We start from the raw sequence: 115,343 nt of genomic DNA, 5'->3' as shown, positions 1-115,343 counted from the left end.
AGTGATGCCATGATTGATAATAATGGGACGATCGAAGAAACGAAAAGACAATTAAGCGAAATCCTTCAGCTGTGGGGGATTTCGTACGAATAAATACGTTTTGCAAACTGTAGGTAAACTCGGAGAACGACGAGTACCTACAGTTTTTTTACGCCACTAAAAATGTTTGTTAAGGAGAGAACGTCACAATCATCGTCTACGTGCTATTCCATCTTCTTCTTTTTTTAGAAGACAGACAATCACTGCAAAAGCGATCCATAAATAAGGGTCGTTTTTTAAAGTTATCTTTTATTGAAAAGCATCATTTATCAAATGGCATCATCTATTTAACTATACGACTAATATCTAAAAGGGATTTAGCGTAAAATTTTGTTCATTTGATCGCTCTTTGTGGGAAAATGGTAGGGCTTATTTTGATTGATTGAAGATCATTAATGCGAATTTCTATAATTTCCGCATTTAATTCATCACAAAATCCTTTTATTGTGTTATACTAATTGTAATAAAAGGTTTTAAAAGTATAACATTTATTCGGAAGGAGCCGAAAGATGAAGGCAAAAATTGCGATTAATGGGTTTGGAAGAATTGGTAGAATGGTATTTAGAAAAGCCATTCTTGAAGATCGTTTAGAAATTGTAGCAATCAATGCAAGCTATCCGGCGGAAACGTTGGCACATTTAATAAAGTATGACACAAATCACGGGAAATTCGAGGGCAACATTATCGCAGAAGACAACGCCTTAGTCGTTAATGGAAAAAGAGTGAAACTATTAAGCAATCGAAATCCTGCTGAGCTTCCATGGAAGGAATACGGGATTGATATAGTCATTGAGGCAACGGGGAAATTTAATTCTAGAGATCAAGCAAGCTTGCATTTGCAAGCGGGAGCAAAGAAAGTCATTTTAACTGCTCCGGGAAAAAATGAAGACGTAACGATCGTTATGGGGGTGAATGAACACGACCTCAATCTGGAAAAACATGATATCATTTCAAATGCCTCATGCACAACCAATTGTTTAGCTCCTGTTGCGAAGGTGTTAGATGAACAATTTGGGATCATCAATGGTTTAATGACAACGGTTCATGCCTATACAAATGATCAAAAAAATATAGATAACCCACATAAAGATTTAAGACGTGCAAGAGCTTGTGCCCAATCGATTATTCCAACTTCGACTGGAGCAGCAAAGGCATTGTCTCTCGTTCTTCCTAATTTAAAAGGAAAGCTTCATGGGATGGCTTTAAGGGTACCAACTTCAAATGTTTCGCTCGTTGATCTTGTTGTCGATCTAAAAAGAGAAGTTACGGTGGATGAAATAAACGATGCCTTTGTCTCTGCCTCTAAAGGAGCCTTAAAGGGAGTAATTGATATCACCGAAGAACCATTGGTCTCTGTTGACTTTAATACAAATGAACATTCAGCGATTATTGATGGTTTATCAACGATGGTGATGGGTGCTAATAAAGTAAAAGTATTAGCATGGTATGACAATGAGTGGGGCTATTCGTGCCGTGTTGTTGATTTAACAAAGCATGTGGCAAATGCCTTGCTTCAAACATCTAAAGTGAAAGTAAGTTAATAGATTGAACACTAAGCCCCTCCTTATGCCTGAGCGGGCTTTTTTATTTTTAAAACGAACAAATTTCCCCCTATATATTGCAAAAGAAATATAAACAAAGTATACTAATGCACGTGAACTTCATGAATGAAGGATTTGGTGACTACTTAAAGGGTTAGGACCTCTCTGGACTAACTTTCCCCCGTGGTAGTGATCGTCCACTAGAAAAATTCATGTTGTTTTCGTATAAAGCAAAAAGGGGGAAATTGAATATGGAAACAATGGGTCGCCATGTCATTTCGGAGTTATGGGGTTGCGATTTTGAAAAGCTAAATGATCTTGAACAAATTGAACGGATTTTTGCGGATGCTGCATTAAAGTCGGGTGCTGAGATTCGTGAGGTTGCCTTTCATAAATTCGCCCCACAAGGTGTTAGCGGAGTTGTGATTATTTCTGAGTCCCATTTAACGATTCACAGCTTTCCAGAACATGGATATGCAAGTATTGACGTGTATACATGTGGTGAAATGGATCCTAATATTGCTGCTAATTATATTGCAGAGGCATTAGGAGCCCAAACTCGTGAAAATATTGAACTACCACGAGGAATGGGTCCTGTTCAAGTTAAGCAAAAAATCAATCTGTAACCTTACGATAATTAGATAATTAATCTAAGCAGGTATTCAAGAAAACGAAACCAATGAGCTCAGGGGAGGTGTATGATAACACCTCTTTTTTTAATTTCATCCTACTATTACTTGTACTACTTTCTCCTTTTTAATAAGATATATTTATAAGATTGTTTTCGTACGGATGATGATTTTGCAGGTGTATTAGTGCCAACCACTCTTATTCCATACGAAGAATAATTGCACGGATAAAATATGCATGCGCTTTTCACTGTATTCGATAGATAACCAACTGTTGCTTTAAAGAAGCAAAAATGTATGTGAAAAGAGCTATTTATAAAGAATTTCAGAATTCGGAGCTGATGGTTGTATGAAATGCCCTTCCTGCCAAAATAGTAATACGCGAGTCCTTGATTCCCGTCCCGTTGATGAAGGACGCTCTATTCGCCGTAGAAGAGAGTGTGAACGTTGTGCTTCTCGTTTTACGACCTTTGAGAAGGTTGAAGAGATTCCTTTAATCGTCGTAAAAAAGGAAGGTACTCGAGAAGAATTTAGTCGGGATAAAATCCTTCGTGGTTTAATAAAAGCTTGTGAGAAACGCCCTGTTGCCTTACAGAAATTAGAGAATATAACTGCTGAGGTAGAAAAAGAACTTCGCAGTCAAGGGGTATCTGAAATTGATAGTGAGGTCATCGGAGAAATGGTGATGGAGCGCCTGGCAAAGATTGATGATGTTGCTTACGTCCGTTTTGCTTCTGTGTATCGTCAATTTAAGGATATCAACGTATTTATTGATGAATTAAAGGAACTTATAAAAAAAGAACAATAAATGTCAGGTGAGTGGTGCGACATGCTTACTGGCATTTAAGAATGAACATATTTTTTAGGCTAAAGAATACCTTTGGCTTTTTTTCTTATTAGCTTTAAAAGAAAGGTTGGAAACACATATGGCCCAGCATTGGAAAGAAATGTTGCCAATTGATCGATATACAGTGGCCAGTAATGGAATACTTCACGAATATGACCGAAAGATCATTACGTTGTTGTATCAACCTTTAATTGGTCCGATTTCCATGAGTTTATATATGACGTTATGGGCTGAGGTGGAAGAAAATCGATTATGGTCTCAAAGCAATTCCCACCATAGTCTCATGAGTTTTATGGATCTTCATTTAAAGTCAATTTATGAAGCTCGATTAAAACTTGAAGGGATTGGCTTACTAAAAACCTATGTACAAACGAATGAAGGCTCTCGTTCATTTATTTATGAGCTTCAACCACCATTGCCACCAGAACAATTCTTTTTAGATGGAATGCTAAACATTTATTTATATCAAAAAGTGGGAAAAACTCAGTTTGCAAAGTTAAAGAAATTCTTCTCTGATAAAGCGCTTCCTGCTGCAACTGAAGGCTATGATGATGTAACGAGGGCGTTTCAGGATGTCTATGATTCAGCGATACCGGAGAATTTTCAAAGGAACGATGAGGTTTATGATCAGGAGAGAGACCATACGTACATAGGAAGAACGGTCCAAAATGGAATCCAAATTGATGGGCATCCAGACTTTGATTTTGACCTATTAGAGGCAGGATTATCAGAATCGCTTGTTCCGAAAAAGGCGCTGACAATAAAGGTGAAAGATGCAATCAGTAATCTATCGTATCTTTATGGTATCGATTCTCTGCAAATGAAAAACCTAGTCATATCAGCAATGGATGATCTGGAAGGGAAAGTAAATATTGAAGAGCTTCGCAAAGCAGCAAGGGATTGGTATCAGCTTGAGCATCAGGACAAGCTCCCGTTACTGGTAGAGAAAATCCAACCAACTTTAAAACAATCAGATGTAGTAAAGCCGCAGACGAAAGAAGACAAGCTCATTCATTACTTAGATACAACGTCTCCAAAACAGCTCTTAATTGACATATCAGGGGGAACAGTACCGTCTAAAGCAGATTTAAAGATTATTGAAGATGTCATGTTTAAACAAAAGTTATTACCTGGAGTTGTCAATGTACTGATTCAATATGTTTTATTGAAAACGGATATGAAGCTGACAAAGGGCTATGTCGATAAAATAGCTTCCCACTGGGCTCGGAAAAAAATAACGACTGTTAAAGAAGCAATGGATCTAGCCATTAAAGAGCATCGTCAGTATTTGGATTGGGCGGATAATAAGAACACAAACTCAACTGCTCGTAAGAAACCAATTCGTACGGAGGCGATTCCTGATTGGTTTGATGAAAAAGACGAGGCTGTTAAGCCAGCGCATGTGAATCAAACGAATGATGATGAGAAACGAGAAATAGAAGAATTGCTTAGAGAATTTAGAAACAGGGGGTGACGTCTATGGAAAGAGTTAATGATACTTTGAAAAAGTTAGGGAATAATTCCGATTTTCAATCTCGATACAAAAAAATGAAGCTGGAAGTTTTACAAGATCCATCAGTTCGTGCTTTTATCATAAAACATGAGGATGAAATCTCCGAAGATATGATTGAAAAAAGCCTAATGACTCTTTTTGATTACGCCAATCAAAGCAAGAATTGTGCGGAGTGTCAGAGCCTTAAAGAGTGTAATAATTTGATGAAAGGCTACCATCCTCAGCTCGCAATTGGAAGAGGGACAATCGATATTTTTTATGAACGATGCCAATTAAAGATTATGGATGATGAAAAGAAGAAAAGTGAAAAATTAATTCAAAGTATGTATGTGCCCAAGGATGTTTACCAAGCTTCATTCTCTGATTTATATGATGATGATTCAGGGAGAAATGAGGCGATAAGGAAAGCGATTCAATTTGTGAAGAATTACAATTCAGATGAAAAGCCAAAGGGACTCTATTTTTATGGAAAGTTCGGCGTAGGAAAATCCTTTCTACTTGGAGCGATTGCCAATGAATTAGCAAGAGAAAATGTACCATCGATGATCGTGTATTTTCCAGAGCTACTAAGAGAACTGAAAAATTCGATTGGTGATTCGACCTTGAACGAAAAGATTGAAACGATCAAAAAGCAGCCAGTTTTAATGATTGATGATATTGGAGCGGAAACGATGTCAAGCTGGACTCGTGATGAAGTGTTAGGACCTATTCTGCAATTTAGAATGCAAGAATATTTGCCGACCTTTTTTAGTACAAACTTTGATTATGATGGACTTGAGCATCACCTCACTTACAGCCAACGAGGTGAGGAAGAGAAAATGAAAGCTCGTCGCATATTAGAGAGAATTCGCTTTTTAACTGACCCTGTTTTAGTGGATGGACCTAATCGAAGAAGATAAGAATGTGTTAGAGAAGCTGATGCGAAAGTCGATGACAAAAAGACTTTCGCAAACAGCTTCTTTTTCGTAATAAGAGAATTAGATGGAACACTTCTATTTTTGTGAGAATCCCCATATATATGATTACAGAGATTTGGACTAGTCCGATGCTGGATTAGCCCAAGAGGAGATCGTTAAAGGGGGGATTTGGTTGGCGGAAATTACGTTTCAGAATAAAGAGGATGCTAGCCAGTTTCACAAATACATACAGCATCAAGTACAAACTAAATCGTTAAATGAAAAAATAACGCTTCTAAATGAAGATGACCATAAAGCGAAGGTGAAAATAGATCGAGACATATTGGAATTAGTAGAAGCAAGTAAGGCAGCATTCCTACAATTTATTATCAAAATTAAGCTTCATGATTGGTTTAAAATGATCCTTAAAGAAAAATATTTTTACGAAGATGAGGATGAGATTCAGCAAATTTTAGAGATCATTCATTCCATTATTGAAGGGGAGCGTGAAGATCTTGAGGCTTTGATTCATGATTCAAATATGAATCAGCAAATGGAAAAGGCTGTTTCGCAAATTTTTGATGAGCAGCACTCCTTTTCATTTGATTCTTTTGTCCGTTTTCGCATGCGATCATATATGGAGCAATTAGAAAAGTATGTGGAAATCTCGATTGATGAATACAAAATGGAGCAAGAATATCAAATGTTTATCCAAACATTACGTCAATTTTTAACAGATAGAACGCCAAAGTTTAATCAATTACATCTTTTATTTGAAGATGGGGTGACGTTCTTCGATGAACATTTTTCCGAAATCAGAAGAGCGGAACTGGTACGGATGATCGATCGAAAATTGCTTTCCAATCACCCTGTTTATATTGATTCGGTTACGATTGCCCCACTCCTTTCTATCACGCCTTCTGCGATCTATTTGTATGTAGATGATGTCGAGGAACCACTCGTTCGCACGATCCAAAATATTTTTGAAGAGCGGGTTCGGCTAAGGTCTAAAGATGATTTTCATCAACATAAAAAAAACGGATAAGAACTTGATTTTCCGATTTTAAACTACTATAATTACCTACATATAAGGATATAGTAAAAGTTCTGATGAGGATATGAGTGTTCTTTAACCGATTGATAGAGAGGGAAGACTTGGCTGGAATCTTCCTAATACGAATCGAATGCTTACCACCTCTAAACTTCAACCAGGAACATAGTGAAGCTATTAGTATTGGTTGACGGTCAAACCCGTTATGTTGTCACTAAAGTCATTTTTTCGTTGTCTTTGAAAAAATGAGAATTAGGGTGGAACCACGTGTTATTTACGATAACTCGTCCCTTTCTATAGGGACGGGTTTTTTTATGTTCTAAAGATCCACATGCAGAGAAGTTTATCTGTAAATGTCCAAAACCGACATTTACCCTTTATATGTGGGTACGGAGGTACATATTCATATTGCGCGGCACTTTTCGCATCCGCTTTGTTGTTTTTTATGAAATGAGGAACCTAACCAACTGATCATTACTAAAAGAGAATGATGGAAAGCGAAAAGAGCCTTTACTAAAGGAGGAAAAAGACATGGCAGAAGGAATTAAATTATCGTTTCCGGATGGTGCTGTTAAGGAGTTTCCATTCGGGGTAACGACAGAAGAGGTTGCTGCTTCGATTAGCCCTGGGCTAAAAAAGAAGTCGCTTGCGGGTAAGTTGAATGGAGAAATGTACGATCTTCGTCGTCCAATCGAAGAGGATGGTGCGATTGAAATTGTCACTGTTGGAAGTGATGAAGCACTAGAGGTGTTACGCCACAGTACGGCCCATTTAATGGCGCAAGCAATCAAGCGTTTGTATAAAGATGTGAAGCTTGGCGTCGGTCCTGTTATTGAAGGGGGCTTCTACTATGACATTGATTTAGATCAATCGATTACACCGGAAGATCTCCCTATTATTGAAAAAGAGATGAAAAAAATCATCAATGAAAATATCGAGGTGGTTCGTAAGGAAGTTAGCCGAGATGAGGCGATTGAGCTCTATAAGGAAATTGGTGATGAGTATAAATTAGAATTAATTGATGCCATCCCAGCTGATGAGAAGGTAACGATCTATGAACAAGGGGATTTCTTTGACCTTTGTCGGGGTGTCCATGTTCCTTCTACAGGTAAAATCAAGGAGTTTAAACTATTAAGCATTGCAGGTGCTTACTGGCGTGGAGATAGCAAAAATAAAATGCTCCAAAGAATTTATGGGACTGCCTTCTTCAAAAAAGAAGATTTGGACGAGCATTTACGTTTGCTTGAAGAAGCAAAAGAACGTGATCACCGTAAAATTGGGAAAGAGCTTAACTTATTTACAAGCTCTCAATTAGTCGGGCAAGGTTTACCACTTTGGCTTCCAAAAGGTGCAACAATTCGCCGTACGATTGAACGCTATATCGTCGATAAAGAAGTACGTTTAGGCTATGACCATGTGTACACACCGATTATGGGAAGTGTTGAGCTTTATAAAACTTCAGGTCACTGGGCGCACTATCAAGAAGATATGTTCCCACCAATGGAGATGGATAATGAGCAACTCGTTCTACGTCCGATGAACTGTCCACATCATATGATGGTTTATAAACAAGGAATCCATAGCTACCGTGAGCTCCCAATCCGGATTGCTGAGCTTGGTACGATGCACCGCTATGAAATGTCTGGAGCATTATCTGGATTACAGCGTGTTCGAGGCATGACGTTAAATGATGCCCATGTGTTTGTTCGTCCTGATCAAATTAAGGATGAATTTAAACGTGTCGTCAATCTTATTTTAGAAGTATATAAAGATTTTGATATTAATGACTATACATTCCGCTTATCTTACCGTGACCCAGCAGATACTGAGAAATATTTTGACGATGATGAAATGTGGGAAAAAGCGCAATCGATGCTAAAAGAAGCGATGGATGATTTAGGCTTAGATTATTTTGAAGCTGAAGGGGAAGCGGCATTTTACGGTCCGAAGCTTGATGTTCAAGTGAAGACAGCTCTTGGAAAAGACGAAACGCTTTCGACTGTCCAATTGGACTTTTTATTGCCAGAGCGGTTTGACTTAACATATGTTGGGGAAGATGGAAAGCAACACCGTCCCGTCGTTATCCACCGTGGAGTTGTATCGACAATGGAACGTTTTGTCGCCTTCTTAATTGAAGAATATAAAGGTGCATTCCCAACTTGGTTAGCTCCTGTGCAGGTTCAAGTGATTCCGGTATCAGCGGATGTTCATTACGATTATGCTCGTGAGGTTCTGGAGCAACTGAAAGCAGAAGGATTCCGTGTTGAACTTGATGATCGCAATGAGAAAATGGGGTATAAGATTCGAGAAGCACAAATGCAAAAGATTCCATATATGCTCGTAGTAGGAGATAATGAAATGGCGGAAAAGGCAGTGAATGTTCGTAAATATGGTGAGCAAAAATCTGAAACCGTTCCATTTAGCGATTTCCTAGCTGCTTTAAACAAAGAGGTTGCGCGAGTTTAAATCGTTTGTAAAAATATAACAAACGAATCCTATGTATATTTTTGAAAAAGTTATTGCCAAGCTGTAAAAGTTTTGATAAGATAACTTTTATCATTGTAATTTAGACAGTTGCTTGAAACATTTCGTGTCACGTTGACAGGTAGCAACGTTTATTGTAAAATAGTTAGGTAACTGAATACGAGTTTAGGGAAGAAGAAGCACCCGCTTCTCACCTGATTGACGCAAAAGCGCAGTTGGCAGGTTTTACGAACATAATTATTTGTTTACGTTTGTTTTCGTAAAGTGTGGGTGTATTATTCATCCACACTTTTTTATTTGCGAACAATAAGGTAAACACTGCGATTCAACTTTTTAGTAGCCATTATTGAACGTTTATGTTGGAAAAATTCTTGACCCAAACGTTGTGTTCGTAAAAATTCTTGGAGGTGTCTAACTATTAGCAAAGACATGTTATTGAATGAAGGTATTCGTGCCAGAGAAGTTCGTCTTATTGATCAAAATGGCGAGCAGCTTGGAATCAAATCGAAGATCGAAGCACTTGAAATTGCATCACGTGTGAATCTGGATGTTGTTCTTGTTGCACCGAATGCTAAACCACCGGTAGCTCGTATTATGGACTATGGTAAGTTTAAGTTCGAACAACAGAAGAAAGAAAAAGAAGCACGTAAGAATCAAAAGATTATCAATATTAAAGAAGTTCGTCTAAGTCCAACTATTGATGAGCACGACTTTAATACAAAGCTACGAAATGCCATTAAATTTTTAGAAAAAGGCGATAAGGTAAAAGCATCGATTCGATTTAAAGGCCGTGCCATTACTCATAAAGAAATTGGTCAACGTGTTTTAGTCCGTTTTGCTGAAAGCTGTAAGGAAGTTGCTACAGTTGAATCCCATCCTAAGATGGACGGAAGAAGCATGTTCATGATGCTTGCCCCTAAAAACGAAAAGTAATAAGGAGGAAATTCCAAATGCCAAAAATGAAAACTCACCGCGGCGCTGCAAAGCGTTTCAAGAGAACAGGATCTGGTAAACTGAAGCGTTCTCATGCTTACAGAAGCCATATGTTTGCTAACAAATCTCAAAAACAAAAGCGTAAACTACGTAAAGGAGCACTTGTTTCTTCTGGAGATTTCAAGCGTATCCGTAACTTATTAGTAAATCTTAAGTAATATTTTCGAAACATAGGAGGGAAATAGAATGCCACGTGTAAAAGGCGGTACAGTTACTCGCAAACGTCGTAAAAAGGTTTTAAAATTAGCTAAAGGTTATTTCGGTTCAAAACATACATTATATAAAGTTGCTAACCAACAGGTAATGAAATCATTAATGTATGCTTATCGTGACCGTCGCCAGAAAAAGCGCGACTTCCGTAAGCTTTGGATTACTCGTATTAACGCAGCTGCTCGCATGAACGGTCTTTCATACAGCCGTTTAATGTTCGGTTTAAAGCAAGCTGGTATCGAAGTAAACCGTAAAATGCTTGCTGACTTAGCTATTGCAGATGAAAAAGCATTTGCTGAATTAGCATCTGTTGCTAAGCAAAACCTAAACAAATAATTTGATAAGTGAAGATCGGCTTTTCGCTGATTCAAGCTTATTTCAACAAAGCCATTCTCTTCCGTTTAGAGAATGGCTTTTATGCATAAAGGAGAGGAATGAAAAAGAAATGGTTGAATCATTTATTTACATATTTGTAGTCAATATCATTGGACTTTACCTAATGTATAGTGACAAAAATAAAGCAAGAAAAAATCAATATCGCATTAGTGAAAAAACGTTATGGACCGTTGCAATAGTGGGCGGAGCAATGGGTATGACGATTGGAATGAATTGGTTTCGACATAAAACGAAGCATCTTGCTTTTAAATGGGGATTTCCTGCCCTTGCCATACTGCAAATAGGAGCGATTGGATATTTTCTTCTAGATTAAATACGTCTTCAAGGTTTTTGTCATAAAAGGGTGGATTCATCGATAAGCTTTAGTAACGCATCGATTTAGACAATATTGACACCCTCACATCTGGGAATGACACAATTAAAGAAGGTGGTAGCATGGAAGAACAAGTAGCGATGCTCTTGGTTATTGCGCAAACAAGTGGATTTTTAGCGCCGATTGCATTCATCCTATTTCATTTTCTAAGACAGTTTTTATTTATTCCAGTTGCGGTGATATGTATCGCTGGAGGAGTGCTCTTCGGGACTGTTGCTGGTACCTTTTACTCATGTATCGGTTTGTTATTAAGCAGTTTCCTCTTTTATGTACTGATTCAGCGAATGCCGAAAACCCATGAAAAATTAAGTGGCATTAAGAAAAAATGGTTTGGTGAATATCGCAATTTAACGACTGGCCAAGTAGCAATTTTGCGGTTAATTCCTTTTATTCATTATCATCTCCTAAGCTTTTGTCTATTAGAACGGTATCGAAGCTTTAAGGATTATATGAAGGCCTCCTTCTTGACTAACCTTCCTCTCGCATTCTTCTACACAGTCTTTGGTGAGTTTATTAGTCGCTTTACACCGACAATGATCCTGGTTATCTTATTTTCACTTTCCATCCTTGTCTATATTCTTAGGGAAAAAATGACGGTGATTAAATGGCGTGATTTTTTTAAAGCGACTGCTTGAAGAGCTAAATTAGAATACAATCAAAAAGGGCCCTCATGTAGAGAGCCCTTTTGTTACTTTTTAAGTAAATGGAGTGTTAGAGCCATTGCTCTTTTTCATAAATTCATGAATGGGACTTTTCCAGTCAATGCTTGCATTCGGGTAACTTTCTTGAACTTTTTTCTCGATAAATTCGAAGTCCTCTCGTACAAGACCATTTAATGAAGCAACACGATGTGGCCAAATAAATACGTTCACGACTTCAAAGGCGTTGTCTGTTGTCCCTAAATATTTTTCGCCTTCAAATAAAACACCTTTATACGTAATGAGAAAGTTTTTTCGAACATTATTTTTATTATCAAGGAAGAAGAAGCGTTTTTGCTCATGGGCAAGCTCTAGCTTCCGTTTTGGATTTAGTAGGTACTTAATCAGGCTATATATTAAAAAAATTATGAGGGCAAATAATAAGAAACGAATCATCCACATAGTATAGTCCTCCAGTCATTTTGACTTATATACGATTGAAACGGAAAATGGTTTCATTTTTTTATACATATTACTAAAATTGAATCTAATATTTCTTTTTTGCCCAGTTTTCTTTATCATGAAACTATCATTAAAAAAGATGGTGGGAGAAAGAAATGGAATTAAAAGAGATTTTTAAGATGCAAAAAGGGCTAGATCAGCATATCGAACAGCAACATCAATTGGATAAAGAGGACTTGTTTGACCGAAAAACACTTGCATTGTTGGTAGAATTAGGCGAACTTGCAAATGAAACGAGATGTTTCAAATTTTGGAGCTTAAAAGAACCATCTCCACGAAGTATCATTTTAGAGGAGTTTGTTGATGGGATTCATTTCATCGTCTCGCTAGGAATTGAATGTGGCTTTGAAGGAATCGATACATTATCTGTAGAAAAGCAAGAGGGGAAAACCTTAACAGAGCAATTTCTAAAAGTATATGAATCTGTCCATACATTTCGTACTACTAAGAAACTCGAGGCTTATAAAGAAATGTTTGAGCATTATTTATGGTTAGCGGCACTTCTAGGCTTTAGCGAATCAGAAATAAAGGAAGCATACATTTCCAAAAATGAAGTAAATTATAAGAGGCAGCAGGAAGGATATTAACTTGTACATTTATAATCATTTTCGTTATAATGAAGCCATATTATACATATTAAGGGAGTCGAAATAATGACTAAATTAGATGAAACCTTATCAATGCTTAAAGAATTAACGGATGCAAAAGGGATCCCTGGTAATGAGAGAGAACCGCGTGAAGTAATGAAAAAGTATATTGAACCATTTTCCGATGAAGTCACAACAGATGGATTAGGGAGCCTGATTGCTAAAAAAGTTGGTAAAGAAGGCGGACCAAAGATTGTCGTTGCTGGCCATTTAGATGAAGTTGGCTTTATGATCACACAAATCGATGAAAAAGGATTTCTACGTTTTCAAACAGTTGGTGGCTGGTGGTCCCAAGTCATGCTTGCACAACGTGTAACAATTGTGACAAGCAAAGGGGATGTGACAGGGGTTATCGGTTCAAAGCCGCCGCATATTTTATCTCCAGAAGCACGCAAAAAGCCGGTTGAGATTAAGGATATGTTTATTGATATTGGGGCGTCAAGTCGTGAAGAGGCACAAGAATGGGGCGTTAAGCCAGGGGATATGGTTGTACCATATTTCGAATTTACGGTCATGAATAATGAAAAGATGCTTCTCGCAAAAGCGTGGGATAACCGCATCGGTTGTGCGATTGCTATCGATGTTCTGAAGCAACTTAAAGGGGAAAACCACGATAACGTCGTCTATGGAGTTGGGAACGTTCAAGAAGAGGTTGGCTTAAGAGGAGCGAAAACGTCAACTTATACGATCAACCCTGATATTGGATTTGCAGTAGATGTAGGGATTGCTGGAGATACTCCTGGAATTACGGAGAAAGAAGCAATGAGTAAAATGGGGAAAGGTCCTCAAATTCTTTTATATGATGCTTCAATGGTTTCTCATAAAGGCCTTCGTGATTTCGTCACAGGAATAGCTGATGAATTAGATATTCCATATCAGTTTGACCTTGTCGCTGGTGGCGGAACGGATGCAGGATCTATTCACTTATCACATGAAGGTGTCCCTTCTTTAGCAATTTCGGTTGCAACAAGATACATCCATTCTCACGCAGCGATGTTACATCGTGATGACTATGAGAATGCCGTAAAATTAATCGTAGAAGTTATCAAGCGCCTTGATGCGGATACAGTGAACAAGATTACTTACGAATAATATTTAACACAGATAGCATACCGATCTGATTCTTGATTGGTATGCTATTTTTAATTTAACAAGGATAATAGCCTTATCATGTTGAAATAAGGAAATGGATAGGGAGGTATTATTATGGCCACAAATAAAAACCTTAGAGTATGCGAAAAAGGTCATGAATTTTATAAAAGTAGTGATTGTAGGAGCTGTCCGATTTGCGATAAAGAGAATAAACCACAGAGCGGATTTCTTTCGAAGCTCAGCTCTCCTGCAAGAAATGCCTTAATTCATGAAGGGATTGAAACTTTGCAAGAACTGTCCAAGTACACGGAGAAAGAGATTCTAAAACTCCATGGAATAGGACCTGCTTCTATACCGTTGCTGAGAGCTTCGTTAGAGGAAGAAGGATTGGAGTTTAAAAAATAGTTTAATCTGTGAAAGCTTTTCAATTAGAAGGCTCTCGAGCGCAATGGGTGCGGGATAAATAATTAACTCTAAAGGTGGATTTGATTTATTCGGGGATAAGTGAAAATTCGATTTGAAGAGACGGTACCAATGAAAATAAATTGGTCCCGCTTTTTTATGTTTGCGTAAAGAGTATTTTGAAAATAAGAGAATTATGTCAAAATAAAGAATTTTATTTCAATTTAATTAAATTATGTTATAATTTATAACGTCATATGTTATTAAATCTAACATAATGAGGATGAATAATAGTTTAGTAGTGTTTCAACCTATTTTAGTTGTTGATTGTTATAAAAAAAATAAGAGGTATTTGTCCAAACAGACAATTCATTAATAGATATAATTAAGAAAATTTTAAAAACAAAAGAAATAGGAGGCAAAGAAATGAAGAAAGTATTAATTTTGTGTTTTTCGTTAATGTTCATGTTAGGTTTAGTGGCATGTGGAAGTAATAATAGCAATGGGGGGAGTAGTGATGAACCTGATTCTTCTTCCGGAGATGAAGCGGAATTCGAAGAGATGGAGATAACTTTTAGTCATAACCAGCCTCTTGAAAGTCCTGAACATGTTGGAGCATTAAAATTTAAGGAAGTAGTAGAGGAAAAAACGGGTGGAAAAGTCACAGTTAACCTTTTTCCAGCTTCACAATTAGGTAGTTTAAGAGAGCAGGTAGAAGGTACTCAGATAGGTGAAATAGATATTACGATGCAACCAACGGCAGTAGTTTCACCTTTTGTCGATGATATAAAGGCAATCGATCTTCCATATTTATGGCCAGCTGATAAAGAGCAAACATATGAAGTGCTAGATGGGGACGTTGGTAAGGAACTTTTAGGAACACTTGAACAAGGTGGTTTCCAAGGGCTAGGCTACTGGCCAGGTGGCTTCAAATTGTTTACGACAGGTTCAAAAGAAATTCATAGCCCTGGAGATTTTAAAGGATTAACAATGCGTGTAATGGAATCACCTGTTTTGATTGAACAGTACACTGCATGGGGCGGTACTGCGATACCAGTACCATATTCAGAAGTTTATAACTCTTTACAGCAAGGTGTAGTAGATGGACAAGAGAATCCACTACAAACGATCTTTCTCAATAATTATCATGAGGTTCAGAAAAATGTAATTCAGAGTTATCACGGAACTATGACATATGTACTGATGGCAAATAAAGGATGGTTTGATGGACTTTCAGGTTCATTACAAGAAGTAATACTAGAGGCAGAGCTTGCTGGAAAAACAGCTGCTCGTGAAAATCTTGCAGAGGTAGAAGCAGATTTTCTTGAACAAATCATCGATAGTGGTGTGAACTATTATGAGTTAACAGAGGAAGAAATAGCCGCTTTCAAAGAAGCTTCACTTCCAATGCATGCAAAGGTATATAATTCAGGTCAGCAAGTTGAACTGTTAGACAAGCTATACGAGGCAATCGACGAAGCTCAGAAATAATCGTTTTTTTTGTTAATGGGAAAGCAGGTTATGTTGATTAAATAAACATTTCCTAGCTTTCCTAAATATATTATAAATGGAAAATATCGGGATGAAAGGTGGTAAAATGTTAGCTATGAAAGTATGGTTGATTCGAATCGAAGGATGGTTTCTTGGAATCAGTATTTTAGCAGCAACATTTGTTCTATTTATTAATATAGTCCTTCGTTATTTTTTTAGTGCTAATACCACTTGGGCGGAAGAATTAATTCGCTATATGATGATTTGGATTACATTTATTGGTTGTAGTGTATGTTTTGGTAGGGGGTTGCATGTAGGAATTGATTTCTTTTTGGAATATATGTCTGAAAAGTGGAAAAAAATAATCGGATATTTTGTGAACTTCGTATCAATCATTCTTATGCTCTTTTTAATCTACTATGGAACTGAATTGGTTTTATTTAGTATGAATAGCGGTCAAATTACCCCGTCCCTTCGCATTAAAATGTATTGGGTCTACTTATGTATTCCGCTTGGTGCAACATTATCCCTAATCCATCTAGTTATGAATTTGTTTGATAATAGAAGAAAACCTGAGTCTATCGAGGAGTTACAAGTATGATTATTTGTTTGATAATACTAATATTTTTCTTTTTATTTAGTAGTGCACCGATTTTCGTCGCGTTAACGATCTCTTCCTTTATTACACTCATTTTTTTAACGGATATACAGCCGATGATTCTTATTCAGCGACTTTTTGGTGGAATCGACCAGTTTGCCTTAATGGCCCTTCCTTTTTTTATTTTTGCTGCCAATATCATGGAAGTTGGAGGATTGTCTAATCGTATTCTACGCTGGGCAAAAGCAATCGTAGGACATCTTACTGGAGGAGTAGCAATGACTACTCAAATTTCAAGTATGTTTTTTGGGGCCCTTTCTGGTTCAAGTCCTGCTACAGTGGTTGCTATTGGGAAAATTATGTATCCGGAAATGCTTAAAGGAAATTATGATAGGAAATTTTCCGCTGGACTACTTGCATCTTCAGGAGCAGTTTCTTTAATTATTCCACCCAGTATTACCATGATTATCTTTGGTTCTGTAACAGGAGTGTCGGTAGGGAGCTTGTTTATCGCAGGGATAGGAGCAGGAATCATTTTAGGTTCTACATCATTAGTTTACATCTACTACTATGCACGAAAGAACAATATTCCTCGTAATAAAAAAGCAAGTGGGAAAGAATTGTGGGATGCAACTAAAAAGGCTCTATGGGCGCTGCTGATCCCAGTTATCATTGTCGGTGGAATATATGGAGGAGTGTTTACACCGACAGAAGCTGCTGGTGTTTCAGCGGTTTATGCTTTGATTATTAGTCTATTTGTATATAGGGAAATGAATTTAAAGTCTTTATATAAAGTATGTGTTGATTCTGCGGTTCTTTCAGCACAGGTTCTTGTGTTAGTAGCTGCTGCACAGGTGTTAGGTTGGATGCTTACACGAGGACAAGTTCCTCAATTGATTGCAACTTGGATAACAGAGAATATTCATTCACCATTCTTATTCCTATTAATTCTTAACGTCGTTCTTTTAATCTTAGGAATGTTCATGGAAGGAGTCGCAGCTATCATCATTGTTGCTCCGTTAATATTCCATACGGCTGTTTCTATGGGAATTGACCCCGTTCATCTTGGGATTATCATGATTTCTAATTTAGCCATTGGTTTATACACACCACCATTTGGTCTGAATCTATTTGTAACGCAAGGAATAACTAAAATTCCGATGAGTGAAATGTTACCAGGTGTCTATAAATTTTTATTAAGTAACTTAGTCGGTTTATTTATTATTACTTACATTCCAGAAGTTTCTTTATTCCTATTACGATTTATAGAATGACAACGTTAAAAAGCTTTCTACGGTAATGGGGAGGGATAAGATGGGAGTACCATTAAAAAAGCTAATGAATATAGGTGGCTTAAGGAATTGTAAGATTATAGCGGGACAGCAGGGAGTAGAGAGGATCGTAACAAACGTAACCATCATGGAGGTCCCTGATATTGTTCAGTGGTTAAGAGGAAATGAACTTTTGATCACAAGTCTATATCCCATAAAAGATGATTTAGATGATCAAATACAGTTAATAGAAAAGCTGTACAAAGCCGGGACAACTGCTCTCGCCATTAAGCCTGTTAGATTTATTGATGCGATTCCTGAAGAAATGAAAAAAAAGGCGGATGAAATGGGCATAACGCTCATTGAAATTCCTGAAGAAATCTCCTACCTTGATATTTTGTCACCTGCTATGCATGCCATTTTCAATGATAAAATCGTGTTACAAGAAGATTTAGAGCATGCAACGAGAGTTTTGAATGAAATCTCTATTGCTAAAGGAGATTTTAATCAATTTATTCAAACATTGTCCTATTTAACAAAAAGTAAGGTATTACTGGAAAGTAACGTGCCGTATATCCCTGTTCATGAGCAATTGGAAAGTTTATTGCCCATGACACCTCAACAAATTAAAGAATTAGAAGTCGTACAAAGACCTATTCGAATGATTCGAAAAGGTAGGGAAAAGAATGAAGAATCCTGTATTGTGACACCGATCATTATAGATGGAGAGTTATATGGAAATATAACTTGTTGGAGCTATCATTCACAGTTTATGGAGGTAGATTTAGCGATTCAAGAGAAAGCAGCCACACTACTTTCAGTAGAATTTCTTAAAAAGAAAATTAAGTATGATATAGAGCAGCATTATAAAAATGATTTTATACGTGATTTATTATTTAGCGAAGATAAAAATATTGAACATTTATTAGAAAAAGGAAGGATTTATAACCTTCATGAAAGTAATCCATATGTATGTATGGTCGTCGCTGAAAAAGAGCTTCAACAGGAAGATTTATTTTCAAGAAATATCAATCAATTAGAAAAAGGGATCAAAGAGTTGGATCCTCATATTATATGTGCGGTATACAGAAGGTATTTGCTTATGATTGTTCCAATGAGAAATAGAGTGACTCAAGATTTTAGAAAGATTCTAGATTCATTATTACTACTTATTGAACAAAGGGTTCATACACGAATTAGAATAGGAGTCGGATCAACCTACTTAGGAATCCAAGGCCTGCGGAAAAGTTATCATGAAGCACAAAAAACGATTACATTAGGACCGAGGCTATGGATGAAGAAATCGATAATATTTCATAGTGAATTGGGCGTGTACCGTTTGATTGCTCAAATTGAAAATCATGCAGAATTGACGGATTTTTATGGAGACGTCATTAAAAGGATTATTGATTATGATAAAGAGTATGAATTTGAATTAACTACAACACTAGAGACCTATTTCAAATGTAATGAATCTCTTAAAGAAACAGCCAAAGCATTATTTATACACGTTAATACTCTAAAATATAGGCTCCAAAAAATAAGACAAATCACAGGACTAAATCTTCAAAAGTCAGAGGATAAGCTGTTGATTCATTTAGGCTTAAAGATCCATCAATATTTTGAACCTTCTGTTGAGGGTTCTAGAAAAAAATCACTTTTCCTCAATCAATAATTGAATGAAAATTAGGATAAGGATAACTAGAAACTACTGTTAAATTTGGTATATGACGTAACAGATTAGTAGCCAATTGAGGAAACTCTTAAAGCTGGTTATCATATTTTGCTAGTTAAGGGAGGAACTTATGTTTTTAAATAAACAATCTCAAATTATTCTTGCCTTAGATTTGCCTAATAAGAAAAAAAGTTTTGACATCATGGATGAGTGTCACGATCTTATTGATGCAATAAAAGTTAATTACCCACTCATTTTAACTGAAGGTCTCTCAATCATAACAGAACTTAAAAATCGATATTCATTACCCATTATTGCAGATTTTAAGGTTGCGGATGTACCAGTTACCAATAATAGAATTGTCAAATTAGTTAAGGCAGCCGGGGCAGATATGATTATGGTCCATGGATTCATCGGCCCAGACGCTCTATTTGAAATAAAGAAAATAGCGGGAGATGAAATGGGTGTTATTGTAGTGACAGAACTTACTCATCCAGGGGGATTAGAATTCACAAGGAAGTTCTCAGAAGATTTTGCGAAGATGGCTGCTTTTTTTCAATGTTATGGAATTCAAGCACCAGGCACTCGTCCAGATCAAATTAAACATTTGCGAAGAACAGTTGGACCAGACCTCAATATATTATGTTGTGGAATCGGTTCACAAGGTGGCTCATTCTTAAATGCCATTGAGGCCGGAGCGGATTTTTGTATTATTGGGCGTGCTATTTATGATTCTGATTCACCAAGAAAGGCTGTTCAAGAATTCCTTCTCGAAAACGATCATACGGCAATTAAAGAATGTAAGATCATTCGTTTTTGTAGTGAGACACAACGATATACCGTGCTAGTTGAACCGATAAATTCTATCAAAGAAATGATTGAGAACTTCATTCAATATAGTATTCGAACGAAAAGAGGATTGCCTCAGGAGCAAGGGATGATTCTTCAACATCAAAATTCAGTCATCCATATCAATAGAAACGGTACATGTATCATTAGTAATGTAGCTTCGATTCAAGAAGGAAAGAGTAAAGTCAATCAACTATTAGAGGATATTGAAGAAAATAGTGATCTTCTTACAACATAAATAAACAAAAAAAGGCATTGGTCACCAATGCCTTTTTTAAATAGCTAATTTTGTTGAAATGGACAAAATAAACTACCTTTTACTATCTCTTTAAACAAATGTATCCACAGTCAATTTATTGTATTTTAATGTATATGTTACTTTGCAATAAATGAGGTGTTTTAATGAATATGGAAAGAGTATTACAAACGTTGAAAACATTGAATGAATTTGGAGTGAGTGAGGATGGAATTTCAAGGTTGGCTTACTCATGTGAAGAGGAAAAAGCAAAATATTATCTTATAGAACAATGTACCGCCTTGGGGATGAAAACTAGGATTGATCCTGCTGGCAATGTGATTTCTCGGTTAGAAGGGGAGGATGATTCATTACCTGCTGTTGCGATTGGTTCACATCTGGACACCGTTTATAACGGAGGAAAATATGATGGAACTCTCGGTGTTGTGTGTGGTCTAGAAGTAATAAGAGCTTTCATGGAAGAAGGAATAAAAACTCGTCATTCTATCGAATTAATTGCCTTCGCTTGTGAAGAATCAGCAAGGTTTAATGTTTCCACAATAGGCAGTAAAGCTATGATTGGCGATATAAAGAAAGATATCTTTCGAATCAAAGATCGTGAGGGGATCACATTAAAAGAGGCTTTGAAGAGACAAAATCTTGACGAAAAAGAATTGGAAAAAGCGAATCGCATACAAAGTGAACTAAAGTCCTTTTTTGAACTTCATATAGAACAAGGGATGAAATTAATTGAAAATAAGAAAAATATAGGACTCGTGACAGGAATTGCGGCTCCACTAAGAATGGGGCTTAAAATTACCGGGAAAAGTTCCCACTCTGGAACAACGGGTATGAAAGAGCGACAGGATGCATTATTAGCGGCATCCGAGTTATCACTACTTATTGAAGCGGCTGCGTTAAAAGAAAGTGAGTATGAAACGGTAGGAACTGTTGGTACAATGGAAGTTTATCCAGGAGCGATAAATGTTATTCCCGGACTTGTAAAACTAAAGGTAGATATAAGAAGTTCAAATATTTCATCGAGAAACCGTGTCGTTCAAGCATTACAAAAAGGAATATCACAAATGAAAGATAACAGAGGTGTTTCCGTTCAAATTGAATGGATGATGGAAGAATCACCCGTTTTAATGGATAAAGAACTTTTGAAAAACAATGTGTTAATATGCGAAAGGTTAGGATTAGATTATATGTTTCTATCAAGTGGAGCAGGTCATGATTCTATGAATATGTCAAAAAGATGGCCCACTTCGTTAATATTTGTCCCATCAGTCCAAGGATTAAGTCATCATCCAGACGAATTTACAGAGTTAAATGATATCGAAAAGGGATTAAGTTTATTAATGGAAATGACTAAGGAACAAGCTATTGTTTTGATGAAAGGGGAAAAGCAACATGGAAACAAATCAAGTTAGAATCCTCTCGAACGTAAAAGTAAGTGATAGGTATTGGCATATGACAGTTGAAGCAGGTAAGTTAAATAGAAATGTTAAGCCTGGACAATTTTTTAATATTTTATGCAGTGATGGTGTTTATCCTTATTTGAGACGTCCATTAAGTGTTTTTCGGATCGATGCTCGTAATGAGAGACTTGAATTCTTATACCTTGTCAAAGGATTAGGTACGATGAAAATGACTGAACTAAAGCAGGATGGATATATCGATATAATGGGGCCACTTGGGAATGGATTTCAGGTGAAAAACGATGAGACTGAACTATTACTTCTTGCTAGAGGTGTTGGAATTGCTACATTAACTGCTCTAGCAGACGAGGCAATTAAGTTAAATAAAAGGGTCTTTGCTATAGTAAGTGCGAGATCTGAAAAAGATTTACTCGCAGCTAGTTATCTTTCAAGTATTGGAGTAAAAGTATACAAAGTAACAGATGAGGAAGGCTCAAGTAATCTAGATTATGTTGAAGGATTAATTAATAGATTACTAGTTGAGAACAATATCCGTTCAGTATACACATGTGGCTCAAGGAGATTGTCCCTCTTATTACAAAAAATAGCTAAAGAAGAAAGATTAAGAGGAGAAATCGCATTAGAAGAACATATGGGCTGTGCAATGGGCGTTTGTTTTGCCTGTGTTTGTCAAATCAATGAGGGGACAGAATTAAAAAGTGCACGAGTATGTGTCGAAGGACCAGTTTTTCCTTTAGAAAAGGTGGTCTTATGATTAGGGGTTCTTTCATAAATAAACGTGTTGATATCGGAGGGTTAGTATTAGAGAATCCCATCATGCCTGCTTCTGGAACATTCGGACCTGAAATGGAAAGTGTGATCGATTTTAATCTATTAGGTGCGATTGTTCCAAAAAGTATCACACTTGATCCGCGCTCTGGAAATAAGACTCCCCGTGTTTGTGAAACGGTGGCAGGGATGATCAATTCTATTGGAATTCAAAGTAAAGGAATCCAATATTATATGGATCATTATGTTCCTTTCTATTCAAAATTCACTCCCCCGTTAATTTCGAGTTTGTCGGCTGATTCAATAGATGAATTTGCTGAAATTGCACATATTGTAACGCAGAGTGATGATGTTGCTGCGATAGAGTTAAATATTTCATGTCCCAATTTAAAAGGTAATGGTCTTGCTTTTGGTATGGACCCAGAAGTGACTTTTAAACTAATCAAAGAAGTACGAGCGGTTACGCATAAGCCAATCATCGCAAAACTATCTCCAAATGTTACGAGCATTCAGGAAATTGCCTTAGCTGCAGAAGAGGCAGGAAGCAATAGTTTAAATGTGGCGAACACATTATTAGCTATGTCGATTGATGTTCATACAAGGAAGCCGAAGATTGGAAATGTTATGGGGGGATTATCAGGCCCAGCAATTAAACCAGTCATTATTAGAATGATTTACCAAGTCGCACAAGTAGTAAAGATTCCTATTATTGGTTGTGGAGGAGTTTCTTCGGGAGAAGATGCAATTGAAATGATGTTGGCTGGAGCTTCTGCTGTTCAAGTGGGGACTTCTAGCTTTATTCAACCGGATGCGATGCTTAGAATTCTAAATGAAATTGATTCGTATATGAATCAGCATGAAATGACAGATGTACGTGATTTAATAGGAAAAATTGAAATAGGGTAAACGGAGGAAGATACGCTGTATATAAACCTTCTATAAGAAACCAACTAATCAAGAAAAGAGCTGATACTATGAAATTTGATCTATTAATCAAAAATGGAATCATTGTTTCAGAAAAGAGTCTTTATAAAGGAAGTATCTATGTGAAAGATGGAAAAATTGAAGTCATTACGAGTGCTGAATTATCCGACGAAGCAATTGAAATAGTAAACGCTGAAGGTAAATATATTTTTCCTGGTTTTATTGACACCCATGTCCATTCTCGTGATCCAGGAGCCACCTATAAAGAGGATTTTTATCATTCAACTCAAGCAGCTGCTGCTGGAGGCGTTACGACTATTTTTGAAATGCCTAATACAAATCCGCCAATTAATAACGTAGCAAACTTGCAAAGACAGATTAAGAACTTAGAAAGTAAAGCATTTGTTAATTTTGGAATTTGGGCTATATGTCTTGGGAAACTGAATCTTGAGGAATTGACATCTTTGCATCAATCGGGAGTAATTGGATTTAAGTTCTTCTGGGGTTATGCCGTTCATTCACAGACTTTTCAATTAATGTATAACTATCATCCTGAGATGAAAGATGTGATTCCACCATTTTCTGACGGTGAGGTATTTGAGATGTTTCAGGAGGTGGCAAAGACAGGGCAAGTATTTGCTATCCATGCAGAAAATAGTGATTTGATTCAGTATTTAACTCAAAAGGTGTCTGTGGACCCAAATCGAAAAACGTACTTGGATCTCCTAGAGGGTAGACCCAATTTAGCGGAGGAATTAACGATACAAGCAGGGATCTCAATGGCTAAAAAGACTGGTGCAAGACTTCATGTATTACATGTCAGTACAGCAGAGGGCATTCAACATATTCGTCAAGCACAAAAGGAAGGTTATCCGATAACTGCGGAAACATGTCCACACTATTTATTTTTATCCGCTGAGGACTATGAAGAGATTGGCCCGAAAATGAAAGTATATCCCCCTGTGAAATTTAAGAAGGATCAAGAGGAACTATGGAACGCTTTACGTGATGGAACGATTTCATTAGTTTGCTCAGATCATGCACCACACACTGAAGAAGAAAAGGAAGGAGACTTATGGTCAATCCCTGCTGGAATGTGTGGGGTTGAATCACTGGTTCCCCTAATGATAAATGCAGTAAACGAAGAGAAAATTTCGATATTTGATTTGAGAAGATTACTTTCAGAAGGACCTGCAAAATTATTTGGACTTGAAAGCAAAGGAGAAATAAAAATTGGAGCTGACGCAGATATAACTATTGTGGATATGGACAAAAAGTCGATTATTAAAAGCCAAAACCTACATAGTAAAAGTAAGGTAACAGCATTTGATGGATTTAATATTAAAGGAATGCCAGTTCAGACCATTGTTGGTGGTAAAATCGTCATGAAAAATGGTGAAATAATTGGCAAGCCATCAGGTTCTTTTGTAACTCCAAATTAAGAAGAAAAAGTAGTTTTAAGCTCTATGGTAGAGAGTACAAAATAAAATATTTCGTTATGAAGTAAAATAAAATTGTTTAGAAAAAAACTGCGTTTTTATCATAAATCGCAGTTTTTTTATCGTTATATGTTGATTTTACTTGTATGTAGAATCAACCGCAAAATTGCTCTTATATTTGCTCCCTAAGCTTCCTTTACTTAAGAGGAGTGAAATTCGTTGCCTATGAATTTTCGTAACTATAAGAAAGTCAGTCAATAAATGATAACAGAGCTTTTTAAAAAATAGTTAAATGATTTAGCAGTCACTTCTTTATACTTTTTTTATACTTTTCTAGTCTATTTTTTTATACGTATTGTTTATCCTAAGTTTATCAAGTTCGAAAGGAAGAACATTTTATGACGAAGACAATTCTTAAAGCAACCAATGTTTCAAAAAAATATGGGAAACACAAAGCCCTCGATAAAGTGTCAATCGAAATTAAGCGGGGAATGATTTATGGTCTAATTGGCGAGAATGGTGCCGGGAAATCGACATTCATGCGAACTGTGATGGGATTAATCACAATCGATGAGGGTGAAATTGAACTGTTTGGGAAAACAGGTGCGAAGGGATTGCAACATGCAAGAAGAAAAATGGGCCAATCGATTGAAACGCCTGCCCTTTACCCAGAATTAACAGCTCGGGATAATCTCAGAGTACAAGCGGCAAACGGTGGTGTCAGTGAACGGGAGATTGATGACCTGCTTCGTTTAATGAGCTTAGAGCATACCGGAAAAAAGAAAGCGAAGAACTTTTCATTAGGAATGCGTCAACGCTTAGCGATCGCCTCAACACTTATTACTCATCCTGAATTTTTAATTTTAGACGAGCCAACAAATGGGCTTGACCCATCAGGGATTGTTGAAATGCGTGAAATCATTCATCGATTGGTATCTGAGAGGGGAATCACCGTGTTGCTTTCAAGTCATTTACTCGATGAGCTTTCACAAATCGCTACCCATTATGGCATTTTACATGATGGAAGACTTATTAAAGAGCTTTCAAGAGAAGAGCTCGCAAATGAAACGCGCCAATATATTGAATTAGAAACTACTGAGGTTCAAAAAGCCGTTGTCGTGCTAGATGAATTAGGGATTCGTGATTATGAAGTCATCAATGGGACTGACATCAACATTTATGAACGTTTAAATGATGTCTCTACGATCAATCGTTCTTTAATCTTAGCTGATGTGAACGTTTCACGAATTGGGACAACTCGACAAAAACTTGAAGAATATTTTTTACAATTAACAGGGGGAAACAAAAATGCTTAATCTTTTAACAGCGGAGAGGATTAAATTAATTCGCAGTAAAAAACTAATGATTGTACTTGGAATTTTAGTTTTGCTTCCTCTCATTCAAGCGGTGAATAGCAAAATGATTGTGAGTTATGGGACAGAGCTTATTCAGGCAAAAGACACCGTTATTAATGGGGCAACAGGCATTCTCATGATGGAGAAAAACGGTTTGACTGTGTTGCTTACGATGTGTGCATTTATTGGATTTTTCATTGGTGAAGAATTTCAAAATGGGACCATTCGCAATGCCTTGTCTTTAGGTCGTAGTCGCACTCATTATTATCTATCAAAATTGGTCATGGCTTCTCTACTTGCATTGGTTGGTGTAGTTGTCATGACAGTGATTGGTATGATCAGTTTTTCAATTGTTCTAGGCTTTGGGGAAGTGTCTGAAATAAGTCATTACGGCTGGTATGCGATGAAAACTTTTATCACCCTTTATATCTTGATTTTGGCCAATGTATCTATCTATGTGATGTTTAGCTTTATAACAAAAAACAGTGCAATTTCCCTTGTTTGGAGCTTCCTTTATACGATTGGAACAGGTTTTGGTGCAACAATTTTTCTAGAAACCGAGCATTTTAAACATGTGACATATTGGTTTACAGAATCATTTTTGTTCTATTCCGATTTCGCAAGTCCAATAGATGTGGCAAGATATCCTGAAATGATATTGGTTAGTATGATCACAATCGTGTTATCATCAACTATAGGAATTATTTTGTTTAAACGAACAGACATAAAGTAGGTTGGTAAAAATGACAACGGTATTAATCATTGAAGATGATATGGCCATTCATTCGCTCATGAAAGAAACATTAGAGTTGGAGAATTTAAATACATTAAGTGCATTCTCAGGGACAGAGGGAAGATTACTTTTCCAACAAAATCAAGTAGATTTAGTGCTCTTAGATTTAATGTTGCCGGGGATGAATGGAGAAGAATTTCTTCAGGAAATCCGGCAAAAATCCGGTGTACCTGTGATTGTCATTTCAGCTAAATCGGATCAAGACACGAAATTGGAGCTTTTGACAAATGGAGCAGATGATTACCTTACGAAGCCATTTGATGTGAAAGAACTTCTTGCACGAGTTCACATTCAATTGCGCCATGCTTCAAAAGTTTCTGTTAACGAGCAGAAAGAAATCCATTATAAAAATATTCGTATCGACATAGAGACCCGTGATGTATTCGTCAATGATCATACCGTCCATTTAACTGGTCGCGAGTACGCCATTCTCCTTCTTTTTCTTGAGCATCCGCAAAAAGTGTTAAGTCGAACAAATATATACGAGAGCGTTTGGAATGAACCTTATTTTGATAGTGATAAAACGATTAACATGCACATCAGCAATCTAAGAAATAAACTAAATTATGACGATACAAACTATATTAAAACGATTTGGGGCATTGGCTTCAAATTTGATTAGAAAGGAGCGTGGATGAAATGTGGGGATGGATATTTGTTTTCCTGGCATTTGCGCTTCTTTTTTATATGTACTTTTTGAGAAGAGAAATACGAAATTTGAAAGAAGAGATTAAAAGCCTTCCGACACGTGCGAGCTTTGGGGGGAGATTATCTTTGAATTTTCGTGAAAAGGCTTTGCTAGATTTAGTTGATGAATTGAATCAAATGATTGATGAGTTTGAAGCCAAAAATCTTCAAGCAAAACAAATGGAGGAGAATGTAAAGCTAACGATCGCTGGTCTTTCACATGATTTGCGGACGCCACTCACATCAATTAATGGGTATGTGCAACTCTTACATGGAAGCACGGATGATGCAAAGAGAGCACATTATTTATCGATTATTGAGCAGTCCGTAAAACGACTGATGGAAATGACTGAGCACTTCTATGACTTGGCTCGTATCGAAACGAATCAAAAAGAAATGGAGTTATCGTCGATTTCCTTATCTAAGTTAGTGGAAGAAATCTTTTTGACTTTTTATGAACAATTAGAGGAAAAGAAAATTGAACTTCAATTTCCCGAACAAAGTAGTGATACACAAATTATTGGAGACAAATTGATGCTAACTCGGGTGATCGAGAACATTGTTCAAAATATCCTTCGTTATGCAAAAAGTACAGCGATTATTAGCTATGAGAATGAGGAAAATCATCTCGTTTTTAGGATAAAAAATGACATCAAATCTGATAGTAAAATGGCTGTAGAAAAAGTATTTATGCGTTTTTATTCAGAGGTTGCGAGCAGAACCAACACGGAAGCGAGTGGACTAGGCTTATACTTGTCGAAAAAACTTATTGAAAAAATGAATGGGAAAATGGAAGCGGAACTGCATGATAATTGGTTTGTTCTTACAATCTATCTTCCGAAAAATAGGATTGAGAAAATGAATTAAATGCGACTGCTGAAATGGCAGTTGCATTTTTCTTGTGGAACGGCTTAAAACTTGTTTCGTAAACCTTTCATAAGACATACTTTTTTATAGAAAGGGCATAACCCATGTAACATGAAGGCTCCATGAGACAAACTTTTCTCAAGAAAGGGAGCAACTCATGTAACATGAAGGCTCCATGAGACAAACTTTTCTCAAGAAAGGGAGCAACTCATGTAACATGAAGGCTCCATGAGACAAACTTTTCTCAAGAAAGGGAGTAATTCATGTAACATGAAAGCTCCATGAGACAAACTTTTCTCAAGAAAGGGAGTAATTCATGTAACATGAAGGCTTCATGAGACAAACATTCCTCAAGAAAGGGAGTAACTTATGTAACATGAACGCCTGATGAGACAAACTTTCTTCAAGAAAGAGAGTAACTCGTGTAACATGAAAGCTCCATGAGACAAACATTCCTCAAGAAAGGGAGTAACTTATGTAACATGAAGGCTCCATGAGACAAAATTCCTCAAGAAAGGGAGTAATTCATGTAACATGAACGCCTGATGAGACAAACATTCCTCAAGAAAGGGAGTAACTCATGTATCATGAACGCCTGATGAGACAAACTTTCTTCAAGAAAGAGAGTAACTCGTGTAACATGAAAGCTCCATGAGACAAACTTTTCTCAAGAAAGAGAGCACTCATGTAACATGAAGGCTTCATGAGACAAACTTTCCAAAAGATATGATTAAGACTTGGTTTTATGGCCCTTCACAAGACATACTTTTCTTCTCTATTTGCAGGATTTAACACGAGTATTGGAGAAAAGGAAGGATTAGGAAATAAATGAGGGGATTGCATTCAAAATGATTAAAGCGGTTTTATTTGATTTAGATGGAACGCTATTGGATAGAGATGCCTCAGTCAAATGGTTCATCGAGGAGCAATATGAGAGATTAGACAAACAATTAGGACATGTTCCAAAGGAAAAGTATATTTCGAGATTTATTGAATTAGATAACCATGGGTATGTTTGGAAAGATAAAGTATATCAGCAACTAGTGAATGAGTTTCAGATTGAGGACCTAACGTGGGAGGAACTACTTGGGGATTATATTAGAGAATTTAAGAATTACTGTGTACCTTTTCCAAATTTAATAAGCATGTTGGAACAATTGAAGCAAAATAATCTAGTCCTTGGAATGATCACAAACGGATTTGGGCAATTTCAGATAGATAATATTAAGTCTTTGGGAATTGAGCCATATTTTGATACGATTTTAGTATCGGAATGGGAAGGAATGAAAAAGCCGAATCCTCAAATATTTATGAGAGCAATAGAAAAGCTTAATGTTTCACCTAGTGAATGTATATTTGTCGGAGATCATCCAGTAAATGATGTTAGAGCTGCCCAAGACGTTGGAATGCTAGGAATCTGGAAGAAAGGTATGCATTGGATCAATGCAAAAGGAGATTTCATATTGGCTGATTTGGGAGAGCTACCTTTAATGATGAAAAAGATTATAATAATCTAGATTTTGTAGCTATAAGGAGAGGATTTTATGACTGAGATATGTTTAGTTCGACACGGTGAAACTGATTGGAATGCAATAGGTAGACTGCAAGGAAGTACGGATATCCCTCTAAATAATAATGGAAAATACCAAGCCAGGGAATGTGGAGAATTTTTAGCTAAAGACAAGTGGGACTTAATCGTTACTAGTCCTTTAATGCGAGCAAGACAAACGGCAGAAATTATCAGTAATATCGTACGAATCCCTATGGTCGAAATGTCTGAATTTGTAGAACGACACTTTGGGGATGCTGAAGGAATGACTGTACAAGAAAGAACGACTACATTTCCTGATAAGAAATACATAAATGTAGAGGAATGGGAAGATTTAATTAGCAGAGTCACGATTGGATTAGAGAAAATCACTCAAAACTACAAATCTAAGAGAGTGATAGTTGTAGCACATGGGGCTGTGATTAATGCAATATTGGCGGAGTTGTCTAATGGTGAAGTAGGCTCTGAGAAAACTAGACTAGTCAATGCATGTATAAATAATATTGCCTTTTCCGAAGGGAAGTGGAATATAAAGGACTTCAATCAAGTTACTCACCTTTCGCAGTTTAGGTAGGTAGGGGGGAATGTATTTACGAAGTGTAAAAATAATGAAGGAAAGAATCCAAAAACCAAATAGTTATCCATTCTCGATACCGAGTTTGAAAAATACCGATACACTTGAGTTCAATAATCCAGTGACTTTTTTTGTGGGGGAAAATGGTTCTGGGAAATCGACCTTACTAGAGGCTATTTCTTATCAATGTGGTTTCAACAGTGCTGGTGGCGGACGGAATAATCAATATTCTGTTGATGCATCTACCTCTGATTTAGGGGATTATATTCGACTTTCCTGGTTTCCTAAAATCAATAAAGGTTTCTTTTTAAGAGCGGAAAGTTTTTATCATTTTGCTTCCTATCTAGATGAGTTAGCAGAGGAAGACCCTTTATTCCAGTATCAAGGATACGGTGGGAAATCACTACATGAACAATCGCATGGGGAGTCTTTTCTTTCCTTGTTCACAAATCGCTTTGGAGAGGGTGGGATCTACCTATTGGATGAACCGGAAGCAGCGTTATCTCCTGCTCGTCAATTATCCTTTCTAAGGGTCATCCATGAGCTAGTGACAAAGGATGAAGCACAATTCATTATCGCAACTCATTCGCCTATTTTACTTGGTTATCCAGATGCTCAAATCTATCATTTTGACGAATCTCCCATTCAGGAAATTTCGTACGAAGAAACGGAACATTACAGTCTAACCTTGAATTTCTTAACGAGACGGGAAAAGTTTTTGCATGAGTTGTTTCGAGATGATGAGGATGAATAGATGGAATTCAGGACTTTTTACAAGAAGATTGAAAATGAAGTCGACAGTCATATTTATTCATAGTGCTGGCCCACAAGGACCAAATCAAGGAAGCTCAAATTTGATCACCTATTTAAATAAAGAACTAATGCCAGACTACAGTTTTCGTTATCCTGACATGCCAACACCTGAGAATCCAAATTATGTAGAATGGAAGGTACGACTTGAGCAAGAACTAAAATCTCTTTCAGGTGATGTCATACTTATCGGTCATTCCTTAGGCGGATCTGTTCTTCTTAAATATTTATCGGAAAAAGCTTATAACATAAAGATATCTGGTTTGTTTATAGTTTCCGCTCCCTATTGGGGAATTGACGAAGACTGGCAACGTGCCGATTTCCATCTTCAAAATGATTTTGTAGCTAATCTTACTGAAATTCCTCAAATAATTCTATATCACAGTCTTGACGAGAAGATCGTCCATATTGCATATGCAAAAAAGCTGCTACAGGCTAATAAAAGAGAACTTAAAGGGGCGCAGCATTTATTCGAAAATGGATTGCCAGAGTTAATTAATGATATAAAAAGCTTACCCAGTAATTGAATCGAATTAGGAGAACAAAATGGAAAAAGTAAGTTTTCTAAGCCAAATTTATTGTGTGAGAAAGCTGAGAAGGCATTCTTATATCATAAAAAGAAAATTATTGAACAACTACCATTTGTAGATGTCCAGCATGTTTGAAGTATTGTGGTGCCAAAAAGTCTGACAAAAGGGGATTTAGATATACAAGTGCGTGTTGCACAGTGACATAACATCCCTCCTTATCATTAAATTCACCTAATTCATTCTAATTCATTCTAATTGATGCTATAAAGAACATCTTATTTGCAAGAAGAAGTTTTAACATTTAGACTAGAATAGGGACAATCGTGATGTTATTTTATCGAATATATGAGGAACGGGAGCTGGGAATATGTATAGAACAGTGAATGACTTTATAGTTGATTGGAATCATTCAGCGGGGGGCACACTTCGAGTTCTTGAATCATTGTCAGATGACAAATTAGGGCAAGCAATTGTGGAAGGGCATAGTACTCTTGGCTGGCTAGGCTGGCATCTAGCGACATGTCCTGTATTCTTCTTGAGCCTTGTAGGTGAAAAAATAGAATCTCCAGGTGACCCAAAAGTAGTGCCAACGAAGGCAACGGAAATTGTTAATGCTTATAAAAAAAGCGCTGAAGCTGTAAAACAAGCAATAGAAACAAATTTGACTGATGAAAAAATGCTTGAAACGGTGGAAAGTTTTGCAGGACCAACTCCACGAGGTGCCTTGTTAAGAGGACTTATTGACCATCAAACGCATCATCGTGGTCAAATGACCGTTCTACTTCGTCAAGCTGGTTTGCCAGTTCCAGGTGTAATGGGACCGACAAAAGAAGGGAATTAAAAAACGAATAATTGAGTCGATTTCAATATAAGATAAATTAAAAAACGAACATTTTTAATGTTTTTCATACTGATGTAACTTTATATTTTTTATGTTGTAGGAAAAGAAGGAATTTATAAATTCCCTCGATAAGTGTTCGTATAAACAGTATCGTTATGAAAAATAACAGGAAAAATTCCGCTTACTGAGCAACTATCATGAAAAAGAGCCGAAATAACAGGAAAATTTCCTGCTATTCCCTCAAAAAATGCCAAAATAAACGATTTTGCTCTCCATAAGCGGAAAATCTTCCGTTATTTCCCCTAAAAGGGACTCCATCGAGGAGATAACAGGAAAAATTCCGCTTAAGGGTTAGAGATGGTTGGATCGAATGAGACAAACGGGAAGCTACTACATTTTGTAGGAGCTTTTTTCTTATTTGAGAAGCACTATTATGAATCGTTCGTCATTATTGTAGTTAACTCTACACATCACAAAAAGACTAGATCAAAATATGACCCAGCCTCATTCGATAAAATCATGTATATCGTTAGTCTTGAGGAAGTTCAACTAAAATCTTAGATTGCGATTTATCTGTTGTTAGAATCTCAAGTCCTTCATCAACTAGATTATCTAGTTGGATTTTCTTTGTAATAACTGATTTCACATTCATTTTACCAGAAGAAATTAATTGAATAACTTCGGCGAAGATATGTCGGTAAGCGAGTGAAGCTGTTATTTTAGCCTCTTTAATTAGTACAGAATTAACATCCATTTCTATTGGACGTCCAAAGCCTGCGATAACCATTAACTCTCCACGTTTCTTTAACACATTTATGGCTGCAGTATAGGTTTGTTGAGCTCCTGCTGCTTCATAACTGACGTCGACTCCAGCACCTGTTTCAGCTAAAATGTGTGTAACAGGATCCTCATTACCTGAGTTAATGATGACGTCTGCTCCAACTTCTAGCGCCTTCTCTAACCGTTCCGGTGATAAATCGATCGCAAACACTTTACTTGCACCAGCAGCTTTAGCAGCAATAATGGTTAATTGGCCAATCGGACCAGCACCAAATACAGCAACCGTATCTCCAATCTTTAGACTACTAGATTTAACGGCCTGTACAGCTACTGCTGTCGGTTCCACTAAGGCACCTTCTTCTAGAGACATATGATCAGGCAACTTAAAAATTTTCTCCTCTTTAGCCACTGCATATTGAGCAAACCCACCATCTGCATTTAACCCTAAGAAGCCAAAGTCTTCTGATAGATTATAAAATCCTTTTTTAGCATAATAATTATTCTCGGAATGGATTAATGGTTCAACAGCAACACGATCTCCTACTTTGACAGAGGATACACCATCTCCTATTTCACTGACAACCCCAGCGAACTCATGGCCTAATACCAAAGGAACTTTCCGCCCTGAAACCGGATGAGGTTCAACAGAAATTCCCATGCCATGATTGTAAGCATGTAGATCGCTCCCGCAAATACCTGCCCAAGCAACTTTCACTTTTACGTGACCTGCTTGAACTTTTGGTTCATCCCAATCTTGAATTTTTACATCTTTCCCCCCATAAATAACCGCTGCTTTCATGTCTTCTTTCTCCTCCCTATTATCCAATATTTTTTATGTAACCGCTTTAATTATATTTGAACGGCGTGATTAAAAAAAGCCTCTATCCCAAATAGTTAAATTATAAACGATCATTTTGTTCCATTTTTTTGATATCTATTTAAAAAATAGGAATCCCTATTAAAAAAGGAAATCCATCCCTTTCTATCGAATTGAGAAGTAACCGATAGTGCTGTAAAAAGAAAGGAGTAGGGATGGATGAGAATAAAAAGCTGATGAATGATGCGGGCGATCATATGAATAAAATAGAAGGCAAATCTTGCTCGTATAGATTTGAAGATTGTATGGCAGGTTTCTTCTCTATTTCCATTATGTTAATCATGATATTAAATCTTTTTTCATGAGTTAAATAGTAGGAGGAATTAAACAGTGAAAAGATCAAAAGAGGTTTTCGAACAATCAGATGCATGGATTAAAAGAAACGCTCGTCCACTCGAGGCAGCGAGATGGGAATATCATTTCGAAAATGGCTCGAAGGAAAACGTGATCAAGTACTTATCGGCATTTCAAAATAATGATGGTGGATTTGGTCATGGAATTGAACCGGATTTTTGGTTACCTCATTCATCACCAATGGCGACATGGGCAGCGGGGCAAATCCTTATGGAAATAGATGTGGATAAAGATGAAGCAATCGTTAAATCGATGATTGATTATTTGGTCAATACAAATCAACGAGAAACTGGAATATGGTTCGCTACCGTACCTGAGACGAATGAATATCCACATGCACCTTGGTGGCATTGGACAGAGGGAGTGCAGGAGAATTGGATGTTCAATCCAGGTGCAGAATTAGCTGGATTCCTCATTCACTGGTCCTTTGAAGAGAGTGAAGCTTCTCAAATAGGATGGTCAGCTGTTGAAAAAGCAATCAATCGTTTAATGAATGCTTCTAAAATGGATAAACATGAGATTAATAATTTTCAAAGGTTATTAAAAGTGTTGAATTCGCACGAGGCAAGATTTGCTCAAAGACTTCCATATTCATGGAAGTTTTCAGTAGGTAGTCCGAAACCCATGAGTACGATCGGAGCATGGAGAACCTGATCTAAGGTTGCAATGATTGGCAATGATCCACCACCTCGTGTAAAGGAAGTAGGAACTTTATAGATGGCTTCAAAAGAGCGACTTGCTGCTTGGATAGCAGGATGATCGAATGGAGTAACATAAGGTGCCCCTTTATCAAATGGTGTCACGGTCACTTCAACGCCGACTGGTTTATTTTTTTCAATATGTCGTTTGAGTTGGTCAATGATAATATCTGGATCCTGGTTCGGTACAAGTCGACAGGTAATTTTGGCATGTGCCTCTGATGGAATAACCGTTTTAATCCCATCACCCTGGAAGCCACCATAAATTCCGTTAATATCTAATGTGGGGCGGACCCATGTCCGTTCCAGATAGCTAAAGCCTTTTTCTCCATATAGCGCAGGAACACCTAGCTCTTGACGCTGTTTTTCCTCATCAAAATTGAGTTCCTCGTAAGCTTTCTTTTCCTCATTCGTTAATGGAAGTACTTGATCATAGAATCCATCAACCGTCACTTTCCCGTCTTCACTATGGAAAGAATCTAATAATTGAACAAGTGCATTTATGGGATTATGTACACCGCCACCATATAGACCAGAATGAAGGTCACTATTAGAACCCTTCAGGTCGATTTGCAGACCGGCTAGTCCTCTAACCCCATAACAAATTGTAGGTTTTCCTCGTTCATTCATGCTTGTATCTGAGATGACAATGACATCTGCAGCAAGTAGTTCTTCCCTCTCCTCAACAAAAGCAGGAAGATTGGGGCTGCCAACTTCTTCTTCCCCCTCAATGCAAAATTTGAAGTTGAGCGGCAAGGTGCCTTCTGTCTTTAAAATGGCTTCCAATGCTTTAAGGTGCATGAAAGTTTGACCTTTGTCATCACTGGCTCCACGTGCGAAAATTTTTTCGTCACGAATCTCTGGTTCAAATGGAGGGCTGTCCCATAAATCAAGAGGATCAACGGGCTGAACATCATAATGTCCATAAATCAAGACAGTCGGCTTTCCTTCGGCATGAAGCCAATCTCCATATACAACAGGGTGTCCCTTCGTAGCATGTATTTCTACATTTTCCATTCCAATCTTCTTAAGTGCTTCAGCAACCCAATTTGCAGTTCTGCTTACATCTTCCTTGTGGTCAGGTAGTGCGCTAATACTTGGAATAGATAAAAAATCAAAAAGCTCCATTAACTGTGAATTTCGGTTTTTTTTCAGATAGGATTGGATGTTCTCGTTCAAAATCTTTCCTCCCATACAATGTTTTCTCACTTTAGAATACCGAAAATTTTATAATTCGTATATGAATTAATGCAATAATTTGAATATTTCTCATAGACAATTGATTAGTAAATTTATATACAATTTTTGAATTAATATCTGAAATGATATTTTATGATTATGTTTTATGTGTTAACGTTAATGAAAATAGTATAGATTATTCAGAAAAATATTCATTGAATAATAGAAACGTTGCCAAAAGCTTACCTTCATGTAAAAACTTCATTTAAGCATGGGAGCATGAAAGCTACCCTAAAGGAATTTTATGAAAGTGAATTATTACTACTGTAGTGAAATGTGTTTTGAAAGGTGGTTTCTTGATATGCAGGCAACATTTCTTCTTCGTTTTAAAGCATTTATGTTAGATTACATGCTTATTTTAGGTTATTTAATAATACTTTTTATCGTAAATGTATTTATTTTTCCATCCTTGCAAGAGTTCTTCAAAGGTTCATTAATTGTGGCTCAGTTCACCGGTTTTTTAATGGTGACATTACCAGTATCGCTCTATTTTATTATTAGTGATTCTGTCCTTTGTGGGCAGTCCTTTGGGAAAAAGAAAATAGGAATAAGAGTGCTCGGGGAAAATGGAGCAACTCTCTCTATTTTTCAACTAACTTTCCGTACTGTATTGAAGTTCATACCTTGGGAATTATCTCATTTTCTTGTTTATAGACTTGTTAATATAGGTGATGGAGTGGTGCCAATAAGATACTACTTCATTGGAGGACTCATTTATGCACTCATGTTTTCCTATATTTTGACCGCTATTTTTACAAAGAAGAAACAAGCTTTATACGATATGTTTGCCAAAACTCAAGTAGTAAAAGTTACTTCACATTGATCAAAAGCTTTTAATAATGGTTTCCCACATATTTCGATTCTGGTCTGTAAATGGTGTTGTCGCTAGCCTGTTCTAATATATGTGCAGTCCATCCGACCATTCGACTTGCGGTAAATGTTGGAGTAAAGAGCATGGGATCTAATTGAATTGCCTTCATGATCGCTGCGGCGTAGAACTCCACATTTGTATACAATGAACGGCCTGGTTTGTATTCTTTTAACAAGTCAATAGCGATATTTTCGACATGCATGGCTAAATCTAACCACTCATCTTGCCCACCGAGATGTGTTAACTTAGATTTTAAGGCAACAGCACGTGGATCATGGGTTTTGTAAACTCGGTGACCGAAGCCCATCAATTTTTCACCTTTTTCAAGCTTATCTCGAATCACTTTTTCAGCATCGTTCGTGTATGAAATTTCGTCGAGTAAGTGTAACACGCCAGAAGGGGCACCACCATGAAGAGGACCCTTCATCGTTCCGATAGCAGAAGTAACCGCCGATACGATATCAGATTCACTGGAAATAGTGACGCGAGCAGAGAAGGTAGAAGCGTTCATGCCATGTTCTACAGTTAAAATCATGTAGCTTTCCAATGCTTGAACATGAGCAGGAAGTGGAATTTCACCAGTCAACATATAGAGATAATTTCCAACATAATTTAAATCTTCACGTGGGGTAACATCTTCTTTTCCTTCTAAAGCTCTTTTACGAAAGGCGATGATACTGGGAGTGAGCGCCGTTAATTTAATTGCCTGTGCAATGGTAGGTGGAAAATGATAGTTTCCGTAACCACCTTCTGCAGAAATCACCGTTCGAATCACACTCATTAAGTCCATGGAAGGCGGCAATATCGTGATAATCTTTTTTAAATCATCAGATAAGACGCGATTATGATTTAAGGCGTCCTTTAATGATAAAAGTTGCTCCTTATTTGGAAAATGTCCGTACCAAAGTAGATAGGCTATCTCTTCGAATGCATAATGCTCTGTTAGTTTTTGAATATCATAGCCTCGATAAATGAGGTGTCCAAGTTCCCCATCCACATGCGATAAACTCGTTTCAGCAGCAACAATCCCTTTCAATCCTTTATGATTCATTGTGAATTTCCCCTTTCCCTCTTTAAATTTATTTTATAAAATAAATAATATTAAGAAAATTAAATAATCATAAACGAATTGATTATGATTTTTAATAAGGTGGGGGAGTATGGATTTTCAATGGATCAACACGTTTGTGACAGCAGCGCAATGCGGGAATTTTCGGAGGGCAGCTGAACTGCTGTATATTTCTCAACCTTCCGTTACCGTTCATATTCAACAACTAGAGAAACAATTAGGAGTCCAATTGTTTGAAAGGGAAGGAAAAAAAGTAAAACTTACCGAAGCGGGGAGAAGCTACTATATCCATGCACAAGAATTGTTATCCTTTTATGAAAAAGGTTTGGAGGATCTTGCCGCCATTAATCAGGGGTATAAAACGAAACTGTCTCTCGGTATCTCTCCTTTAATAGCAGATACGATTTTGCCATTTGTGATAAAGAGCTATACGAATAAACATCCAAATGTGGAAATAGAGATTAAAATTCTCGACTCAATTCACATTGAAGATGCCATTATCAAGGAGGAAGTCGATCTAGGCTTATCCTGTATAAATTGTGCAAATTCTAGTTTGTTGAGCGAACTTTTGTATAAAGATCGCATTCTGTTTGTGGTTCCGCACGATGGTGGAGATGCGGAAACGTCCCCACCGCTCGATGAGGAAGAATTACTATCAAAGTACTATCTATTTACCCACAATCATCCAGGATATTGGGATGATTTAATCAAAATGATAAAGAGCAAATATCCGAGTATAAAAATGATGAAAGTCTCACAGACGTATATAACAAAAAGATTCATCACAGAAGGTTTGGGAATTTCCTTTTTACCAGCATCTTCGGTCCGGAGAGAACTGTTAGAAGGGAGATTGTTAGAGGTGTATCATCATTCCTTCAATCTACCTGAGGCACATATTTATGCGATCATGAAATATAGACACTCAGAGCAGCAAGAATTTCTTGAATTTCTCTCTCATTACCGGATATAAGAAAATCCATCGGCGGGGATAACCTCCGATGGATTATAGGTCTATTTTAACCCTGATTCAAGCGTTTCAAGCATTTCTTGTCTTTCATCTTCTGAGGCATGGTTCCAAATGATTTCAAAAAGAACACCGAGTCCTGGAAGCATTTTTTCTTCTCCGTTTTGAATAGCGTCGACAATCGTATCCCGTAACTCATCCTGAGAGTTGCCAGACACATTGTGTATGATGGCATTGCGTAAATTTAAATCCATACGTGCACACTCCTTCTAAAATGACTTCCTTTATATATTTTCTATTTTGAAATGAAATATGTATAAGTTATTAAATTTGTTCACAATTGAGTATCAAGGCATTTATAGGCTATAATGAGGGAACTTATTGCTACTTTGTTTCCGTAATGATTTTGTTTTATCGTAAATGTCCACATTTTTTTCTTTTGAAAAAATCTAAAGCCGACATTTACACTTTAAATAAGGTTCAGTTGCACACAATATTTTTGCTCGGCACTTTTCGCTTACGAGAGTATAGTTTCTGGGTAAATAGGGCTTTATTATCCATACAACCGTTCAATAGCAATATTGATTGCGAAAAGAGCCTAATGCTAAAAGGAGATTTATTCCGTTGAAATATATACAGTCTGCTCAAAATCCACAAGTTAAGCAATGGAAAAAGCTTTTAACGAAAAAAGAACGTGATAAGACAGGGACTTTTTTAGTTGAAGGATTTCATCTTGTTGAAGAAGCGATTAAAGCTGATGTCGCACGAGAGATGATTGTTAGTGAGGGGATTGAACTCCCACCGCATTTGGATTACGGTGCTATACTCATAACGACAGTCACGACTGAAATCTTTCGAGAGCTCAGTGATACCGAAACTCCCCAGGGGGTACTAGCGGTTTGTGAGGCACCGAAAAAAGAAGTACAGCCTGAAGGAAAACAATTTTTATTCATTGATGCTGTTCAAGATCCAGGGAATTTAGGGACAATGATTCGCACTGCGGATGCCGCCGGAATGGATGGGGTTATTGTCGGGCATGGGAGTGTCGATATTTATAACCCGAAGGTCATTCGTTCAGGACAAGGAAGTCATTTTCATTTACCTGTAGTGAGAGGCTCTCTGAAAGATTGGATGGAGAAGTTATCTGCTGATAATATTCCTACCTATGGCACATCTTTAGAAAATGGCCATATATATACGGAAATAAGTCCTTCTGAGTCATTTGCCCTTCTCGTCGGAAATGAAGGTAGTGGGGTCAATCAAGAACTATTACAAATGACGGCTAAGAATTTGTACATTCCGATCTATGGGAAAAGCGAGTCACTAAATGTGGCTGTTGCAGCAGGGATTCTTTTATATTATTTGAAAGGTTGAATCCTAAGCTTGTATGTACTATAATTAACAGCGATATTATTTTTTACATAAAATAAAAAACATTGACGGAGAAAAGTAGCTTACCACTTCTATTGAGGGAGAAAATGCCTAAGACTGAAAGCATTTTTATAGAAAAAGTAAGTGAAGTTCACCTCCTGAGTTGGCATCGGGACCAAGAAATGCAAATTTTAGCTATCTAAAGCTGTCTAGCTTCAGCGGCTAGCCGCTTCCGCATTTCATGTAAAGATGCATCGGCCTAAAAAGCCGTTATCGTAATGAAGTGAGCCATTTTAACATGGCTAATTAGGGTGGTACCGCGATTATAAACCTCGTCCCTTTCTAGGGATAGAGGTTTTTTGTTTTTTCTAGGAAAAAACAGGCTGACGAAATTAATGAAAAATCAAGGAGGATTTCTTATGCAAGAGCGATTAAAGGAATTGCAGCAGGAAGCATTGCAAGCTGTTGATCATGCTACTGACTTAAAAGAATTGAATGATATTCGTGTTTCCTATTTAGGAAAAAAGGACCGATTACCGAAGTTTTAAAAGGAATGGGGAAGCTTTCTGCAGAAGAGCGTCCAAAAATGGGAGCACTCGCAAATGAAGTGCGTGATAGTATTTCTGCAAAAATTGAAGAAAAGCAAAAAACATTAGAAGAAGCGGCCGTTTTAGCACAGCTAGCTTCAGAGACAATCGATGTAACCCTCCCAGGAAGACCTATTCAAACAGGAAATCATCATCCACTTACACGAATTGTGGAAGAGATTGAAGACTTATTTATCGGAATGGGCTATACGGTTGCAGAAGGACCAGAAGTTGAAAAGGATTACTATAACTTTGAAGCATTAAACTTACCAAAAAGTCATCCTGCCCGTGATGCACAGGATTCCTTCTACATTACAGAAGATGTATTGCTTCGTACGCAGACATCTCCAGTTCAAGCAAGAACGATGGAGAAGCATGATGGCAAAGGACCAGTAAAAATTATTTGTCCTGGTAAAGTATACAGACGTGATAGCGACGATGCGACCCATTCTCACCAATTCATGCAAATTGAAGGTCTAGTAGTAGCTGAAAATATTCGCATGAGTGACTTAAAAGGGACACTTGAATTATTTGCGAAAAAATTATTTGGGGAAGACCGTGAAATTCGATTACGTCCAAGCTTCTTCCCATTTACTGAGCCTTCCGTAGAAGTGGATGTATCTTGCTTTAAATGCGGTGGCCATGGATGTAATATTTGTAAACAAACTGGCTGGATTGAAGTATTAGGCTCAGGAATGGTTCACCCGAATGTTCTTGAAATGTCTGGATTCGACTCGAAGAAATACTCAGGATTTGCTTTCGGAATGGGTGTAGAACGTATTGCGATGCTGAAATACGGAATTGATGATATCCGTCATTTTTACACAAACGACACTCGTTTCTTAAAGCAATTCAAACTCAACTAATTTAAAATGGCTCACTTATCACAAACAGCGATTTTTAGATGCCTATTCATATTAAAATTTCTTATGTAAATAGGTACTTAGCAAATCAAGTTATTATTGTCGCTTTTTGGTGTGTTTCAAAGGTTGAGCGATTTATTAGGTAAAGGAATAATAAGGGGGACTTTGATATGTATGTTTCATATAAATGGCTACAGGAATATGTAGATTTATCAGGAATTACACCTGATGAGCTAGCAGAGAAAATCACACGCAGCGGGATTGAAGTTGAAGGCGTCGAGGTATTGAATGAAGGACTAAAAGGTGTCGTGATCGGCCATGTCGTTGAGCGTGAACAACATCCTAATGCAGATAAGTTAAATAAATGCTTAGTCGACATCGGAGAAGAAAATCCGGTTCAAATTATTTGCGGTGCTCCAAATGTTGATAAGGGGCAGAAGGTTGCCGTTGCTACAGTAGGAGCTGTTCTTCCTGGTAACTTCAAAATCAAAAAAGCAAAGCTTCGTGGTGAAGAATCCAATGGCATGATCTGTTCCCTTTCTGAATTAGGAATTGAAGGGAAGTTAGTCGCTAAGGAATTTTCTGAAGGAATCTTCGTATTTCCAAATGATGTAACAGTTGGCGAAGACGCACTTGTAGAATTACAACGTGATGACCAAATTTTAGAGCTAGGCTTAACAGCCAATCGCGGAGATTGCTTAAGTATGCTTGGAGTGGCTTATGAAGTAGCGGCTATTTTAAACCGTGAAGTGAAGCTTCCAAATCCAACAGTAAAGACCATTTCTGAAAAAGCAACCGATTATATCTCCATTAAAGTTGAGGCAAAAGAAGATAACCCATTATATGTGGCGAAAGTGATTAAGAACGTGAAAGTAGCACCATCTCCATTATGGATGCAGGGAAGATTAATGGCTGCTGGCATTCGTCCACATAACAATGTTGTCGACATTACGAACTATATTCTTCTTGAGTATGGTCAACCACTCCATGCCTTTGATTACGATCGTCTTGGTTCAAAGGAAATTCTTGTGCGTCGTGCGAATACTGGTGAAAAAATGGTTACGCTTGATGATGCAGAAAGAACATTAACGGCAGATCATCTTGTCATTACAAACGGCAACGAACCAGTTGCTCTTGCTGGAGTGATGGGTGGTGCCAATTCAGAAGTTCAAGCTGATACGACAACGGTGTTGCTGGAATCTGCCTATTTCAAAGGCGAAACGGTACGTAAAGCATCAAAGGATCACGGCTTAAGAAGTGAAGCAAGCTCTCGCTTTGAAAAAGGGGTAGACCCAGAACGCGTGCGTGCAGCAGCAGAAAGAGCTGTTGAGCTACTAGCATTAAATGCGAGCGGAGAAGTATTACAAGGGGAAGCGGTTGTGGATACGCTTGAAGTTGAGCCAGCAGTTATCTCGATTACGTTAGAAAAAATTAATCGTGTCCTTGGAACAGCTATTACGGTTCAAGAGGTTGAGAGCATCTTTACTCGCCTTCAATTTGAAACAAGTGTCGATAACGACATCATGACGGTAACTGTTCCAACTCGCCGTGGTGATATAACAATTGAAGAAGATTTAATTGAAGAAGTGGCTCGCTTATATGGCTATGATCAGATTCCTTCAACATTGCCAATCGGGTCTGCAACGCCTGGACATTTAACGACGTATCAGCAAAAGAGACGTGCAGTTCGTCATTATTTAGAAGGAGCAGGACTCTATCAAGCAGTAACGTATTCATTAACAAGTGTTGGGAAATCGACTCAATTTGCTCTTGAAACACGTGAACCAATTAAGCTTGCGATGCCGATGAGCGAGGAGCGCAGTCATCTTCGTTTAAGCATTATTCCGCAATTATTAGAGGTTGTAAAGTACAATGTTGCTCGTCAAAATGATCGCGTTGCTCTTTACGAAGCAGGACCTGTTTTCTTAGCCAATGGATCTGATGAGCTTCCTAATGAAAAGGAGCGTCTAGCTGGTGCGATTACGGGACTTTGGGAACAGCATCAATGGCAAGGTGAAAAGAAGGAAGTCGATTTCTATGTAATAAAAGGAATATTAGAAGGTTTATTTGAAAAGTTGGGCCTGGAGCAGAAAATCGAATATCGCCAAGCGGTGGTTGAGGGGATGCATCCTGGGAGAACAGCTGAAGTTTACTTAGCTGGTGAATCAATTGGTTTCGTTGGTCAAGTCCATCCAACTGTTCAAAAGGACCTTGATTTAAAAGAAACATATGTATTTGAACTTTGTTTAGAAGCGATTTTAACAGAAGCAGTCGCTCCATTACAGTATCAATCGATCCCTCGTTATCCTTCGATTACAAGAGATATTGCCCTTGTGGTTGATAAGGAAAAGGTAGCTGGTGAATTAGAAAGCATCATCGTTGAAGCTGGTGGTAAACTGTTGAAGGATGTTCATGTCTTTGACTTATATGAAGGTGAACATATGGAATCAGGCAAGAAATCAATTGCCTTCTCTTTAAAATACTTCGACCCTGAGAAAACATTAACAGACGAAGATGTGACAAAAGTCCATGAAAAAGTATTAACAGCAGTGAAAGAAAAAGCTGGAGCCGTGTTAAGAGGATAATAAAAAGGGGGAGCATGCTCCCCCTTTTTTTTATGAAAGGCGAAGTTCCGGAAATATTGCTGTTTTTCCGGAATAAATGTGATTTTTACGGAATTATCACAAAAAGTTCCGGAATAAATGTGATTTTTCCGGAATTATCACAAAAAGTTCCGGAATTAATGTTGTTTTTCCGAAAATTATCACAAAAAGTTCCGGAATAAATACGATTTTTCCAGAATACCTCTGATTCACCAGTAACGAGGAGCAAAGGTCCTATCTTCGAACGATGTTTAAGGCTTTACCTGTATTGGCAAAATGTAATTTCACGAACTTTGGTAACACATTTTCCCCTTTTTCTTTGATCAACCTAGCAGCGGCTTTGTCAACAGCAGGCCCTGCCCCTTTTGGAATCGTAAATCCTGCCTCCTTGGATAGGTTCGCAAAATGTTTAACAAAGGCATAACGGGCAATTATCGAAGCGGCAGCAACAGCTAGGTGTACTCCTTCAGCTTTGGTGCTAAAGTATACATCATCCTTGTGCACGACAGACTGGCCTTTTAAGTATTGATAATATACTTCCTTTTTTGCAAATTCATCAATCAGGATAGCCTCGGGCTTATCAGGAGCGATCTTTTCAAGGACATGGCCGATAGCTTGATTATGTAATAACGCCTTGATTTTTCCTTGAGACATTCCTTTTTGCTGTAATTGATTGTACTTTTCATTGTGCAATGTTAAGAGACTGAAAGGGATAATTTCTTTAATTTGTTTCGCAATTTCTGAAATCGCATCATCCTTCAAATTTTTCGAATCTTTCACCCCCAATTCCTTCAACAACGGGATTTGTTCCTTCTGCACAAAAGCAGCTACAACCGTAATCGGGCCAAAATAATCTCCTGTACCAACCTCATCTGAGCCAACTACTGATAGGGTTGCAAAATTGGCAGGAAGTGTTCCACTTGAAGATTTCGGTTTTGCGGCCTCGCGTTTTGCTACTGGTTCTCCCCATTTGTTTGCTTCACTTTGGCAGTTCCCACCTTGAAAAAGAACTTTCCCAGACTTATAGGCAGTAATCGTACATTGAGGAGTTTTGGCACAAAAAATACTCCCGGGTGGATTCGAGTTCGTTAGTTGCTTTTCATAGTGCTTCTTCATCTTTTCAATTTCGCTTGTTGTTAACTTTAGAACGACCTGACTCATATGATTTTCTCCAATCTATAGTATTATCTCTTAATCTGAAATTTCTCCCTGTTATCATAACCACCAAAATACGCTATGTTTAGACATACTTAGACTTTTCACTATAATAGGTTCATGTTATCATAGTGATTAGGATTCTATGAATAGGGGGCATCTCGCTTGTCAGAAGGACAGAAAACGCGCACAACTGTTGACATTTATGGTCAGCATTATGTTATTATCGGCACTGAAGATTCTAGTCATGTAAAACTTATCGCTTCAATGGTTGATGAGAAAATGCGTGAAATTAGCTCCAAGAATCCTTCACTCAATACGAGCAAGCTTGCAGTCTTAACAGCGGTTAATGCTGTTAATGATTATTTAAAAATGAAAGAACAGCTTGAACGATTAGAAGGTGAATCAAAAAGAGTAAAGGATTGAAGAAAACATGCTAGATCTTGCAATTTTTATTATATTATTATTTGGTTTTTTAGTAGGGTTAAAAAGAGGATTTATTCTTCAGCTTATCCACTTAGGTGGATTTATAGTCGCCTTTGTCGTTGCTCGTATGTATTATGATCAGTTAGCCCCTAAGCTTACACTTTGGATCCCTTATCCAAGCTTTGGAAGTGACTCAGCATTTCAATTGTTACTAGACAATGGGAATCTAGAAGTTGCATACTATCGTGCCATCTCGTTTGTCGGGATTTTTTTTGCGGTCAAAATTGCTATGCAAATCATTGGAAGTATGTTAGATTTTGTTGCTAACCTCCCCATTTTAAAAATGCTCAATGTTTGGGCTGGTGGGATACTTGGTTTTGTAGAAGTATATCTTGTGCTTTTCATCGTTCTATTTATATCAGCGCTCTTACCGATTGAAGTGGTGCAAAATGCACTTGGGAACTCGGGACTTGCGAACATGATTGTAGAGCACACACCTTATTTTTCTAGCCAAATAAAAGAAATATGGATTGATTATATCGCATCTTAAAACTTCTCTGTTTTAGAGAAGTTTTTTTAGGTCAGGGATAACGTCTGAAAAAGGTTTCCATAAGTAAAATAAGGTAACAATAATTGTATCGGATTTAAAAGTGGTTGTAAAATAAACGCCAAATTTTCAATTGTTTAAGAGGTGTAAAGATGACGGTTAATAAAAAGGATGTTATTCGTTTACTTGAAACGATTGCCGTTTATATGGAGTTAAAGGGAGAGAACCCTTTTAAAGTATCTGCTTTTCGAAAGGCAGCTGCAGCACTTGAGGCAGATGAACAAGCGATTGATGAAATAGCTGATTTTACGAAGCTTCAAGGAATTGGCAAGGGTACAGCATCTGTAATTGATGAATACATACAAACAGGTCAATCAGTCGTGCTCAAAGAGCTTCAAGAAGAAGTACCAAAGGGGCTTGTTATGTTGTTGCAGCTTCCTGGCTTAGGTGGAAAAAAGATTGCTAAGCTTCATAAAGAGCTTGGGATAGAGAATGTAGATGATTTGAAGAAGGCATGCCTTGAACAAAAAGTAAGAGGGCTTGCTGGATTTGGGCAAAAGACAGAAGAGAAAATGTTAGCGGCTATTGAGACAGTAGGGAATCAGCCAGAACGCCTTCCGCTTGCTTACATGCTACCAATTGTCCAGCATCTAGAAGAAGAACTAGCACAAATGAAGGATGTAGATAATTTTTCAAGAGCGGGGAGTATTCGCAGGGTAAGAGAAACGGTTAAGGACTTAGATTTTATCATCTCCACCGCTCAACCTGCTTCAGTTAAGGAACAGTTACTAAAGCTTGCTAAAATAAAGGATATTATGGCAGCAGGAGATACAAAAGTATCCGTCATACTTGATCATAGCTACGATGTATCAGTTGATTTTCGTTTAGTAAAACCGGAAGAGTTCGCAACAACCCTTCACCATTTCACAGGTTCAAAGGATCATAATGTCCGAATGAGACAGTTAGCAAAAGAACGCGGTGAAAAGATTAGTGAGTACGGTGTAGAGAATGTGGAGACAGGAGAAATCCTCACCTTTAAGTCGGAAGAAGAATTTTATCATCATTTTAATCTCCCATTGATTCCACCAGAAATGAGAGAGGATGGGACGGAAGTCGAGAAATATTCAGACGAACTTGAGATCATCTCGCTCGAGGATATCAAAGGTGATTTACATATGCACTCGACTTGGAGTGATGGTGCTCATACGATAGAGCAAATGGTTAATGAGTGTCGTAAACTCGGGTATCGGTATATGGCGATTACCGATCACTCGAAATTTTTAAAAGTAGCCAATGGACTAGATGAAGAAAGACTTAGACGTCAAAAGGAAGAAATCGTGAAACTGAATAGAAAATATGATGACATCACTATATTAGCAGGAGTAGAAATGGACATACTCCCTGATGGGACACTTGATTTTGATGATGACTTTCTAAAAGAGATGGACCTTGTGATCGCATCGATCCATTCAGGCTTTTCCCAGTCAAAAGAGCAGATTATGAAGCGCTTGACGACTGCATTAAAGAACCCACATGTCGATATTATTGCCCATCCAACCGGGAGAAAAATTGGAATGAGGGAAGGATATTCAGTCGATATTGATTTGTTAATCGAGGTAGCAAAAGAAACAAATACGGCTTTGGAGCTTAATGCCAATCCGAATCGACTTGATCTAAATGCGGAACAGATACAAAAGGCACATGATGCTGGCGTCAAAATCGTGATGAATACAGATGCCCATCGAATGGAAACGTTAGAACATATGAAAATCGGGGTTTCCACGGCAAAAAAAGGATGGGTTAAACGAACAAATGTATTGAATGCCTCAAGTTTAGAAGATTTGCTACAATTTTTACATGAAAGATAACTTTACTAGCCATACCTGACTTTCATACGTAAAATGGAAGTCAGGGTGACAGAGAAAAATTCTGTAGTAGAGTTATAATCGCAACAGTGAGGAAAATAAGTAAACAGCTTTGTTTATAGAAAAGGGGGATTTTTCTCCATGCAACAGCGTGTTTTAAAGGTTTTAGAATTTCATAAAGTGAAAGAGCAAGTGTTAGAGCTTGCGTCATCTTCTTTAGGAAGGCAACTTGTGGAAGAACTTATGCCCTCCACTAATTTTGAAGAAGTCGTGAGAAGGCAAGAAGAAACAGATGAAGCAACCAGTATTTTACGTTTAAAGGGGAATGTTCCCTTGAGCGGAATTTATGACATTAAGCCTCATATTAAGAGGGCGGATATCGGTGGAATGCTTAGTCCACAAGAATTGATGCAAATTTCAAGTACGATTCATGCCAGTCGGATGATCAAGAAATTCATCAGTGATTTAATCGAGGAGGAGCTTGCACTTGTTCATCTTCAAGAGTTAACGCTGGAAATTGTCGTATTATCTGACTTAGAGGAAGCGATTCGAATGGCAGTTGATGACAACGGTGCCATTCTTGATAGTGCCAGTGAATTATTAAGGTCTTTAAGAAATCAATTGAGAACGAAGGAAAGCCGGGTTCGAGAAAGATTAGAAAGTATGATTCGTTCCGCAAATGCACAAAAAATGCTTTCGGATGCGATTGTCACCATTCGAAATGATCGTTTTGTCATTCCGGTAAAACAAGAGTATCGCGGGCATTATGGTGGGATTATTCATGATCAAAGTTCCTCTGGTCAAACCTTATTCATTGAGCCGCAGTCTATCGTGCAATTAAACAACGAGCTTCAGGAAATAAGGGTGAAAGAGCAACAAGAAATTGAACGAATATTAATTGAGCTATCCAGTCGGGTTGCGGAATTTAGTATAGAATTAAGAACGATAGTTGACGTCCTTGCTCAAGTTGATTTCATGTTTGCAAAAGCACGTTATGGAAGTAAAATAAAAGCATCTAAACCAAACATGAACAATGAAGGGCGAATTAATCTTTTTAAAGCGAGACATCCGTTAATTCCAATCGATGAAGTCGTCGCAAATGACATTTATCTTGGCAAGGATTTTTCGACGATTGTCATCACAGGACCGAATACAGGTGGGAAAACGGTCACGTTAAAAACGGTAGGACTTTGCACACTAATGGCTCAAGCTGGTTTGCAAATTCCTGCTTTAGATGGTTCAGAAATGGCTGTCTTTGGTTCTGTATTCGCAGACATTGGCGATGAGCAATCGATTGAGCAAAACTTAAGTACGTTCTCCTCTCATATGGTCAATATCGTAGACATTCTCAATGAAGTCGATTTTCAAAGCTTAGTATTATTTGATGAGCTTGGAGCGGGGACTGACCCACAAGAGGGTGCAGCGCTTGCCATATCGATTCTAGATGAGGTTTACAAAAGTGGGGCGAGAGTGATTGCAACAACCCATTATCCTGAACTTAAAGCTTACGGCTATAATCGGGAAGGGGTCACAAATGCTAGCGTGGAGTTTGATATCGAAACCCTAAGTCCAACGTATAAGCTGTTAATCGGAGTACCAGGACGAAGCAATGCCTTTGAAATCTCCAAACGACTTGGTTTAAAGGAAACTGTAATTGATACCGCTAAAACGTATATTAGTGCTGATTCCAATCAAGTAGAAGGCATGATTGCGGCTTTAGAGGAAAATCGAAGACAGGCTGAAACGGAATTAGAAGAGGCTCATAGCTTATTGCGAGATGCAGAGAAAATGCATAAAGACCTTCAAAAACAAATGGCGGAATATTACAATCAGAAAGAAGTGCTTGAGGAAAAAGCGAAGGAAAAAGCACAGCAAATTCTTGAAAAAGCGAAGGCAGAAGCAGAAGATGTCATTCGTTCCTTACGAAAAATGCAAATAGAAAAGCAAGCAGACGTGAAGGAGCATGAATTAATAGAAGCGAAAAAACGCCTAGAAGAAGCTGTGCCAAAGACGAGTAAGACAAAAAAAGCGGCTTCGTCAACGAGCCATGCCCATAACTTTAAACCTGGAGATGAAGTCAAGGTATTAAGCTTTGGTCAAAATGGTCATCTGATTGAAAAAGTGTCAGAGAAAGAATGGCAGGTTCAAATCGGAATATTAAAAATGAAAGTTAATGAGTCAGATTTGCAGTTTATTAAGAGTGAAAAAGTTGTACAAACGAAACCGATGGCAACGATCAAAGGCAAGGATTTCCATGTTGGGTTAGAATTAGACCTAAGAGGGGAACGGTTTGAAGATGCCCTTGTCCGGGTAGAGAAATATATTGACGATGCCCTATTAGCTGGGTACCCTCGCGTTTCCATTATTCATGGAAAAGGAACGGGTGCATTAAGACAAGGTGTACAAGAATACTTGCGCAATCATCGTTCTGTGAAGAAAATTCGTTTTGGCGATGCAGGAGAAGGCGGAACCGGTGTGACAGTAGTAGAATTTAAATAAGGAAATATCTCTTTTTTAGCGAAAAAAGAGGTGCCTAGAATTATGGGGTGAGTTCGAGATGAGTGGTTTTTGGGAAAACGAATACGTACAGACAGCAGCCTATTTTAGTGTTGTGATTTTATGTCTTGTCGTCTTTTTAGCGATTTTTGAGCTAGTAACAAAATATCGGAACTGGGAAGAAATTAAAAAAGGAAATATCGCAGTAGCGATGGCTACGGGAGGAAAGATCTTCGGGATTGTGAACGTATTCCGACATTCCATTTCTCATCATGACACGTTATTTACGATGATTGGTTGGGGAGCGTATGGCTTCTTCTTACTATTAATTGGGTATTTCATTTTTGAATTTTTCACCCCAAAATTTAAAATCGATGAAGAAATTGAAAATGATAACCGTGCGGTAGGTTTTATTTCGATGATGATTTCGATAAGTTTATCATTTGTAATTGGTGCGAATATCGCATAAGGAGCGAGTTTAGTTGGAGAAATTAGCAAAAATCCTTTTTGTTTTATGTGCTGTATTTGTTGTCATCGGCATTTTCTATTTATTTTAAGTAAGATCAAAAAACGTCGAGGCTTCGGCGTTTTTTTGTGCTTTAGGCAATTACACTAGCGTTTCATGAAAATATCTGGATAAACTGGCCTTCTGGATTTTTACAAAAAGCCACCATCTATGCGAAAACGGCGAAATTCTAAAAGACAGGCATGTCAAGTAAGATTTCATTGTCAGTATAGAGCGTACTATATTATAATGAATAATGAACAATTAGAATGTTCGAAAAATTTTCAAGAATAGGGGGGCCACTATGACTGATTTGAAGCCTTGGCTAAAGAGCTATCCAGAGGAAATTCCACATACTTTAACATACTCAAATGAACCTGTTCAAAACTATTTAAAGAAAACAGCCGAAGAAAATCCTGATAAAATAGCCATTCACTTTATGGGCAAAGAAATGACTTATCATGAAGTGTACGCTGCATCACTCAAGTTTGCTGGTTATTTGCAAAGCTTAGGAGTAGAAAGAGGCGACAGAGTTGCGATCATGCTACCGAACTGTCCGCAATCGGTAATTAGTTATTATGGGATACTATTTGCTGGCGGAATTGTCGTCCAAACGAATCCGCTCTATGTCGAACGAGAACTTGAATATCAAATGAATGATTCCGGTTCGAAAATTATTATCACTCTTGATATCCTTTATCCTCGTGTTACGAAAGTGATGGCAAAAACGGAGTTGCAACACATAATTGTAACCGCTATCAAAGACTATTTACCGTTTCCAAAGAACTTGGTTTATCCATTTATTCAGAAAAAGCAATACGGATTTTCCGTTAATGTTCAACATGAAGGGAATCAACATCTTTTAACAGAAATAGTAAAACAGCCTCAAAAGCCTTTGCAGGAGCCGGAATTTGATTTTGAAGAAGATCTCGCTTTACTGCAATACACAGGAGGAACAACGGGTTTTCCGAAAGGCGTTATGTTAACGCATAAAAACTTGGTCGCAAATGCCTCGATGTGTGAAGCATGGCTTTATAAGTGTAAAAAAGGGGAGGAAGTCGTTCTTGGATTTCTACCATTTTTCCACGTATACGGGATGACCACTGTTTTAATTTTGTCTGTTATGCAAGGAAACAAAATGGTTCTTCTTCCGAAATTTGATATGGAGACTGCCTTAAAGACGATAGAAAAACAGCGGCCTACTTTATTCCCTGGTGCACCTACTATGTACATTGGCTTATTAAATCATCCAGACTTGCAAAAATATGATCTTTCATCAATTGACTCATGTATTTCAGGTTCAGCTCCGTTGCCTGTTGAGGTTCAGCAAAAATTTGAAGAAGTAACAGGTGGGAAATTGGTTGAAGGGTACGGTTTAACTGAATCTTCTCCTGTAACCCATGCGAATTTTCTTTGGGACCGTCCCCGCGTAAAAGGAAGCATTGGTGTTCCATGGCCTGACACTGATGCGGCAGTTTTTTCGTTAGAGACAGGCGAAAGATTACCAGCCGGAGAAATTGGCGAAATATGTGTAAAAGGTCCACAAGTGATGAAGGGGTACTGGAATCGCCCGGAAGAAACAGCTCAGACACTAAGAGAAGGTTGGCTGTTAACTGGAGATTTAGGTTATATGGATGAAGCTGGCTATTTTTACGTAGTCGATCGCAAAAAAGATATGATTATTGCAGGAGGCTTTAATATTTATCCTCGGGAAATTGAAGAGGTATTGTATGAGCATCCAGACATTGTAGAAGTGGTAGCAGCAGGTGTCCCTGATCCATACCGCGGTGAAACGGTCAAAGCCTATGTCGTGCTCAAAGAAGGCGCTAATGTGACAGAACAAGAGCTTGATCAGTTTGCTAGAAAACATTTAGCGGCATACAAAGTTCCAAGGATCTATGAATTTAGAAATGAATTACCAAAGACTGCAGTTGGGAAAATATTAAGAAGATCGTTAATTGATGAGGAAAAGAAAAAACTACAAAATGAAGAAGAAATCAAAGCGTAAGCTCGTCCATTTATCTGCAAACAATAGAATGATAATTTCTTGACATAAATGAAATACGCGTCTATCATAAAATTATGAATGATTATTCATTCATAATTTTCTTTTTTGAATCGAATCATTTAGAAGATCAAAGAAACTTCATCAATCATGGTAATGGATACCATCATGAGCAAGCACCATTGTTTCTTGGAAGGAGAGAATTCATTGAAAAAAAATAAACCTAAATATAAACAAATTATCGATGCTGCTGTAATTGTGATAGCAGAAAATGGCTATCATCAGGCCCAAGTATCAAAGATTGCGAAGCAGGCGGGGGTAGCAGACGGTACGATCTATTTATATTTTAAAAATAAAGAAGATATTCTCATCTCTCTCTTTCAAGAAAAAATGGGAAGCTTTGTTGAAAAAATCGAAGATAGAATAGCAGGAAAAGCGACTGCGGCAGAGAAGTTATTAATGATGGTCGAAACCCATTTTAAAATACTCTCAGCGGATCCCCAGTTAGCGATCGTGACACAATTAGAATTACGTCAGTCTAATAAAGACTTGCGCTTACGTATTAATCAAGTATTAAAGGGGTATTTAAAGGTCATTGACCAAATATTATTGGAAGGGATGGAAAATGGTGAGTTTGCATCTGAATTGAACTTACGACTAGCCCGACAAATGATCTTTGGAACAATGGATGAAACAGCCACAACATGGGTTATGAACGACTTGAAATACGATTTACAAGCTTTAGCAGCTCCAGTACATAAACTGCTGTTAAATGGATGTCGTGGAGATTCATAAGTCTAATAAAGCGAGGGGATGTTACGTGGAATACTTAAACTGGTCATACGATGAAAAGATTGCAACGATTAAGCTAGATCGTCCGCCTGCAAATGCTTTGTCGTCAGGAGTCATGAAGGAATTGACTGAAGCACTAAACGAAATAGAACAAACGGAAGAGATTCGCGTCGTTCTTATTCATGGGGAAGGTCGATTTTTCTCCGCAGGCGCTGACATTAAGGAATTTACAATGGTCCAGTCTGAGGATGACTTTTCGAAATTAGGAACAACTGGTCAAGAACTATTTGAGCGAATGGAAAATTATCCGAAGCCCATTATCGCAGCGATACACGGTGCAGCTCTTGGTGGAGGATTGGAACTGGCTATGGCTTGTCATTTTAGACTTGTTACAGAACAAGCCAAGCTAGGATTACCAGAACTTCAACTTGGAATTATACCAGGTTTTGCAGGGTCCCAGCGCCTACCTCGTTATGTAGGAACAGCAATGGCAGCTGAAATGATGTTTACAAGTGATCCAATTACAGGATTAGAAGCTGTCCGCTATGGCCTTGCGAATCACGCTTATCCAGAAGAAGAGTTACTAGAAAATGCAAGGAAAATAGCAAAGAAAATTGCGAAGAAAAGTCCTCTTTCGATCAAAGCTACAATTGAACTATTAAATTATTCAAAAACGAAAGAGTTTTATCAAGGGGTAAAAAGAGAGGCTGAACTATTTGGAGAAGTATTTGGTTCAGAAGATGCAAAAGAAGGCATCGCCGCTTTTATTGAAAAAAGGGAGCCAGAATTTAAAGGTAGATAGATCTCTATGTATAATTATTAGAAAATATCTTCTATTCCAAAATTTGAGAGCGTTAACAACTATTTGTCGTTTTAGAGCTTGCGCATCAAGTCTCTTTAACATATGAAAAAGTACTTCATTCCATCAGATTGTCTGGAAAAATATTAGGAGGGGAAACCATGAACATCTATGTATTAATGAAAAGAACATTCGATACGGAAGAAAAGATTTCAATTGCTGGTGGCCAAATTAATGAGGATGGAGCAGAATTCATCATTAATCCTTATGATGAGTATGCCATTGAAGAAGCGATTCAGGTTCGTGATTCTCACGGTGGAGAAGTAACTGTCATTACAGTTGGAAGTGAAGAAGCTGAAAAACAATTGCGTACAGCATTAGCAATGGGTGCTGATAAGGCTGTGTTAGTCAATATAGAAGATGATCTTGATTATAGCGACCAGTATACAACAGCGAAAATTATTGCTGAATTTTTAAAAGACAAAGAAGCAGATTTAATTATTGGTGGAAATGTTGCCATTGACGGTGGAACAGGTCAGGTCGGACCACGAGTGGCAGAACTTCTCGATATTCCATATGTGACGACGATTACGAAATTAGAAATAGACGGTTCTACTGTTACGGTTGTTCGTGATGTGGAAGGAGATTCTGAGATTATCCAAACAAGTTTACCTTTATTAGTTACCGCTCAACAAGGGTTAAACGACCCGCGTTATCCATCTTTACCAGGGATCATGAAAGCGAAAAAGAAACCTCTCGATGAGCTTGAGCTAGATGATCTAGATTTAGAAGAGGATGACGTAGAAGCAAAGACTAAAACAATTGAAATTTACTTGCCAGCTCAGAAAGAAGCGGGAAGAGTTCTTGAAGGAGATCTTTCAGACCAAGTAAAGGAATTAGTAGACTTGCTGCATACTGAGGCGAAAGTTGTCTGATTGAAGACAATCTTTTAAAAGAATAGCGAAAAACGAGAATCTCTCAACCAATTACACAGGAGGAATCGAAATGGCTAGAAAAGTATTAGTGTTAGGTGAAGTCCGTGATGGACAATTGCGTAACGTTTCATTTGAAGCAGTCTCCGCAGCTAAAACAATCGCTGAAGGTGGCGAGGTTGTAGGTGTTTTACTCGGTGAATCCGTTAATCAATTAGCAGAAGAATTAATTCAAAATGGTGCGGATAAAGTCGTTGTTGTTGAAGATGAAAAATTGGCTCAATATACTTCAGATGGCTTCGCTCAAGGATTACTAGCTGTAGTGGATGCAGAAAAACCTGAAGGGCTTGTGATCGGTCATACGTCTTTAGGGAAAGATCTATCCCCAAGATTGGCGAGTAAATTGAATTCTGGGTTAATTTCAGATGTGACGGGAATTGAAGTGACAGGAGATAATATTATCTTTACTCGTCCTATTTATTCTGGAAAAGCCTTTGAAAAGAAGATAGTGACAGACGGGTTAATTTTTGCAACGATTCGTCCAAATAATATTGCTCCATTAGAAAAGGATGAATCTAAAACCGGTGAAGTTTCTTCATTATCTGTGGACATTAAAGACCTGCGTACGATTATTAAAGATGTTGTTAGAAAAGCAAGTGAAGGGGTCGACCTTTCTGAAGCGAAAGTCGTCATTGCTGGAGGCCGTGGAGTCAAAAGTGAAGAAGGATTTGAGCCATTAAAGGAGCTCGCTCAAGTGCTAGGAGGAGCGGTTGGTGCATCCCGTGGAGCATGTGATGCAGAGTACTGTGATTATTCTTTACAAATTGGTCAAACAGGGAAGGTTGTCACACCAGACCTATACATTGCATGTGGAATTTCTGGAGCGATTCAGCATTTAGCGGGAATGTCCAATTCAAAGGTTATTGTAGCCATCAATAAGGACCCTGAAGCAAATATCTTTAATGTAGCAGACTATGGAATTGTCGGAGATCTATTCGAGGTCGTTCCAATGCTAACAGAAGAATTTAAAAAGCTAAAAGTAAATGCATAAATAAATGGAACGAGCGGTTATGATCCCGCTCGTTCCATTTATGTTCAATAGGTCCTTCTATCCATGTCCAAGTCATGGATAGAGCCAACATGAATAGAAGTAAAATTTATGGGGAAATTAGTTCCGAACAAATTATTCGCATCGTAGGATAAACGGTGATATACTGTCGTTAGTATAACTTTAAAGTATATGGGCTATGAAAATGTGAATGATTCCAAATTCATAGCTAGTTCATTTTAGGAGGTAAATATAGTATGGCAATTTCACATGTAACTGACCAAAATTTTGATACTGAAACAGGCTCAGGTGTAGTACTAGCTGATTTTTGGGCTCCTTGGTGTGGCCCTTGTAAAATGATTGCTCCTGTTCTTGAAGAATTAGATTCTGAACTTGGGGAAAAATTAAAAATCGTTAAGCTTGATGTTGACGATAATCAAGAAACAGCAGCTAAATTTGGTGTGATGAGCATCCCGACATTACTTGTATTCAAGGATGGGGAAGTTGTAGACAAAGTCGTTGGTTTCCAACCGAAAGAAGCGCTAGCTGAACGTTTAAATTCACATTTATAAGATTAAATAAAGGCTCCCGACTCAAAGCATGATGTCGGGAGTTTTTTGTTAGGAATTTATAAATTCCCTCGACTTTATGTTCGTATAAACAGTAGGAGTATCGGTATGAAAAAATAACAGGAAAATTTCCGCTTAATGAGCAGACATCATGAAAAAGAGCTGAAATAACAGGAAAATTTCCTGCTATTCCCTCAAAAAATGCCAAAATAAACGATTTTGCCCTCCATAAGCGGAAAATCTTCCGTTATTTCCCCTAAAAGGGACTCCATTGAAGAGATAACAGGAAAAATTCCGCTTAAGGGGGAGAGATGTTTGGATCGAATGAGACAAACCGGAAGCTTCCTACATTTTGTAGGAGTTTTTTTGATCGCTCTACTTTGAGCAAGTCAGTACCAGTTATGATATATTTATCTGTAGGAATTGCAAAGTGGGGATGAGATATGATGAACGACAAGATAAAAAACAAATTAGCTTTTCTCCCTGACCAGCCAGGATGTTATCTTATGAAGGATCGGCAAGGAACGATCATTTATGTTGGTAAAGCGAAAGTACTCAAAAACAGAGTGCGTTCCTATTTTACTGGCTCTCATAATGGAAAAACGCAAGTGCTCGTTAATGAAATTGAGGATTTTGAATATATCGTAACCTCATCCAATATGGAAGCGTTACTGCTTGAATTAAATTTAATTAAAAAGCATGATCCCAAATATAATGTGATGCTAAAAGATGATAAAACGTATCCTTTTATCAAATTGACTTCAGAGCGTCACCCTCGCTTGATTACGACGAGGAAAGTGAAAAAAGATAAAGGGAAGTACTTTGGACCTTATCCAAACGTCGGGGCTGCCAACGAAACAAAGAAATTACTTGATCGTATTTACCCGCTACGTAAATGTGCTACTCTTCCTGATCGCGTGTGCTTATACTATCATTTAGGGCAATGTCTAGCCCCCTGTATCAATGAAGTGCCGGAAACGACGTATCGTGAAATGGTTGAAGAAATCACGAAGTTCTTAAATGGTGGATATCAGGAAATTAAAAAAGAGTTGACGGAAAAAATGTTAAAGGCTTCTGAAGAATTAGACTTTGAAAGAGCAAAGGAATTCCGTGACCAAATTGCACATATTGAATCAACAATGGAAAAACAGAAAATGACATCCACTGATTTTACTGACCGAGATATATTCGGTTATGCTGTTGATAAGGGCTGGATGTGTGTTCAAGTTTTCTTTGTCCGACAAGGAAAGCTAATCGAACGTGATGTCTCACTATTCCCTTTTTATAGTGAACCAGAAGAAGAATTTCTAACATACCTTGGTCGTTTCTATGACAAGGCAGGCCATTTCAAACCGAAAGAAATCCTTTTGCCTGAAAAGGTCGATGAGGACTTGGCTGAGAAGCTTTTAAACGTGAAGATTTTGAAACCAAAACGTGGCCAAAAAAAGGATCTCGTCAAGCTTGCCGAAAAAAATGCTACGATTGCCTTAAAGGAAAAATTCTCACTCGTAGAGCGGGATGAACAGCGTACGATTAAAGCGGTTGAACAGCTAGGCGATGCGCTTGGCATTGCGATACCTCGACGAATTGAATCCTTCGATAATTCTAATATACAAGGAACGGATCCTGTATCTGCACTTGTTGTGTTTATTGATGGAAAACCAGCCAAACGAGAGTATCGCAAATATAAAATTAAATCGGTCAAAGGACCTGATGATTATGAATCGATGAGAGAAGTCGTTAGACGGCGCTATTCGAGAGTATTAAAAGAAGGTCTGCCATTACCAGACTTGATTATTATTGATGGTGGAAAAGGGCATGTTGAATCAGTTCGTGATGTACTTGAAAATGAACTTGGCTTGGATATCCCGCTGTCTGGTTTGGTTAAAGATGATAAACACCGAACTTCACAGCTTTTATATGGTAATCCACTTGAGATGATTCCGCTAGCGAGAAATAGTCAGGAATTTTACCTGTTGCAAAGAATTCAAGATGAAGTCCACCGATTTGCGATAACCTTCCATCGTCAATTACGAGGCAAAACGGCTTTCCAATCGATTTTGGATGACATACCCGGGATTGGAGAAAAGAGAAAAAAACAATTGCTGAAGCATTTTGGCTCGGTCAAAAAAATGAAAGAAGCATCGATTGAACAGTTTAGAGAACTTGGGATTCCACCAAATGCGGCAGAGGGCCTATACAATAAATTACAGGAATGACGTTGTTTTCATAAATTGGGTGTGCTATAATGAGGTCAATTTTATATCGCAATCGCTTTATTTCATAAAGTGAAGGTAGAGGTGCGGACACTAAGAGTATGGACTTGGAGAAAGGTGAGTTTCGACGAAAAGTCTTGAAAGGAGTGGACTGCCGAAGTGAAAAAAGGCTCATCCTTTTTTTTGCTGGTTCTGCAACCGAATAGGTGCAGAATTGTCAAGACATATTGTCTTGGAGAGCTATCTTAGTGGTGCGAAAACGTAAGGCTTTTGCTTTTTACGTTGTGACGGCGCAGCAGTGAGATGGTATCTCATTGCTTTTTTTATTGCCTATTCAACTAAGATTTACATATTTTAGGAAAGAAGGGAATGGCATGGGATTAATTGTACAAAAATTTGGGGGAACCTCTGTTGGTAGTGCTGAGAGAATTAAGAATGTTGCCGAGAGAGTGATTGAAGAAAGGAATCGAGGAAATGATGTTGTCGTGGTTGTCTCTGCAATGGGGAAAACAACGGACCAATTAGTATCACTTGCAGCAGAAATCACCTCTGATCCGAGCAAAAGGGAAATGGATATGCTCCTGACAACTGGAGAGCAGGTGACCATTTCATTATTAGCAATGGCTTTACAGACTAAAGGATATGAGGCCATTTCATTCACAGGCTGGCAGGCAGGAATCGAGACAGAATCTGTATTTGGAAATGCAAGAGTGTTAAATATAGATAGTACCCGCGTTCAAGCAGAGCTGACAAAAGGAAAAATCGTAGTCGTAGCAGGGTTTCAAGGGGCTACAATCGATGGAGAGATTGCTACACTTGGTCGTGGTGGCTCTGATACAACAGCAGTGGCCTTAGCAGCAGCATTAAAGGCAGATAAATGTGATATTTACACAGATGTAACAGGTGTATTTACTACAGATCCTCGCTATGTGAAGGATGCTCGTAAGCTACTCTCGATTTCATATGACGAAATGCTCGAGCTTGCCAATCTTGGTGCTGGCGTATTACATCCTAGAGCAGTTGAATTTGCTAAGAATTATCAAGTTCCTTTAGAAGTACGCTCGAGTATGGAAAGGGAATCAGGGACGATCATCGAGGAGGAAGGACGAATGGAACAAAATTTAGTTGTACGAGGAATCGCATTTGAGGATAAAATCACGAAAGTAACGGTATTAGGGTTATCTAATACATTGTCAAGCTTGTCGACGATTTTCACAACATTGGCTAATAACCATTTAAATGTTGATATTATTATTCAAAGTACTACGAACAAAAATACAACCGATTTATCTTTTTCGATCCATTCTGAAGATTTAAAGGATACGTTGAAAGTTTTAGCAGACAATAAGGAAAAACTTCAATACGAAAATGTCCAATTTGAATCAGATTTAGCAAAGGTGTCCATTGTTGGCTCAGGCATGGTATCGAATCCTGGTGTAGCAGCCAAAATGTTTGAAGTATTGGCAGAGCAATCAATTGAAGTAAAAATGGTTAGTACATCTGAAATCAAGGTTTCGACTGTTGTGGAAGAGGGAAATATGGTTGATGCCGTGGATTCCTTACATAAGGCTTTCGAATTAGCAGGAGCACCAGTTAAGTCGTAAATGGTCCTGTCCAACGTATAATCGGAATGGTCGGCGCTAGAACTATTCCAAAAACCACGATCGATATGAAAAAAAGAAGCCAAAAAGCATTCATTGCTTTTTGGCTCCATTCATGAAAGGACTGTACTATTCAATAGAATCTTTACTGTCCCATTTTACGGTGAAGATGACCTTTTTTGCTCGTCGCTTTGGATGTTCATAGGCTTCAGCGATAACATCTTTCAGTGTTTCGATTTGGTGAGCGAGAAACCCAGCTTCTAGTTGAAAGGTTGAGATTTCTTTTTTCTGAAGTCTTTCAGAGATTAATGGGCTCGTTAATTCCATTTGCAGTTCGTTTTTCGATTCATCTTTAATCGTTAAAGATCCCCACCCTGATTTATTGAAAAAATCAATGATTTCATCTATCGATTGTAATGGGTATTTACGTGCCAAATCTTTTCCAGCCCAATAAAGAATGGCCGAGGTTTCCTTTCCGAGAAGACTTGGTAATAAAATTTCTCGAATCAGTTCATATCCAAATGCTGGAACTGTTATAGGTTCAGATTGATGTGCCTTTTCAGAAGTCATCATTTCAGTCAATGCTCTCCCCTCTTTCTATGATTCTATTATATACAATTTACATGGATTTACGCACGGATTATAAAAAAACGTTTCTTCGCTCATTAGTAATTTTTGTTATTTTAATATATCTTAAAAAAGCTTTGTCATATGAGGATTCTTTTGTTTATATAGTCTAAAAATTTCGTTTTTATTGGAGATTTTGTGTATACGTTTTCTTGACGGTGTAAGAGGTAGGGAGTAAAATGGACTTGTCACATAATTGTAAAAAATTATTCGACATTTATTCAAATTAGCTGTTCTCTTTTCATAATGCACAATCTAAGTGTCTATTGTGAAATCAGTAAGTTGTACATATTCCTTAAGGGGAATAGGGAGAAATAACCGCTAGAGTTTTCAAAAATTAAAGGGGGGTAAATTTATGGCGGGTAATCGAGAGTTTTTTTATCGCAGATTGCATTCATTGCTAGGGGTTATTCCTGTTGGATTATTCCTCGTCCAGCATCTTGTGGTGAATCATTTTGCTACAAAAGGAGCAGATTCCTTCAATAAAGCGGCACATTTTATGGAACAACTGCCATTCCGGTATGTTCTTGAAATTTTTGTTATTTTCCTACCGATCTTGTTCCATGCTATTTACGGTATCTACATTGCTTTCACAGCAAAAAATAATGCGAGTAGATACAATTTTTTTCGAAATTGGATGTTTGTACTTCAACGTGTCACAGGAATTATCACATTAATTTTTGTCATTTGGCATGTTTGGGAAACAAGAGTTGCAGCTGCATTCGGAGCTGATGTCAATTATCAAATGATGGAAAATATTTTATCGAATCCATTTATGCTTGTTTTCTACATAGTAGGGGTTGTTTCTACGATTTTCCATTTCGCAAATGGATTATGGTCGTTTGCTGTAAGTTGGGGGATTACAGTTACGCCAAGATCACAACTTATTTCAACCTATGTAACAATTGGGATTTTCATTGCCTTATCAATTGTAGGTATTCGTGCAATATTCGCGTTCGTTTAATAGATTAGTAGAACTGTAGTAAGAGGAATTAAAGGAGTGAAAACGCATGAGTAAAGGTAAGATTATTGTAGTCGGTGGTGGATTAGCCGGCTTAATGGCAACAGTTAAAGCAGCAGAAAATGGAACACCTGTGGATTTATTTTCATTGGTGCCAGTTAAACGTTCTCACTCTGTTTGTGCCCAAGGCGGTATTAATGGAGCTGTAAATACAAAAGGTGAAGGCGATTCACCGATGATTCACTTTGATGATACGATCTATGGTGGTGACTTTTTAGCCAACCAGGCACCCGTAAAAGCGATGTGTGAAGCTGCACCTGGTATTATTCATTTATTTGACCGTATGGGTGTTATGTTTAACAGAACATCTGAAGGGTTACTTGATTTCCGTCGCTTTGGTGGAACACAGCATCACCGTACAGCATTTGCTGGGGCGACTACGGGACAACAGCTTTTATATGCATTAGATGAGCAAGTGCGTCGCCATGAAGTTGCTGGCTTAGTTAATAAATTTGAAGGATGGGAATTTTTAGGAACGATTATTGATGATGATGGTGTTTGTCGTGGAATCGTTGCTCAAAACTTAACTTCAATGGAGATAAAGTCATTCCCTGCAGATGCCGTTATTTTGGCAACAGGTGGTCCTGGAATTATCTTCGGTAAGTCCACTAACTCTGTTATTAATACAGGTTCTGCTGCAGCCATCGCATACCAACAAGGTGTATACTATGCAAATGGTGAATTCATTCAGATCCATCCGACAGCCATTCCAGGAGATGATAAGCTACGCCTGATGAGTGAATCAGCTCGTGGTGAAGGTGGTCGTGTTTGGACGTATAAGGATGGTAAACCATGGTATTTCCTAGAAGAGAAATATCCTGCATATGGAAACCTTGTACCACGTGATATCGCAACCCGTGAAATCTTTGATGTATGTGTCAATCAAAAATTAGGGATTAACGGCGAAAACATGGTATATCTTGATCTTTCTCATAAGGATCCTAAAGAACTTGATATTAAACTTGGTGGAATCATTGAAATTTATGAGAAATTTACAGGAGAAGATCCTCGTAAATTGCCAATGAAAATCTTCCCTGCTGTTCATTACTCAATGGGCGGTCTATGGGTAGATAATGATCAAATGACGAATATCCCTGGTCTCTTCGCAGCTGGTGAGTGTGATTACTCGCAGCATGGTGCGAATCGTTTAGGTGCGAACTCTCTATTATCGGCTATCTTTGGTGGAATGGTCGCTGGTCCAAATGCTGTGAAGTATATTAATGGACTTGAAAAAAGTGTTGATTCTCTATCTTCTTCTCTATTTGATAACTATGTTCAACAAGAAGAAGAGAAATGGAATAAAATTATGTCCATGGATGGCACTGAAAATGCTTATGTTCTTCATAAAGAGCTAGGCGAATGGATGACAGATAATGTAACCGTTGTTCGTTACAATGATAAATTATTGAAAACAGATGAGAAATTACAAGAGCTTTTAGAGCGTTATGAAAATATCAATATAAACGACACGGCAAGATGGAGCAACCAAGGTGCAGCATTCACACGTCAACTGCAAAATATGCTTCAATTAGCACGTGTTATTACAATCGGAGCATATAACCGTAACGAAAGCCGCGGTGCTCATTATAAGCCAGAATTTCCTGACAGAAATGATGAGGATTTCTTAAAAACCACGATGGCAAAATTTGTAGATGCGAAAACAGCACCAGAATTCCATTATGAAGAAGTAGATACTTCTTATATCACACCTCGTAAACGTGATTACTCTAAGAAAAAGGAGGAGAAATAAGAGATGGCAGAGAACAGTACCGTCCATTTTATTATCTCTAGGCAAGATTCTCCTGATTCTGCTCCTTATCAGGAAGAATTTCATGTACCATATCGTCCGAACATGAATGTCATTTCTGCATTAATGGAGATTCGACGTAATCCTGTTAATGCTGGGGGGAAAGAAACTTCTCCAATTGCTTGGGATATGAACTGTTTAGAAGAAGTTTGTGGGGCGTGCTCTATGATTATCAATGGCAAACCACGTCAATCCTGTTCTGCCATTGTCGATCAACTTGAGCAACCGATTAGACTTGAGCCAATGCGTACGTTCCCAGTCGTTCGTGACTTGCAAGTGGATAGAAGTCGTATGTTTGACTCATTGAAGAAAGTGAAAGCATGGATTCCAATCGATGGTACATATGATTTGGGACCTGGTCCACGTATGCCTGAAACAAAGCGTCAATGGGCGTATGAGCTTTCGAAATGTATGACATGTGGGGTTTGCCTTGAAGCGTGTCCGAACGTAAACAGTAAATCGAATTTTATCGGACCTGCGCCACTATCTCAAGTGCGCCTGTTTAATGCTCACCCAACAGGTGAAATGAACAAAGCAGAGCGTTTAAATTCCATTATGGATGACGGCGGCCTTGCTAACTGTGGTAATTCCCAAAACTGTGTTCAGTCTTGTCCAAAAGGAATTCCATTAACTACATCGATTGCTGCATTAAATAGAGATACGGCATTCCAATCATTTAAAAACTTCTTCGGAAGTGATCAAATATAAGAGAAAAAGGGTGTCCTGCTGGATGCCCTTTTTCATACTAGTTATGTTCAAAAAAATCTAAAAGGATGTATAATGAATGAATAGCCATTCATTTAATAAGTTGAAAGGGTGGAGAGCATGAGTAGAATCAGTTATATCGAAGAATTATCAAACTGGGAGCAGGAATTTAAATTTTATCATCCGGTTAAAGTACGATTTTCTGAAACAGATATGTTTGGACATTTGAACAATACGGTTCCGTTTACATATTATGAAGAAGCAAGGATTGAGTATTTTAAAAGCAAGGGCATGATGACCGATTGGCTTGACGGAAAAAGTGAAGCGATAATTGTTGTGGCTGATTTACAATGTGATTTTCTCAAGCAAGTTTTCTTTGATGATAAGCTTAAAATCTTTGTAAAGGCACATCATATCGGTAATTCTTCCGTCGATATCCACTATATGGGCAAGAGAAAGAATAGAGAAATTTGCTTTGTCGGAAGGGGAACTATTGTTCAGGTTTCTAAGAAAACGGGGAAAAGTATACCTTGGTCTACTGAAGTGAAGGAAGCGATGATCGAAAAGGAAGAGATTCAATAAACTCCGCATTCGCACATTTTTTGAAAAATCACAAACTCCTTTAAAGGATTGTTGTCACTCAGATAGTGCCCTTCACATAAGATATGGTGACTAAATATATACCCATCCCGCTGTTCATAGCTGGCGAAGGCAAGGAGGGTTACAATACTTGAAGGAGAATGAATATACTCACAAGCCATTACTCACCAAACGTGAAAGAGAAGTATTCGAGCTATTAGTACAAGATAAAACAACGAAAGAAATCGCTAGTGAACTGTTTATCAGCGAAAAAACGGTTCGGAATCATATTTCGAATGCCATGCAAAAACTCGGTGTTAAGGGGCGTTCACAAGCAGTTGTAGAACTCCTTCGAATGGGAGAACTAGAGCTTTAAATGCAAACCGGCTATCCTATTTTGGAAGCCGGTTTACTCATTTAAAACACTATCCTAAATGTAAATGGATCTAATAGATTGAACATCCTTGCAAGTTATTTCCTCGACAGCTTCCGACAGGACCTCTACTAATTTCGCTTGAAATTTATGTGAAAAAAGTAGAAAATAAAAGAAAAAGCATGTTTGAACGAGAATGAAGATGAATGCTTAAATTATTTTCATAAAACTAGGATTGTATTTTGGAATAGGGAGTTGTGGCATGATGGAGCGTGAGGAAGTTCAGGAAAAAAATAGCTTAGAAATGGTTGCGGAGATTGAAAAAGATTTAAGATACATAGCTGGAATCATTAAACAAAAGGGACGGGAAATTTTAAGCAATTATACGATTACCCCTCCTCAGTTTGTTGCATTGCAATGGCTCTTTGAAGAAGGGGACATGACAATTGGAGAATTATCGAATAAAATGTATTTAGCTTTTAGCACAACTACCGATTTAGTTGATCGAATGGAAAAAAATGAGCTCGTAAAGCGTGTGAAAGATCCGAATGATCGGCGTGTGGTGCGAATACACCTTTTAGAAGAAGGTGAAAGAATTATCGATGAAGTCATTAAAAAGCGTCAAGTCTACCTTCAAGAAGTTCTTCGGAATTTTTCTGATGAAGAGGTCATTACCCTCAAAGATAATTTAATGAGATTACATCAAGATATGCGAGAATGAGGCGAGTTATTTGGAACAACCAATTGGAGTAATTGATTCTGGGATTGGTGGACTAACCGTTGCCAAAGAAATTATGCGTCAATTACCACATGAAAAAATTCTTTATTTGGGAGACACAGCCCGCTGTCCCTACGGACCACGTACTGGTGAAGAAGTGAAAAAATTCACATGGCAACTGACGAATTTTTTATTAAGTAAAAATATAAAAATGCTCGTTATCGCCTGTAATACAGCAACGGCTGTGGCGCTAGAAGAAATACGTCAAGAGTTATCTATCCCAGTGCTCGGTGTTATTTATCCTGGAGCAATCTCCGCATTAAAAGTAACGGAGAATTATAAAATTGGTGTCATTGGAACTGAAGGAACGATCAAAAGTAAAGCGTATGAAATTGCATTGAGATCGATTAACGGTTCCGTTTCAGTAAGCGGACTGGCCTGTCCAAAATTTGTCCCATTAGTTGAAAGCGGAGAGTATGACGGTCCTGTTGCGAGGCGAGTGGTTGCTGAAACCCTTGCAACTTTAACAAATAAAGAGTTGGATACGCTTATTCTTGGCTGTACCCATTATCCCCTATTAGAATCAATCATTAAAAAGACGATGGGCAATGCTGTAAAAGTAATTAGCTCTGGCGAAGAAACGGCAAGAGAAGTGAGCAGTATTCTCTATTACAAAGGACTTTTAACAAATAATAGCACAATTCCTGAGCATGAATATTATACAACCGGATCTAGCCGAATTTTTTCTAGAATTGCTTCACAATGGTTAGGAAAGAAAATGCTTAATGTGCAAACAGTTCGGATTGAAAGTAAGACAGAAAGCCTCCTCTAAGGGGGCTTATTTTTATGAAACGCTGTTTTCGTAATGATTGTGGTTTTTTTGTAAATATCCAAATTTTTTCTCCGAAAAACCCCTCAAATGAGGTTTTTGCGCGGCATTTTTCGCTTACTTGATCCTCATTTAACGAGTAATAATAGGGATTTTTTCTCCTATCTATGACAAAATAGCAACAATGTTTTTCGAAAAAAGCCTTATGAAAAGTGATAAAAAAATATCTTGATTGTCCAATTTTTTTTCGTGAGGCGGTCTAATTTGAAAATAGGCTCGTATATATGTTAGTACAAACTGTCTTTGGAGGGATAAAGCATGTCCATTAATAAAAGAACAATTGTACTAACATCATTGATTATTTTATCTGTTCTCTTGTCTGGCTGTGGCTTGCTGGGGGGGAAGGAAAAGGAGAAAATTGATCCACCTCAAACGGTTACATACACAGATGATGGTCAGGTAGTTGAAGAAACGGCGGGAGAAGAAGTTGCAGAGGAAGAGGCTAGTGAAGGAAGTGTGATGACAGAACTTTATTTATTCGATAAGAACGGTTATGTTGTCCCACAAACCTTTTCACTGCCAAAAACTGAGTCGGTCGCAAAACAGGCGCTTGATTATTTAATTGAAGGTGGTCCAATTACAGAAATGCTACCAAACGGCTTCACTGCTGTCTTGCCAGCAGATACTGAAGTGAGTGTTAATATTACTGACAACACTGCTATTGTTGATTTCTCAAACGAATTCAAAAATTATAAGCCTGAAAATGAGTTGAAGATTTTAGAAGCAGTTACTTGGACGTTAACGCAGTTTGATTCAGTGGAAAATGTCGCATTGAAATTAAATGGGCATGAATTAAACGAGATGCCTGTTGCAGGTACTCCAATTGGAAAAACGGTTAGCAGAGCGAATGGGATTAACCTTGACACAACAGATGTGGTGGACATCACGAATACAAAGGCTGCCACTGTCTATTATGTTGCTGGTGATGAAGGTTCTTATTATTATGTTCCAGTCACACGTCGTGTGGCAGAAAACAATATTGAAGGGGTCGTGGCCGAGCTTGTAAAAGGCCCAAGTCATTCATCTACATTACTAAATGACTTTTCACCAGATGTTGAGTTACTAGAGGAACCAAAGGTTGAAGATGGAAAAGTAACATTAAACTTTAATGAATTCATTTATGGCAGCTTTGAAGAAAAGGTAATTTCAGAACATGTCCTAAACATGCTTGTTCTTTCCTTAACGGAGCAGAATGGGATTGAGAGTGTTGAAGTTATGGTTGAAGGTGAAGCTGAACTTGTGAAGGAAAATGGAGAAAAACTTGTAGAACCTGTGACAAGACCTGAAAAAGTGAATACAATTAGTTTTTAAAAAATCTTTTTTGATATACTATAGATAGGACAGTAGAAGAAGGTGGCTTTCATCGAGCCACCTCTTCTTTATTGACGAAGCTCTAACTTAAGGGCAATTGTATTTGTGGAAAAGGAGGATATCATATGCGTGTTGATGAGAGACAGCCGTTTCAATTACGTCCCATTGAAATTGATACGGATTATTTAATGCATCCTGAAGGATCAGTGCTCATAACAGTTGGAAACACAAAAGTCATTTGTACCGCTAGTATTGAAGAGAAGGTGCCACCTTTTATGAGAGGTCAAGGAAAAGGATGGGTGACAGCGGAGTACTCCATGCTTCCACGGGCAACAGGACAGCGTAATATTAGAGAGTCAGCAAAAGGAAAAATCACTGGACGGACGATGGAAATTCAACGCTTGATTGGAAGAGCACTTCGAGCCGTCGTTGATTTAGATGCACTTGGAGAAAGAACGGTATGGATTGATTGTGATGTCATTCAAGCGGATGGTGGGACAAGGACTGCTTCCATCACAGGTGCGTTTGTGGCAATGACCCAAGCGATACATAAAGTTTATCTTGAAAAAAAGTTATCAAAATATCCAATTAAGGATTTTTTAGCGGCAACAAGTGTCGGGATTCTGGAAGATGATAATGTCGTTTTAGACTTAAATTACATAGAAGACTCAAAGGCAAATGTTGATATGAATGTCGTTATGACTGGCAATGGAGAATTTGTTGAAGTTCAAGGAACGGGTGAAGAATCTACTTTTTCTTACGCGCAATTACAGCAATTACTGAAGGCAGCGCAAGAAGGAATTAGCGAACTGTTCGAGCATCAAAGAACAGCAATCGGAGAAGCAGCAACTGCAAAAATTGAGGAGAAAACAGCGAAATGAAAACAGTTATTATAGCAACAAAGAATCGTGGCAAAGCAATGGAATTTGAAAGGATGTTTCGACCACTTGGTTTTGAGGTAAAGACATTACTGGATTTTGAAGAAATAGAAGATATCGAAGAAACTGGGCAAAGCTTTGAGGAAAATGCAATGATAAAGGCAGAAGCAGTTTCTAAGCAAACGGGACAAGTAGTTATTGCCGATGATTCTGGCTTAATGGTCGATGCCCTAGATGGTGCTCCTGGCATCTATTCTGCACGTTACGCTGGCTCTGCGAAAGACGATGAAGCCAATATTGATAAACTATTAGAAAACTTAAGAGATGTGCCAGATGAGAAAAGAACAGCAAGATTCTATTGCGCCTTAGCCATTGCCTATCCAAATGGTGAAGGTATTACCGTTAATGGGTCATGTGAAGGAATCATTTTGAGAAACAGAAGAGGAACAAATGGCTTCGGCTATGATCCAATCTTCTTCGTTACTGGGTTGGGGAAAGCAATGGCCGAACTTGAGCCAAGTGAAAAAAATCAGATCAGTCACCGAGCAAATGCCTTGAAAAAGCTAGAAGAAATCATCCAGTCTGGAAAATTTAATGCTTGAATAGAAGGTGCTACCTATGGCAAAAGTGTTAATTGTAAGTGATAGCCACGGACAAAGAGAAGAACTTTCTGAACTGAAAGTAAGACATGGACAAGATATCGATCTCATGATTCATTGCGGAGATTCTGAACTCTCAAAAAAAGATGATGAGATTCAAGCCTTTAGTGTGGTAAGAGGAAATTGTGACTTTGGCAATGATTTTGATACAGAAATTATAAAAGAGGTTGGCGAGTTACGTTTTTTTGTTACCCATGGTCACTTATTCTCGGTAAAATCGTCGTTAATGCAACTTCAATACCGTGCAGAGGAAGTAAATGCGGACATCATTTGTTTTGGACACTCACATGTACTAGGTGCTGAGATGGTCAGAGGTAAGCTATTTATCAACCCAGGCAGCCTCCGTTTACCAAGAGGGAGAAGAGAACGAACGTATGTCATACTGGACATTGAAGGCACCACTGTTAACCTACATGTGTATGACTTGGATAAGGGAGAATTGGCGGAGTTTAACCAAACTTTTGTATTTAATAAGTGATAGATGTGTTTTTGTTGAGTGCTCGAGAAATTCCGTTTTTTATTGTTATATTAAAAAAATTATTGCTGATATACTTAATTTTTCTAGAACGACATGAAACGAATCATTTGATAAGACGTGGGGGAAGAGGCTTTCCCCCATTTAATCATTTGTTTGTGAAAAAATAAATTTTCCTGTTGACTTTTAATTACTAGCACAATATAATAAAAAATGTCCTTGAAAAAAGGAAACACAAAATGAACTGTCCAGTAGCTCAGCTCGAATGAAATTGCTTCATCGAAAAAGCTACCACGTACTACTCTACTCCTTGAATAGGCTTATTGAGTTCAGGACGGAATCACGTGAACAAAATCAAATAATACTATAACATATGTCCCAGTAGCTCAGCTGGATAGAGCAACGGCCTTCTAAGCCGTCGGTCGGGAGTTCGAATCTCTCCTGGGACGCCATTTATACACACCAATTATGTACATATTCGTTAAGTTACTGTCATGTAACTTAACGTTTTTTTGTTCTTTGAAGGAACTTCTTCCACAAAACCTCGGCTCACTAAGTAAAGCGCTTTCTTTCGTGTGAGAAAATCTAACATCAGTTCCGTCTTTCTTCTATTATAATAACTTCGAAAAAACGTGGCTTTTTATTCATTAAAAAGCACTGAAATCGCAGGTTCAAATTATCCAAAAAATAAAAAAATTTAAAAGTGCAAAGATTATCGTTGTATCAATCATGTAAGCGTATCCAATTAAATAGAAAAATATAAATTATCGCACAATTCTAAAAAATACTGTTGACTAAGAGGAAAAATGCGAGTAAGATAGTCCTCAAATAAATAATAACAAAGAGATGAACTGCTTTAGATTGTAGCTACGATTAATTTTTTTGAATCTTAAGATATATCTTTTTTTAACATTTGATTTCAGTCATTTAAAGCGTTTTGATATTAAAGTGAAGAGGTGAGTTTCGTGTCAGAGCAATGGATTTTTCTGAATGATGAATATGTCACGAAAGAAAATGCCAAGGTCTCCGTTTATGACCATGGTTTCCTCTATGGAGATGGAGTATTTGAGGGGATTCGCGTATATAGCGGCAATATTTTTAGAATGAAAGAGCATATGAAACGCTTGTATAATTCAGCTAAATCAATTCTGCTTACAATTCCTTATTCAGAAGATGAATTAACAAAGATCATTGCGAATACAGTTGAAAAGAACAATGTTGAAGATGCTTATATAAGAGTGGTTATTTCAAGGGGAGTTGGTGACCTTGGATTGGATCCATATAAGTGTAGGAAAGCGAGTGTTATCGTCATTGTAGAGCCATTATCAATTTTTCCAAAAGAACTCTATGAGACAGGGCTTGAAATCATTACTGTGGCAACACGTAGAAATCGACCAGATGTATTAAGTCCAAAAGTGAAATCTCTTAATTATTTGAACAATGTTCTTGTGAAAATAGAAGCTCATTTAGCGAATGTAAGTGAGGCTCTCATGTTAAATGATCAAGGTTATGTAGCAGAAGGTTCTGCTGACAACGTCTTTATTCTCAAGGATGGCTGCTTTTTAACACCGCCAGGATATGTCGGAGCTCTTGATGGGATTACGAGAAATGCTGTTATCGATATTGCAAGAGAACTCGGTTATGAGGTTAAAGAGGAACCTTTTACAAGACATGATGTCTATACTGCTGACGAAGTTTTCCTGACTGGAACAGCTGCCGAAGTTATCGCAGTTGTGAAAGTGGATGGTAGAGAAATTGGTAATGGAGCTCCTGGTGAGCATACGAATAAACTACTCGCGAAGTTCAGGGAGCGAGTTGTGTCAGAAGGTGTAAAGGTTTATAGCAAAACAACACCACGAGTAAGCTAATACATGATGTATACGAAAAAGCGAAGAAGAGGATAAGTAGTTTTATGGGATGTCGATCGACAGAGAGCCGGAGAAGCTGAGAACCGGTGGTCACTACATAAAATGAACTCACCTCAGAGTGCTGTCTTGAAAGGGTATTAAGTAGAGGCAGTCGAGTGGCGACACTCGTTATCAAAATGGCCAGACTTTTGGTCAAAAGTGCATGCGAAAAACGCATGAACAAGGGTGGTACCGTGGAAATGCTACAAAGCCTTTTCATCCCTTATGCCTAGATGTACTAGGCTTACGAGGGGTGGAAGGGTTTTTTTATTTTGAAAAAATAGCTAAGGAAAAAAGGAGGGCAACGAATGTTACAGGAAACTGCCTTAACAAATACTAAGGCTGAGAACAAAACGTTAAGCGGATCAGAGCTTTTACTACAAGCTTTGGAAAAGGAAAAAGTGGAAGTCATTTTTGGATACCCAGGTGGAGCTGTATTACCAATCTACGATAAAATCTATGATTCTAAAATTCTTCACGTTTTGCCTCGACATGAGCAAGGCGGAATTCATGCAGCTGAAGGATATGCGAGAATCACAGGGAAACCGGGCGTTGTGATTGTAACATCGGGCCCAGGAGCTACAAATATCGTGACAGGATTGACAGATGCCATGATAGATTCTCTTCCACTTGTCGTATTTACAGGTCAGGTTGCTACAGGTGTGATTGGAACAGATGCTTTCCAAGAAGCAGATATTTTAGGGATTACCACTCCAATTACGAAATATAACTATCAGGTACGAAATATTGAGGATATCCCACACATTATTAAAGAGGCCTTTTATATTGCTAATTCTGGTAGACCGGGACCAGTATTAATCGATATTCCAAAGGATATCGCAACGGCAATGGCTGAAGTACAAGAGGAGAAGGAAATTCAGTTACCAGGCTATCAGCCAACATTGAAGCCAAACTATTTGCAAATTCGCAAGTTGACAGAAGCGGTGAGTCGGGCAAAGAAGCCGGTTATTTTAGCAGGGGCTGGTGTACTTCATGGTCAAGCAGCAAAAGAGTTAAAAGAGTATGCGGAACAGCAAAAAATCCCAGTTGTTCATACGTTACTTGGACTAGGCGGATTTCCTGCGAACCATGAACTCTCCTTAGGAATGGCAGGTATGCATGGCTGTTATACCGCCAATATGGCACTGTACGAATCAGACCTCCTTATTAATATTGGAGCTAGATTTGACGACCGCTTAACCGGAAACTTAAACCATTTCGCTCCAAACGCTACGGTCGCCCATATCGATATCGACCCAGCTGAAATTGGTAAAAATGTTCCAACTGAAATTCCCGTTGTTGCAGATGCGAAGGAAGCGTTAAAGCAATTAATAGTACAAGAAGGAAAACCACCTGTACATGATGCGTGGCTGCAAACATTAGCAAGTTGGAAGAGTGAATATCCTTATGAGTATGAGAAAAGCGAAAGCACCCTCAAGCCACAAAAGGTTTTAGAAATGCTCTATGAAAAAACCAAGGGAGATGCGATCGTCGTTACAGATGTCGGTCAACATCAAATGTGGGCAGCTCAGTATTATCCATTTACTAAAGCAAATCGATGGGTTACATCAGGAGGCTTAGGAACGATGGGATTCGGCTTACCAGCAAGTATTGGAGCATCCCTCGCAGATAAAAATGCTTGCGTGTTAGCAGTTCTTGGTGACGGTGGATTTCAGATGAGTACACAGGAACTTGCGGTGATTCGAGAATTAAATCTACCAATTAAGATTGTGATTCTCAACAATTTAGCCTTAGGCATGGTACGACAGTGGCAGGAACTCTTTTACAATGAGCGTTATTCCCATAGCAAAAATCCGGTCCAGCCATCCTTTGTAAAACTTGCAGAAGCATATGACATCAAAGGCTATGTGATTGAAACAGAAGCAGAAGCGGAAGAGATATTAAATGAAGTTCTCCAAAATCGTGATCCGGTGCTTCTAGATTTTCGTGTTGATGGAAAGGAAAATGTTTATCCAATGATCGCACCTGGAAAAGGGATAAATGAAATGGTAGGTGTGAAAAAGCAATGAAAAGAATCATTACGTTAACCGTCAATAATCGACCAGGGGTATTGAATCGCATTACTAATCTTTTTTCCAAAAGAAATTACAACATTGAAAGCATTACAGTTGGCCATTCTGAAATTGAAGATGTATCGAGAATTACATGCGTCGTCAATGTCGAAAATGACCAAGTAATTGAACAAATTACGAAACAATTAAACAAGCAAATCGATGTGTTAAAAGTGACAGATATTAGTGAACAATCAATCGTCGCAAGAGAGTTGGCTCTAATCAAAGTGCTCTCAACTCCAAACAATAGAAGTGAAATGAACGCCTTAATTGAACCGTTTAGAGCATCGATTGTAGACGTCGGCAAAGATACGCTCGTCATTCAAATCACAGGAGAGTCTGACAAAATTGAAGCCTTTATCGAATTGATGAAGCCATATGGGATTAAGGAACTTGCGAGAACAGGAGCGACTGCATTTTTAAGAGGTACGCAGCGCTCAAGCAATCAAACAAAAAATATTTCGATTGTTTAGGCTCCTTTCGAAAATCTTTTCAAAAAACAACAATCTATGCGAAAACAGCGATTGTTTAACATCAGGGAATCCAGTAATAAAACATATACAAAAACATTACTAGTTGGAAAGGAAGAGGACAAATGGCAAAAATGTACTATAACGGAGATGCAAATGCGAGTTATTTAGAAGGGAAAAAGGTGGCGGTAATTGGCTACGGCTCACAAGGTCATGCTCATGCTTTAAATATGAGAGATAGTGGTGTGAATGTCGTCGTTGGACTGAGAAAAGGGAAATCTTGGGATAAGGCAGTGGAAGATGGTTTAGAAGTTGTCACAGTGGCTGAAGCAACAGCACAAGCAGATGTAGTGATGATTCTTTTACCAGATGAGTTGCAACCAAAGGTATACAAAGAAGAGATTGAGCCAAATTTAACGAGTCAGGCGCTCATGTTTGCTCATGGATTTAATGTTCATTTTCATCAAATCGTTCCTCCGAAAACGTGTGATGTTCTATTAGTTGCACCAAAGGGTCCAGGACATTTAGTGAGAAGAACTTACGAGGAAGATGCAGGTGTTCCAGCGTTGTTTGCCATCTACCAAGATGTGACTGGGGAAGCAAAAGATCTAGCCCTTGCGTATGCAAGAGCTATTGGAGCATTAAGAGCAGGTGCATTAGAAACAACATTTAAAGAAGAAACAGAAACAGATTTATTTGGAGAGCAAGCGGTGTTATGTGGAGGAACGACAGCATTGGTGAAAGCTGGTTTTGAGACGCTTGTTGAAGCAGGATATCAACCGGAACTAGCTTATTTTGAAACATTGCATGAATTAAAGCTAATTGTTGACCTCATGTATGAAGGTGGATTAGCGGGAATGCGCTACTCCATTTCAGACACGGCCCAATGGGGTGACTTTGTCACAGGTCCAAGGATCGTAACGGATGAAGTGAAAAAAGAAATGAAGGCAGTGTTAAAGGATATTCAAGATGGTCATTTTGCTAAAGGGTGGATTCTTGAGAATCAAGCGAATCGTCCGGTATTCAATGCAATTAATGCCAGTGAAAACGAGCATCTTATTGAAAAGGTTGGAGAAGAACTTCGTGCTATGATGCCATTCGTAAATAAAAATCGCAAAAAAGAAGTTGTCACTAAATAAGACTTTAACAACCATTTAAAAGGATGGAGGGGTAATGATGAAAAAACGGATCGCCGTTCTAGCGGGAGATGGTATTGGAAAAGAAGTTACGAGAGGTGCTGTGGAAATACTCCGTGCCATTGGAGAGAGATTTGGACATCAGTTCTCCTTCTCTTATGGACATATCGGTGGTGGGGCTGTAGATGAGCTAGGAACACCATTACCAGATGAGACGCTTGACCTTTGTAAGGAAAGCGACGCCGTTCTATTAGGAGCAGTAGGAGGTCCGCAATGGGATCGATTACCTGTCCATCTCCGTCCAGAACAAGGCTTATTAAAAATCCGGAAAGAGTTAGGTTTATATGCAAATTTGCGACCAACTCTCTACTATTCTAGTCTTGCTGAAGCATCCCCGTTAAAAAGAGAAGTGATTGAAGAGGTTGACTTGCTTATGGTTCGTGAGTTAACCGGCGGTCTCTATTTTGGAAAACCAAGTGAACGAATGAAGCAAGATGGTCAAGATGTGGTCGTCGATACACTATTTTATCAAAAAGCAGAGATGACAAGGGTCATTAAGCTGGCATTTGAATTAGCCAAAAATCGCCGTGGACACGTTACTTCTGTAGATAAAGCGAATGTGTTGGAATCAAGCAGGATGTGGAGAGAAGTAGCAGAAGAGGTAGGGCAACAATACCCTGAGGTCACTCTTGAACACATGCTTGTCGACAATGCAGCGATGCAAATGGTTCGTAATCCGAAACAATTTGATGTGGTCGTAACAGAGAATATGTTTGGTGATATTTTGAGTGATGAAGCGTCTGTGTTAACGGGCTCTCTCGGAATGTTACCTTCAGCGAGTATTTCTGAAAAGGGTCCATACTTATACGAACCAATTCATGGTTCTGCCCCTGATATTGCAGGACAAAATATCGCCAATCCACTAGCTACGATTCTATCGGTTGCGATGATGTTACGCGTCTCTTTCGGGTTAGAGCAAGAAGCGAAAGCGGTTGAAACGGCAGTAGATGAAGTGCTTAATAGCGGCTTTCGAACAAAAGATATCACTTCTGTCGAAACAAAGCTTGTCACAACGACAGAAATGGTAGAAGAAGTTAAAGCGACGATTCTAGATAATGAAACGATCCAAAGTATTATGGGGTGTTACGCATAATCAATGAATTATACGAGTAGGTCTCACACACATTGAGTACAGCCTGAACACGACCTAAATGGTCGTGTTTATTATTAACATTTAGGAGGGGATAAAATGGGGAAATCCATAGTTGATAAAATTTGGGAACGTCATGTAGTCTATAGCGAAGCGGGGAAGCCGGATTTACTATATATCGATTTACATCTTGTCCATGAAGTAACGTCTCCACAGGCTTTTTCAGGATTAAGAATGAAAAATCGCAAAGTCCGTCGTCCCGATAAAACATTTGCAACGATGGATCACAATGTTCCAACCATTAATCGAAAGCAAATAGATGACCAAGTGGCATTAAATCAAATGACAACCCTCGAAAAAAACTGTCTTGAGTTCGGAATCGAGCTTGCAGGCATTGATAGTCCAGAGCAAGGAATCGTTCATGTCATCGGACCAGAATTAGGTTTAACGCAGCCAGGGAAAACGATTGTTTGTGGAGATAGTCATACGTCAACTCACGGAGCATTTGGAGCACTTGCGTTCGGAATTGGTACAAGTGAGGTCGAGCATGTACTAGCAACCCAAACATTATGGCAGTCAAAACCAAAGACTTTAAAGCTTGAAATTAATGGAGAATTAGCAGAGGGCGTAACCGCAAAGGATGTTATTCTCTATGTTCTAGCAAACTATGGAATTAAGTTTGGAACAGGGTATGTCATTGAATATTGTGGTGATGTCATTAAGAACTTATCAATGGAAGAAAGAATGACGATTTGCAATATGTCCATCGAAGGGGGAGCAAGAGCAGGTCTAGTTAGTCCAGATGAGACAACCTTCTCTTATTTAAGAGGAAGAAAGCATGTGCCAAAGGGAGAACTTTTTGATGAATATGTAGACAACTGGAAGTCTCTTGCCTCTGATGATGATGCAGAGTATGACAAAGTCATAGAAATTGATGGGTCTAACATTGCGCCAATGGTTAGTTGGGGAACCAATCCTTCCATGACAGCTAAAGTGGATGGGCAAATTCCGACGCTAGAAGAATGTGAAACCGAATTGGAAAAGGAGTCACTTACAAGAGCTTTAGCTTATATGGACTTAAAGGAAGGTCAAAAAATAGAAGATATCAAAATTCAGCATGTTTTCATCGGTTCTTGTACGAACTCTCGAATTGAAGATATTCGTGCAGCAGCAGAGATTGTTAAAGGGAAACAGGTTCATCCTGGTGTTCGCGCCTTAGTGGTGCCAGGTTCTCAGTTTGTGAAAAAGACAGCTGAGGAAGAAGGTTTAAATCAAATTTTTGCAGAGGCAGGTTTTGAATGGCGTGATGCAGGCTGTAGCATGTGCTTAAGCATGAACGCAGATGTTGTTCCAAGTGGAGAGCACTGTGCGTCTACATCAAATCGAAACTTTGAGGGACGCCAAGGGGCTGGAGCAAGAACGCACTTGGTTAGTCCGCAAATGGCAGCAGCAGCAGCGTTAAATGGTCATTTTGTCGATATTCGTAAATTAAAGACTATCAAAACAGTGTGAGGAGGGTGATAGAATGACTGGATTTAAAAAGCTTGATGGAAAAGCGGTGGCACTTGACCGTGCGAACGTCGATACTGACCAAATTATTCCAAAACAGTTTCTGAAGAGAATTGAGAAAACGGGTTTTGGAAGATTCCTATTTTTTGATTGGCGCTATAAAGCAGAAGGGGTTCTAAATGAAGATTTCGAACTAAACAAACCAGAAAATCAGGGGGCGACTTTTTTAATTGCTAATGATAATTTTGGCTGCGGTTCTTCGAGAGAGCATGCCCCATGGGCTTTATTGGATTATGGTTTCAAAGCTGTTATCGCCCCTTCATTTGCAGATATTTTCAAGCAGAACTGTTTGAAAAATGGGATTCTTCCTATTGTTTTAAAGGAAGAAGAAGTGAAATACCTACTCGAAAGAGGGAAAGAAAAAGCTTTTGCCCTCGAGATTGATTTAGTTGAGCAAACGGTCAAAGATGAAGAAGGCTTGACGGCGACTTTTCCTATTTCGGATTACTGGAAAACGATGCTTGTGAATGGTTGGGATGAAATCGAAATCACGCTCCAATTAGACGAAAAGATCTCCGCCTATGAGCAAAAACAGTCTGTTTAATGATGAAAAGCAATCGGCAATTGGGTCGATTGCTTCTTTAAAATGGCATGAAAGTGAAAAAATTTGGTAATCATGGTCATGAGAATATCGGATCATTCTTAGCTTTTCCCACTGTTGTCTGCTTGCAGATATGTTTTGGAACATGCTAAACTTACCTCAACTAATTTGAAGGGGTATTTTATATGAAAAAAAAGGGGCGAAAGCGAATAAACGGCAATGTTATTCAATTTCCTGACCTTGAAAAGAGGCTTCTAGACAAGGGCTTAGAACAACTTCAACAGAAAAATTATACGGAAGCAATTGCCTTATTTGAAGAAGCAAAAATATTGGCGCCTGAGGATGCAGATGTCTATGTTGGACTTGTTTTGGTTTACTATGAGGCAGGGGGTCTTGAAAAAGCGAAACAGCTTGCGGAAGAAATGTTGAAGGGAGGAATTGGCGAGTATTTTCAAACGGTCGATCTTTATTTAATGATTCTTATTCAACTTCATGAATATGAGGAAATTATTACCACGATCGAAATCCTTCAGGAAGAAAGAGAAATTCCTTTCGATAAACAAGAGCATTTTTCGAAACTGTTAGCTTTTAGCAAACGCATGGTGGAAAATAAGTCAGTGCTAGAAGACCAAGAAATCTTTGAAGCAGTTGAAGAGGACCCACCGAATGCGCTATTTGTCAACAAAGACCCGAATCAATTGGTACTTGCAATCGCTGAACTGGCACATAAAAATGTAAGACAATACATAACAGAAGTGAAGGATTATCTTGAAGATGCAGAAGGACATCCATTTCTAAAGACGATGCTTCTAAATATATTACAAGAACAAGAATATGAAAAAGAAGTACAGGTTGAGAAATTTGGAAGAAGGAAAAGAATTGTGCCAGGAGTACTTGTTTCCGCTTCTGAAATGAAGCAGATGCAAGACCTTCAAAAAGAGCTAATTCATATTGAAAATGAGGATCCGGTTCTTTATCAACATATTATGAGTCTAATTGAAAGGCACTTATTTCTTCTATATCCATTTGAATTGGTTCCTGAAGATGCTTCACTTTGGGCGGCGTCCTATCATTTGACTGGTTTGCAATTTAATGGGATGGAGCCACAAATAGAAGAAATGGCAGAGCGGTATGATGTTGTCCCTGATGATGTGAAAAGCGCCTGTTCCTTCATTGAAAAATTAGAAAAAATTTCTTATCCCATTATTTAGCTTCAATGTTGAAAGAGACAAATCCTATGTTATAATGTAGTGGTTGTAATGTGTAATCATTGTTTTTACATATTAAATTGGATATGGACTTAGGACACATATTCATGATATTAAGGTTATTTTCAAATTACTGATTGTTATTGCCTAATACGAGCCGTAGTTCATTTTAGCATTTGATTTTTATGCTAATCATGAAGGAAATGGCGTTGTTTTTTTGTTTTCGCCTGACTTCTTCAAGGGTAGCAATAGCAAACCGTTTGAAAAAGAACCAATGATAATAGATTTTGGAGGGAATATTAGTATGTCTGCAAAATGGGAAAAGCAAGAAGGGAACCAAGGAGTTCTTACATTTGAAGTAGATGCAGAGAAGTTTAACGAAGGATTAGACGCTGCATTCAAAAAAGTTGTTAAAACAGTAAGTGTACCAGGCTTCCGTAAAGGGAAAATGCCTCGTGGTATGTTTGAAAAGCGTTTTGGAGTAGAGTCTCTATACCAAGATGCCATTGATATTTTACTTCCTGAAGCATATACAAATGCCATCGAGGAAGCTGGAATTGAGCCAGTTGATCGTCCAGAAATTGATGTAGAACAAGTGGAAAAAGGCAAAGCTTTAATCTTCAAAGCAACTGTAACAGTTAAGCCAGAAGTAAAACTTGGCGAATACAAAGGCATTGAAGTAGAAAAAGTTGATACTGAAGTAACTGAAGAAGATGTTAACCAAGAATTAACTTCACTTCAAGAGCGTCATGCGGAGCTAGTGGTAAAAGAAACTGCTGCTGAAAATGGCGATTCAGTTGTAATGGACTTCGAAGGTTTTGTCGATGGCGAACCATTTGAAGGTGGACAGGCTGATAACTACTCACTTGAACTTGGTTCAGGTCAATTCATTCCAGGATTCGAAGAGCAACTTGTAGGAACGGCTGCTGGAGAAGAGAAGGAAGTTGAAGTAACATTCCCAGAAGACTATCATGCTGCTGAGCTAGCTGGCAAGAAAGCTGTCTTCAAAGTGAAAGTACATGAAGTGAAAGGGAAAGAACTTCCTGAGCTTGATGATGAATTCGCGAAAGATGCAGATGATGAAGTAGAAACATTAGATGCTTTAAAAGAAAAAATCAAAACTCGTCTTGAAGAAAGCAAAAAGCATGAAGCTGAGCATACTGTACGTGATACAGTTGTGGAAAAAGCAGCTGAAAATGCGGAGATCGATTTACCAGCTATTATGATCGATAATGAAGTAGATCGTATGCTCCAAGAATTCGAGCAACGTTTACAAATGCAAGGAATGAATCTTGACCTTTACTTCCAATTCTCTGGTCAAGACGAAACAGCTCTTCGTGACCAAATGAAGGAAGAAGCTGAAAAGCGTGTTCGTATGAACCTTACTCTTGAAGCAATTGCTAAAGCAGAAAACATTGAGGTTGCACCTGAAGAAATGGATGCAGAGCTTAACAAAATGGCTGAAATGTACAACATGCCTGTTGAAAACATTACGGCAGCTTTAGGAAGCTTAGACGGTCTTAAAGCAGATATTCAAGTGCGCAAAGCATTAGATTTCCTAGTTGAAAATAGCAAAACAATCGGTTGATTTTCATTAACTAAATAAAACAAGGCACGAATAAATCGTGCCTTGTTTTATAAAATTTAACTTCCAAATTTTTTTACTGCAGGTCACTCAATAATTTAAATTTTGTACATATACATAGCATTATATAAGTTCTTAAGTTATACATACTTCGTTCCTTTAAGTATCTGCATGGTTAAAAAATAAGCTTTAGAAAAAACATCCGACTTAATTAGCGAGTTTTTGGTTAAGCTTAACTGTACACCAGTAAAATGGTTTTTCTTCCGTTACCGTAAATTCAAAGCATGCTCATATACAAATACTACTTCACCTGTAAGTGTTATTATTTCCTGTCCGTACATAAAATGTGGTACAATGCAATACATAACTATTGGATAATCTTTGTATAAGACCTTTTCGCAAATAGGATTGCTTTTGGAAAGCAATAAGAAACAAGATGCCTGATTTAGGGAGCGAAAAGTGCCGTTTCACGCTATTGTATAGCCATAACCGTGATATAAGCGTAAAAACCGGCTTCTCGTTTTTTACAAATAATCACAATCTATACGAAAACAGCGTTGTATAAAAAGGCCCAATTTTGGTTCGATTTTTAGCAAAAACTAAATAAGAAGCAGTTTAAAATAAGTTTAGAGACAAAACAATTCGAGGTAGTGAAAGAGCAGTTGTTCTGGATGTGACGTAGCGTAAGAGAAAGTCAGCAGAGCCTCTGGTGATAAGTAGCAAACTTTTTATATGTAAAAATGGTTTCATAAAGACATTCATTTGTGAAATCGAAACGAATTTTTACATAGAGAAATGTATACGAAAACAAGAGACGATACTAGACGTTTTCAAGGGGTGAAAAAATTTGTTTAAATTTAATGATGAAAAAGGACAATTAAAGTGTTCCTTCTGTGGTAAAACACAGGACCAAGTTCGAAAGTTAGTTGCCGGCCCAGGCGTGTATATATGTGATGAATGTATTGAACTTTGCACTGAAATCGTAGAAGAAGAGCTTGGGACAGAAGAAGAAGTGGAGTTCAAGGATGTTCCGAAGCCAAAAGAAATTCGGGATATTTTAGATGAATATGTAATTGGTCAAGATCAAGCGAAGAAGAACTTATCGGTAGCTGTTTATAACCATTACAAACGAATTAATTCAAATAGTAAAATTGATGATGTGGAACTGGCAAAAAGTAATATCGCAATGATCGGTCCAACAGGAAGCGGTAAAACGTTGCTTGCGCAGACTCTTGCACGTATTCTCAATGTGCCATTTGCTATTGCTGATGCGACATCTTTAACAGAAGCAGGTTATGTTGGGGAAGATGTAGAGAACATCCTACTCAAACTAATCCAAGCTGCTGATTATGATGTGGAAAAGGCTGAAAAGGGAATCATTTACATTGACGAAATCGATAAAGTCGCTCGAAAGTCGGAGAATCCTTCGATTACGAGAGATGTGTCAGGTGAAGGGGTTCAGCAGGCATTGCTGAAGATTCTTGAAGGTACTGTTGCAAGTGTCCCACCACAAGGTGGAAGAAAACATCCACATCAAGAATTTATTCAAATTGACACAACGAACATTTTATTCATATGTGGTGGAGCATTCGACGGCATTGAACCGATTATTAAACGTCGTTTAGGACAGAAAGTAATTGGTTTTGGCTCAGATGTAAAGCAGGCAGAAGTGGAAGATAAGGATCTATTATCAAAGGTTTTACCAGAAGATCTTTTACGATTTGGGCTTATTCCTGAATTTATCGGGCGTCTTCCAGTTATTGCGAGTTTAACTTCATTAGACGAGGATGCGTTGATTGAAATTTTAACAAAGCCTAAAAATGCTTTAGTTAAACAATTCCAAAAAATGCTTGAAATCGATGATGTAGAGTTAGAATTCGAAGAAGAAGCTCTAAATGAGATTGCGAAAAAGGCGATTGAACGTAAAACAGGAGCACGTGGACTACGCTCTATTATCGAAGCGATTATGCTCGATGTAATGTACGAATTGCCTTCACGTGATGATATTTCAAAATGTATTATTACGAAGGAAACTGTTACTGAAAGCAGTGCACCAAAGCTCCTTCTAAAAGATGGAACTGTGATCGAAGAAGAAACGAAAACTTCGGCTTAAATAGAGAGAGGTCAAACCAATAATCTGGTTTGGCCTTTTTTTGTTGACTAAGGATTTTTATAAAATCCCTCGACTTAATACTCGTATAAGGAGCATCGGTATGAAAAAATAACAGGAAAACTTCCCCTTAATGAGCAAGTATCATGAAAAAGAGCCGAAATAACAGGAAAAGTTCCTGCTAATCCTTCAAAAAATGCCAAAACAAACGATTTTGCTCTCCATAAGCGGAAAATCTTCCGTTATTTCTCCTAAAAGAGACTCCATCGAGGAGATAACAGGAAAAGTTCCGCTTAAGGATGAGATATTTGGCTCGAAATTAGACAAAGCGAAGCTTCCGACATTTTGTAGGAGTTTTTTTTGATCCTTTCGTTTTTTCCTTTCATTGAAAGATTTCTATAAATTTGTTGTTTATTCCATTCTGCATGAGGAGATACTAGATCTACAAAGGTTCTTCTCTACAAGTTGTTTCAAACGGAATCGTACATAACAACGAATGGAAGAGGCATCCGTATTAACCCGAGGCTCCAGATTATACAAGCTAGAGAGGTACAGGAGGGAAAACCATGAGTTGGACAGGGATAGCCTTATTTATCCAGCTTTTTTTCGGTATCGTAATAGGGCTTTATTTTTGGAATTTATTAAGAAATCAACGGACGCAAAAAGTATCAATAGATAGGGAATCAAGAAAAGAAATGGACCAACTCAAAAAAATGCGGTCCATCTCTTTAACTGAGCCACTTTCGGAGAGGGTTCGTCCCTCAAGCTTTGAGGATATCGTTGGCCAAGAAGATGGAATAAAGGCCCTCAAAGCTGCCTTGTGCGGGCCAAATCCACAGCATGTGATTATCTATGGTCCACCTGGAGTTGGAAAAACAGCTGCGGCAAGACTAGTGCTTGAAGAAGCGAAGAAAAACCCTAAGTCTCCGTTCAAACCAAGTTCTGTGTTTGTTGAACTTGATGCAACAACGGCTCGTTTTGATGAACGTGGAATTGCAGATCCCCTTATTGGCTCCGTTCACGACCCCATTTATCAAGGGGCTGGTGCAATGGGACAAGCGGGAATTCCACAACCAAAGCAAGGGGCTGTCACGAATGCGCATGGTGGTGTGCTATTTATTGACGAGATTGGTGAACTCCACCCGATTCAAATGAATAAGCTTCTAAAAGTATTAGAGGATCGCAAAGTCTTTTTAGAAAGTGCCTACTATAATGAGGAAAATACGCAAATCCCAAATCATATTCACGATATTTTTAAAAACGGTTTACCAGCCGATTTCCGTTTAATTGGGGCGACGACAAGAACCCCTAGTGAAATCCCACCTGCCATTCGCTCTCGCTGCATGGAAGTATTTTTCCGAGAACTCACAGAAGATGAGATTGAAAGGGTTGGCAAGAAAGCAGCTGAAAAAGTGAAATTGTCAATTGGTGAGACGGGACTAAGTACGCTTGCGAATTACGCTCGAAATGGTCGCGAAGCCGTAAATCTAATTCAAACCTCAGCTGGACTTGCGATTCAGGAAGAACGTGATTTTATTAAGGATGAGGATATTGAGTGGGTCGTCCATTCCAGCCAACTTTCTCCGCGAATGGAAAGAAAGATTATGAAATTCTCGACAATTGGTCTTGTGAATGGGTTAGCTGTCTATGGACCAAATACAGGCTCATTATTAGAAATTGAAGTGATGGCGATTCCAACTCGAGACAAGGGTTCGATTAATATTACGGGGATTGTTGAGGAAGAGAGTATAGGTGATCGAAGTAAATCAATTCGAAGGAAGAGTATGGCCAAAGGTTCGATTGAAAATGTCATTACTGTGCTTCGTTCTATGGGTGTTCCGGCAGATGAATTTGATATTCATGTGAATTTTCCAGGAGGAGTGCCAATTGATGGTCCTTCAGCGGGAATCGCAATGGCTACGGGAATTTACTCTGCCATTTACAAATTGCCCATTGATCATACAGTTGCGATGACGGGCGAAATTAGTATCCATGGGAATGTAAAGCCGATTGGCGGCGTCCTTCCGAAGATTAAAGCTGCGAAAAAAGCAGGAGCTGAAACAGTAATTATTCCAAAAGAAAATGTTCAATCTATTTTGAATGAGGTAAAGGGAATTGAAATTATTCCTGTTACCCATCTTTCAGAAGTATTTGATCTTGCGCTTTTGAAAGATAAGGCGGAGGAAAGAGCGATTACGGCGTCGATTGAATTAAAGAAAAAGGAAAGCATTTAGCTTTTTGCTTTGGAAAAAGATAAAAGACTTCGGTTTGTATATTAAGCCGAAGTTTTTTATTGCCAATAAATTGTCCGAATTCATGCATTACCGTCAAAAAATGAACGATACTAAAGGATAGTTGCCTGGAATTCATCATTAATTTTGTGATGAATAAAAATATCGTCAGGAGCCTTAAAATAGACTATTGTTCGTAAATACGATAGAATTGTACAATGAATTATTCTCATTTTTTTAAAGATAGATATGCATTTGGAGGTGCTAATGTATGGCGAATAAGAAGGAAATAATCGTCCCCCTCCTACCGCTTCGAGGCTTACTTGTGTATCCTACTATGGTCTTACATCTTGATGTAGGCCGGGATAAGTCTGTTCAAGCTTTAGAGAAGGCAATGGTAGATGATAGTCTCATTTTTTTAACAACGCAAAAAGATATGTCTATAGATGATCCTGGGGAAGAGGATTTATTCAGAATGGGGACGTTAACGAAGGTAAAGCAAATGCTGAAGCTCCCAAACGGTACCATTCGCGTCCTTGTAGAAGGTTTAAAAAGGGCTGAAATTATAAGTTTTTATGATGAAAAGGACCACTTTGCGGTAAGTTTGAAAACATATGTTGATTCATCTGAAAAAGATGTTGAAGACGAAGCGTTCATGCGCACTTTACTTGAGTATTTTGAACAATACATAAAAATGTCCAAAAAAATTTCGGCTGAAACCTACTCAAGCTTAACTGATATCGAGGAACCAGGAAGAATGGCGGATATTATTGCATCGCATTTGCCATTAAAGCTGAAGGAAAAGCAGGAAATTTTAGAAACGCTCGATGTAAAAGAGCGAGTTAATCGACTAATTGAAATTATTCATAATGAAAAAGAAGTTTTAAATTTAGAAAAGAAGATCGGGCAACGTGTTAAGAAGTCGATGGAAAGAACGCAAAAGGAATATTATTTGCGTGAACAAATGAAAGCGATCCAGAAAGAACTCGGTGATAAGGACGGAAAATCAGGTGAAGTAGCTGAACTAGCTGAGAAAATTGAAAATGCGAATATGGTCGAGCATGTGAAAAAAGCAGCGTTAAAGGAACTCGAGCGTTATGAGAAAGTCCCTTCAACATCAGCTGAAAGTTCGGTCATTCGAAATTATATTGATTGGCTCATTAGCCTTCCATGGACAAATGCAACAGAAGATGATCTAGATATTTTAAAAGCAGAACGAATTTTAGATGAAGATCATTATGGCTTGGAAAAGGTAAAAGAACGCGTGCTTGAATATTTAGCTGTGCAGAAAATGACCAATTCATTAAAAGGTCCAATTTTATGCCTTGCTGGACCACCTGGAGTAGGTAAAACGAGTTTAGCTCGTTCGATTGCACGCTCATTAAATCGAAATTTCGTCCGTATTTCGCTCGGTGGTGTACGTGATGAATCTGAAATTCGCGGACATCGTCGTACATACGTTGGAGCAATGCCGGGACGAATCATTCAAGGAATGAAAAAAGCTGGCACGATTAATCCAGTTTTTTTACTTGATGAAATTGATAAGATGTCTAGTGATTTCCGCGGGGATCCATCCTCAGCGATGCTCGAAGTTTTGGATCCTGAGCAAAATCATAATTTTAGTGATCACTATATTGAAGAAACGTATGATTTATCAAAAGTCATGTTTATTGCTACAGCCAATGACTTAAGTTCGATTCCAGGACCATTACGTGATCGGATGGAGATCATCTCTATTGCGGGCTATACAGAATTGGAAAAGATAAATATTGCTAAGGATCATTTATTGCCTAAACAAATCAAAGAGCACGGAATGACGAAGTCTCAATTGCAAATTAGAGAAGATGGCATCCAAAAGATTGTCCGTTATTATACAAGAGAAGCTGGCGTACGTAGCTTAGAAAGACAACTCGCAGCGATTTGTCGGAAGACGGCGCGCATTATCGTTTCAAATGAAAAAAAACGAGTGGTAATTACTGAAAAGAACGTCGAAGAATTTCTAGGAAAAACAATTTTCCGTTACGGTCAAGCAGAGCTTGAAGACCAAGTAGGTGTGGCAACAGGACTAGCGTATACAACGGTTGGTGGAGATACGCTGCAAATTGAAGTATCATTATCACCTGGAAAAGGAAAGCTTGTGTTGACAGGAAAGCTTGGCGATGTGATGAAGGAATCCGCTCAAGCAGCTTTTAGTTATGTACGTTCAAAGGCTCCAGAGCTTGGGATCGATGAAGATTTTCATGAGAAACATGATATCCATATTCATGTCCCTGAAGGAGCGGTGCCAAAGGACGGCCCTTCAGCAGGGATCACGATGGCGACAGCGCTTGTTTCTGCACTGACAGGAAAACCGATTAAAAAAGAGGTTGGAATGACCGGGGAGATTACTCTTAGAGGAAGAGTTCTTCCAATTGGTGGCTTGAAGGAAAAAACATTAAGTGCCCATCGTGCAGGTCTGTCCATTATCATCCTGCCAAAGGATAATGAAAAAGACATTGATGACATTCCTGAAAGTGTAAGGAATGAACTGAAGTTTTTCCCAGTTACTCATGTAGATGAAGTATTGTCTATTGCCCTGAATGGCGGTGTAGGGTCGTGAAAGTAGTAAGTTCTGATATTGTTATAAGCGCCGTAAAGCCTGCTCAGTATCCTGAGAGTGAATTACCTGAATTTGCGTTAGCAGGGCGCTCGAATGTAGGGAAGTCCTCTTTTATTAACAAAATGCTCAATCGAAAAGGGTTAGCAAGAATCTCTTCCAAACCAGGGAAGACGCAAACTTTGAACTTTTATTTAATCAATGAAATTCTCCATTTTGTTGATGTTCCAGGTTATGGCTATGCGAAGGTCTCTAAGAAAGAGCGAGAAGCTTGGGGGAAAATGATTGAAACGTACTTAACCACACGTGAACAGTTACGTGCTGTGTTGTTAATCGTGGATTTACGTCATCCGCCTACAAGTGATGATATTATGATGTATAATTTTTTAAAGCATTATCATATACCATGTATTGTCATTGCTACAAAAGCCGATAAAATACCAAAATCAAAATGGCAAAAGCATTTCAACGTAACAAAAGAAACATTAGATTTAGATCCAAATGATACGATCATCCTTTTCTCATCGGAAACAGGGAAGGGCAAGGATGAAGCATGGGCCGCAATTAAAAGTTATATGGAGTAAACGGAGGAACTTGGTGAGATTTTTCACCAAGTTCTTTTTTTGTTTTTGGCTCATACAAATAGATATAAAACACAGTCCAAGCCAAATGGAGAGATTTTGTCGATAAAAAGGGAATCTGGAGTATGTGAGAGAATCTGACAAGAAATAGGCGTCTGCCCAAGATGAACGTTTGTATAGACAATGACGAGCTTCAATAGACTGAAATTTCGATAAATATGAACTTTGCGTCAAAAAATCTGCTTTGTTACGCTTGAGTAAGTCTTTTAAAGATATAAAAGGGGGAAATCATTTTATGAAAAGATTAAAACACGGGGTAATTGGGGGTATTTTAGTCTTCTTATTAGCGGCATGTGGTTCAGATGGTGCTTCTTCTGAAAATGCAGATGGATTCAAGCTTGTGAACAATGGAGAATTTGTCTTTGCATCTTCAGGGGAATTTAAGCCATTTAGTGTTACAGAACCAGATGGAAAGATGTCAGGCTTTGATATCGAAGTAGGTGAAGCAGTAGCAAAAGAGCTTGGTCTTGAAGCAGTGCAGCAGAAAATGAAATTTGGAAGTATTGTAGAGAGTGTGAAGGCGGGACGGGTAGATGCTGCCGTTGCCAGTCATACGATTACGGAGGAACGTCTAGAGCATGTCAGTTTTTCTACTCCATACTACTTTTCAGGTCCACAAATTTTTGTGCGCCCAGATAGTTCAGTAGAAACCATTGCTGATTTAGAAGGATTAGAAATTGCCGTCTCAAAAGGTTCTACGTATGAGGAAAATGCATCAAGCGTCTCAGACAAGATCATTTTTTATGATAGTGATGTGACCGCACTTGAAGCCCTTAGCCGTGGGAAGCATGATGCGGTCATTACGGACTTCGTTACCGGTAAAGAAGCGATTGGTGCTGGAATGGAGATTGAAGGAAGAGAATTACTTGGAAAAAGCGAGCAGGCAATTGCTGTTTCGAAAGATAATGAAGCGCTCCTAGAAAAAATAAATGAGGCACTTCAAACCTTAAAAGAAAATGGTACATTAGCGGAAATTAGTAAGAAATATATTGGTGAGGATATCACAGTCATTCCTGAAGAGTCTTAAGTAATCTATGTTTTCATATTGGGTGTTGCATTATTGTAAATGTCCAAAAGCCGACATTTACACCTCCAATTAGGTTTATGAGCACATGCTATTTTTGTACGGCTTTTCGCAGACGTTCTTATTGTTTTATTGTATGAAGCGGTTTGAATTGACTAACTAACATTTGAAAAGCAAAAGTGCTTGCGAAAAGGGCTGATTAAAGGGTGAATGTACGCAACTGTGGTGCATTCGCCTTTCGTTATCATATGGATAGGAGGTATCTTTTTGGAAATATTTTCATTATTTATTGAAACTTCTCCGATATTTTTACGGGGGATGCTATTAACTTTTCAATTAACGATTGTAGCGGTTTTTATTGCTATTTTCATTGGTTTATTTTTTTCATTTTTAAAAATTTCAAATATAAAAATACTTGAGTGGATTGCGAACTTATATATTTTTCTCGTACGAGGTACGCCGCTCGTTGTGCAAATATTTATCTTCTATTTTGGATTAACAGCTTTGAATATTTCACAATTTTGGTCTGTTGTACTCGGACTTGCTTTTCATAATGGGGCCTATATTGCAGAAATTTTCCGCGGCTCCATACAATCAGTCGATAAGGGACAAATGGAAGCAGCCCGCTCGCTTGGGATGTCCATTCCATTATCGATGCGAAGAATCATCATGCCACAAGCGTTTCGTAGGGCTTTGCCGCCACTTGGAAATCAATTTATCATTGCCTTAAAGGATTCTTCACTCGCTTCCTTTATTGGCATGTATGAGCTTTTCAATGTGGCAACGACATTAGGTTCGAGTGATTTCGATTATATGAGCTATTTATTAATCGTTGCGGTCTATTATTTAGTTCTTGTTCTATTCTTCTCGCTTCTTGTTGGGAAGGTAGAAAAGAAAATGGCAAGCAGTGATTAAGGAATAAGGGGAGATAGAATGAGTGAGTCGTTAATGATTGAAGTGGAAAAGTTAAATAAATCATTTGGTAAATTACATGTCTTAAAAGATATTGATATGACGGTGAAGGAAAGCGAAGTCGTCTGTTTAATTGGGGCTAGTGGCTCTGGTAAAAGTACACTCTTACGTTGCTTGAACTTTCTAGAAATAAAGGATAGCGGCAAGATCATCATCGAAGGGGAGCAGATTGAGGAATCGACTCATGACTTAAATCAAGTTAGGGCCAGAGTCGGTATGGTCTTTCAACATTTTCATTTATTCCCACATAAGACTGTTTTAGAGAATGTAATGGAAGCCCCTCTTTTTGTGAAAAAGATGGTGAAGGAAGAGGCGAAAAAGGAAGCGCAAAGCTTGCTTGAAAAAGTAGGTTTATCAGATAAAGCAGATGTCTATCCTTCAAAGCTATCAGGTGGGCAAAAACAGCGTGTGGCAATTGCTCGTGCTCTTGCAATGAAACCGGACATTATGCTCTTTGATGAACCGACATCAGCGCTTGATCCGGAATTGGTTGGAGAAGTATTAGCTACGATGAAGGAGCTAGCCTTAGAAGGAATGACGATGATTGTCGTTACACATGAAATGGGTTTTGCCCGAGAAGTTGCTGATTGGGTTGTCTACATGCATGACGGAAAAATCGTCGAAGTAGGCCATCCGCAAGAACTATTCCAAAAACCGAGAGAACAGAGAACGAAGGAGTTTTTAGATTCGGTGTTATAGAAATAAAAAGAACATCCAAGAGTGGATGTTTTTTTGTTGTCTAGGAGCTGCCTCGACTTCATGTTCGTAAAAGGATCGGTATGAAAAAATAACAGGAAAACTTCCGCTTCATAAGGAACCATCATGAAAAAGAGCCGATATAACAGGAAAACTTCCTGCTATTCCCTCAAAAAATGCCAAAATAAACATTTTTACCCTCCATAAGCGGAAAATCTTCCGTTATTTCCCCTAAAAGGGACTCCATCTCGGAGATAACAGGAAAACTTCCGCTTATGGAGGAGAGATGTTTGGATCGAATGAGAAAAACTGAAGCTTCCTATATTTTATAGGAGTTTTTTTCATATTCCATTCGCATTTATTTCTTCTTCACAAACAACAAATAGCCTCCGATAACAATGAGTAAGAGTGGCCAATAAGTTAAGATAGATGTTACCCCATTTTCAAGAAAACCAAGCCACCCCATTATTTTTTCATTAAAAAGTAACAGAATTGCCAATACTAGGAATAATAGTCCTTGGAAGAGTCCGGCTCCGACCTTTTGATAACGAAGGAGAAAGCCAAGTGCAATTATTAGGATAAAAGCACCGATCGAGTTCGGCCAAATCGTCAGGTGATTAATCACATGGAAATGAAGACCAAATCCTGTGAGAATAACACCTGGTAGAATGGCTTCATGATCCTTTGCTAAATACCCTTGAAATAAAAAGGCAAGTCCGACAATGATTAACAGAGTAGGCCAAGTGTGAAGCCCTTCAAAAACAGTGATAGTTGATTGTTCTAAAAAAAAGTATCCCCCAAATCCTACTAGAATGATTCCAGGGAAAATTCGTTGATTTTTCATATTTGACACATCCAAAATAGTTATTCTGACTTTATTCTATAATAAGTAGAAGAAGTAGTCATGTGCACAGATTTGTTTACTTGAATAGTGCGATCTTTTTTGTTAAGGTACTAGAGGAAGAACTTTGTCGGAATAAGGAAGAATGAAATTTTGAGTTTCTATTAATATTATCACACGATTTCATGATATGTTCACATTTCGTTAGTTATTAGAAATTTTATCATGTTATAATAATTATTAAGTGGGATGATTTCTGCTCTTATTTAAGCTGGAATCAACTTAAGTATATTCGAACAATTTTGGGGGTACGAAACAATCATGCATATTCTAACTGTTGGTCTAAATTATAAAACAGCCCCAGTTGAAATTCGAGAGCGTTTAACGTTTGACCCGTCCTTACTAGGGGATGCAATGAGTAAGTTGAACGGAAAAAAGAGTATCCTTGAGAACGTTATTCTATCAACTTGTAATCGCACAGAAATATATGCAGTCGTGGACCAGATTCATACTGGACGCTACTATATTAAGGAATTTTTATCAGAATGGTTTAATATTCCACAACAGGAGTTTTCGCCATTCTTATTTGTCTATGAGCAAGATGGGGCAATTGATCACTTATTTAATGTGGCATGCGGGTTGAATTCTATGGTCTTAGGAGAAACGCAGATCCTTGGACAGGTGCGCTCAAGCTTTATCGAAGCGCAAGAACAGCAAACAACGGGTACCGTGTTTAATCAATTATTTAAACAAGCGATCACATTGGCAAAACGTGCTCATTCCGAAACAGATATTGGGGCAAATGCAATGTCTGTAAGTTATGCTGCTGTTGAACTTGCAAAGAAAATATTTGGTTCATTAAATGGAAAGCATGTCCTCATATTGGGTGCAGGTAAAATGGGTGAGCTAGCCATTCAAAACCTTCACGGCAATGGAGCAAGCCAAGTGACCGTTATTAATAGAACATTTGAAAAAGCGAGAAGCTTAGCGGAGCGTTTTTCCGGTCAAGCGAAATCGTTGAATGAACTTCAATGTGCCTTAATTGAAGCAGATATCGTCATTAGTTCTACTGGAGCAAAGGATTTTGTTATCGATAAGGACATGATGGAAGATGTCGAGAGAGTTCGAAAAGGGAAGCCATTATTTATGGTCGACATTGCCGTACCACGTGACTTAGATCCGATGCTTGCAGAACTCGATAATGTATTCTTATATGATATTGATGATTTAGAAGGAATTGTCGAAGCGAATTTACAAGAACGTCAAAAGGCAGCTGCAAAAATTTCATTGATGATTGAGGCGGAAATCGTCGAGTTCAAGCAGTGGTTAAATATGCTTGGGGTTGTTCCTGTTATTTCAGCTCTACGCGTAAAAGCTCTGCAAATTCAAGCTGAAACGATGGAGAGCATCGAAAGAAAGCTTCCGCATCTTTCTGATCGAGAAATGAAGGTTCTCAATAAGCATACGAAAAGTATCATCAATCAAATGCTTAAAGATCCGATTTTACAGGCGAAAGAGCTTGCTGGAACAAATAATGCTGATGAAGCGCTGGATTTATTCATGAGAATATTCAATATTGAAGACCTTGTAAAAGAACAGCAAGAATCGAAAGTTGCCGATTTAAAGAGAGCTGTTGTTGCAACACCACAAGCTTCCTTTCAATCATAAAAGGAGTTCTATCTATGATTGAGGTTAACATGACTCGGCTACATGAATTCACAATTATTCTATATGCCTTGAGTATATTACTATATTTTATTGATTTTCTTTACAGTAGCCGGAAAGCAAACCAAGTTGCCTTCTGGTTACTTGCGTTTGTATGGCTTTTACAAACGACGTGTTTGTGTATTTACATGGTGAATACAGGTAGGTTTCCAGTGCTGACCATCTTTGAAGGCCTCTATTTTTATGTCTGGGTTCTTATTACATTATCACTTGGAATTAATCGCTTAATGAAGGTTGATTTCATTGTTTTCTTTACAAACGTAATAGGGTTCGTGATGATGGTGATTCATACATTCGCACCTATTCAATACGAATCTGAAATTATGGTCAATCAGCTTTCATCTGAATTACTATTTATACATATTACAATGGCGATTCTATCATATGGAGCATTTTCAATATCAGCGGTATTTTCCCTACTCTATTTATTACAATACAATCTTTTAAAAAGAAAAAAATGGGGAGCTAGGCTCATTCGAATTGCTGATTTAACAAAGCTTGAGCATATGTCCCATGTACTAAACGTAATTGGTGTCCCGATGCTTTTATTATCACTGATACTAGGGTTGCAATGGGCTTATATTAAGTTACCAGAAATGATTTGGTACGATGCGAAAGTCATCGGCTCTTTTATTGTCCTTGTTGTATATGGAGTCTATCTATACTTGCGGGTTGGGAAAGGATTTCAAGGAAAAAGCTTAGCCTTGTGGAATCTAGCCTCATTTTTAATCATTTTAATCAATTTCTTTCTGTTTGGTCAGTTATCCTCCTTCCATCTATGGTACACATAGGAAACTCCCCAATCAGAGGTTACAAGTATAAAAAAATCATCCGTTTTTAGGAGGCAATCATGAGAAAATTTATTGTTGGTTCAAGACGTAGTAAGCTAGCTTTAACACAAACAAATTGGGTCATTGATCAATTAAGAAAATTGGATTCTTCTTACGATTTTGAAGTGAAGGAAATCGTTACAAAAGGAGATAAAATTTTAGATGTAACCCTTTCAAAAGTGGGAGGAAAAGGTCTATTTGTGAAAGAAATTGAGCAGGCGATGCTTGACGGCGAAATCGATTTGGCGATTCATAGCATGAAGGATATGCCCGCAGTTCTTCCAGAAGGACTTGTGATTGGCTGCATTCCTGAAAGAGAAGACCATCGTGATGCGTTAATTTCTAAAGGTCATGTTAAATTACAGGATCTAAAAGCAGGTTCGGTCATTGGTACAAGTAGCTTACGTCGTGGAGCGCAATTATTGGCGGTTCGACCTGATCTTGAAATCAAATGGATTAGAGGAAATATTGATACTCGTCTTGCAAAACTAGAAACGGAAGAATATGATGCGATTATTTTAGCAGCAGCAGGGCTCGCGCGTATGGGTTGGGCATCTGATGTTGTAACGGAATTCCTTGAACCAGAAATATGTCTTCCGGCAGTTGGCCAAGGTGCCTTGTCGATTGAGTGTAGAGGAAACGATACCGAGCTGCTTACTCTTTTAAATAAATTTACATGCCGGAACACCGACGTGACCGTTCGAGCAGAGCGTGCATTCCTTCATAAAATGGAAGGTGGCTGTCAAGTTCCGGTCGCTGGTTATGCCTTTATAAACGATGATAAAAAAATCGTCTTAACAGCTCTCGTTGCTTCACCTGATGGAAAAACGATCTATAAAGAGCGTGTAGAAGGTACAGATCCTGAACAATTAGGTGTAGCTGCAGCGGATTACTTAATTGACAAGGGAGCAAAAGCATTAATTGATGCGGTGAAAGAGGAGTTAGACGGAGAATGAGTCCTTCTGCCTTAACAGGAAAAAAAGTATTGGTTCCACGGGGAAAGAAGAACGCGTCTACCTTTTCTGCGATTGTAGAAGAATTTGGAGGGATTCCAGTTGAGGTCCCTCTTCTTGAATTCCGTCCAGTTAAAAAAGAGGCTCTTCTTGAACGGATACTGACTTCTTTACATACATCCGATTGGATCGTTTTTACAAGCGATGTAACGGTGACGACCTTTTTTTCAATCGTACAGGATGGACAAGTACAAGGATTGCCAAAGATTGCTGTAATCGGAGAAAAAACGGAAGAAGCTTTATTAAAAAAGGGGATTTCCGTTGATTTTAAGCCAAAGCGTTATGTGGCAGAGAGCTTTGTAGAAGAGTTTGCGCCTTTTGTGAAAAAAGGTGAAAAGCTCTTCATTCCAAAAGGAAATTTAGCACGCGATTATATTGCTCAATTTTTTAAAGAAAAAGGCCATGCTGTCGATGAGACGATTATTTATGAAACTTATTTTCCTGAAGATAGCAAAGAAAAACTGAAACATTTATTGCAAAATCGCGAGCTAGATATTCTTCCCTTTACAAGTCCATCAACGATTGAACATTTTATGTCAGTGGTCAATCATTACGATTTACACGCCCACATAAATAATTGTATTGTGGCAGCGATTGGTCCAGTATCGAAACAAAAATGTGAATCAATGGGACTTACTGTACATGTTTGTCCTGAAGTCTACACTTCCTATGAAATGCTTTATGCAATTGAAAAATATATGATGCAAAAAACGAAAATTGGAGGATAAAATAATGAGCTTAGCATTTAATCGTCATCGTCGTCTTAGACAGTCTACAGCCATGCGTTCAATGGTTCGAGAAAATCATCTTCATGTAGAGGATTTCGTCTATCCATTATTTGTCGCTGAAGGCGAAAATATTAGAAAAGAAATCTCTTCTATGCCGAATGTATTTCAATTATCACTAGACCATTTACTTGAAGAGATGGAAGAGGTTGTTTCTTTAGGAATCAAATCTGTCCTTTTATTTGGAATTCCTCTTGAGAAAGATGAATGTGGGCATGGCGCTTTCCATGATCATGGGATCGTTCAAGAAGCAACTCGTCTTATTAAAGAGCATTATCCAGAATTAGTGATTATTGCGGATACATGTCTATGCGAATATACAAGTCATGGACATTGTGGAATTGTCGAAAATGGCAAAGTATTAAATGATCCTTCATTGAAATTACTTGTCGATACAGCTGTAAGTCAGGCGAAAGCTGGAGCTGATATTATTGCTCCATCTAATATGATGGATGGTTTTGTCACGGCGATTCGTGCTGGTCTAGATGAAGCTGGTTTTGAAGATACGCCAATCATGTCTTATGCAGTCAAATATTCCTCTGCTTTCTACGGTCCATTTAGAGATGCGGCAGAAAGCACACCACAATTCGGTGATCGGAAAACGTATCAAATGGATCCAGCGAACCGTTTAGAAGCATTTCGTGAAGCAGAATCTGATGTCGCAGAAGGTGCCGATTTTCTCATTGTGAAGCCAGGAATGCCTTATTTGGATATCGTCCGTGATGTGAAAAATCATTTCACGTTGCCGGTAGTGATTTACAATGTGAGCGGAGAATACTCGATGGTGAAAGCGGCCGCTCAAAATGGCTGGATCGACGAAAAATCAGTTGTAATGGAAATGCTAGTAGGGATGAAGCGCGCTGGGGCAGATATTATTATTACTTATCATGCTAAAGATGCGGCAAAATGGCTGAAAGAAAATTAATTTTAAATATGTGAGAAATGAGGGATAATGATGCGTTCTTACGATCGATCGATTGCTGCTTTTCAAGAAGCGAAAGAATTAATGCCTGGTGGGGTGAATAGCCCTGTTCGTGCCTTTAAATCGGTCCATATGGATCCGATTTTTATGGAAAGAGGAAAAGGTTCTAAAATCTATGATATTGATGGAAATGAATATATTGATTATGTTTTATCATGGGGTCCGCTCATTCTTGGACATACAAATGACAGAGTTGTAGAAGCGTTGAAAAAAGTTGCGGAGCTTGGGACAAGCTTTGGTGCACCTACGGTTTTGGAAAATGAGCTTGCAAAGCTTGTGATTGAACGTGTTCCTTCGATTGAGGTCGTGCGCATGGTGTCTTCCGGTACAGAAGCGACGATGAGTGCCCTTCGTCTTGCTCGTGGCTATACGGGTCGCAATAAAATTCTAAAGTTTGAAGGCTGTTATCATGGTCATGGTGACTCACTTTTAATTAAAGCTGGATCAGGTGTTGCGACTCTAGGTTTACCAGATAGCCCAGGAGTACCTGAAGGAATTGCTAAAAATACAATCACTGTTCCATACAATGATTTAGCTAGTGTAAAGCTTGCTTTTGAACAATATGGAGAAGATCTAGCTGGTGTGATTGTCGAACCAGTTGCAGGAAATATGGGGGTTGTTCCTCCGCAACCAGGATTTTTAGAAGGTCTTCGTGAAATGACGAAGGAAAACGGCACACTTCTTATTTTTGATGAAGTGATGACAGGCTTCCGCGTTGGTTACAACTGTGCTCAAGGCTATTTTAATGTCACACCAGACTTAACTTGCTTAGGAAAAGTAATTGGTGGTGGCCTTCCTGTTGGTGCTTATGGTGGACGTGCGGATATCATGGAGCAAATTGCTCCGAGTGGACCGATTTATCAAGCAGGAACATTATCTGGTAACCCGCTAGCGATGACAGCAGGGTACGAGACGTTAAGTCAGTTAACACCTGAAAGCTATCAAGAGTTCGAGCGTAAAGCGGATATTCTTGAAGCAGGTATTACAAAGGCAGCCGAGAAATATGGTATTCCGGTTACGTTTAATCGTGCAGGTTCTATGATTGGTTTCTTCTTTACCAATGAAGATGTTATCAATTATGATACGGCAAAAAAATCTAATTTAGAATTTTTTGCTGCTTACTATCGTGAAATGGCAAACCAAGGTGTATTCTTACCACCTTCTCAATTTGAAGGCTTATTCCTTTCAACTGCCCATAGTGACGAAGATATTGAAAAAACGATTGCAGCAGCTGAACGTGCATTTTCAAAACTTAAATAACGCATTTTGACTAAAGGCTTGAATTCTAGTTGTTCCGTGACGCTAGAATTCAAGCTTTTTTATTTTGGTAGATGAGTGGGATCTACACGAACTTTCCTCATACTTATGCGGTTAAAAATGCTCCTGTTCTTTTATCTGGATTTTTATCATAAATATATTTTACGATTCATAAATTGTTAATGACATGGTGATTAATGAGAGGAAATGAAAGGAGGAGTCGCTTTGTCTGAAGGAAATGAATCTTTCTTACGGTTTTCCTTGGAAGAATCGGTCTGGTTTCAAAAAGGACAGGAAGTAGCGGAGCTTATTACCATTTCGCTTGATCCAAATATAACCATTCATGAAAATGAGGATTATGTAACGATTGAAGGAGAATTACAGCTTAGCGGGGAATATCAGCGGAAAGAGACAGATGTTGAAGTGGAAGAGGATGCTCCGTTATCCCCCAAATTTGTTCAACAATTCGATAATCGAGAAGAGGGAGTAACAGAATTCTCTCACCGCTTTCCAGTGGATATTACCATCCCTGTTCATCGGATCGCAAGCATTTATGATCTTGATGTAGAAATTGAATCATTTGATTATGTCTTCCCTGAGCAAAGCTGCATGAAGCTAACAGCTGATTTAACGATAACTGGGCTAAAAAGCGATGAGCCGGAAGTCCAGCAAGAAACAGTTGAACCGGAACCTGCTCTTGCCTATCGAGCGGAAGAACCAGAATTGATGACAGAAGAGGTTGAAGAAGTGAAGGGAGCCGAGGAGACGGTACCACCGACACATGAACTATTCACTCCGTTTGTCGCTGAAGCGAGAAAGTCACCTGATGAAGATGAGGATGTCGAGGAACCTACTCCGATATCATTAGAGACGCCGACTCTTCAAGTTTATGAACCAGAGCCTGAGCTTGAAGTGGTAAAAAGTGTTCCGGACATTTCATTTGCTGCGCAAAGAAGTGAATATTCTCCTGACACAGGAGTCAGTAATGTAGCGGGAGTAGAACAAGCTGAAGTCGAATATGAAAGTCCTGCGTTTGAAGAATCTTCCTCTTCTTCCTCCTCTGAAGAGGTAGCGAAAAAGAAAAAGAAGAAATCATCAAAGAAACAGGGAATTTCAATTACAGAATTTTTAGCAAGAAAAGAAGATGAAGAAGATGTGGCGCGCTTAAAGGTATGCATCGTTCAAAATGGGGATACAATCGACATCATAGCTGAACGTTACGAAGTGTCTACACAACAAATCTTAAAGATTAATCATTTAGAGGTGAATCAAGACGTGTATGAAGGCCAGGTTCTCTACATTCCTGCGACCGTCACCCATAATTAACAAGTAAATAAACATAGATGAAAAACAGGCTGGGTGGGTTGGTCGGAAAAACCTGCTCGTCTGTTTTATCTATTTTAGGCAAAGGATTTGGCTTGTCATCAGCCTATGGAAAGAAGTGAGTTCGAATGAGTGAAACAAATCAATTGCAGAAGGTTGCACCCATTTTGAAGCACTATGGAATTAAGCCTCATTTTGTGGAAAGCTTCCAAAAGGTGAAAAGAATCTATTCAGATAAAGGGGTATTTGCTTTAAAGAAAATCTCCCCTAAACAAGGTACAGATTTCATTAAGCATATTCAATATCTCTATCAAAAAGGATTCAATCGCATAATCCCGATTTACCCAACACTTGATGGACGATATGCGATTATGAATGGAAAGAGTTTGTACTATTTAATGCCATGGCTGCCGAATGAAATTAAAGAAGATCGCCATGAAATTCATCAGCAAATGTTTAGGGAGCTTGCCCGACTGCATACTCTTTCAGTGCGCGAAGTGACCATTAATAAAGAGGAAAAAAGCGAGCATTATGAAAATACGATTCGTGAATGGGAAACAGAAAATGAGTTTCTCGAAGGGTTTTTAGAACAATGTGAGGGAAAGTGGTATATGTCGCCATTTGAACTCCTATTTTGTCTTTATTATCATGATATGAGTCAAGCGTTGCGCTTTTCCACAAACAAATTTAAAGAATGGTATGAAACGACGAAGGATGACGAAAAAGCCCGTGTAGTTCTGGCTCATGGCAAGCTTTCAACAGAACATTTCCTTTATGACGATAGGGGCTATGGATATTTTACAAACTTTGAAAATAGCAAACAAGGATCGCCCATGCATGACCTACTACCATTTTTATCGCGAACATTAAATACGTATCCCAAATCAAATGAAGAGTGTGTCGATTGGATCTATACGTATTTCAAGTATTTTCCTTTGAAAGATGATGAATTAAACCTTCTTTTAAGCTATTTTGCCTATCCTCATGGATTGATATCGATCATAGAGGAATATTATAAGACACCGAACAGACATGAGCGAAAGTATGTCCAAAAACTACAACGAGAATATTGGCATTTGAAAAATACGGAATATATTGTGATGCGAATTGATGAGATTGAAAGACAAAAAAGGCTTGAAAAAGAAGCTCAAGCCCAGGCGCAATCTCAAAGTGACACATAAGGCTAAGATATTTATTTGCCTTATAAACAAAGCGCAGGAACAATCTTTGCCTAGGTTGTTCCCTTATTATAATAATTCGATTTTCAGGGCGACGGTCATTAAGACGAGGGCAATTAAAAACAGGACATCAAAAGCGGTCGGAAATAAAATCGTCCGTATTCCTTGAAAAATGCAGAAAGGAATCGCAAATTGATGCAAAACATCACGAGATTTTCTTAACCATGGTGGAAGTGCATATGGATTATACTTTCTTCTCACGTTCTCTTCCCCCTCTTCCCCAATAGGTATTTTCCTTATTACTTAATCTATGTCCCTTGATTTGGGAATGTGCGAAAAACTTTGTTGTAAGTTTGTCAGTTCGACTGCAGTCGAATTCCGGAATTAATAGTGAAAGTTCCGGAATTATCGACAAAGTTCCGGAATTAACTCAAAAAGTTCCGGAATTAATCCAAAAGTTCCGGAATTAATCCAAAAGTTCCGGAATTATCCCAAAAAGTTCCGGAATCCCCCTAACAGAGCCCATTTCAAACACATTATTCCCTTCATCGAAGTGTCATTTTCTGAAAAAATGTATATACTAAAAAAAATTCGGTTATCCTTATTGACGTTACACTTAATTTTTAGGTAGTATATTGATTATACACATACAGCCATATTGCTTTGATAGGGAAAAGTACGTTGGTTCTTTGCTTTTAGAGAGGAAAACCGCTAGCTGAAAGGTTTTCTAAGCAACACCAGTGGAAGTCGCCCTTGAGCATCTTTTATGAACGATTCGATTCTATTAGTAAAAGACGGGAAATCCGTTATCTTGTTAAGCGCCAATTAATTTTTTGAAATTGATTGGAAAAAAGGTGGTACCGCGAAGCATACTCCATTCGTCCTTTTAATGACGAATGGGGTTTTTATTTGGACTGAAAAAGGAAAGGAAGATTGAGATGGACGCAAATGAATTATCAATGCCAACGAAATATGATCCTAATTCGATTGAAAAGGGTCGTTATGATTGGTGGGTAAAAGGAAAATTTTTTGAAGCACAAAATGATGAGAAAAAAGAACCGTATACAATTGTCATTCCTCCTCCGAACGTGACAGGGAAACTACATCTAGGACATGCGTGGGATACGACATTACAAGATATTTTAACACGCATGAAGCGGATGCAAGGGTATGATGTATTGTGGTTACCAGGAATGGACCATGCGGGGATTGCGACCCAAGCAAAGGTGGAAGCAAAGCTTCGTGAAGAGGGCAAAAGCCGCTATGACCTTGGTCGTGAAGCATTTGTTGAAGAAACATGGAAATGGAAGGAAGAGTATGCAGGTCATATTCGCCAACAATGGTCAAAGCTTGGGCTCGGTCTTGATTATAGCCGTGAGCGTTTCACTCTAGATGAAGGTTTATCAAAAGCTGTTCGTGAGGTTTTCGTTTCGCTTTATAAAAAGGACTTCATTTACCGCGGTGAACGCATCATTAACTGGGATCCATCGACAAAGACTGCTTTATCGGACATTGAAGTTATTTATAAGGATGTTCAAGGTGCTTTTTACCATATGAATTATCCACTTGCTGATGGTTCTGGTTCGATTGAAGTAGCGACGACACGTCCGGAAACGATGCTTGGGGATTCGGCTGTTGCTGTTCATCCAGAAGATGATCGCTACAAGCACCTAATCGGCAAAAAGGTCATTCTCCCAATCGTTGGTCGTGAGATTCCAATCGTGGCGGATGACTATGTTGATATGGAATTTGGTTCAGGGGCTGTAAAAATTACACCTGCTCATGATCCAAATGACTTTGAACTTGGAAATCGTCATAATCTTGAACGTGTTCTTGTTATGAATGAAGATGGAACAATGAATGAGCGTGCTGGCAAATACAAAGATATGGACCGCTTTGAATGCCGCAAGCAAATTGTTAAAGACTTGCAAGAAGCAGGCGTTCTTTTCAAAATTGAAGAGCATATGCATTCTGTCGGTCACTCAGAGCGCAGTGGCGCAGTGGTTGAGCCTTACCTTTCGACACAATGGTTTGTAAAAATGCAGCCACTTGCAGACGAAGCAATTGCCCTTCAGCAAAAAGAAGATAAAGTTCACTTCGTTCCAGACCGTTTCGAAAAAACGTACTTACACTGGATGGAAAATATCCGTGATTGGTGTATTTCTCGTCAACTATGGTGGGGACACCGCATCCCGGCGTGGTATCACAAGGAAACGGGTGAAGTTTACGTAGACCATGAACCACCTGCTGATATTGAAAATTGGCAACAGGATAACGACGTTTTAGATACATGGTTCAGTTCAGCATTATGGCCATTTTCAACAATGGGCTGGCCAGACGCAGAATCAGCTGATTTCAAGCGATTCTATCCAACAGCTGCACTTGTCACAGGCTATGACATCATTTTCTTCTGGGTATCGAGAATGATATTCCAAGGCATTGAATTTACAGGAGAACGTCCATTTAAAGATGTGCTTATTCACGGTTTAGTACGAGATGCACAAGGTAGAAAAATGAGTAAGTCACTAGGCAATGGTGTGGACCCTATGGATGTTATTGCACAATATGGGGCTGACTCCTTACGCTACTTCCTTTCAACAGGAAGCTCACCTGGTCAAGATTTACGCTTTAGCATGGAAAAGGTAGAAGCAACTTGGAACTTTGCCAACAAAATTTGGAATGCTTCACGCTTTGCCTTAATGAATATGAACGGTCTAACCTATGCAGAAATTGATGTCAGTGGTGAAAAATCAGTCGCCGATAAATGGATCTTAACTCGCTTAAATGAAACGATTGACACGGTAACGAGATTAAGCGATCGTTACGAGTTTGGTGAGGTTGGTCGCGTACTTTACAACTTCATTTGGGATGAATTCTGTGATTGGTATATTGAAATGGCAAAACTTCCATTGTATGGGGACGATGAAGCAGCGAAAAAGACGACCCGTTCGATCTTAGCATATGTATTAGATAACACGATGCGTCTGCTCCATCCGTTCATGCCTTTCATTACGGAAGAAATTTGGCAAAACCTTCCGCATCAAGGTGAGTCGATTACAACGGCAAAATGGCCAGAGGTAGCAGAACAACTTTCAGATAGTGAAGCAGCTTCAGAAATGAAACTTCTAGTTGAAATCATTCGCTCAGTACGAAATATTCGTGCTGAAGTAAACACACCGATGAGCAAGAAAATTAAAATGCTTGTAAAGGTAAAGGATGACAATGTGCTGCAAGTGCTTGAAAAAAATCGTTCCTATTTAGAACGCTTCTGTAATCCTGAGGAGCTTGAAATCGGAAAGAATATTCCAACACCAGACAAAGCGATGACAGCTGTTGTTACGGGAGCAGAAATTATTTTACCACTTGAAGGTTTAATCAATTTAGACGAAGAAATTGCTCGTCTTGAAAAAGAGCTTGATAAATGGAATAAAGAAGTGGAAAGAGTACAGAAGAAACTAAGCAATGAAGGCTTCGTGAAGAAAGCGCCGGAAAAAGTCATTGCTGAAGAAAGAGCGAAAGAAGCCGATTATCTCGAGAAAAGAACAGTCGTTGAACTTCGCATTAAAGAATTAAAGGGACAATAAGTTTTAGCAATGAAGACGAATCCATCCCATGGGTTCGTCTTCGGTGTGTAAAAGGAATTTGGATGGTATAATGTTGAACTATGAGAAAGGGCAGTTGGTTGCCTGATTTATCGGACGAGCATATAGAAAAAGGTGAGAACAACATGTTTCAATCATATGAGGAAGCGTTAAAGTGGATTCATTCACGCTTAAGATTAGGAATTAAACCAGGGCTAAGACGGATGGAATGGATGATGGAAAAACTTAATCATCCGGAGAAAAAAATACCGACTGTCCATATTGGTGGTACAAATGGAAAAGGCTCGACGGTCACGTATTTACGTTCGATCTTACAAGAGTCAGGATTAAAAGTCGGAACGTTTACCTCTCCTTATTTTGAACATTTTAATGAAAGAATTTCCATCAATGGTGTTGCCATTAGCGAGGAGGATTTGGTTCGGATTACGAATGTAATCAAGCCATTAAGTGACGAGCTTGAGCAGACGGAGCTGGGCAGTCCAACCGAATTTGAAGTCATTACTGCGATGAGCTTTTACTATTTTGCTGAGATGAATCCAGTAGATCTGGCGATTTATGAGGTTGGTCTTGGTGGAAGATTTGATTCTACTAATATCATCATTCCTCACCTTGCGATTATTACAAGTATTGGCCTTGACCATATAAATATTTTAGGGGATAGCTATAAGCAAATCGCCTTTGAAAAAGCAGGAATCATCAAAGCTGGTGTTCCCATTTTAACGGCTGCCAAACAACGAGAAGCACTTAACGTGATTAAAGAGAAAGCAATGGAAATGGATGCCCCTTTCCATTATCTTAGTGAACAATTTTCGATCGAAAATCATCATTCACTAGACAATGGTGAACGCTTTTCCTTACACACGTCAAAACGCTATTTTGAAAGCTTAGAAATTACCATGCTCGGACAGCATCAAACGGAGAATGCTGCACTAGCAGTTGAAGCTGCTATCCTTTTAGCAGATTCTTATTTGATTACAGAAGAGCATATAAGAACTGGATTGAAAAAAGCTTACTGGCCAGGGAGATTTGAAGTTGTCAGTACAGATCCGTTCATTATTTTGGACGGAGCTCATAATGAAGAGGGGATTGATACACTAGTAGCAGAGCTAAGGCGCAGATTTCCGAGATGGAAAAAGAGACTCATTTTTGCTGCCCTTGGTGATAAAAAAGTCGATCACATGATCAAAAAATTAGATTCAGTCGCTCATCTGATTACATTTACTAGTTTTGATTTTCCTCGAGCGGCAAGTGCCGAGGAACTATATGCCTTGAGTAGCTTAGACAAAAAAAGGGCAGAAGGCGATTGGCAGAAGGCAATTAGAGAAGAGATTGACGCACTTGAAGAAAACGAAATGCTCGTAATTACAGGTTCTTTATATTTTCTATCTGAAGCAAAACCGTATATTGAGAAAAGAAGGTAATTTAGTACGTTAATTTGTAAAATATATGACAAAAGTTAGAAAATTTGTTAAACTAATAATGAATATTATGACTATTTTCCCAAAAAGCAAATAGAGAATATAGTAATCGATTAAGGTAATCAGTTCTGCTTTAAACTAACTAGAAGTGGGAGGGCTAACATTGATCAAACCGCATGTGAAAAGAATTATATGGTTCTTATGGCTCCTTTTCGTACCTGCTGGTATGTGGCTCATTTATCAAAACTTCCCTCCCCTAGTTCCATCTATTAATATTGATCTATTAGGATTTCTATTATTAACCTGCTTTGTGGCTAGTACACCGATGATTATCAATAATACGCCGATATTTTATATTCAATGGGTGTCATTAACGGTCTTTTTAACATTTGGTCTTTTTGTTGAAGTCCTTTTTATGCAAATAGCTATCATTGTTTTGTTACTTAGAATTCGAATTCCAAAGGAACAAATGTACCGCTTACCTTTAAACTGGCTCATGTTCTTTCTTATTTCTGTCGCAAGTGGTCTAATCTATTATTCTGTTGGGGGAACCCATGGAATTGATCTACTAAGTAGCCCTAGTAATCTTCTTTACGTTGTTGCTTATGCAGTAACCTATTTTGTCCTAAATCACTTTGTGTTAACGATTGTCGGATATGTTCTACAAGGACGGAAAAGGGCTTTATTCGACCAAGATTTCGTTTGGGAAGCTGTAACCACGATTCTTACCCTCCCGATAGGATTGATTTTATACATTTTATATGATGAAGTGGGCATTGTTTCCGTCATTTTTGTCGGGATTCCATTTGCTAGTCTTTCGGTCATTTTAAATCTTTATCATTCAAGCGATAAGGTCAATCATTATTTGCAAAATGCTGCAGAAATTGGCCATGAACTAGCCGAACGGTTGCATGTGGAGGAAGTGTTGGATTTATTTATTCAAAAGCTTACCGAAATGTTCCCCGTTGATTATGCTTATATTTTGGATGTAGTGAATGATAAAGAGCTTCAATTGCTCAGAAGTGTTGAAAATAATGAAAGCAATGCTATTCGTTTTCCACCACAATTGAAAGAACAAGGAATAAGCGGTCATGTTTGGGCAACGGGAAAGGCAGTTCTCTACCATTCAAAGAAAGAATGGCGGAATATTGTCCAAGGTTATATGCCAAAGGCGGTGGAAAGCATTATCTGTGTGCCGATTGTCCGCAGCAATGAAGTGGTCGGAATTCTCCTGCTAGCCTCTGAGCATAAGAGGGCCTATGAAAAAGCACAACTAATGATTGTTGATATTTTAAGTTCTTATTTTGCAGTCGCCATTGAAAATGCAAAACATCATGAGCAAACGAAAGAAGAAAGTGAGCGTTGCGCTTTAACAAAGCTTTATAACTATCGCTATATGGAGAAAGTGTTAGAAGAAGAATATGTCCTTTTAACAAACCGACAGAGAGAGCATTTATCTGTTATCTTACTCGATATTGACCATTTTAAAGCAGTAAATGATCGCTATGGGCATCAGAGTGGCAATGAAATCTTGGTACAACTGGCCCATCGTCTTACCGATCTCATTGATGATGATACTGGAACAGTGGCACGATTTGGCGGGGAAGAATTTGTCATTCTACTCCCGAATGTTGATAAAAAATCGGCTCTAAATGTTGCTGAATTTGTAAGACAAACAATTGCGAATCGACCGTTTATTCTATCACAGCATATTGAAGATACGGAGAAAGAAATCGCAGTACATATTACAGCATCCATTGGGGTAGCATCAGCACCAGAAGATGCAGATGATTCCTTGTCCTTAATTAGGCATGCGGATCGAGCGCTTTATGTGGGTGCAAAACGAAACGGACGAAATAAAGTAGCTGAATATGTAAAATAAGAGTGAAAATCTAGTCATGTAGGTTTTTGCTCTTTTTTTTATGACCACCACTATTTTACAAATTAACAGAAAACTCAACAATAAATTAATAATTTTTCTATAGATTAAGCCAAAGAATTGGTATAATAGTAGTAATATAGTCTCGGATAATTTAGACTGATTCTTGATTAAAGGGAGGGGAAGAAATGAGGAAAAGTTTTCAAAAGATATCAATAGGACTTATTATTTTATTTTTACTTACACCTATGTTTAAACCACCTCTACCCGTGCAAGCAGCAAATGACCCAAGTTTAAACTTCTCAGTTACACCATCCTCGTCTGAGTTAACATTGAATTCAGATAGTGTGGCAGAAGGTACTCTTACCATAAACGTTACTCCGGAAGGAACTGTTGGACAAAAGCAAAGGGAACCGATTGACGTTGCCTTTGTTTATGATACGTCAGGATCGATGGATGATTTTTTAGATTGGAAGAAGAAAGCAAAAAGTGCCAAGGAAGCTCTCGCGAGTGCTTTAGACTATTTTGGGCAAAAAGATAATCAAGTAGCGGGAGATAACTTTTACTTCATCCCATTTAATGATAACGTTCGTACAAGCGGACAAGTTAAAGTGGTGGAAGGTCTCGGACAAATTGAAGGTCTTCTTAATAAATTGGAATATAACAACATTGGTGGAACAAACTATACCCAAACTTTAGAGTATACAAAAAATAGATTAAATCAGAGCAATAACAAGAATAAATACATCATCTTTCTGACAGATGGTGAACCTACTGTATTAAACTATGACAGAAATACTTATATTTTATACACAAATGGTACCGCCTTATATAATGGTTGGACCTCAAAAAATAATTATGAAAAAACGAGAAATTTAATACATCGTGTTGCTGAAGAGACTAGTAGAGATCTGGCAGCAAGTAATATTACGATGTATAGCATTGGATTTGCAAAAGAAGATGAAATAGATTTTCAGTTATTGGAGCGAATGTCTGCAGTTAGCGGTGGTACTGCTGTTCGTGCGACTACTAGTAATTTGACTACTATTTTTCAAGAGATTTCAAAGAGAATCGATAGCTATACAATCAATGGAGAAGTAACGGTAGATTTACAAAAATATAATGGGGATGTAGAAATCGATCCTAGCTCTACGGCAATAGTTGACGAAAATCAAGTTGCGCATTTTCCGTTCAAATTTACCTTTCCAGTTGGAAGTGCTCCAGATCCGAGTAATGTAGTTGCATCATTACCATTGATATTTAAAAAAGCAGGGACATACTCTTTTGATAATATTAACTTAAACTATGATGGTCTTTCTGCTCCAAAGACTCATGCGCCAGTGACGATTAAAGTGAATAAAGATATGAATTCAGTTCCAGGAGCAATTTTTGAAGTAAAGCCATCTTCGGAAGAATTTATTAAACCACCTAATGATCATGCTAAAGGAAATATTGACATTACCATTACACCGAAAGGCATGGCCCCAAGGGATGAACGATTACCAATCGATGTGGTGTTTGTTCATGATACATCTGGTTCAATGGCAGATTCTTTTGGTGGTGCGAGACGAGACACAACTGCCAAAAACGCTTTGCAGTCCGCCATAAATTATTTTGAAACGAACTCAAAGGTTGAAGATAGGTTCTACTTTGTTCCCTTTGACGGGGAAGTGAGTAATAAAACAAAAGCATATTCGAGCTGTTTCTTAGGGTTTTGTTTTGGTGAAAAAAGAATTAATATTGTTCCACTTGAAGGCTTAAGTAACATTAAAAATGCCATTGTTGATTTAGATTTAAATGGTGTTTCTAACGGGGGAACGAACTATAACGCTGCCTTGAATGAAGCAACGAATAAATTTATATTAGGAAGCAATCGAAATAAGTATATTATTTTCTTAACAGATGGTGAGCCAACAACGCTCACATACAATAATGATAAATATGAAATATATACAAACAATACAGCTGCGAAAAATGGGAACAGAATTCCGTTAGAGGATGCAAAGAATATTATTCATGAACAGGCATTGAATATTTCTGACTCACTTGGAAGCAAAGGGATAACGATGTATAGTATCGGTTTTGCTCAAGAGGGAGAAGTGGACTTTGAATTACTAAGTAACATGTCTGCTAAAACAGGTGGGTATGCTGTTCAAGGAACCTCCAATAATTTAACTGCAATTTTTGATGATATGTCAAAGAAAGTGAATGCAACAAGTATTTCAGGTAATGTATCCATCGATTTAAAGAAATTTGATGGGGACGTTATTGTTGATCCTAGCTCAAATTTCAAAGCGAACAGTCAGCAAGTTGTGCAAATTCCTTTCAATATTACATTCCCAGCAGGTGAATTACCTGATCCTAGAATCATCCAACAATCCTTGCCACTACAATTCAAAAAGTCGGGGCCCTATGAATTTGCAGAGAATATTGTGATGAGTTATACCGATCATAACGGGAGTCAAAAGACGATTGAACATGATCCGTTTACTGTTGTTGTTGGTGAGGAGACCGCACCATATTTCTTAAATGAAGTTGATATTTTAGGAAATCAATATTATTCACCTGACAGCTTAGTGAAATTAGGAAGTACGGATTCAGAAAGAAATGAATTCATTGTAGAGTACAAGCTGTGGCCAGAAACCGTATTCACTGAAATTACAAATGGGAATATTAGTAATTTGAAGATTACTCAACCATTAATTGATGGGATATCATTGGCAAATCATGACCAAATTACGTTATATAAAAATGGAGAACGTGCAGAAGGAATAACGGTTAATCCGATAAATAACGGAAGCGACATTGAGATCGAGCTGAAAAATAATGACATCACCTATGCTTCAGGTAATTTTTCTGTTGATGAATATGTTATTCAATTGAGATTAAAAGCTGATTGGGCACTGCCATACAGGTTACTGCCACAGGCTAATCTACATTTCTATGATTCTCGTTTCATGGAGCAGAATCAGTCTTTAAATATTGATGAACAGCACATCTCTATGAGAGTCCATCTAAAAGGAATGAATTACACCTATACTGGAAATCATCAAGGAATGATTGAGAAAGTTCATTCTCAGGATGGAACCGTTGTTGCGAAGACTCAATTGTCCGCTGATGACGGGCTCATCGAAAAGCCAGTAAGAGAAATGAGATTAATCAATGACGGAAAAGCGATTGAAGTGACATATTTTGATCAAACCAAAGCGGTTCTACATTTAAAAACAGACTATAGGTTGAAGAATCTGTCATTAAGTGAAGAACTTCAATCAGGAGATACGACAAAAGGTAGAGTCGGATTTAAAATCATAGATTTCATAGCTGGAGAAAATGTTGTTTATGAGTACCAGCTTAAAGTAAATGGCTCTGAAACGGAATGGCAAGCGTTTGATCCAACGGGTACGATTGAATTACCAAAGGATTTAGAAGGAGAAGTTGAAATTCTCGTTCGAACAAAAGGTGGATTTTCATTAAATGAGGAGCCGATTGTTAAGACATTAACGATTATTAAAGAATCTATTTCGGTTGAACCAAATCCAATCGAATTGAATGTGGGACAATCGATTCCAGTAGAGGTGAAAATTACACCTGATGATGACACTGAACGAGATTTTGTCATTACAACATTGGATCCTGGAATTGCGGAGTATGAAGATGGCAAAGTTACCGGTGTAAATGCAGGTGAAACTGTACTTCAAGTAACGACTACCGATTTTGCAGGTAATGAGATGACAGAGCACATCACGATAAAGGTTAATCCAGTACTAATTACGAGCATTACTGTTACACCGAATCCGCTTAACATTGGGAAGCTCCATGAATATAAAGATTTCATCATTGATATAGAGCCTAAAAATGCCACTAATCAAGAGTTGATTTGGGAATCTTTACACCCTTACGTTGTCGGAATTGTACAGCCTGGTCGGATTTACGGGAAAACGACTGGTACAGCAGAAATTGAGATAAAAGCAAATGATGGTAGTGGAGTCTCGACGACGATTCTCGTCCATGTTGGTTCACCGTTAACGGGTCTAGATGTAGATGATTTATTAGTCATTGAAAAAGGTGACACAGAGAAGAATATGAACGATTATTTCGATTATTTACCTTCTGATGCGACCAATATAAAAGGAGATCCATCCTTTACTTCAAAAAATGAAGATATACTAGAGGTAGACCCAGGTGGAGAGCTTATTCCGAAGAGACTTGGTGAAACAGAAGTAGAAATTAGTGTTCAAGATGAGGATGACAATACTTTCACCGCAGATTTAAAAGTGAAGGTAGTAGAGAAGGGCTCGACGGATAGTTACGATAAGGATAAATATTAGATAAATAGAAAAACGCCGATAAGTGCATG

Annotated in this window: 101 protein-coding genes, 1 tRNA gene, 1 pseudogene, 1 riboswitch and 5 other annotated features (1 of these 109 only partly in view); of the genes and pseudogenes, 94 read left to right on the top strand and 9 right to left on the bottom strand. The window is 38.2% G+C overall.

Going from position 1 to position 115,343, the window contains the following annotated elements; all coding sequences use genetic code 11:
- The 13 genes from coaE to BMSHG_RS12475 form a co-directional block, all read left to right on the top strand.
- A protein-coding gene (coaE, locus tag BMSHG_RS12535) for a dephospho-CoA kinase (protein ID WP_019154805.1) crosses the window boundary here: on the top strand, window positions 1-93 show its 3' end. 513 nt of this gene lie to the left of the window's left edge; 93 of the gene's 606 nt are visible here — the last part of the coding sequence; the start codon falls outside the window, past its left edge; it ends in the stop codon at window positions 91-93.
- A gap of 455 nt (window positions 94-548) precedes the next feature.
- Complete coding sequence (locus tag BMSHG_RS12530) at window positions 549-1,580, top strand: glyceraldehyde-3-phosphate dehydrogenase (RefSeq protein WP_019154804.1); 1,032 nt, start codon at window positions 549-551, stop codon at window positions 1,578-1,580.
- A gap of 251 nt (window positions 1,581-1,831) precedes the next feature.
- Entirely contained in the window at window positions 1,832-2,206 is a 375-nt protein-coding gene (gene speD / locus BMSHG_RS12525) for an adenosylmethionine decarboxylase (RefSeq protein WP_019154803.1), read from the top strand.
- Window positions 2,207-2,558: 352 nt separating this feature from the next.
- Window positions 2,559-3,017: a transcriptional regulator NrdR gene (gene nrdR, locus BMSHG_RS12520; RefSeq protein ID WP_019154802.1), complete on the top strand. Its 459-nt coding sequence runs from the start codon at window positions 2,559-2,561 to the stop codon at window positions 3,015-3,017.
- A gap of 118 nt (window positions 3,018-3,135) precedes the next feature.
- Entirely contained in the window at window positions 3,136-4,530 is a 1,395-nt protein-coding gene (locus tag BMSHG_RS12515) for a replication initiation and membrane attachment family protein (RefSeq protein ID WP_019154801.1), read from the top strand.
- Between the two features lie 5 nt (window positions 4,531-4,535).
- Complete coding sequence (gene dnaI / locus BMSHG_RS12510) at window positions 4,536-5,468, top strand: primosomal protein DnaI (protein ID WP_019154800.1); 933 nt, start codon at window positions 4,536-4,538, stop codon at window positions 5,466-5,468.
- A gap of 190 nt (window positions 5,469-5,658) precedes the next feature.
- On the top strand, window positions 5,659-6,510 hold the full coding sequence (gene ytxC / locus BMSHG_RS12505) for a putative sporulation protein YtxC (protein WP_019154799.1): 852 nt from the start codon (window positions 5,659-5,661) through the stop codon (window positions 6,508-6,510).
- A gap of 53 nt (window positions 6,511-6,563) precedes the next feature.
- Window positions 6,564-6,811 (top strand) — a binding site (T-box leader).
- A gap of 236 nt (window positions 6,812-7,047) precedes the next feature.
- Window positions 7,048-8,982: a threonine--tRNA ligase gene (gene thrS / locus BMSHG_RS12500; protein ID WP_019154798.1), complete on the top strand. Its 1,935-nt coding sequence runs from the start codon at window positions 7,048-7,050 to the stop codon at window positions 8,980-8,982.
- Window positions 8,983-9,165: 183 nt separating this feature from the next.
- Window positions 9,166-9,301 (top strand) — a sequence feature (ribosomal protein L20 leader region).
- Window positions 9,302-9,429: 128 nt separating this feature from the next.
- Window positions 9,430-9,933: a translation initiation factor IF-3 gene (infC, locus tag BMSHG_RS12495; protein ID WP_019154797.1), complete on the top strand. Its 504-nt coding sequence runs from the start codon at window positions 9,430-9,432 to the stop codon at window positions 9,931-9,933.
- Window positions 9,934-9,950: 17 nt separating this feature from the next.
- Window positions 9,951-10,151, top strand: coding sequence for a 50S ribosomal protein L35 (rpmI, locus tag BMSHG_RS12490; RefSeq protein WP_019154796.1), 201 nt, complete (start codon window positions 9,951-9,953; stop codon window positions 10,149-10,151).
- 28 nt (window positions 10,152-10,179) lie between these two features.
- Window positions 10,180-10,539, top strand: coding sequence for a 50S ribosomal protein L20 (gene rplT, locus BMSHG_RS12485; RefSeq protein ID WP_019154795.1), 360 nt, complete (start codon window positions 10,180-10,182; stop codon window positions 10,537-10,539).
- 109 nt (window positions 10,540-10,648) lie between these two features.
- The gene (locus tag BMSHG_RS12480; protein WP_019154794.1) at window positions 10,649-10,912 is read left to right on the top strand and encodes a DUF1294 domain-containing protein; all 264 of its coding nucleotides are present in this window, start codon (window positions 10,649-10,651) and stop codon (window positions 10,910-10,912) included.
- Between the two features lie 122 nt (window positions 10,913-11,034).
- Complete coding sequence (locus BMSHG_RS12475) at window positions 11,035-11,607, top strand: TVP38/TMEM64 family protein (RefSeq protein ID WP_019154793.1); 573 nt, start codon at window positions 11,035-11,037, stop codon at window positions 11,605-11,607.
- A 60-nt stretch (window positions 11,608-11,667) separates the two neighbouring features.
- On the opposite strand, the gene BMSHG_RS12470 is transcribed toward BMSHG_RS12475, so the two are convergent.
- A complete protein-coding gene (locus tag BMSHG_RS12470) occupies window positions 11,668-12,072 on the bottom strand; it encodes a hypothetical protein (protein ID WP_019154792.1) in 405 nt (134 codons plus the stop codon).
- A 155-nt stretch (window positions 12,073-12,227) separates the two neighbouring features.
- Here BMSHG_RS12470 and BMSHG_RS12465 point away from each other — a divergent pair, with 155 nt between their 5' ends.
- From BMSHG_RS12465 to BMSHG_RS12365, 21 genes are all read left to right on the top strand, one after another.
- On the top strand, window positions 12,228-12,719 hold the full coding sequence (locus BMSHG_RS12465) for a dUTP diphosphatase (RefSeq protein WP_019154791.1): 492 nt from the start codon (window positions 12,228-12,230) through the stop codon (window positions 12,717-12,719).
- Window positions 12,720-12,785: 66 nt separating this feature from the next.
- Window positions 12,786-13,871, top strand: a complete 1,086-nt coding sequence (locus BMSHG_RS12460) for a M42 family metallopeptidase (RefSeq protein WP_019154790.1) — start codon at window positions 12,786-12,788, stop codon at window positions 13,869-13,871.
- A gap of 114 nt (window positions 13,872-13,985) precedes the next feature.
- A complete protein-coding gene (locus BMSHG_RS12455) occupies window positions 13,986-14,276 on the top strand; it encodes an RNA polymerase alpha subunit C-terminal domain-containing protein (RefSeq protein WP_019154789.1) in 291 nt (96 codons plus the stop codon).
- Window positions 14,277-14,699: 423 nt separating this feature from the next.
- On the top strand, window positions 14,700-15,764 hold the full coding sequence (locus tag BMSHG_RS12450) for a TRAP transporter substrate-binding protein (RefSeq protein WP_019154788.1): 1,065 nt from the start codon (window positions 14,700-14,702) through the stop codon (window positions 15,762-15,764).
- A gap of 106 nt (window positions 15,765-15,870) precedes the next feature.
- Window positions 15,871-16,365, top strand: a complete 495-nt coding sequence (locus BMSHG_RS26170; RefSeq protein WP_019154787.1) for a TRAP transporter small permease — start codon at window positions 15,871-15,873, stop codon at window positions 16,363-16,365.
- Window positions 16,362-17,636 (top strand): TRAP transporter large permease, encoded by a 1,275-nt coding sequence (locus BMSHG_RS12440; protein ID WP_019154786.1) that lies wholly within the window; start codon window positions 16,362-16,364, stop codon window positions 17,634-17,636. The genes BMSHG_RS26170 and BMSHG_RS12440 overlap by 4 nt, the downstream gene beginning before the upstream one ends.
- 40 nt (window positions 17,637-17,676) lie before the next feature.
- Window positions 17,677-19,308 (top strand): PucR family transcriptional regulator, encoded by a 1,632-nt coding sequence (locus BMSHG_RS12435; protein ID WP_019154785.1) that lies wholly within the window; start codon window positions 17,677-17,679, stop codon window positions 19,306-19,308.
- Window positions 19,309-19,438: 130 nt separating this feature from the next.
- Window positions 19,439-20,395, top strand: a complete 957-nt coding sequence (gene pyrF, locus BMSHG_RS12430) for an orotidine-5'-phosphate decarboxylase (RefSeq protein WP_019154784.1) — start codon at window positions 19,439-19,441, stop codon at window positions 20,393-20,395.
- Between the two features lie 164 nt (window positions 20,396-20,559).
- On the top strand, window positions 20,560-21,825 hold the full coding sequence (locus BMSHG_RS12425; RefSeq protein WP_019154783.1) for a Zn-dependent hydrolase: 1,266 nt from the start codon (window positions 20,560-20,562) through the stop codon (window positions 21,823-21,825).
- Window positions 21,806-22,588 carry a dihydroorotate dehydrogenase electron transfer subunit gene (locus BMSHG_RS12420; protein ID WP_019154782.1) on the top strand — a complete coding sequence of 261 codons (783 nt, stop codon included), beginning with the start codon at window positions 21,806-21,808 and terminating at the stop codon, window positions 22,586-22,588. The genes BMSHG_RS12425 and BMSHG_RS12420 overlap by 20 nt, the downstream gene beginning before the upstream one ends.
- The gene (locus BMSHG_RS12415) at window positions 22,585-23,508 is read left to right on the top strand and encodes a dihydroorotate dehydrogenase (RefSeq protein WP_019154781.1); all 924 of its coding nucleotides are present in this window, start codon (window positions 22,585-22,587) and stop codon (window positions 23,506-23,508) included. Before BMSHG_RS12420 ends, BMSHG_RS12415 begins: the two co-directional genes overlap by 4 nt.
- A 68-nt stretch (window positions 23,509-23,576) precedes the next feature.
- A complete protein-coding gene (gene allB, locus BMSHG_RS12410) occupies window positions 23,577-24,968 on the top strand; it encodes an allantoinase AllB (protein ID WP_019154780.1) in 1,392 nt (463 codons plus the stop codon).
- Window positions 24,969-25,363: 395 nt separating this feature from the next.
- Window positions 25,364-26,281, top strand: a complete 918-nt coding sequence (locus BMSHG_RS12405) for an ATP-binding cassette domain-containing protein (RefSeq protein WP_019154779.1) — start codon at window positions 25,364-25,366, stop codon at window positions 26,279-26,281.
- Window positions 26,274-27,053 (top strand): ABC transporter permease, encoded by a 780-nt coding sequence (locus tag BMSHG_RS12400; protein ID WP_019154778.1) that lies wholly within the window; start codon window positions 26,274-26,276, stop codon window positions 27,051-27,053. The genes BMSHG_RS12405 and BMSHG_RS12400 overlap by 8 nt, the downstream gene beginning before the upstream one ends.
- 10 nt (window positions 27,054-27,063) lie before the next feature.
- Complete coding sequence (locus BMSHG_RS12395) at window positions 27,064-27,735, top strand: response regulator transcription factor (protein ID WP_019154777.1); 672 nt, start codon at window positions 27,064-27,066, stop codon at window positions 27,733-27,735.
- Between the two features lie 152 nt (window positions 27,736-27,887).
- Window positions 27,888-28,667 carry a sensor histidine kinase gene (locus tag BMSHG_RS12390; protein ID WP_235776368.1) on the top strand — a complete coding sequence of 260 codons (780 nt, stop codon included), beginning with the start codon at window positions 27,888-27,890 and terminating at the stop codon, window positions 28,665-28,667.
- Window positions 28,668-29,515: 848 nt separating this feature from the next.
- Entirely contained in the window at window positions 29,516-30,184 is a 669-nt protein-coding gene (locus BMSHG_RS12385) for an HAD family hydrolase (RefSeq protein WP_019154775.1), read from the top strand.
- A 27-nt stretch (window positions 30,185-30,211) separates the two neighbouring features.
- Window positions 30,212-30,790: a histidine phosphatase family protein gene (locus tag BMSHG_RS12380; protein WP_019154774.1), complete on the top strand. Its 579-nt coding sequence runs from the start codon at window positions 30,212-30,214 to the stop codon at window positions 30,788-30,790.
- A gap of 10 nt (window positions 30,791-30,800) precedes the next feature.
- Entirely contained in the window at window positions 30,801-31,544 is a 744-nt protein-coding gene (locus BMSHG_RS12375) for an AAA family ATPase (RefSeq protein ID WP_026073440.1), read from the top strand.
- 34 nt (window positions 31,545-31,578) lie between these two features.
- The gene (locus tag BMSHG_RS12370) at window positions 31,579-32,127 is read left to right on the top strand and encodes an alpha/beta fold hydrolase (RefSeq protein ID WP_026073439.1); all 549 of its coding nucleotides are present in this window, start codon (window positions 31,579-31,581) and stop codon (window positions 32,125-32,127) included.
- Window positions 32,128-32,497: 370 nt separating this feature from the next.
- Window positions 32,498-32,971, top strand: coding sequence for a DinB family protein (locus BMSHG_RS12365; RefSeq protein WP_019154771.1), 474 nt, complete (start codon window positions 32,498-32,500; stop codon window positions 32,969-32,971).
- A gap of 529 nt (window positions 32,972-33,500) precedes the next feature.
- Here the strand turns inward: BMSHG_RS12365 and BMSHG_RS12355 are convergent.
- Window positions 33,501-34,550, bottom strand: a complete 1,050-nt coding sequence (locus tag BMSHG_RS12355; RefSeq protein WP_019154769.1) for a 2,3-butanediol dehydrogenase — start codon at window positions 34,548-34,550, stop codon at window positions 33,501-33,503.
- 233 nt (window positions 34,551-34,783) lie between these two features.
- Between BMSHG_RS12355 and BMSHG_RS28870 the strand changes: the two genes are divergently transcribed.
- A complete protein-coding gene (locus tag BMSHG_RS28870; RefSeq protein WP_019154768.1) occupies window positions 34,784-34,933 on the top strand; it encodes a hypothetical protein in 150 nt (49 codons plus the stop codon).
- 25 nt (window positions 34,934-34,958) lie between these two features.
- Window positions 34,959-35,636: a prenyltransferase/squalene oxidase repeat-containing protein gene (locus BMSHG_RS26165; protein WP_019154767.1), complete on the top strand. Its 678-nt coding sequence runs from the start codon at window positions 34,959-34,961 to the stop codon at window positions 35,634-35,636.
- On the opposite strand, the gene BMSHG_RS26160 is transcribed toward BMSHG_RS26165, so the two are convergent.
- Window positions 35,558-36,859, bottom strand: a complete 1,302-nt coding sequence (locus BMSHG_RS26160) for a dipeptidase (protein WP_019154766.1) — start codon at window positions 36,857-36,859, stop codon at window positions 35,558-35,560. The genes BMSHG_RS26165 and BMSHG_RS26160 overlap by 79 nt on opposite strands.
- A gap of 361 nt (window positions 36,860-37,220) precedes the next feature.
- Here BMSHG_RS26160 and BMSHG_RS12335 point away from each other — a divergent pair, with 361 nt between their 5' ends.
- Window positions 37,221-37,742: an RDD family protein gene (locus BMSHG_RS12335; protein ID WP_019154765.1), complete on the top strand. Its 522-nt coding sequence runs from the start codon at window positions 37,221-37,223 to the stop codon at window positions 37,740-37,742.
- 10 nt (window positions 37,743-37,752) lie between these two features.
- On the opposite strand, the gene BMSHG_RS12330 is transcribed toward BMSHG_RS12335, so the two are convergent.
- Window positions 37,753-38,841, bottom strand: a complete 1,089-nt coding sequence (locus BMSHG_RS12330) for a citrate synthase/methylcitrate synthase (RefSeq protein WP_019154764.1) — start codon at window positions 38,839-38,841, stop codon at window positions 37,753-37,755.
- Between the two features lie 109 nt (window positions 38,842-38,950).
- Here BMSHG_RS12330 and BMSHG_RS12325 point away from each other — a divergent pair, with 109 nt between their 5' ends.
- A complete protein-coding gene (locus BMSHG_RS12325; protein ID WP_019154763.1) occupies window positions 38,951-39,829 on the top strand; it encodes a LysR family transcriptional regulator in 879 nt (292 codons plus the stop codon).
- Window positions 39,830-39,870: 41 nt separating this feature from the next.
- Here BMSHG_RS12325 and sspI read toward each other — a convergent pair whose 3' ends face one another.
- Complete coding sequence (gene sspI, locus BMSHG_RS12320; protein ID WP_019154762.1) at window positions 39,871-40,077, bottom strand: small acid-soluble spore protein SspI; 207 nt, start codon at window positions 40,075-40,077, stop codon at window positions 39,871-39,873.
- Window positions 40,078-40,447: 370 nt separating this feature from the next.
- Between sspI and BMSHG_RS12315 the strand changes: the two genes are divergently transcribed.
- The 3 genes and pseudogenes from BMSHG_RS12315 to pheT all read left to right on the top strand — a co-directional run bounded on the left by BMSHG_RS12315 (window position 40,448) and on the right by pheT (window position 45,229).
- The gene (locus tag BMSHG_RS12315) at window positions 40,448-41,197 is read left to right on the top strand and encodes a TrmH family RNA methyltransferase (RefSeq protein WP_019154761.1); all 750 of its coding nucleotides are present in this window, start codon (window positions 40,448-40,450) and stop codon (window positions 41,195-41,197) included.
- Window positions 41,198-41,250: 53 nt separating this feature from the next.
- Window positions 41,251-41,537: a binding site (T-box leader), on the top strand.
- 76 nt (window positions 41,538-41,613) lie between these two features.
- Window positions 41,614-42,647: pseudogene (pheS, locus tag BMSHG_RS26155) on the top strand (phenylalanine--tRNA ligase subunit alpha).
- Between the two features lie 167 nt (window positions 42,648-42,814).
- Window positions 42,815-45,229: a phenylalanine--tRNA ligase subunit beta gene (gene pheT, locus BMSHG_RS12305; protein WP_019154760.1), complete on the top strand. Its 2,415-nt coding sequence runs from the start codon at window positions 42,815-42,817 to the stop codon at window positions 45,227-45,229.
- A gap of 252 nt (window positions 45,230-45,481) precedes the next feature.
- Here the strand turns inward: pheT and rnhC are convergent, their stop codons facing one another.
- Window positions 45,482-46,408, bottom strand: coding sequence for a ribonuclease HIII (gene rnhC / locus BMSHG_RS12295; protein ID WP_019154758.1), 927 nt, complete (start codon window positions 46,406-46,408; stop codon window positions 45,482-45,484).
- A 159-nt stretch (window positions 46,409-46,567) separates the two neighbouring features.
- Here rnhC and zapA point away from each other — a divergent pair, with 159 nt between their 5' ends.
- The 13 genes from zapA to BMSHG_RS12225 all read left to right on the top strand — a co-directional run bounded on the left by zapA (window position 46,568) and on the right by BMSHG_RS12225 (window position 62,206).
- Window positions 46,568-46,828, top strand: coding sequence for a cell division protein ZapA (gene zapA, locus BMSHG_RS12290; protein WP_019154757.1), 261 nt, complete (start codon window positions 46,568-46,570; stop codon window positions 46,826-46,828).
- A gap of 7 nt (window positions 46,829-46,835) precedes the next feature.
- On the top strand, window positions 46,836-47,378 hold the full coding sequence (locus tag BMSHG_RS12285) for a CvpA family protein (protein WP_019154756.1): 543 nt from the start codon (window positions 46,836-46,838) through the stop codon (window positions 47,376-47,378).
- A 149-nt stretch (window positions 47,379-47,527) separates the two neighbouring features.
- A complete protein-coding gene (gene polX, locus BMSHG_RS12280; RefSeq protein ID WP_019154755.1) occupies window positions 47,528-49,243 on the top strand; it encodes a DNA polymerase/3'-5' exonuclease PolX in 1,716 nt (571 codons plus the stop codon).
- Window positions 49,244-49,381: 138 nt separating this feature from the next.
- Window positions 49,382-51,739 (top strand): endonuclease MutS2, encoded by a 2,358-nt coding sequence (locus BMSHG_RS12275; RefSeq protein ID WP_019154754.1) that lies wholly within the window; start codon window positions 49,382-49,384, stop codon window positions 51,737-51,739.
- A 58-nt stretch (window positions 51,740-51,797) separates the two neighbouring features.
- Window positions 51,798-52,205, top strand: a complete 408-nt coding sequence (locus BMSHG_RS12270) for a DUF350 domain-containing protein (RefSeq protein WP_019154753.1) — start codon at window positions 51,798-51,800, stop codon at window positions 52,203-52,205.
- Window positions 52,206-52,545: 340 nt separating this feature from the next.
- Window positions 52,546-54,249, top strand: coding sequence for a long-chain-fatty-acid--CoA ligase (locus tag BMSHG_RS12265; protein WP_019154752.1), 1,704 nt, complete (start codon window positions 52,546-52,548; stop codon window positions 54,247-54,249).
- Window positions 54,250-54,453: 204 nt separating this feature from the next.
- The gene (locus BMSHG_RS12255; RefSeq protein ID WP_019154750.1) at window positions 54,454-55,041 is read left to right on the top strand and encodes a TetR/AcrR family transcriptional regulator; all 588 of its coding nucleotides are present in this window, start codon (window positions 54,454-54,456) and stop codon (window positions 55,039-55,041) included.
- A 25-nt stretch (window positions 55,042-55,066) separates the two neighbouring features.
- Window positions 55,067-55,840 carry an enoyl-CoA hydratase gene (locus BMSHG_RS12250; RefSeq protein ID WP_019154749.1) on the top strand — a complete coding sequence of 258 codons (774 nt, stop codon included), beginning with the start codon at window positions 55,067-55,069 and terminating at the stop codon, window positions 55,838-55,840.
- A 158-nt stretch (window positions 55,841-55,998) separates the two neighbouring features.
- Window positions 55,999-56,772, top strand: coding sequence for an electron transfer flavoprotein subunit beta/FixA family protein (locus tag BMSHG_RS12245; protein ID WP_019154748.1), 774 nt, complete (start codon window positions 55,999-56,001; stop codon window positions 56,770-56,772).
- A 70-nt stretch (window positions 56,773-56,842) separates the two neighbouring features.
- Window positions 56,843-57,820, top strand: a complete 978-nt coding sequence (locus tag BMSHG_RS12240; RefSeq protein ID WP_019154747.1) for an electron transfer flavoprotein subunit alpha/FixB family protein — start codon at window positions 56,843-56,845, stop codon at window positions 57,818-57,820.
- A gap of 254 nt (window positions 57,821-58,074) precedes the next feature.
- A complete protein-coding gene (gene trxA, locus BMSHG_RS12235; RefSeq protein WP_019154746.1) occupies window positions 58,075-58,389 on the top strand; it encodes a thioredoxin in 315 nt (104 codons plus the stop codon).
- 443 nt (window positions 58,390-58,832) lie between these two features.
- On the top strand, window positions 58,833-60,605 hold the full coding sequence (gene uvrC / locus BMSHG_RS12230; protein ID WP_026073438.1) for an excinuclease ABC subunit UvrC: 1,773 nt from the start codon (window positions 58,833-58,835) through the stop codon (window positions 60,603-60,605).
- Between the two features lie 68 nt (window positions 60,606-60,673).
- Window positions 60,674-60,853: riboswitch (Lysine riboswitch) on the top strand.
- 123 nt (window positions 60,854-60,976) lie between these two features.
- Window positions 60,977-62,206, top strand: a complete 1,230-nt coding sequence (locus BMSHG_RS12225) for an aspartate kinase (protein ID WP_019154744.1) — start codon at window positions 60,977-60,979, stop codon at window positions 62,204-62,206.
- Between the two features lie 126 nt (window positions 62,207-62,332).
- Here the strand turns inward: BMSHG_RS12225 and BMSHG_RS12220 are convergent, their stop codons facing one another.
- Complete coding sequence (locus BMSHG_RS12220) at window positions 62,333-62,785, bottom strand: YslB family protein (protein ID WP_019154743.1); 453 nt, start codon at window positions 62,783-62,785, stop codon at window positions 62,333-62,335.
- Window positions 62,786-63,185: 400 nt separating this feature from the next.
- On the opposite strand from BMSHG_RS12220, the gene BMSHG_RS12215 reads away from it, so the two are divergent.
- The 28 genes from BMSHG_RS12215 to BMSHG_RS12080 all read left to right on the top strand — a co-directional run bounded on the left by BMSHG_RS12215 (window position 63,186) and on the right by BMSHG_RS12080 (window position 94,156).
- Window positions 63,186-63,794, top strand: a complete 609-nt coding sequence (locus tag BMSHG_RS12215; protein WP_019154742.1) for a succinate dehydrogenase cytochrome b558 subunit — start codon at window positions 63,186-63,188, stop codon at window positions 63,792-63,794.
- A gap of 46 nt (window positions 63,795-63,840) precedes the next feature.
- On the top strand, window positions 63,841-65,601 hold the full coding sequence (sdhA, locus tag BMSHG_RS12210) for a succinate dehydrogenase flavoprotein subunit (protein ID WP_019154741.1): 1,761 nt from the start codon (window positions 63,841-63,843) through the stop codon (window positions 65,599-65,601).
- A 3-nt stretch (window positions 65,602-65,604) separates the two neighbouring features.
- A complete protein-coding gene (sdhB, locus tag BMSHG_RS12205) occupies window positions 65,605-66,366 on the top strand; it encodes a succinate dehydrogenase iron-sulfur subunit (protein WP_019154740.1) in 762 nt (253 codons plus the stop codon).
- Window positions 66,367-66,483: 117 nt separating this feature from the next.
- Window positions 66,484-66,945 (top strand): acyl-CoA thioesterase, encoded by a 462-nt coding sequence (locus BMSHG_RS12200; RefSeq protein WP_019154739.1) that lies wholly within the window; start codon window positions 66,484-66,486, stop codon window positions 66,943-66,945.
- A gap of 148 nt (window positions 66,946-67,093) precedes the next feature.
- The gene (gerE, locus tag BMSHG_RS12195; protein WP_019154738.1) at window positions 67,094-67,318 is read left to right on the top strand and encodes a spore germination transcription factor GerE; all 225 of its coding nucleotides are present in this window, start codon (window positions 67,094-67,096) and stop codon (window positions 67,316-67,318) included.
- Window positions 67,319-67,580: 262 nt separating this feature from the next.
- Window positions 67,581-68,036: a MarR family winged helix-turn-helix transcriptional regulator gene (locus tag BMSHG_RS12190; RefSeq protein WP_026073437.1), complete on the top strand. Its 456-nt coding sequence runs from the start codon at window positions 67,581-67,583 to the stop codon at window positions 68,034-68,036.
- Between the two features lie 10 nt (window positions 68,037-68,046).
- Window positions 68,047-68,865 (top strand): glutamate racemase, encoded by an 819-nt coding sequence (gene racE / locus BMSHG_RS12185; protein WP_019154736.1) that lies wholly within the window; start codon window positions 68,047-68,049, stop codon window positions 68,863-68,865.
- Window positions 68,866-69,180: 315 nt separating this feature from the next.
- Complete coding sequence (locus tag BMSHG_RS12180; RefSeq protein ID WP_019154735.1) at window positions 69,181-70,233, top strand: GerMN domain-containing protein; 1,053 nt, start codon at window positions 69,181-69,183, stop codon at window positions 70,231-70,233.
- A gap of 125 nt (window positions 70,234-70,358) precedes the next feature.
- Window positions 70,359-71,114 carry a ribonuclease PH gene (rph, locus tag BMSHG_RS12175; RefSeq protein WP_019154734.1) on the top strand — a complete coding sequence of 252 codons (756 nt, stop codon included), beginning with the start codon at window positions 70,359-70,361 and terminating at the stop codon, window positions 71,112-71,114.
- A complete protein-coding gene (locus BMSHG_RS12170) occupies window positions 71,111-71,713 on the top strand; it encodes an XTP/dITP diphosphatase (protein WP_019154733.1) in 603 nt (200 codons plus the stop codon). Before rph ends, BMSHG_RS12170 begins: the two co-directional genes overlap by 4 nt.
- Window positions 71,714-71,729: 16 nt before the next feature.
- Window positions 71,730-72,248, top strand: coding sequence for a metallophosphoesterase (locus BMSHG_RS12165; RefSeq protein ID WP_019154732.1), 519 nt, complete (start codon window positions 71,730-71,732; stop codon window positions 72,246-72,248).
- A 372-nt stretch (window positions 72,249-72,620) separates the two neighbouring features.
- Window positions 72,621-72,697, top strand: a tRNA-Arg gene (locus tag BMSHG_RS12160).
- Window positions 72,698-73,210: 513 nt separating this feature from the next.
- Window positions 73,211-74,113, top strand: a complete 903-nt coding sequence (ilvE, locus tag BMSHG_RS12155; protein WP_019154731.1) for a branched-chain-amino-acid transaminase — start codon at window positions 73,211-73,213, stop codon at window positions 74,111-74,113.
- 14 nt (window positions 74,114-74,127) lie between these two features.
- Window positions 74,128-74,379, top strand: a binding site (T-box leader).
- A gap of 81 nt (window positions 74,380-74,460) precedes the next feature.
- Window positions 74,461-76,182 carry an acetolactate synthase large subunit gene (gene ilvB, locus BMSHG_RS12150; protein WP_019154730.1) on the top strand — a complete coding sequence of 574 codons (1,722 nt, stop codon included), beginning with the start codon at window positions 74,461-74,463 and terminating at the stop codon, window positions 76,180-76,182.
- Window positions 76,179-76,697 (top strand): acetolactate synthase small subunit, encoded by a 519-nt coding sequence (gene ilvN / locus BMSHG_RS12145; RefSeq protein WP_019154729.1) that lies wholly within the window; start codon window positions 76,179-76,181, stop codon window positions 76,695-76,697. The genes ilvB and ilvN overlap by 4 nt, the downstream gene beginning before the upstream one ends.
- A 122-nt stretch (window positions 76,698-76,819) precedes the next feature.
- The gene (gene ilvC, locus BMSHG_RS12140) at window positions 76,820-77,833 is read left to right on the top strand and encodes a ketol-acid reductoisomerase (RefSeq protein ID WP_019154728.1); all 1,014 of its coding nucleotides are present in this window, start codon (window positions 76,820-76,822) and stop codon (window positions 77,831-77,833) included.
- Between the two features lie 37 nt (window positions 77,834-77,870).
- Window positions 77,871-78,983 (top strand): 3-isopropylmalate dehydrogenase, encoded by a 1,113-nt coding sequence (gene leuB, locus BMSHG_RS12135; protein ID WP_019154727.1) that lies wholly within the window; start codon window positions 77,871-77,873, stop codon window positions 78,981-78,983.
- Between the two features lie 96 nt (window positions 78,984-79,079).
- Window positions 79,080-80,492 carry a 3-isopropylmalate dehydratase large subunit gene (gene leuC, locus BMSHG_RS12130; protein ID WP_019154726.1) on the top strand — a complete coding sequence of 471 codons (1,413 nt, stop codon included), beginning with the start codon at window positions 79,080-79,082 and terminating at the stop codon, window positions 80,490-80,492.
- A gap of 13 nt (window positions 80,493-80,505) precedes the next feature.
- Window positions 80,506-81,093, top strand: coding sequence for a 3-isopropylmalate dehydratase small subunit (leuD, locus tag BMSHG_RS12125; protein WP_019154725.1), 588 nt, complete (start codon window positions 80,506-80,508; stop codon window positions 81,091-81,093).
- A 182-nt stretch (window positions 81,094-81,275) separates the two neighbouring features.
- The gene (locus tag BMSHG_RS12120; RefSeq protein WP_019154724.1) at window positions 81,276-82,301 is read left to right on the top strand and encodes a tetratricopeptide repeat protein; all 1,026 of its coding nucleotides are present in this window, start codon (window positions 81,276-81,278) and stop codon (window positions 82,299-82,301) included.
- Window positions 82,302-82,602: 301 nt separating this feature from the next.
- On the top strand, window positions 82,603-83,886 hold the full coding sequence (tig, locus tag BMSHG_RS12115) for a trigger factor (RefSeq protein WP_019154723.1): 1,284 nt from the start codon (window positions 82,603-82,605) through the stop codon (window positions 83,884-83,886).
- A gap of 844 nt (window positions 83,887-84,730) precedes the next feature.
- Window positions 84,731-85,996 carry an ATP-dependent protease ATP-binding subunit ClpX gene (gene clpX / locus BMSHG_RS12110; protein WP_019154722.1) on the top strand — a complete coding sequence of 422 codons (1,266 nt, stop codon included), beginning with the start codon at window positions 84,731-84,733 and terminating at the stop codon, window positions 85,994-85,996.
- A gap of 563 nt (window positions 85,997-86,559) precedes the next feature.
- Complete coding sequence (gene lonB / locus BMSHG_RS12105) at window positions 86,560-88,227, top strand: ATP-dependent protease LonB (protein ID WP_019154721.1); 1,668 nt, start codon at window positions 86,560-86,562, stop codon at window positions 88,225-88,227.
- A 268-nt stretch (window positions 88,228-88,495) separates the two neighbouring features.
- Entirely contained in the window at window positions 88,496-90,823 is a 2,328-nt protein-coding gene (gene lon, locus BMSHG_RS12100) for an endopeptidase La (protein ID WP_019154720.1), read from the top strand.
- On the top strand, window positions 90,820-91,404 hold the full coding sequence (gene yihA, locus BMSHG_RS12095) for a ribosome biogenesis GTP-binding protein YihA/YsxC (protein WP_019154719.1): 585 nt from the start codon (window positions 90,820-90,822) through the stop codon (window positions 91,402-91,404). The genes lon and yihA overlap by 4 nt, the downstream gene beginning before the upstream one ends.
- 292 nt (window positions 91,405-91,696) lie before the next feature.
- Window positions 91,697-92,488, top strand: a complete 792-nt coding sequence (locus tag BMSHG_RS12090) for a transporter substrate-binding domain-containing protein (RefSeq protein WP_019154718.1) — start codon at window positions 91,697-91,699, stop codon at window positions 92,486-92,488.
- Between the two features lie 264 nt (window positions 92,489-92,752).
- Entirely contained in the window at window positions 92,753-93,400 is a 648-nt protein-coding gene (locus BMSHG_RS12085; protein ID WP_019154717.1) for an amino acid ABC transporter permease, read from the top strand.
- 18 nt (window positions 93,401-93,418) lie between these two features.
- Entirely contained in the window at window positions 93,419-94,156 is a 738-nt protein-coding gene (locus BMSHG_RS12080) for an amino acid ABC transporter ATP-binding protein (RefSeq protein ID WP_019154716.1), read from the top strand.
- A 355-nt stretch (window positions 94,157-94,511) separates the two neighbouring features.
- Here the strand turns inward: BMSHG_RS12080 and BMSHG_RS12070 are convergent, their stop codons facing one another.
- Window positions 94,512-94,997: a LiaF transmembrane domain-containing protein gene (locus BMSHG_RS12070; RefSeq protein WP_019154715.1), complete on the bottom strand. Its 486-nt coding sequence runs from the start codon at window positions 94,995-94,997 to the stop codon at window positions 94,512-94,514.
- A gap of 318 nt (window positions 94,998-95,315) precedes the next feature.
- On the opposite strand from BMSHG_RS12070, the gene hemA reads away from it, so the two are divergent.
- The 8 genes from hemA (at window position 95,316) to ysxE (ending at window position 104,090) form a co-directional block, all read left to right on the top strand.
- On the top strand, window positions 95,316-96,662 hold the full coding sequence (gene hemA, locus BMSHG_RS12065; RefSeq protein WP_019154714.1) for a glutamyl-tRNA reductase: 1,347 nt from the start codon (window positions 95,316-95,318) through the stop codon (window positions 96,660-96,662).
- A 14-nt stretch (window positions 96,663-96,676) separates the two neighbouring features.
- Entirely contained in the window at window positions 96,677-97,510 is an 834-nt protein-coding gene (locus tag BMSHG_RS12060) for a cytochrome c biogenesis protein (RefSeq protein ID WP_019154713.1), read from the top strand.
- Window positions 97,511-97,569: 59 nt separating this feature from the next.
- Window positions 97,570-98,505: a hydroxymethylbilane synthase gene (gene hemC / locus BMSHG_RS12055; protein ID WP_019154712.1), complete on the top strand. Its 936-nt coding sequence runs from the start codon at window positions 97,570-97,572 to the stop codon at window positions 98,503-98,505.
- Entirely contained in the window at window positions 98,502-99,290 is a 789-nt protein-coding gene (locus tag BMSHG_RS12050) for a uroporphyrinogen-III synthase (RefSeq protein WP_019154711.1), read from the top strand. Before hemC ends, BMSHG_RS12050 begins: the two co-directional genes overlap by 4 nt.
- A gap of 4 nt (window positions 99,291-99,294) precedes the next feature.
- The gene (hemB, locus tag BMSHG_RS12045; protein WP_019154710.1) at window positions 99,295-100,272 is read left to right on the top strand and encodes a porphobilinogen synthase; all 978 of its coding nucleotides are present in this window, start codon (window positions 99,295-99,297) and stop codon (window positions 100,270-100,272) included.
- 30 nt (window positions 100,273-100,302) lie between these two features.
- A complete protein-coding gene (gene hemL, locus BMSHG_RS12040) occupies window positions 100,303-101,589 on the top strand; it encodes a glutamate-1-semialdehyde 2,1-aminomutase (RefSeq protein WP_019154709.1) in 1,287 nt (428 codons plus the stop codon).
- Window positions 101,590-101,811: 222 nt separating this feature from the next.
- Window positions 101,812-102,912 (top strand): stage VI sporulation protein D, encoded by a 1,101-nt coding sequence (spoVID, locus tag BMSHG_RS12035; RefSeq protein WP_019154708.1) that lies wholly within the window; start codon window positions 101,812-101,814, stop codon window positions 102,910-102,912.
- A gap of 125 nt (window positions 102,913-103,037) precedes the next feature.
- The gene (gene ysxE, locus BMSHG_RS12030) at window positions 103,038-104,090 is read left to right on the top strand and encodes a spore coat protein YsxE (RefSeq protein ID WP_019154707.1); all 1,053 of its coding nucleotides are present in this window, start codon (window positions 103,038-103,040) and stop codon (window positions 104,088-104,090) included.
- Between the two features lie 66 nt (window positions 104,091-104,156).
- Here the strand turns inward: ysxE and BMSHG_RS12025 are convergent, their stop codons facing one another.
- The gene (locus BMSHG_RS12025) at window positions 104,157-104,348 is read right to left on the bottom strand and encodes a hypothetical protein (RefSeq protein ID WP_019154706.1); all 192 of its coding nucleotides are present in this window, start codon (window positions 104,346-104,348) and stop codon (window positions 104,157-104,159) included.
- A gap of 393 nt (window positions 104,349-104,741) precedes the next feature.
- Window positions 104,742-104,976: a binding site (T-box leader), on the top strand.
- 49 nt (window positions 104,977-105,025) lie between these two features.
- On the opposite strand from BMSHG_RS12025, the gene BMSHG_RS12020 reads away from it, so the two are divergent.
- The 4 genes from BMSHG_RS12020 (at window position 105,026) to BMSHG_RS12005 (ending at window position 115,314) form a co-directional block, all read left to right on the top strand.
- Window positions 105,026-107,671 carry a valine--tRNA ligase gene (locus BMSHG_RS12020; RefSeq protein WP_019154705.1) on the top strand — a complete coding sequence of 882 codons (2,646 nt, stop codon included), beginning with the start codon at window positions 105,026-105,028 and terminating at the stop codon, window positions 107,669-107,671.
- 143 nt (window positions 107,672-107,814) lie between these two features.
- Complete coding sequence (locus BMSHG_RS12015) at window positions 107,815-109,110, top strand: bifunctional folylpolyglutamate synthase/dihydrofolate synthase (RefSeq protein WP_019154704.1); 1,296 nt, start codon at window positions 107,815-107,817, stop codon at window positions 109,108-109,110.
- A 160-nt stretch (window positions 109,111-109,270) separates the two neighbouring features.
- Complete coding sequence (locus BMSHG_RS12010; protein WP_019154703.1) at window positions 109,271-110,989, top strand: GGDEF domain-containing protein; 1,719 nt, start codon at window positions 109,271-109,273, stop codon at window positions 110,987-110,989.
- A gap of 185 nt (window positions 110,990-111,174) precedes the next feature.
- On the top strand, window positions 111,175-115,314 hold the full coding sequence (locus BMSHG_RS12005; protein ID WP_019154702.1) for a VWA domain-containing protein: 4,140 nt from the start codon (window positions 111,175-111,177) through the stop codon (window positions 115,312-115,314).
- Window positions 115,315-115,343: the final 29 nt, after the last annotated feature.

Origin of the sequence: Robertmurraya massiliosenegalensis JC6, assembly GCF_000311725.1 — a bacterium.
Lineage (GTDB): Bacteria > Bacillota > Bacilli > Bacillales > Cytobacillaceae > Robertmurraya > Robertmurraya massiliosenegalensis.
The sequence above is the reverse complement of the archived record's forward strand: the minus strand, read 5'-3'. Positions and strand labels throughout refer to the sequence as shown.

Excerpts from the sequence above, each read along its gene's own strand:
- BMSHG_RS12530 (WP_019154804.1), top strand. The coding sequence starts at position 549 with ATGAAGGCAAAAATTGCGATTAATGGGTTTGGAAGAATTGGTAGAATG.
- speD (WP_019154803.1), top strand. The coding sequence starts at position 1,832 with ATGGAAACAATGGGTCGCCATGTCATTTCGGAGTTATGGGGTTGCGAT.
- nrdR (WP_019154802.1), top strand. The coding sequence starts at position 2,559 with ATGAAATGCCCTTCCTGCCAAAATAGTAATACGCGAGTCCTTGATTCC.
- BMSHG_RS12515 (WP_019154801.1), top strand. The coding sequence starts at position 3,136 with ATGGCCCAGCATTGGAAAGAAATGTTGCCAATTGATCGATATACAGTG.
- dnaI (WP_019154800.1), top strand. The coding sequence starts at position 4,536 with ATGGAAAGAGTTAATGATACTTTGAAAAAGTTAGGGAATAATTCCGAT.
- thrS (WP_019154798.1), top strand. The coding sequence starts at position 7,048 with ATGGCAGAAGGAATTAAATTATCGTTTCCGGATGGTGCTGTTAAGGAG.
- infC (WP_019154797.1), top strand. The coding sequence starts at position 9,430 with ATGTTATTGAATGAAGGTATTCGTGCCAGAGAAGTTCGTCTTATTGAT.
- rpmI (WP_019154796.1), top strand. The coding sequence starts at position 9,951 with ATGCCAAAAATGAAAACTCACCGCGGCGCTGCAAAGCGTTTCAAGAGA.
- rplT (WP_019154795.1), top strand. The coding sequence starts at position 10,180 with ATGCCACGTGTAAAAGGCGGTACAGTTACTCGCAAACGTCGTAAAAAG.
- BMSHG_RS12480 (WP_019154794.1), top strand. The coding sequence starts at position 10,649 with ATGGTTGAATCATTTATTTACATATTTGTAGTCAATATCATTGGACTT.
- BMSHG_RS12475 (WP_019154793.1), top strand. The coding sequence starts at position 11,035 with ATGGAAGAACAAGTAGCGATGCTCTTGGTTATTGCGCAAACAAGTGGA.
- BMSHG_RS12470 (WP_019154792.1), bottom strand. The coding sequence starts at position 12,072 with ATGTGGATGATTCGTTTCTTATTATTTGCCCTCATAATTTTTTTAATA.
- BMSHG_RS12465 (WP_019154791.1), top strand. The coding sequence starts at position 12,228 with ATGGAATTAAAAGAGATTTTTAAGATGCAAAAAGGGCTAGATCAGCAT.
- BMSHG_RS12460 (WP_019154790.1), top strand. The coding sequence starts at position 12,786 with ATGACTAAATTAGATGAAACCTTATCAATGCTTAAAGAATTAACGGAT.
- BMSHG_RS12455 (WP_019154789.1), top strand. The coding sequence starts at position 13,986 with ATGGCCACAAATAAAAACCTTAGAGTATGCGAAAAAGGTCATGAATTT.
- BMSHG_RS12450 (WP_019154788.1), top strand. The coding sequence starts at position 14,700 with ATGAAGAAAGTATTAATTTTGTGTTTTTCGTTAATGTTCATGTTAGGT.
- BMSHG_RS26170 (WP_019154787.1), top strand. The coding sequence starts at position 15,871 with ATGTTAGCTATGAAAGTATGGTTGATTCGAATCGAAGGATGGTTTCTT.
- BMSHG_RS12440 (WP_019154786.1), top strand. The coding sequence starts at position 16,362 with ATGATTATTTGTTTGATAATACTAATATTTTTCTTTTTATTTAGTAGT.
- BMSHG_RS12435 (WP_019154785.1), top strand. The coding sequence starts at position 17,677 with ATGGGAGTACCATTAAAAAAGCTAATGAATATAGGTGGCTTAAGGAAT.
- pyrF (WP_019154784.1), top strand. The coding sequence starts at position 19,439 with ATGTTTTTAAATAAACAATCTCAAATTATTCTTGCCTTAGATTTGCCT.
- BMSHG_RS12425 (WP_019154783.1), top strand. The coding sequence starts at position 20,560 with ATGAATATGGAAAGAGTATTACAAACGTTGAAAACATTGAATGAATTT.
- BMSHG_RS12420 (WP_019154782.1), top strand. The coding sequence starts at position 21,806 with ATGGAAACAAATCAAGTTAGAATCCTCTCGAACGTAAAAGTAAGTGAT.
- BMSHG_RS12415 (WP_019154781.1), top strand. The coding sequence starts at position 22,585 with ATGATTAGGGGTTCTTTCATAAATAAACGTGTTGATATCGGAGGGTTA.
- allB (WP_019154780.1), top strand. The coding sequence starts at position 23,577 with ATGAAATTTGATCTATTAATCAAAAATGGAATCATTGTTTCAGAAAAG.
- BMSHG_RS12405 (WP_019154779.1), top strand. The coding sequence starts at position 25,364 with ATGACGAAGACAATTCTTAAAGCAACCAATGTTTCAAAAAAATATGGG.
- BMSHG_RS12400 (WP_019154778.1), top strand. The coding sequence starts at position 26,274 with ATGCTTAATCTTTTAACAGCGGAGAGGATTAAATTAATTCGCAGTAAA.
- BMSHG_RS12395 (WP_019154777.1), top strand. The coding sequence starts at position 27,064 with ATGACAACGGTATTAATCATTGAAGATGATATGGCCATTCATTCGCTC.
- BMSHG_RS12385 (WP_019154775.1), top strand. The coding sequence starts at position 29,516 with ATGATTAAAGCGGTTTTATTTGATTTAGATGGAACGCTATTGGATAGA.
- BMSHG_RS12380 (WP_019154774.1), top strand. The coding sequence starts at position 30,212 with ATGACTGAGATATGTTTAGTTCGACACGGTGAAACTGATTGGAATGCA.
- BMSHG_RS12375 (WP_026073440.1), top strand. The coding sequence starts at position 30,801 with ATGTATTTACGAAGTGTAAAAATAATGAAGGAAAGAATCCAAAAACCA.
- BMSHG_RS12370 (WP_026073439.1), top strand. The coding sequence starts at position 31,579 with ATGAAGTCGACAGTCATATTTATTCATAGTGCTGGCCCACAAGGACCA.
- BMSHG_RS12365 (WP_019154771.1), top strand. The coding sequence starts at position 32,498 with ATGTATAGAACAGTGAATGACTTTATAGTTGATTGGAATCATTCAGCG.
- BMSHG_RS12355 (WP_019154769.1), bottom strand. The coding sequence starts at position 34,550 with ATGAAAGCAGCGGTTATTTATGGGGGGAAAGATGTAAAAATTCAAGAT.
- BMSHG_RS28870 (WP_019154768.1), top strand. The coding sequence starts at position 34,784 with ATGGATGAGAATAAAAAGCTGATGAATGATGCGGGCGATCATATGAAT.
- BMSHG_RS12335 (WP_019154765.1), top strand. The coding sequence starts at position 37,221 with ATGCAGGCAACATTTCTTCTTCGTTTTAAAGCATTTATGTTAGATTAC.
- BMSHG_RS12330 (WP_019154764.1), bottom strand. The coding sequence starts at position 38,841 with ATGAATCATAAAGGATTGAAAGGGATTGTTGCTGCTGAAACGAGTTTA.
- BMSHG_RS12325 (WP_019154763.1), top strand. The coding sequence starts at position 38,951 with ATGGATTTTCAATGGATCAACACGTTTGTGACAGCAGCGCAATGCGGG.
- sspI (WP_019154762.1), bottom strand. The coding sequence starts at position 40,077 with ATGGATTTAAATTTACGCAATGCCATCATACACAATGTGTCTGGCAAC.
- pheT (WP_019154760.1), top strand. The coding sequence starts at position 42,815 with ATGTATGTTTCATATAAATGGCTACAGGAATATGTAGATTTATCAGGA.
- rnhC (WP_019154758.1), bottom strand. The coding sequence starts at position 46,408 with ATGAGTCAGGTCGTTCTAAAGTTAACAACAAGCGAAATTGAAAAGATG.
- BMSHG_RS12285 (WP_019154756.1), top strand. The coding sequence starts at position 46,836 with ATGCTAGATCTTGCAATTTTTATTATATTATTATTTGGTTTTTTAGTA.
- polX (WP_019154755.1), top strand. The coding sequence starts at position 47,528 with ATGACGGTTAATAAAAAGGATGTTATTCGTTTACTTGAAACGATTGCC.
- BMSHG_RS12275 (WP_019154754.1), top strand. The coding sequence starts at position 49,382 with ATGCAACAGCGTGTTTTAAAGGTTTTAGAATTTCATAAAGTGAAAGAG.
- BMSHG_RS12270 (WP_019154753.1), top strand. The coding sequence starts at position 51,798 with ATGAGTGGTTTTTGGGAAAACGAATACGTACAGACAGCAGCCTATTTT.
- BMSHG_RS12265 (WP_019154752.1), top strand. The coding sequence starts at position 52,546 with ATGACTGATTTGAAGCCTTGGCTAAAGAGCTATCCAGAGGAAATTCCA.
- BMSHG_RS12245 (WP_019154748.1), top strand. The coding sequence starts at position 55,999 with ATGAACATCTATGTATTAATGAAAAGAACATTCGATACGGAAGAAAAG.
- BMSHG_RS12240 (WP_019154747.1), top strand. The coding sequence starts at position 56,843 with ATGGCTAGAAAAGTATTAGTGTTAGGTGAAGTCCGTGATGGACAATTG.
- trxA (WP_019154746.1), top strand. The coding sequence starts at position 58,075 with ATGGCAATTTCACATGTAACTGACCAAAATTTTGATACTGAAACAGGC.
- uvrC (WP_026073438.1), top strand. The coding sequence starts at position 58,833 with ATGAACGACAAGATAAAAAACAAATTAGCTTTTCTCCCTGACCAGCCA.
- BMSHG_RS12225 (WP_019154744.1), top strand. The coding sequence starts at position 60,977 with ATGGGATTAATTGTACAAAAATTTGGGGGAACCTCTGTTGGTAGTGCT.
- BMSHG_RS12215 (WP_019154742.1), top strand. The coding sequence starts at position 63,186 with ATGGCGGGTAATCGAGAGTTTTTTTATCGCAGATTGCATTCATTGCTA.
- sdhA (WP_019154741.1), top strand. The coding sequence starts at position 63,841 with ATGAGTAAAGGTAAGATTATTGTAGTCGGTGGTGGATTAGCCGGCTTA.
- sdhB (WP_019154740.1), top strand. The coding sequence starts at position 65,605 with ATGGCAGAGAACAGTACCGTCCATTTTATTATCTCTAGGCAAGATTCT.
- BMSHG_RS12200 (WP_019154739.1), top strand. The coding sequence starts at position 66,484 with ATGAGTAGAATCAGTTATATCGAAGAATTATCAAACTGGGAGCAGGAA.
- BMSHG_RS12190 (WP_026073437.1), top strand. The coding sequence starts at position 67,581 with ATGGAGCGTGAGGAAGTTCAGGAAAAAAATAGCTTAGAAATGGTTGCG.
- BMSHG_RS12180 (WP_019154735.1), top strand. The coding sequence starts at position 69,181 with ATGTCCATTAATAAAAGAACAATTGTACTAACATCATTGATTATTTTA.
- rph (WP_019154734.1), top strand. The coding sequence starts at position 70,359 with ATGCGTGTTGATGAGAGACAGCCGTTTCAATTACGTCCCATTGAAATT.
- BMSHG_RS12170 (WP_019154733.1), top strand. The coding sequence starts at position 71,111 with ATGAAAACAGTTATTATAGCAACAAAGAATCGTGGCAAAGCAATGGAA.
- BMSHG_RS12165 (WP_019154732.1), top strand. The coding sequence starts at position 71,730 with ATGGCAAAAGTGTTAATTGTAAGTGATAGCCACGGACAAAGAGAAGAA.
- ilvB (WP_019154730.1), top strand. The coding sequence starts at position 74,461 with ATGTTACAGGAAACTGCCTTAACAAATACTAAGGCTGAGAACAAAACG.
- ilvN (WP_019154729.1), top strand. The coding sequence starts at position 76,179 with ATGAAAAGAATCATTACGTTAACCGTCAATAATCGACCAGGGGTATTG.
- ilvC (WP_019154728.1), top strand. The coding sequence starts at position 76,820 with ATGGCAAAAATGTACTATAACGGAGATGCAAATGCGAGTTATTTAGAA.
- leuB (WP_019154727.1), top strand. The coding sequence starts at position 77,871 with ATGAAAAAACGGATCGCCGTTCTAGCGGGAGATGGTATTGGAAAAGAA.
- leuC (WP_019154726.1), top strand. The coding sequence starts at position 79,080 with ATGGGGAAATCCATAGTTGATAAAATTTGGGAACGTCATGTAGTCTAT.
- leuD (WP_019154725.1), top strand. The coding sequence starts at position 80,506 with ATGACTGGATTTAAAAAGCTTGATGGAAAAGCGGTGGCACTTGACCGT.
- BMSHG_RS12120 (WP_019154724.1), top strand. The coding sequence starts at position 81,276 with ATGAAAAAAAAGGGGCGAAAGCGAATAAACGGCAATGTTATTCAATTT.
- tig (WP_019154723.1), top strand. The coding sequence starts at position 82,603 with ATGTCTGCAAAATGGGAAAAGCAAGAAGGGAACCAAGGAGTTCTTACA.
- lonB (WP_019154721.1), top strand. The coding sequence starts at position 86,560 with ATGAGTTGGACAGGGATAGCCTTATTTATCCAGCTTTTTTTCGGTATC.
- lon (WP_019154720.1), top strand. The coding sequence starts at position 88,496 with ATGGCGAATAAGAAGGAAATAATCGTCCCCCTCCTACCGCTTCGAGGC.
- BMSHG_RS12090 (WP_019154718.1), top strand. The coding sequence starts at position 91,697 with ATGAAAAGATTAAAACACGGGGTAATTGGGGGTATTTTAGTCTTCTTA.
- BMSHG_RS12080 (WP_019154716.1), top strand. The coding sequence starts at position 93,419 with ATGAGTGAGTCGTTAATGATTGAAGTGGAAAAGTTAAATAAATCATTT.
- BMSHG_RS12070 (WP_019154715.1), bottom strand. The coding sequence starts at position 94,997 with ATGAAAAATCAACGAATTTTCCCTGGAATCATTCTAGTAGGATTTGGG.
- hemA (WP_019154714.1), top strand. The coding sequence starts at position 95,316 with ATGCATATTCTAACTGTTGGTCTAAATTATAAAACAGCCCCAGTTGAA.
- BMSHG_RS12060 (WP_019154713.1), top strand. The coding sequence starts at position 96,677 with ATGATTGAGGTTAACATGACTCGGCTACATGAATTCACAATTATTCTA.
- hemC (WP_019154712.1), top strand. The coding sequence starts at position 97,570 with ATGAGAAAATTTATTGTTGGTTCAAGACGTAGTAAGCTAGCTTTAACA.
- BMSHG_RS12050 (WP_019154711.1), top strand. The coding sequence starts at position 98,502 with ATGAGTCCTTCTGCCTTAACAGGAAAAAAAGTATTGGTTCCACGGGGA.
- hemB (WP_019154710.1), top strand. The coding sequence starts at position 99,295 with ATGAGCTTAGCATTTAATCGTCATCGTCGTCTTAGACAGTCTACAGCC.
- hemL (WP_019154709.1), top strand. The coding sequence starts at position 100,303 with ATGCGTTCTTACGATCGATCGATTGCTGCTTTTCAAGAAGCGAAAGAA.
- ysxE (WP_019154707.1), top strand. The coding sequence starts at position 103,038 with ATGAGTGAAACAAATCAATTGCAGAAGGTTGCACCCATTTTGAAGCAC.
- BMSHG_RS12020 (WP_019154705.1), top strand. The coding sequence starts at position 105,026 with ATGGACGCAAATGAATTATCAATGCCAACGAAATATGATCCTAATTCG.
- BMSHG_RS12015 (WP_019154704.1), top strand. The coding sequence starts at position 107,815 with ATGTTTCAATCATATGAGGAAGCGTTAAAGTGGATTCATTCACGCTTA.
- BMSHG_RS12005 (WP_019154702.1), top strand. The coding sequence starts at position 111,175 with ATGAGGAAAAGTTTTCAAAAGATATCAATAGGACTTATTATTTTATTT.